Annotated in this window: 97 protein-coding genes, 1 pseudogene and 1 riboswitch (1 of these 99 only partly in view); of the genes and pseudogenes, 47 read left to right on the forward strand and 51 right to left on the reverse strand. The window is 46.0% G+C overall.

Translation table 11 applies throughout. From position 1 onward, the window contains the following. Nucleotides 1-663, forward strand: the 3' portion of a protein-coding gene (locus G6R11_RS12295; protein ID WP_163133378.1) for a potassium/proton antiporter. Its footprint begins 531 nt before the window's first position; the window shows 663 of its 1,194 coding nt (coding positions 532-1,194); its start codon lies beyond the left edge, outside the window; the stop codon is at nt 661-663. Nucleotides 664-690: 27 nt separating this feature from the next. Here the strand turns inward: G6R11_RS12295 and G6R11_RS12300 are convergent, their stop codons facing one another. Beyond that, nucleotides 691-1,629 carry a LysR family transcriptional regulator gene (locus tag G6R11_RS12300; protein ID WP_163133379.1) on the reverse strand — a complete coding sequence of 313 codons (939 nt, stop codon included), beginning with the start codon at nt 1,627-1,629 and terminating at the stop codon, nt 691-693. Between the two features lie 94 nt (nt 1,630-1,723). Here G6R11_RS12300 and G6R11_RS12305 point away from each other — a divergent pair, with 94 nt between their 5' ends. The 4 genes from G6R11_RS12305 (at nt 1,724) to G6R11_RS12320 (ending at nt 6,697) form a co-directional block, all read left to right on the forward strand. After that, nucleotides 1,724-2,893 carry a multidrug effflux MFS transporter gene (locus tag G6R11_RS12305; protein WP_240352461.1) on the forward strand — a complete coding sequence of 390 codons (1,170 nt, stop codon included), beginning with the start codon at nt 1,724-1,726 and terminating at the stop codon, nt 2,891-2,893. Between the two features lie 162 nt (nt 2,894-3,055). Then, nucleotides 3,056-4,081: an ABC transporter substrate-binding protein gene (locus G6R11_RS12310; protein ID WP_240352462.1), complete on the forward strand. Its 1,026-nt coding sequence runs from the start codon at nt 3,056-3,058 to the stop codon at nt 4,079-4,081. Between the two features lie 9 nt (nt 4,082-4,090). Then, nucleotides 4,091-5,914: a diguanylate cyclase domain-containing protein gene (locus tag G6R11_RS12315; RefSeq protein ID WP_163133381.1), complete on the forward strand. Its 1,824-nt coding sequence runs from the start codon at nt 4,091-4,093 to the stop codon at nt 5,912-5,914. 270 nt (nt 5,915-6,184) lie between these two features. Next, the gene (locus G6R11_RS12320; RefSeq protein ID WP_163133382.1) at nt 6,185-6,697 is read left to right on the forward strand and encodes a hypothetical protein; all 513 of its coding nucleotides are present in this window, start codon (nt 6,185-6,187) and stop codon (nt 6,695-6,697) included. A gap of 22 nt (nt 6,698-6,719) precedes the next feature. Here G6R11_RS12320 and G6R11_RS12325 read toward each other — a convergent pair whose 3' ends face one another. The 6 genes from G6R11_RS12325 to G6R11_RS12350 are packed head-to-tail and all read right to left on the reverse strand — an operon-like array spanning nt 6,720 to nt 11,743. Beyond that, nucleotides 6,720-7,112, reverse strand: a complete 393-nt coding sequence (locus G6R11_RS12325; protein ID WP_163133383.1) for a hypothetical protein — start codon at nt 7,110-7,112, stop codon at nt 6,720-6,722. Then, on the reverse strand, nt 7,105-7,539 hold the full coding sequence (locus G6R11_RS12330; protein WP_163133384.1) for a YHS domain-containing (seleno)protein: 435 nt from the start codon (nt 7,537-7,539) through the stop codon (nt 7,105-7,107). Before G6R11_RS12330 ends, G6R11_RS12325 begins: the two co-directional genes overlap by 8 nt. Next, the gene (locus G6R11_RS12335; RefSeq protein ID WP_163133385.1) at nt 7,536-8,327 is read right to left on the reverse strand and encodes an NRDE family protein; all 792 of its coding nucleotides are present in this window, start codon (nt 8,325-8,327) and stop codon (nt 7,536-7,538) included. Before G6R11_RS12335 ends, G6R11_RS12330 begins: the two co-directional genes overlap by 4 nt. Continuing rightward, nucleotides 8,328-8,840 carry a DinB family protein gene (locus tag G6R11_RS12340; protein ID WP_163133386.1) on the reverse strand — a complete coding sequence of 171 codons (513 nt, stop codon included), beginning with the start codon at nt 8,838-8,840 and terminating at the stop codon, nt 8,328-8,330. It lies immediately after the preceding gene. Beyond that, nucleotides 8,824-10,605, reverse strand: coding sequence for a lysophospholipid acyltransferase family protein (locus G6R11_RS12345; RefSeq protein WP_163133387.1), 1,782 nt, complete (start codon nt 10,603-10,605; stop codon nt 8,824-8,826). The genes G6R11_RS12340 and G6R11_RS12345 overlap by 17 nt, the downstream gene beginning before the upstream one ends. A gap of 10 nt (nt 10,606-10,615) precedes the next feature. Continuing rightward, nucleotides 10,616-11,743: a D-alanine--D-alanine ligase gene (locus tag G6R11_RS12350; protein WP_163133388.1), complete on the reverse strand. Its 1,128-nt coding sequence runs from the start codon at nt 11,741-11,743 to the stop codon at nt 10,616-10,618. 184 nt (nt 11,744-11,927) lie between these two features. Between G6R11_RS12350 and G6R11_RS12355 the strand changes: the two genes are divergently transcribed. The 5 genes from G6R11_RS12355 to G6R11_RS12375 all read left to right on the forward strand — a co-directional run bounded on the left by G6R11_RS12355 (nt 11,928) and on the right by G6R11_RS12375 (nt 17,561). Further along, nucleotides 11,928-13,370 (forward strand): ATP-binding cassette domain-containing protein, encoded by a 1,443-nt coding sequence (locus G6R11_RS12355; protein WP_163133389.1) that lies wholly within the window; start codon nt 11,928-11,930, stop codon nt 13,368-13,370. 75 nt (nt 13,371-13,445) lie between these two features. After that, entirely contained in the window at nt 13,446-13,817 is a 372-nt protein-coding gene (locus G6R11_RS12360) for a DUF805 domain-containing protein (RefSeq protein ID WP_163133390.1), read from the forward strand. Between the two features lie 15 nt (nt 13,818-13,832). After that, the gene (locus G6R11_RS12365; RefSeq protein WP_163133391.1) at nt 13,833-14,642 is read left to right on the forward strand and encodes a CLCA_X family protein; all 810 of its coding nucleotides are present in this window, start codon (nt 13,833-13,835) and stop codon (nt 14,640-14,642) included. A gap of 151 nt (nt 14,643-14,793) precedes the next feature. Then, nucleotides 14,794-15,834: an extracellular solute-binding protein gene (locus G6R11_RS12370; RefSeq protein WP_163133392.1), complete on the forward strand. Its 1,041-nt coding sequence runs from the start codon at nt 14,794-14,796 to the stop codon at nt 15,832-15,834. Continuing rightward, the gene (locus G6R11_RS12375; protein ID WP_163133393.1) at nt 15,831-17,561 is read left to right on the forward strand and encodes a diguanylate cyclase domain-containing protein; all 1,731 of its coding nucleotides are present in this window, start codon (nt 15,831-15,833) and stop codon (nt 17,559-17,561) included. Before G6R11_RS12370 ends, G6R11_RS12375 begins: the two co-directional genes overlap by 4 nt. Here the strand turns inward: G6R11_RS12375 and G6R11_RS12380 are convergent. From G6R11_RS12380 to G6R11_RS12420, 9 genes are all read right to left on the reverse strand, one after another. Then, a complete protein-coding gene (locus G6R11_RS12380) occupies nt 17,558-18,058 on the reverse strand; it encodes a hypothetical protein (protein ID WP_163133394.1) in 501 nt (166 codons plus the stop codon). The genes G6R11_RS12375 and G6R11_RS12380 overlap by 4 nt on opposite strands. A gap of 60 nt (nt 18,059-18,118) precedes the next feature. Then, entirely contained in the window at nt 18,119-19,297 is a 1,179-nt protein-coding gene (locus G6R11_RS12385; protein ID WP_163133395.1) for a sugar ABC transporter permease, read from the reverse strand. A 4-nt stretch (nt 19,298-19,301) separates the two neighbouring features. Next, nucleotides 19,302-20,825: a xylose ABC transporter ATP-binding protein gene (locus G6R11_RS12390; protein WP_163133396.1), complete on the reverse strand. Its 1,524-nt coding sequence runs from the start codon at nt 20,823-20,825 to the stop codon at nt 19,302-19,304. 73 nt (nt 20,826-20,898) lie between these two features. Then, nucleotides 20,899-21,891 (reverse strand): D-xylose ABC transporter substrate-binding protein, encoded by a 993-nt coding sequence (gene xylF, locus G6R11_RS12395; RefSeq protein WP_163133397.1) that lies wholly within the window; start codon nt 21,889-21,891, stop codon nt 20,899-20,901. 422 nt (nt 21,892-22,313) lie between these two features. Further along, the gene (menC, locus tag G6R11_RS12400; protein ID WP_163133398.1) at nt 22,314-23,234 is read right to left on the reverse strand and encodes an o-succinylbenzoate synthase; all 921 of its coding nucleotides are present in this window, start codon (nt 23,232-23,234) and stop codon (nt 22,314-22,316) included. Between the two features lie 232 nt (nt 23,235-23,466). Then, nucleotides 23,467-24,312, reverse strand: a complete 846-nt coding sequence (gene menB / locus G6R11_RS12405) for a 1,4-dihydroxy-2-naphthoyl-CoA synthase (RefSeq protein ID WP_163133399.1) — start codon at nt 24,310-24,312, stop codon at nt 23,467-23,469. After that, nucleotides 24,299-25,099 carry a 2-succinyl-6-hydroxy-2,4-cyclohexadiene-1-carboxylate synthase gene (menH, locus tag G6R11_RS12410; RefSeq protein ID WP_163133400.1) on the reverse strand — a complete coding sequence of 267 codons (801 nt, stop codon included), beginning with the start codon at nt 25,097-25,099 and terminating at the stop codon, nt 24,299-24,301. The genes menB and menH overlap by 14 nt, the downstream gene beginning before the upstream one ends. Then, nucleotides 25,089-26,819, reverse strand: a complete 1,731-nt coding sequence (gene menD, locus G6R11_RS12415; protein WP_163133401.1) for a 2-succinyl-5-enolpyruvyl-6-hydroxy-3-cyclohexene-1-carboxylic-acid synthase — start codon at nt 26,817-26,819, stop codon at nt 25,089-25,091. The genes menH and menD overlap by 11 nt, the downstream gene beginning before the upstream one ends. Continuing rightward, nucleotides 26,812-28,134 carry an isochorismate synthase MenF gene (locus tag G6R11_RS12420; protein WP_163133402.1) on the reverse strand — a complete coding sequence of 441 codons (1,323 nt, stop codon included), beginning with the start codon at nt 28,132-28,134 and terminating at the stop codon, nt 26,812-26,814. Before G6R11_RS12420 ends, menD begins: the two co-directional genes overlap by 8 nt. Before the next feature lie 132 nt (nt 28,135-28,266). Between G6R11_RS12420 and G6R11_RS12425 the strand changes: the two genes are divergently transcribed. The 9 genes from G6R11_RS12425 (at nt 28,267) to thiH (ending at nt 37,754) form a co-directional block, all read left to right on the forward strand. Continuing rightward, complete coding sequence (locus G6R11_RS12425) at nt 28,267-29,163, forward strand: 1,4-dihydroxy-2-naphthoate polyprenyltransferase (protein ID WP_240352463.1); 897 nt, start codon at nt 28,267-28,269, stop codon at nt 29,161-29,163. 118 nt (nt 29,164-29,281) lie between these two features. Continuing rightward, a complete protein-coding gene (locus tag G6R11_RS12430; RefSeq protein WP_163133404.1) occupies nt 29,282-30,469 on the forward strand; it encodes an outer membrane beta-barrel protein in 1,188 nt (395 codons plus the stop codon). A gap of 13 nt (nt 30,470-30,482) precedes the next feature. After that, entirely contained in the window at nt 30,483-31,025 is a 543-nt protein-coding gene (locus G6R11_RS12435) for a polysaccharide biosynthesis/export family protein (RefSeq protein WP_163133405.1), read from the forward strand. Nucleotides 31,026-31,163: 138 nt separating this feature from the next. Next, nucleotides 31,164-31,278: riboswitch (TPP riboswitch) on the forward strand. A gap of 109 nt (nt 31,279-31,387) precedes the next feature. Then, nucleotides 31,388-33,325 (forward strand): phosphomethylpyrimidine synthase ThiC, encoded by a 1,938-nt coding sequence (gene thiC, locus G6R11_RS12440; protein WP_240352464.1) that lies wholly within the window; start codon nt 31,388-31,390, stop codon nt 33,323-33,325. Next, on the forward strand, nt 33,315-34,841 hold the full coding sequence (thiE, locus tag G6R11_RS12445) for a thiamine phosphate synthase (RefSeq protein WP_163133406.1): 1,527 nt from the start codon (nt 33,315-33,317) through the stop codon (nt 34,839-34,841). The genes thiC and thiE overlap by 11 nt, the downstream gene beginning before the upstream one ends. 27 nt (nt 34,842-34,868) lie before the next feature. After that, nucleotides 34,869-35,654, forward strand: coding sequence for a HesA/MoeB/ThiF family protein (locus G6R11_RS12450; RefSeq protein ID WP_163133407.1), 786 nt, complete (start codon nt 34,869-34,871; stop codon nt 35,652-35,654). Next, the gene (gene thiS, locus G6R11_RS12455; protein WP_163133408.1) at nt 35,647-35,850 is read left to right on the forward strand and encodes a sulfur carrier protein ThiS; all 204 of its coding nucleotides are present in this window, start codon (nt 35,647-35,649) and stop codon (nt 35,848-35,850) included. The genes G6R11_RS12450 and thiS overlap by 8 nt, the downstream gene beginning before the upstream one ends. 11 nt (nt 35,851-35,861) lie before the next feature. Next, the gene (locus G6R11_RS12460; RefSeq protein WP_163133409.1) at nt 35,862-36,629 is read left to right on the forward strand and encodes a thiazole synthase; all 768 of its coding nucleotides are present in this window, start codon (nt 35,862-35,864) and stop codon (nt 36,627-36,629) included. A 12-nt stretch (nt 36,630-36,641) separates the two neighbouring features. Beyond that, nucleotides 36,642-37,754: a 2-iminoacetate synthase ThiH gene (gene thiH, locus G6R11_RS12465; protein WP_163133410.1), complete on the forward strand. Its 1,113-nt coding sequence runs from the start codon at nt 36,642-36,644 to the stop codon at nt 37,752-37,754. Here the strand turns inward: thiH and G6R11_RS12470 are convergent. Continuing rightward, the gene (locus tag G6R11_RS12470) at nt 37,751-38,491 is read right to left on the reverse strand and encodes an ABC transporter substrate-binding protein (protein WP_163133411.1); all 741 of its coding nucleotides are present in this window, start codon (nt 38,489-38,491) and stop codon (nt 37,751-37,753) included. The genes thiH and G6R11_RS12470 overlap by 4 nt on opposite strands. Before the next feature lie 125 nt (nt 38,492-38,616). Here G6R11_RS12470 and G6R11_RS12475 point away from each other — a divergent pair, with 125 nt between their 5' ends. Continuing rightward, a complete protein-coding gene (locus G6R11_RS12475) occupies nt 38,617-39,153 on the forward strand; it encodes a RimK/LysX family protein (protein ID WP_163133412.1) in 537 nt (178 codons plus the stop codon). A 7-nt stretch (nt 39,154-39,160) separates the two neighbouring features. Here G6R11_RS12475 and G6R11_RS12480 read toward each other — a convergent pair whose 3' ends face one another. From G6R11_RS12480 to xylB, 7 genes are all read right to left on the reverse strand, one after another. Next, the gene (locus G6R11_RS12480) at nt 39,161-40,006 is read right to left on the reverse strand and encodes a DNA ligase (RefSeq protein ID WP_163133413.1); all 846 of its coding nucleotides are present in this window, start codon (nt 40,004-40,006) and stop codon (nt 39,161-39,163) included. Nucleotides 40,007-40,288: 282 nt separating this feature from the next. After that, entirely contained in the window at nt 40,289-41,611 is a 1,323-nt protein-coding gene (gene xylA, locus G6R11_RS12485; protein WP_163133414.1) for a xylose isomerase, read from the reverse strand. A gap of 360 nt (nt 41,612-41,971) precedes the next feature. Beyond that, the gene (locus tag G6R11_RS12490; RefSeq protein ID WP_163133415.1) at nt 41,972-42,679 is read right to left on the reverse strand and encodes an ABC transporter substrate-binding protein; all 708 of its coding nucleotides are present in this window, start codon (nt 42,677-42,679) and stop codon (nt 41,972-41,974) included. Between the two features lie 236 nt (nt 42,680-42,915). Continuing rightward, entirely contained in the window at nt 42,916-44,919 is a 2,004-nt protein-coding gene (gene tkt, locus G6R11_RS12495) for a transketolase (RefSeq protein WP_163133416.1), read from the reverse strand. Between the two features lie 27 nt (nt 44,920-44,946). After that, entirely contained in the window at nt 44,947-45,906 is a 960-nt protein-coding gene (tal, locus tag G6R11_RS12500; protein WP_163133417.1) for a transaldolase, read from the reverse strand. A 469-nt stretch (nt 45,907-46,375) separates the two neighbouring features. After that, nucleotides 46,376-47,590: a XylR family transcriptional regulator gene (locus tag G6R11_RS12505; RefSeq protein ID WP_163133418.1), complete on the reverse strand. Its 1,215-nt coding sequence runs from the start codon at nt 47,588-47,590 to the stop codon at nt 46,376-46,378. Nucleotides 47,591-47,725: 135 nt separating this feature from the next. Next, nucleotides 47,726-49,177: a xylulokinase gene (xylB, locus tag G6R11_RS12510; RefSeq protein ID WP_163133419.1), complete on the reverse strand. Its 1,452-nt coding sequence runs from the start codon at nt 49,175-49,177 to the stop codon at nt 47,726-47,728. A gap of 284 nt (nt 49,178-49,461) precedes the next feature. Here xylB and G6R11_RS12515 point away from each other — a divergent pair, with 284 nt between their 5' ends. The 4 genes from G6R11_RS12515 (at nt 49,462) to G6R11_RS12530 (ending at nt 53,263) form a co-directional block, all read left to right on the forward strand. Further along, entirely contained in the window at nt 49,462-50,640 is a 1,179-nt protein-coding gene (locus tag G6R11_RS12515) for a DNA-binding transcriptional regulator (protein WP_163133420.1), read from the forward strand. Between the two features lie 126 nt (nt 50,641-50,766). Continuing rightward, nucleotides 50,767-51,657: an aspartoacylase gene (locus tag G6R11_RS12520; protein WP_163133421.1), complete on the forward strand. Its 891-nt coding sequence runs from the start codon at nt 50,767-50,769 to the stop codon at nt 51,655-51,657. Between the two features lie 10 nt (nt 51,658-51,667). Further along, nucleotides 51,668-51,979, forward strand: a complete 312-nt coding sequence (locus G6R11_RS12525) for a DUF1840 domain-containing protein (RefSeq protein WP_163133422.1) — start codon at nt 51,668-51,670, stop codon at nt 51,977-51,979. A 339-nt stretch (nt 51,980-52,318) separates the two neighbouring features. After that, nucleotides 52,319-53,263, forward strand: a complete 945-nt coding sequence (locus tag G6R11_RS12530; RefSeq protein ID WP_163133423.1) for a TerC/Alx family metal homeostasis membrane protein — start codon at nt 52,319-52,321, stop codon at nt 53,261-53,263. 52 nt (nt 53,264-53,315) lie between these two features. Here the strand turns inward: G6R11_RS12530 and G6R11_RS12535 are convergent, their stop codons facing one another. The 8 genes from G6R11_RS12535 to maoP form a co-directional block, all read right to left on the reverse strand. Then, nucleotides 53,316-53,597, reverse strand: coding sequence for a hypothetical protein (locus tag G6R11_RS12535; RefSeq protein ID WP_163133424.1), 282 nt, complete (start codon nt 53,595-53,597; stop codon nt 53,316-53,318). Between the two features lie 112 nt (nt 53,598-53,709). Continuing rightward, entirely contained in the window at nt 53,710-54,681 is a 972-nt protein-coding gene (locus G6R11_RS12540; protein WP_163133425.1) for a magnesium transporter CorA family protein, read from the reverse strand. Between the two features lie 29 nt (nt 54,682-54,710). Next, nucleotides 54,711-56,081, reverse strand: a complete 1,371-nt coding sequence (locus G6R11_RS12545) for a magnesium transporter (protein ID WP_163133426.1) — start codon at nt 56,079-56,081, stop codon at nt 54,711-54,713. Nucleotides 56,082-56,149: 68 nt separating this feature from the next. After that, nucleotides 56,150-56,575 (reverse strand): RimK/LysX family protein, encoded by a 426-nt coding sequence (locus tag G6R11_RS12550; protein WP_163133427.1) that lies wholly within the window; start codon nt 56,573-56,575, stop codon nt 56,150-56,152. Next, nucleotides 56,568-57,122, reverse strand: a complete 555-nt coding sequence (locus G6R11_RS12555) for a mechanosensitive ion channel domain-containing protein (RefSeq protein WP_163133428.1) — start codon at nt 57,120-57,122, stop codon at nt 56,568-56,570. The genes G6R11_RS12550 and G6R11_RS12555 overlap by 8 nt, the downstream gene beginning before the upstream one ends. An 18-nt stretch (nt 57,123-57,140) precedes the next feature. Then, on the reverse strand, nt 57,141-58,136 hold the full coding sequence (locus G6R11_RS12560) for a succinylglutamate desuccinylase/aspartoacylase family protein (RefSeq protein ID WP_163133429.1): 996 nt from the start codon (nt 58,134-58,136) through the stop codon (nt 57,141-57,143). A 26-nt stretch (nt 58,137-58,162) separates the two neighbouring features. Further along, a complete protein-coding gene (gene rimK / locus G6R11_RS12565; RefSeq protein WP_163133430.1) occupies nt 58,163-59,068 on the reverse strand; it encodes a 30S ribosomal protein S6--L-glutamate ligase in 906 nt (301 codons plus the stop codon). Nucleotides 59,069-59,104: 36 nt separating this feature from the next. Beyond that, complete coding sequence (gene maoP, locus G6R11_RS12570) at nt 59,105-59,461, reverse strand: DUF413 domain-containing protein (RefSeq protein WP_163133431.1); 357 nt, start codon at nt 59,459-59,461, stop codon at nt 59,105-59,107. Between the two features lie 153 nt (nt 59,462-59,614). Between maoP and G6R11_RS12575 the strand changes: the two genes are divergently transcribed. Further along, nucleotides 59,615-60,508 (forward strand): LysR family transcriptional regulator, encoded by an 894-nt coding sequence (locus G6R11_RS12575; protein ID WP_163133432.1) that lies wholly within the window; start codon nt 59,615-59,617, stop codon nt 60,506-60,508. A 1-nt stretch (nt 60,509) separates the two neighbouring features. Here G6R11_RS12575 and G6R11_RS12580 read toward each other — a convergent pair whose 3' ends face one another. Next, on the reverse strand, nt 60,510-61,277 hold the full coding sequence (locus G6R11_RS12580) for a hypothetical protein (protein WP_163133433.1): 768 nt from the start codon (nt 61,275-61,277) through the stop codon (nt 60,510-60,512). Between the two features lie 291 nt (nt 61,278-61,568). Then, nucleotides 61,569-62,462, reverse strand: a complete 894-nt coding sequence (locus tag G6R11_RS12585) for a LysR family transcriptional regulator (protein ID WP_163133434.1) — start codon at nt 62,460-62,462, stop codon at nt 61,569-61,571. Nucleotides 62,463-62,695: 233 nt separating this feature from the next. Here G6R11_RS12585 and G6R11_RS12590 point away from each other — a divergent pair, with 233 nt between their 5' ends. After that, on the forward strand, nt 62,696-64,522 hold the full coding sequence (locus tag G6R11_RS12590; RefSeq protein ID WP_163133435.1) for an ABC transporter ATP-binding protein: 1,827 nt from the start codon (nt 62,696-62,698) through the stop codon (nt 64,520-64,522). Between the two features lie 63 nt (nt 64,523-64,585). On the opposite strand, the gene G6R11_RS12595 is transcribed toward G6R11_RS12590, so the two are convergent. Then, entirely contained in the window at nt 64,586-65,224 is a 639-nt protein-coding gene (locus tag G6R11_RS12595; RefSeq protein ID WP_163133436.1) for a hypothetical protein, read from the reverse strand. 136 nt (nt 65,225-65,360) lie between these two features. On the opposite strand from G6R11_RS12595, the gene G6R11_RS12600 reads away from it, so the two are divergent. After that, the gene (locus G6R11_RS12600; protein WP_163133437.1) at nt 65,361-66,617 is read left to right on the forward strand and encodes a sensor domain-containing diguanylate cyclase; all 1,257 of its coding nucleotides are present in this window, start codon (nt 65,361-65,363) and stop codon (nt 66,615-66,617) included. A gap of 4 nt (nt 66,618-66,621) precedes the next feature. Here G6R11_RS12600 and yegD read toward each other — a convergent pair whose 3' ends face one another. From yegD to G6R11_RS12620, 4 genes are all read right to left on the reverse strand, one after another. Beyond that, a complete protein-coding gene (gene yegD / locus G6R11_RS12605) occupies nt 66,622-67,989 on the reverse strand; it encodes a molecular chaperone (protein ID WP_163133438.1) in 1,368 nt (455 codons plus the stop codon). A gap of 90 nt (nt 67,990-68,079) precedes the next feature. Then, entirely contained in the window at nt 68,080-68,505 is a 426-nt protein-coding gene (locus G6R11_RS12610; RefSeq protein WP_163133439.1) for a hypothetical protein, read from the reverse strand. Nucleotides 68,506-68,574: 69 nt separating this feature from the next. Beyond that, nucleotides 68,575-69,474, reverse strand: coding sequence for a transglutaminase family protein (locus G6R11_RS12615; protein WP_163133440.1), 900 nt, complete (start codon nt 69,472-69,474; stop codon nt 68,575-68,577). A 15-nt stretch (nt 69,475-69,489) separates the two neighbouring features. Continuing rightward, complete coding sequence (locus G6R11_RS12620) at nt 69,490-70,434, reverse strand: GyrI-like domain-containing protein (protein ID WP_163133441.1); 945 nt, start codon at nt 70,432-70,434, stop codon at nt 69,490-69,492. Nucleotides 70,435-70,570: 136 nt separating this feature from the next. Between G6R11_RS12620 and G6R11_RS12625 the strand changes: the two genes are divergently transcribed. After that, nucleotides 70,571-71,461, forward strand: a complete 891-nt coding sequence (locus G6R11_RS12625; protein ID WP_163133442.1) for a DMT family transporter — start codon at nt 70,571-70,573, stop codon at nt 71,459-71,461. 91 nt (nt 71,462-71,552) lie between these two features. Further along, nucleotides 71,553-71,840, forward strand: a complete 288-nt coding sequence (locus G6R11_RS12630) for a DUF2498 family protein (protein ID WP_205472780.1) — start codon at nt 71,553-71,555, stop codon at nt 71,838-71,840. A gap of 84 nt (nt 71,841-71,924) precedes the next feature. On the opposite strand, the gene G6R11_RS12635 is transcribed toward G6R11_RS12630, so the two are convergent. Next, a complete protein-coding gene (locus tag G6R11_RS12635; protein WP_163133443.1) occupies nt 71,925-73,559 on the reverse strand; it encodes an alpha-glucosidase in 1,635 nt (544 codons plus the stop codon). A 467-nt stretch (nt 73,560-74,026) separates the two neighbouring features. On the opposite strand from G6R11_RS12635, the gene G6R11_RS12640 reads away from it, so the two are divergent. Further along, on the forward strand, nt 74,027-76,351 hold the full coding sequence (locus G6R11_RS12640) for a starch-binding protein (RefSeq protein WP_163133444.1): 2,325 nt from the start codon (nt 74,027-74,029) through the stop codon (nt 76,349-76,351). 53 nt (nt 76,352-76,404) lie between these two features. Here G6R11_RS12640 and G6R11_RS12645 read toward each other — a convergent pair whose 3' ends face one another. Next, on the reverse strand, nt 76,405-78,084 hold the full coding sequence (locus tag G6R11_RS12645; RefSeq protein ID WP_163133445.1) for an FAD-dependent oxidoreductase: 1,680 nt from the start codon (nt 78,082-78,084) through the stop codon (nt 76,405-76,407). A gap of 232 nt (nt 78,085-78,316) precedes the next feature. Here G6R11_RS12645 and G6R11_RS12650 point away from each other — a divergent pair, with 232 nt between their 5' ends. From G6R11_RS12650 to G6R11_RS12660, 3 genes are read left to right on the forward strand one after another with little or no spacing between them, the layout of a single operon-like run. Next, nucleotides 78,317-78,613 (forward strand): metalloregulator ArsR/SmtB family transcription factor, encoded by a 297-nt coding sequence (locus G6R11_RS12650; RefSeq protein WP_016401955.1) that lies wholly within the window; start codon nt 78,317-78,319, stop codon nt 78,611-78,613. Between the two features lie 19 nt (nt 78,614-78,632). Then, a complete protein-coding gene (locus G6R11_RS12655; RefSeq protein ID WP_152783135.1) occupies nt 78,633-79,052 on the forward strand; it encodes a YeeE/YedE family protein in 420 nt (139 codons plus the stop codon). Then, entirely contained in the window at nt 79,045-79,464 is a 420-nt protein-coding gene (locus G6R11_RS12660) for a DUF6691 family protein (RefSeq protein ID WP_163133446.1), read from the forward strand. Before G6R11_RS12655 ends, G6R11_RS12660 begins: the two co-directional genes overlap by 8 nt. A 60-nt stretch (nt 79,465-79,524) precedes the next feature. Here the strand turns inward: G6R11_RS12660 and G6R11_RS12665 are convergent, their stop codons facing one another. Next, nucleotides 79,525-80,715: an ROK family transcriptional regulator gene (locus G6R11_RS12665; protein WP_163133447.1), complete on the reverse strand. Its 1,191-nt coding sequence runs from the start codon at nt 80,713-80,715 to the stop codon at nt 79,525-79,527. Nucleotides 80,716-81,300: 585 nt separating this feature from the next. On the opposite strand from G6R11_RS12665, the gene G6R11_RS12670 reads away from it, so the two are divergent. Beyond that, entirely contained in the window at nt 81,301-81,933 is a 633-nt protein-coding gene (locus G6R11_RS12670) for an ABC transporter substrate-binding protein (RefSeq protein WP_163133448.1), read from the forward strand. 67 nt (nt 81,934-82,000) lie between these two features. Here the strand turns inward: G6R11_RS12670 and G6R11_RS12675 are convergent, their stop codons facing one another. The 4 genes from G6R11_RS12675 to rep all read right to left on the reverse strand — a co-directional run bounded on the left by G6R11_RS12675 (nt 82,001) and on the right by rep (nt 91,752). Then, nucleotides 82,001-85,072 carry an alpha-amylase family glycosyl hydrolase gene (locus G6R11_RS12675; RefSeq protein ID WP_163133449.1) on the reverse strand — a complete coding sequence of 1,024 codons (3,072 nt, stop codon included), beginning with the start codon at nt 85,070-85,072 and terminating at the stop codon, nt 82,001-82,003. A gap of 74 nt (nt 85,073-85,146) precedes the next feature. Beyond that, nucleotides 85,147-88,152, reverse strand: coding sequence for an alpha-amylase family glycosyl hydrolase (locus tag G6R11_RS12680; protein WP_163133450.1), 3,006 nt, complete (start codon nt 88,150-88,152; stop codon nt 85,147-85,149). 275 nt (nt 88,153-88,427) lie between these two features. Continuing rightward, nucleotides 88,428-89,528, reverse strand: coding sequence for a phosphotransferase (locus G6R11_RS12685; RefSeq protein WP_163133451.1), 1,101 nt, complete (start codon nt 89,526-89,528; stop codon nt 88,428-88,430). A 196-nt stretch (nt 89,529-89,724) separates the two neighbouring features. Further along, nucleotides 89,725-91,752: a DNA helicase Rep gene (gene rep / locus G6R11_RS12690; protein WP_163133452.1), complete on the reverse strand. Its 2,028-nt coding sequence runs from the start codon at nt 91,750-91,752 to the stop codon at nt 89,725-89,727. Nucleotides 91,753-91,886: 134 nt separating this feature from the next. Between rep and G6R11_RS12695 the strand changes: the two genes are divergently transcribed. From G6R11_RS12695 to G6R11_RS12705, 3 genes are read left to right on the forward strand one after another with little or no spacing between them, the layout of a single operon-like run. After that, nucleotides 91,887-92,498 (forward strand): TetR/AcrR family transcriptional regulator, encoded by a 612-nt coding sequence (locus tag G6R11_RS12695; protein WP_163133453.1) that lies wholly within the window; start codon nt 91,887-91,889, stop codon nt 92,496-92,498. 15 nt (nt 92,499-92,513) lie between these two features. Beyond that, nucleotides 92,514-93,635: an efflux RND transporter periplasmic adaptor subunit gene (locus G6R11_RS12700; RefSeq protein WP_163133454.1), complete on the forward strand. Its 1,122-nt coding sequence runs from the start codon at nt 92,514-92,516 to the stop codon at nt 93,633-93,635. 11 nt (nt 93,636-93,646) lie between these two features. After that, complete coding sequence (locus G6R11_RS12705) at nt 93,647-96,718, forward strand: efflux RND transporter permease subunit (protein ID WP_163133455.1); 3,072 nt, start codon at nt 93,647-93,649, stop codon at nt 96,716-96,718. Nucleotides 96,719-96,788: 70 nt separating this feature from the next. Here the strand turns inward: G6R11_RS12705 and G6R11_RS12710 are convergent, their stop codons facing one another. Next, nucleotides 96,789-98,423: a methyl-accepting chemotaxis protein gene (locus tag G6R11_RS12710; RefSeq protein WP_163133456.1), complete on the reverse strand. Its 1,635-nt coding sequence runs from the start codon at nt 98,421-98,423 to the stop codon at nt 96,789-96,791. A 178-nt stretch (nt 98,424-98,601) separates the two neighbouring features. Continuing rightward, complete coding sequence (gene tcdA, locus G6R11_RS12715; RefSeq protein ID WP_163133457.1) at nt 98,602-99,384, reverse strand: tRNA cyclic N6-threonylcarbamoyladenosine(37) synthase TcdA; 783 nt, start codon at nt 99,382-99,384, stop codon at nt 98,602-98,604. A gap of 153 nt (nt 99,385-99,537) precedes the next feature. Between tcdA and G6R11_RS12720 the strand changes: the two genes are divergently transcribed. Next, entirely contained in the window at nt 99,538-100,065 is a 528-nt protein-coding gene (locus tag G6R11_RS12720) for a DUF4136 domain-containing protein (RefSeq protein ID WP_163133458.1), read from the forward strand. Nucleotides 100,066-100,108: 43 nt separating this feature from the next. On the opposite strand, the gene G6R11_RS12725 is transcribed toward G6R11_RS12720, so the two are convergent. Beyond that, nucleotides 100,109-101,515 carry a sensor domain-containing diguanylate cyclase gene (locus tag G6R11_RS12725; RefSeq protein WP_163133692.1) on the reverse strand — a complete coding sequence of 469 codons (1,407 nt, stop codon included), beginning with the start codon at nt 101,513-101,515 and terminating at the stop codon, nt 100,109-100,111. A gap of 171 nt (nt 101,516-101,686) precedes the next feature. On the opposite strand from G6R11_RS12725, the gene G6R11_RS12730 reads away from it, so the two are divergent. From G6R11_RS12730 to G6R11_RS12740, 3 genes are all read left to right on the forward strand, one after another. Next, nucleotides 101,687-102,721: an acyltransferase gene (locus G6R11_RS12730; protein WP_163133459.1), complete on the forward strand. Its 1,035-nt coding sequence runs from the start codon at nt 101,687-101,689 to the stop codon at nt 102,719-102,721. Nucleotides 102,722-102,829: 108 nt separating this feature from the next. After that, entirely contained in the window at nt 102,830-103,198 is a 369-nt protein-coding gene (locus G6R11_RS12735) for an HNH endonuclease (RefSeq protein ID WP_163133693.1), read from the forward strand. A gap of 25 nt (nt 103,199-103,223) precedes the next feature. Continuing rightward, complete coding sequence (locus tag G6R11_RS12740) at nt 103,224-104,339, forward strand: DNA alkylation repair protein (protein WP_163133460.1); 1,116 nt, start codon at nt 103,224-103,226, stop codon at nt 104,337-104,339. 55 nt (nt 104,340-104,394) lie between these two features. On the opposite strand, the gene G6R11_RS12745 is transcribed toward G6R11_RS12740, so the two are convergent. Both G6R11_RS12745 and G6R11_RS12750 read right to left on the reverse strand, forming a co-directional pair. Further along, nucleotides 104,395-107,766: a DUF5060 domain-containing protein gene (locus G6R11_RS12745; protein WP_163133461.1), complete on the reverse strand. Its 3,372-nt coding sequence runs from the start codon at nt 107,764-107,766 to the stop codon at nt 104,395-104,397. A gap of 294 nt (nt 107,767-108,060) precedes the next feature. Next, nucleotides 108,061-108,819: an ABC transporter substrate-binding protein gene (locus tag G6R11_RS12750; RefSeq protein WP_163133462.1), complete on the reverse strand. Its 759-nt coding sequence runs from the start codon at nt 108,817-108,819 to the stop codon at nt 108,061-108,063. A 354-nt stretch (nt 108,820-109,173) separates the two neighbouring features. On the opposite strand from G6R11_RS12750, the gene G6R11_RS12755 reads away from it, so the two are divergent. From G6R11_RS12755 to G6R11_RS12780, 6 genes and pseudogenes are all read left to right on the forward strand, one after another. Continuing rightward, complete coding sequence (locus tag G6R11_RS12755; protein ID WP_163133463.1) at nt 109,174-110,136, forward strand: choice-of-anchor A family protein; 963 nt, start codon at nt 109,174-109,176, stop codon at nt 110,134-110,136. A gap of 102 nt (nt 110,137-110,238) precedes the next feature. Further along, a pseudogene (locus G6R11_RS12760) lies at nt 110,239-111,467 on the forward strand (IS3 family transposase). A gap of 118 nt (nt 111,468-111,585) precedes the next feature. After that, complete coding sequence (gene truA / locus G6R11_RS12765; RefSeq protein ID WP_163133464.1) at nt 111,586-112,374, forward strand: tRNA pseudouridine(38-40) synthase TruA; 789 nt, start codon at nt 111,586-111,588, stop codon at nt 112,372-112,374. A 134-nt stretch (nt 112,375-112,508) separates the two neighbouring features. Beyond that, nucleotides 112,509-113,441 (forward strand): acetyl-CoA carboxylase, carboxyltransferase subunit beta, encoded by a 933-nt coding sequence (gene accD / locus G6R11_RS12770; RefSeq protein ID WP_163133465.1) that lies wholly within the window; start codon nt 112,509-112,511, stop codon nt 113,439-113,441. A 1-nt stretch (nt 113,442) separates the two neighbouring features. After that, nucleotides 113,443-114,714, forward strand: coding sequence for a bifunctional tetrahydrofolate synthase/dihydrofolate synthase (gene folC, locus G6R11_RS12775; protein ID WP_163133466.1), 1,272 nt, complete (start codon nt 113,443-113,445; stop codon nt 114,712-114,714). A 2-nt stretch (nt 114,715-114,716) separates the two neighbouring features. Beyond that, the gene (locus G6R11_RS12780; protein ID WP_163133467.1) at nt 114,717-115,292 is read left to right on the forward strand and encodes an SPOR domain-containing protein; all 576 of its coding nucleotides are present in this window, start codon (nt 114,717-114,719) and stop codon (nt 115,290-115,292) included. Nucleotides 115,293-115,343: the final 51 nt, after the last annotated feature.

Below are 115,343 nucleotides of genomic sequence, written 5' to 3' on the forward strand. Positions count from 1 at the left end.
GACAGCGGCGTATCGGCTTTGGAGATTAGCCAAACCTTGGCGATTCAAGTTGTTGGCGGATTAGCGATTGGCTTTATTGTGGGCAAAGTATGTGTACTGGCGCTTAGTAAGATTAGCCTGCAAGAATACGGCTTAATTCCTGTGTTTGTATTGGCTTGTTTTATCTTGGCCACTTATGGCAGTGAGTTAGCGGGCGGCAACGTGCTAATAGCCTGTTATGTGGGCGGCGTGGTAATTGGCAATGGCTTGAAGCGCGGTAAAGAAGTGAATAAACACTTTTTTAATAGCCTGTCGTGGTTAGCTCAAGCGGTGATGTTTATTATACTAGGGCTGCAAATCTTCCCGCAGCAATTGCTAGATGTACTATGGGTTGCCTTAGTACCAAGCGCTATTTTGATGCTGGTGGCTAGGCCTCTGGCAGTGCAGCTGTGTTATCTGCCATTTCGCCAAGCCACTTGGAAGAAGCGTTTGTTCATTTCATCGATTGGCTTAAAAGGGGCTACTCCCATTGTATTTGCCTTAATTCCTGCGGCGGCTGGCGTAGAAGGCGCGTTAGAGATGATGCACATGGTGTTTTTTGTGGTGCTTTACTCAGTGTTTATTCAAGGTGCTGCTATCGAACCTTTGGCGAAAAAACTTAAGCTTAATCAAGATGAAGCTTAGCTAGGCTGAGCTTAAAATTGGCTAGATTTAAGGCTTGGCCTGATGACAATGCTCGATAATCAGCGCTCGCAGCCAACTGTGTGCCGGGTCGTTTTCTAAGTGTTGTGGCCAAGCCAATAAGTAGCTAAACGGCGCCATGTAAATGGGTAAAGGCAGCAACTCTAGTTGGTGAGTCTTTACCACTTGCTGGGCAAAACTACGCGTGCAGGTAAACACCAAGTCGCTAGATTGGCAAAGTAAGGCCGCAGCAAAAAAATCTGCAGTAAGGGTGCTGTTTTCAATATGCAGCCCTTGCTCTGCAAGTACCGAGTGCAATAACCAACGGTCGCCCACTTCACATTCACAATTTAAGTGAGCTTGCTGCATGTAGCAGTCTAAACCCCATTGCTGGCTTAATACTGGGTGGTCTTTTCTAACTAAACAAACATGGTCATCTCTAAGTAGCTCAAAGCTATGAATTTGAGGCGGCACTTGCTTAACTTGATAATGACTAGGCGCGCGCTCGTCGTTATCGCGAGCGACGATAGCTAAATCAAATTCGCCTTTTTGCAAGCCTTCCATGCTGCCGGGTTCTAGCCTGTGAGTATCTAATTTTAAGCCGGGTGCTTGTTGCATGAGTTTGCCAAAAAAGCGCGGCAACAGGGTGGCAAAACAGGTTTCATTAAGGCAACAACGAAAGCTACGTTGGCTAAGCGCTGGCTCAAAGCCTTCTGCTTCTATCATCTCGTTGGCACTTTGTAGCCACTGACGCAATTTAGGTTCTAAGTTGCGCACTCTTGGGGTTGGACTCAAGCCATTGGCATGGCGAATAAATAAAGGGTCATTAAGTTGTTGGCGCAATTTGGCTAATTGCTTGCTCACCGCCGATTGGGTGAGGAATAGTTTTTCTGCAGCTTTAGATACACTGCGTTCTTCAAGCAAGGTGAGTAAAACTCGCAGTAGATTAAGATCGTATTGCTGAGACATGATATTCCTATGAGGACTATGTGCGAATCTAAACTATCATTATGATTCATAAAGTGCAGGGCTTACAATGCCGCTCTCATTTTTGGAGCGTGTTATGTCGAAGCCTTTACCGCTATTTATGTTAATGGTGCTGTTCTCACCCTTAGCCATTGATATTTTCTTACCCGCTATTCCGCAAATGGCCGGTGCTTTTGAGGTGCCAGTTGCTTGGATTGCTCAGGCAATTCCGGTGTTTCTGTTTTCTTTTGGTATTGGCCAATTGTTGGTGGGCCCACTGGCCGACCGCTATGGCCGCAGACCCGTCGCTTTGGTAGGAGCGCTGTTATATTTGGCAAGCTCAGCCTTGGCAGCAATAGCCAGTACCTACGAGCTGTTAATGTTGGCCCGTTTAGCCCAAGGCCTGGCAGCGAGTTGCTTGTCGGTGGCGGCATTTGCTGGAGTGCGTGATGTGTTTGGCGCCGAGCGCTCAAAAAACATATTTAGCTACTTAAACGGGGTGATTTGCATCGTACCCGCTTTAGCACCTTTGTTAGGCGGCATGCTTACTCATTGGTGGTCATGGGCGGCAAACTTTTGGTTTATGGTGGCTTTTGCTCTGGTGGTGTTTTTGGCACTGTTGCTTGGTTTAAAAGAAACCAAACCCCAAACTAACGTTTTTACTGGGCGCTTATATTCCTTTAGCCGTTACTACTCGGTCATTACAGTGGCTAGCTTTCGTTTTTATTCGCTGTTAGTAATGCTGGGTATGGCGATGATTATTGGCTATGTTTCGCAATCTCCTAGCCGTTTAATGGTGGATATGCAGCTATCTAGCGCTGACTACGCTCTGTGGTTTGGCTGCAACGCTGCGATTAACATAGTGGCAGCGTTTTTGGCCCCTCAGGTGATTAAGCGAATAGGGCAAGGTGCAGGTTTATGGCTTGGCGCAAGTTTGATGGCAGGCGCGGCTATTGCTTTAGTGCTTGGCCAGCAAGTTTTGCATCCGCTAGCATTTATGGCTCCGGTGTTTGTTTCTAGCATTGGTTTTTGCTTGCTAATTGCGGTTGGCACCGGCAGTGCCTTAGCGCCATTTGGCGATAAAGCGGGCACCGCTTCTGCCTTATTGGGTTTTGTTCAAATGACCGGCTCGGCCAGTTTAGTTGGGATACTAGGTGTAAGTGGTTTAGCTAATATAGAGCAACTCGCACTGTTAATGGCCTTGCCGTTTGCTGCCATGACCGTGGCCATTTGCAAAGGTGGTTTAAAGCTCGAGACTAATAATTAGCTACTTGAATTAGCTGTAGTATTTGCAAAAAAGCGCCTAGTTGGCGCTTTTTTGCTTTTATTTCTGCTTAAACGGATTTTTTGGCTATGCGGGCGGGCTAAATCTGGCCGGTGGTTTATAGTTTTAAGTAAGTAAAGTTAAAGCCGCGCTGGTAGTCATTACGTGAAGATCTTACTGCTTGTTCTGTTTGTTTGCCCTTTAGCTTGGGGAAAGGCCTCGGTAGTGTTTATAAACCCAGGCAAAGCTGAGGAAAGTTTTTGGCAAGACGTAGATTTATTTGCTAACGCTGCCGCTAAGCGTTTAGCCCTTGATTACCGAACTTTTCATGGCGAGCGCAATCACTATTCGATGATTAAGCACATTGAGTGGATGATCAACAATCAGCAACTGCCCGACTACCTAATGTTAGTGAATGAGAAACAAGCCTTACCTCGCATGCTTAGTCTACTAGAGGGGCATGATGTTTATGTATTGGTTTTACTTAACGATGTAAGCCCCACCGAACAACAGTTGCGCCAAAATAATCCTCATTGGCAGCAATACCTGTTGTCGTGCATTGTGCCGAATAATCTTTGGGCGGGTTATCACACTGCTCAAAGCATGTATTTAAATGCCGAGGAAACAAGCGGAGAAGCAGTAGTTATCTCGGGAGACAAGGTAACTCCAGCTTCGGTAGAGCGGGCTGCTGGAGCCGTGGATTTTTTCCAGCATCAAGCGGGTATCGAGCTTAAACAAGTTATTTATGGTCAATGGGATGAACAACGCAGCTATCAACAAACCAAGGTATTGCTAAAGCGTTATCCTGATTTGAAATATCTTTGGACAGCCAATGATCACATGGCTTTTGGCAGCATTAAGGCGATAAAAGAACAAGGCAAACAGCCAGGTAAGGATGTGATTGTTGGCACAGTGAACACCTCACAACAAGCCTTATGGTTGCGCGAGCAAGGTGAAATTAGCGCTCTGGCTGGTGGCCACTTTACTGCTGCAGGTTGGGGCTTGAGTTTGATTCATCGACACCTTCAAGGGCAAACAATACCCAGTAAAGTCAATGCGCCTTTGTTTTTGATGTTGCAACCTGAAACAGAAGCCTTTGAGAAAGTGAAAAATAAACAATGGGACCAAGTGAGGTTTGAAAATATGTTGCTTGAAGGCGGTGATCCTCTTAGTTTTCAAATTGCCCAGTAGCTTATGCCGATGAAAGGAGCATTTAAACTGCGCACCCCCATAGCTAAACGTTTAGTCATACTCATTGTTAGTGCTAGTACGGTGTTCGCCCTGTTATCGGTTGCGGTGCAACTGGCGTTTAACTTTTCTGGTGCGGTGAAAAATGCCGAGCAGTGGGTTGATGAATATAACCAGGCTAACCTAAGCGCCATAGAGCGAGCAGTATGGGAAATTGACTACCAATTGTTAGATGATTTATTACAAGGTTTTGTGCAGCAGCAGTATGTGTCTTCGGTGAATTTTTCTACCGATGAAGGTATGGCGCTTAGCATTGGAGAGGTAGACCTTAGCCAAAAGTTTTATGTTTACACCTTGAATCATCAAGGCACAGCGCTGGGTAAACTTACCGTTGGCTTAGATTTATCGCTAATTAAGCAAGATATTAAAGCGCAAGCCTTGGTGATATTGCTAACCAATGGCTTAAAAACCTTTTTAATGAGCCTGATTATTTTGTTGTTGGTAGGGCGCATTGTCACCGGTGATTTACGCCGCTTAGCAGAGGCGGCAGACCAGATATTTACCGAAGAGCAGCAGGTCGTTCAGCTGCCCAGCAAACTACTTAAACGCAATGATGAAATAGGCTTAGTGGCCAGTTCTATGCAGCAGTTGCAGCAGCGTTTGCGACGTGGCTTAGATGCGCGTTTAGAAGCAGAACAGCAACTGCACCAGCATCGCCAAGTGCTGGAAGAAACCGTTGAGCAGCGCACCGCAGTGCTTAACTGGCAAACCGAAGCCAATCAGCTGTTATCAGAAATTTCCTTGTCTTTTCTTAACCAAAGCTCCAGTAACTCAAAAGCCTTATTGCAGCGCGCCACTTCAGCTATTGGTAGTCTATTTCCGGTAGAGAGAGTAGTGGTGCTCGAATTTGAACGCCAGCAAGCCATATATCGAGACGTATGGAGTATTCCTGGTCACCTGGCACCGATTGAACCGGTGGATTTGAGCCAACTTAATGAGCTAAAGCGGCGCTTGGTGAGCGTAGCGCCTATTGTGGTCAGTGATGTAAACAAGCTTAAACGGCATGCTCCCGCGGAGTATCAGTTGCTTACCCAATATGGCATTAAGTCTTTTGTGGGGATCCCTTTAAGTGATGGCAATAAGGCCTTTGGTTTACTTAACTGTGTAAGCTTAAGTTATTGCGCGATTTGGGACGACTATCAAGTGATATTGCTTAGCCAATTTGCCGCTGCCATTAGTGGCTTGCTGATCAATGAAAAAAACGACCAAGCGATGAATCGCCTGCAAAACGAACTACTGCAGGTGAACGAGCGTTTACAAGTATTAGCCGAAACCGATGAGTTAACCGGTTTAGTTAATCGTCGCCCTTTTAAACGAGAGTTGAACCGAGCGGTGACCAGTGCGCGACGCCATAAAGCTCAGTTGGCAGTGCTGATGGCCGACATTGATTATTTCAAAGCTTATAACGACCACTATGGGCACGTACAAGGCGATGAAGCCTTGAAGCTAGTGGCTAAAGCGCTGACCGAAGTGGTAAAGCGAAGTGAAGATTGTGTGGCGCGGGTAGGCGGTGAAGAGTTTGCTATTTTGGTGTCTGACGCAAATAAATTGGAGTTACCCAAAATGGCAGAGCAAGTGGTTAAAGAAGTAGCCAAACTGCAAATTGAACATGCTGACTCACAAGTAAGTTCGGTGCTTACTATTAGCATCGGCGGTATTTTGGTTGAACCTGATGATGTTATTGAACCCACCAAGCTCTTAGAGCTTGCCGATACATGCCTGTACAAGGCTAAACACCAGGGGCGTAATCGAGCGGTTTTGGATATTGATGTTTGAATTTGTTTCAGTTCAAAAGTCAGACCTTTGATATGCCTACTTAGTTATTAGCCTTAAGCAGTGGATTGGCCAAGTCGTTAGGCTTTGTTGTATTAAGCGGTGTGGCACTTTGCCATTTTGCCCCGCAGCGCTGCTAGCGGTATTCGCTGGTGAGCTCACAGAATAGCCAGATAATTTGCGCCAGCGACATTGTTAATTTTTCATTTGTCAGTAATTCGGTAATTATGTTTTATAATATAAACATGGCTAACAAGGATTGAGGACTTGAACATGAGCCATACCAAAATGCTTAAACTGGCGATGAGCGCTTATATTGCCTGTGCATTATTGGCATTTTTAGCCACTGCCTTTAGTGGTGGATTTTCCGATGCCCACATTATCCAGCGAGTTTGGATCTTTCCTTTACGTTTTGAATTTGCCCTAGTGCTACTTTTTCTTAGTTTGTTAGCCAGTTATTCACTGTTACATGACAGCTTGCATGGCCGCTTGTTGCTTACCGGTATTGCGGTAGTGCATATTCTAAATATGATTTTTGCTACTAGTTTGGTGGAGTCATCTATTGCTGCTTTGTTTAGTGCAGCAAGTATGATGAGCTTAGGTTTGTTGGTATATGTTGCATGGACCAATCCGCAAAGTAGAAAAGTGAAGCGTTTGCAGCGCTATCAAGTGCAGCGACGTCGCGCCAAAGAAGAACAAGATAAAATTGATTATGCCTATCTAACTGCGCTACCGCCCAGTGCTGAGCAACACCCAGAACAAGTAGGCGAAGAGCGCCATTACTGAATCTTCAAACAGGGCTAAAGGCTTAGCCTTGTTGTTCCAACTGCTGACAATAACTCCACAGATAAAGGCTACCGATGGCTAAACCGGGCAGTATAGCTTCCAGCAAATCTGGGGTTTGCTGCCAAGTATGTAGCAACACCGGAATGGCTAACATTACTAGCCAAGATACCGACATCGCCGACCAGCGCACTTTCTGAGTATAGCCCCAGTAAGCCAACATCGATTTGGCAATAAAACTAATTAACCAAGTAGAAACAAAGGCATAGCTGCCTTGCACTAAGCCTGCCTTTAATGCCACTTGGTTGCCGTGTTCACTATTTACAAAGGCAGCCCAAGCGCCATAAACCAAGGCGGCTAGCAGGGCTATTTGCCAAGGACTAAGCTGATTAACTAGCTTGCGGTAGTTGTTAATCATTAAGTACTGCTGGCCAGTTTTTATCTGCGCTTACGATGAAGTTATCGCGATCGTCTGTCCATTTTTGTTGCACGCTGGCGTTGTAGTTTAGGTATAACTTGCCATCTAATACGGTGAATTGCTCCGGTTCAATACTGGCCGTTTTCCCTTTGGCTACGGCATAGGCGCAATAGCCACCATATTGCGGCGCGTATTTTTCTGGCTCAGCTTTAAACATGGCTAGATTCTCGGCAGAGCTGAATCGCCAGGTGGCACCTTGCCATTCATATTCAAAGCTTTCTTTTCCTTCAACGGGTTTGTTTTCAGTAAAGTAGGCCACGCTGTCATAACCTTTAATCGCTAGGTTGTTAAACCAAGAGGTGTAAATAGGATCGGCAGCAAAGCTGTATCCAGATACAAACAGTAAGGCGAGTAAAAGCTTTTTCATAATGTTACCTCGTTGATTAAATCAGATTGAATGATGGAGAGTTGGCGCTGCTGTTTATCTAACAAGCTGGCATTAAGCGTTTTTGGGTGTTGGCTTAGTTGTTGTCGCCAAGCTTGCAAGCTAGCTTCGGGGTAGTAATCAAACTCGCTGTGTTGCGAGCTTAAACGTACTTGGCAAATGCTTTTGCTATGCGCTTCGTCTCTGTCCATAAGTACCGAGTGGCTGCGGTTTTCTTGGCATTGTTGTAGGTGAATATCGCTAAGTACCCGCTCGGCAGAGCTAGGCTGCTGCTCTAGCCACTGTTGAAAGCGTAGCTTTCGGCTAGCTAATACTTGCTGGGTATTTAAGGCCGAAGAACTAAGCTGAATCGCCTTGTCATTCAGCTGTTGTTGGCTTAAGTGTTTGCCGCTCCAGCTAAAATGCTGACAATGCTTAGCCGATACCAACAACAAGTCAAAGGGGTTGAAGTGCTGATAACTTTGCTCTGCTAAGTGTTGCTTTACCGCTTGATAACTGCCTAAAGCCAAGGCTTGAGGAATGATTTTTCCGCGGCTTGGCGCGCCGCTATGTTGCGGATCTTGGTAACGATTTAGCAGAGCTAATACCAAGCCATGATTGTTAAATCCAAACCATGTACCACCGGCTTGACCATCTACTGGATAAACCAATTGGGTGCCGCCGCCATAGGTTTGTTGTTTGATGCCCGCTTCATGGCGGTGACGCGCTTCGTCGCGGTTCATGGTTACCACGGTTTGCTGGCCAAGCTTAAGCACACTAACAGTACACATTTAGTTGCCTTGCTGGCGCAGATAGCTGGCAGTACTAGGGGCAATGCCCATGTTATTGTCTACCGACAAGCCGAGCTCTTTTGCCACTAACTTTGCATAGGCAACGTGGTGTACGGTATGGTTAATTAAGTAGCACAACTCGCGACTTAAGCTGCTATCAAACTGCATGCTTTGTTGCTGTTTCAAGGATATTTCAGACTCCACCTTTATCGGGCGCTCATTAATGCTCGATTGAGGGTGAAGGAACCAGTGACACAGCTGACTAATCAGTTGTAAGGCTAGGCTTGGGTTGTTCTCAATATCGCTATCACGATGGCGTGAGTTGTAATCAATACTGCCTTTATCCAAGCCATGTTGTAATGCGAGGAAATGATCAAGTATATGTCGCACGTGGCGACCAATGCCTGACTCACTGTGAACCGAAGGCTGGTTATAGAGTGCTCCATCACTCGCTTCTACTAATTGTTGCACTTGCTGAAGTGCTTCTACGGTAGCGTCACGCAGCTGCTTCATTGTTTCTCCATTTATTCAAAAAGCGTTCACTACCAGTTTGACCGAGGTAACGACGTAAATATTTCTCAGGGGTTTTTCTTAAATCAACAATAATGAGTCCGTCTAGCGATTGGTTGAAGCTGTTGTTCACCGAAAAACAAACAAATCGACCGTTTAACGCTAAGTAATGACGTAGCAAAATGGGAATGGATTTCCCTGGCTCACATTGGCCCACTAGCTTATTGAGAATGGCAATGTTGCTGAGTGAGGCCAATACTTTACTCGACCATACTTTGCCTTTCACTTTTAAAGGCACCATGGGCTTAACATCGTTTAAGTAGCGTTGCTCGGCACGAAAAGCCGAAATCATTGAATCGGAGATAAAGGCTTGAGCCAATTCTGAATGTTCTTGAGAGATGCTCACACAGCCAAATAAGGTGTGGTATTGCGGGTTTTTAGCCACGTAATGGCCGATGCCTTGCCACAGTAAATCCAGTGCTCGAGGGTGGCGCTGATACTTGGGCACCACAAAGGAGCGGCCCATTTCTAAGCAGTCGCCCATGCGTTTTAAATAGTTTTGGTCAAAGTCGTAAAGGGAGCGGCTATAAAGGGCGTTAATGCCATGTTGTTCAACAATCTCGTTAGCATGACCCAGGCGGTAACCACCCACTAAGCAATGAGCGTCGTTGTCCCAAACAAATAAGTGCAAATAGTGAGGATCAAATTGGTCGCTGTCTAAGTGCTTACCGGTGCCTTCCCCTGCTGCTCTAAAGGTGACTTCGCGGGCCAAAGCAATCTCGTCCATAATTGGGCCCAAACGTTGATAGGGCGCGCAATACACACTAAAGCTACGATGACTAACCAGGATACAGTCTTCTAAGGTATCCAGTTGTTCGCGTAATTCTTGACGGCCATTGGGTAAGCACTCAACCAAGTGAAGAGGCGGGTGTTTGGGCGCTGGCGTATTTTTCTTGTTGTTGGGTAGGCTCAACAGATCGGTGGCAACCCGCAAATAATCGGTTACGGCCTGCTCATCACTAAGATCTTGATAATCTTTGGGCGCTATAATTTGGCCAATTTGCATGGTAAATTCGCGGCCACGCTTGTTGATAAGCTCTCTGGGTAACAAGGCGGTGCGGAGGCGACGATGCAATAAACCAGCAAGGTAAAACAGCTTTGAATTACGGCCGCTAACAAAACAAGGCAACACGTGAGCCTTATAGCGTTTGGCTAAACGGCCTACTAAGTTATTCCACTGGCGATCTTCTATTTGGCCGGTTTCGGTATTAATTGCCGACACCATACCTGCCGGGTAAATCATTAAAGCACCGCCTTTAGACAGGTGCTGACAAGACATGCGAATACCGCGGGCATTTTTCTTGGCGGCTTGCTCCGAGAGCACGTCTACGCCAATAAAGAGATCTTTGAACTCTTCAATATTGGCTAACAGTTCATTAGTGAGCACTTTTAAGTCTGGGCGCACTTGCAGCAATAATTCACTCATGGCTACGCCTTCTAAGCCACCCAAAGGGTGGTTAGCTACAATAAGTAGTGGCCCTTCTTGCGGCACGTGTTTAAGCGCCTCAGGGTTGTTGGCGAGTAGCGAAAAATCTAAACAGCGCATGGTATGGCGTAAAAACTTTTGCGCTGTTTGGCTGTCGTCTACAAAGTTGGGGGCAGCGTCGTAGTGCATGGCCAAACTGCTTAAACCTAACAACTTTTCTACCACTCTGGCTAACCACTGTGGGCGCATACTCAGCCTAAATGGATTGTTTTTTTCCTGCATGGATTACTCCTTAATCCGTTTCTGGATAACAAGCGGTGAGTTCTCGCTCGTGTTTCCAGCGTACTAGCAGCTCTTTAAATTTAGGTGGGCGATAACCACGTTTTCGATTGGCGGCACCTAGTTCAAATAAGGTTTTGTATTGAAACAGCAATGAGCGCATCGCTTCGCGAAAGGGTGTTTTGCGATCCCAAATGTGCAGGGACTCTGAACTGGCGCTATTTATTTCGACTATTTCTAGTTTGATGCCTTGTTGTAAGTGGGTGATGTCGGCGAACTTAATGTCCATTCGACCGTAGTAGAACTCTGGTAAGTCAGCCATCATTTGGTTAATGGCTTGGTTTAATTCTGGAGTAATTAGGTCATTGGCATCACGGAAGATAGCGCCGCGACAATGGCTGGCCGAGAACACCAATTTATAAGGTTGGCCTTCATCGATAATACTATCTAGCTTGTCGTGATGACGGCTTAAATAAAGGTGTTGCAGCTCGCTAGCGCGAGGGTCTGCTTGAATTAATTGTTTTAAGCTAGAGCGCCCGTCGCCCACAACATAAGGCGTATATTTAAGCGCTAAAGAGATAATCTCGCCTTCGGCTTGCTCGGGGTGGCGAACAAAAAACACGCCGGCTTCGGCTTCATAGCTGGCCAACTTTTGAATCAACATCGCCGCGTTTAGTGGGTAGCTATCTAGGCAGTCTTGCAACTCTTGGCGATTGTGCAGCAGTTTTACTCCAGCACCTCTACAGCCAATATCGGGTTTACCTACCACTGGAAAGGTTAAGCCACGTTGCTCCATTTGCTGTAGCAAATCTTCAACTTGGCGAGCTATTGGAGCACCAGTGCGGTTAACCTTCATCCAAGCCAACACCGCTTCGTCGCACACTCCTGTTGCTTGAGCGAGCAGCTCGCTTTTGCCTACACCAACCATGCCAGCTAAAGGTAGCTTGGGGTTTGCCAGCAGCGGTAAAGTAAACGAGCGATGGCGAATGCCCAAGGCTATCCATTGTAATACCACTGGAATATAGACTGCCCAAGTAGGCCAAAATTCAAAGAAAGAAGTGGTTTTTCCGTTCATATCCAAGGCCGGCATACCGGGAGATACGTAAGGTGCAGAGGGTTTGGTATTTGTTTGTTCAGTCACAGTGACGGCACTTCCTTTTGCTTTTTATCTGTACTAACAGACCTGCGTATTGCGATAAATAATTCAATCTCCGTTAGATTTAGTCTAGTTCAGCAAATTGATTAACCCAATACGGTGTTATAAAGCTTCAGTCTAAGCGAGAATAGTTACCAATAAATGTAAGACTTTCGGATGGTTGCGCTGAATGATTATTGAAGATCTACACTTGCTGGCTGGCCAGCATCAGTTAGCGATAAAACGCTGGGAGTTAAAAGCGGGTGAGCACTGGGCGATTTTTGGCCATAGCGGCAGTGGTAAATCCTTGTTAGGTGCTTGGCTGGCTGGAGATTTAACTGCTGAGCGGGCCACGATAAGCCAACAACCAGCGCGAATTGCGTTAGTTTCTTTAGAGCAGCAACAGGCCTTGCTTGAACTGGAATTGGCCGATGATGACAGTGAATTTACCGAGCAAATTGATAGCGGCCATACGGTACTTGAGTTGCTTGAAGCAAGCTGTTCCGAACCAAGTTTAATTGAACAAGTGAGCCAGCAGTGTGATTTAAGGGAGTTACTTACGCGCGGTTTTCGCTTGTTATCAACTGGCGAAACACGTCGCTTGATGTTGGCTTTAGCACTGGTTAAACAGCCACAGTTATTGATTTTAGACGAGCCCTTTGCCGGTTTAGATCTTTCTCATCAACAGCAATTATTAAGCCTGCTTGAGCACTTGTCTAAAACTTGTCAGCTAATGATTATTAGCTCCCGAGATGATGAACTGCCTGTGTCGATTAGCCACGTTGCGGTGTTAGATGAACAGGGGCTAAGTCAGCAATTGACCATTGATCAATGGCTGCAACATCCCGAGCGCCAGCAAATGGAGCAGCAAGCTCAGCAGCAATCTCAGGCGATAGTGCAGGCCTTGCGTGAGTTTCAGCAAGTAGAGCCGGTTTCACCCTTATTTGCGATTACTCAAGGTTCGGTAAGTTACGCCGGCGAAACCTTGTTTGAGGGACTAGATTGGCAAATACAGCCTGGTGAGCATTGGCAGGTTAGAGGCCCCAATGGTTGCGGTAAAAGCACCTTGCTTAATTTGATTTTTGGCGACCATCCGCAGTGCTACAGTAATCACATCGAAGTGATGGGTTATAAGCGCGGCAGCGGTGAAAGCATTTGGCAAGTTAAGCAGCATATCGGCATGGTGTCGGCGGGGCTGCATTTACAATATCGGGTAAACTGCAGTGCGCTTGAAGTGGTATTGTCAGGCTTATATGACTCCATTGGCATTTATCAACAACCCAGTGAATTAGAGCTCGAACAAGCCCGCTTGTGGCTAAAATTGTTTGGCTTGGCTGAATTAGAAAAACACAATTTTAAAAGTTTGTCTTATGGGCAGCAGCGTTTATTGATTATAGCTCGGGCGCTAGTGAAAGGGCCTCGGTTGTTGTTACTGGATGAACCCTGCCAAGGCTTGGACTTTTTGCAGCGCAATACGGTATTAAAAGCCTTGGAGCTGGTGGCCAAACACAAGCTTAGTCAGTTAGTGTATGTGACTCATCATCTCGACGATGCCTTGCCCAGCATTAAGCACTTTATTGATTTTGTCGATGGCGCAGTGAAAATCACTCAGCATTTAGCATTTAGCATTTAGCATTGAGCATTGAGCATTGAGCATTGCGCGTTAAGGTAAACTAACTCTTAAGCCCTAAGACTGAGGAGCAACAAAATGAATTGGTATATAGCCGTACTTAAAAAATACTTGGTGTTTGGCGGGCGTGCACGGCGCAAAGAGTATTGGATGTTTGTGCTTATTAACAGTGTGATCGGCGTGATATTGAGTTTTGTTGATCAGGCAACTGGCACCGTTAATCTAGAGTCTGGTTTAGGTGTACTCGGCAGTATTTACGCTTTGGCTGTGTTGTTGCCATCGATTGCGGTGGCAGTACGCCGACTGCATGACACGGGGCGCAGTGGCTGGTGGCTATTTATACTGCTACTGCCAATTATTGGCGTTTTAGTGCTGTTGTTTTTCTTCTTGTCTGATAGTGATAGCGCTGCTAATGCTTACGGAGATAACCCTAAAGGCCAGGCGCTTTAGAGTGATATTAGCCAATTGAACGGTGCGAATATAACGGCGGGAGTAGGGCTTAATCGTCAGTATTACCGGCGTGGTCCCGACTATCGCCATGGTGATAGTGTCGATTTTGCCGATATTAAGCATACCTTTGGTTTTGCTGGATTAGCCATTGGTGCTTGGGTCAATAAACAAGAGAAGCAACGCGCTGCAGAGCTAATCTTTGATGCCTTGGCAGACCTCGCATTTTTGCTAAATTTGCCGCCGCTGGCCATAGGGTTGAGGGGAAAGTTAAGTTTGGCCTTTGGTACTGGCGGCCAAGCCAATGTGCAAGCCCACTATGCACCCGGCAGCCAAACCTTGGCATTGGCCAAAAATGCTGGCGCTGGCGCGCTGGCTCATGAATGGTGGCATGCTTTTGACCACTATATGGCTGCAAAGCTTTTTATTAGCCCTCCCCAAGCTCGAGAGTTTGCCTCAACCCGTTGGTTAGCTGATGACAAGCAATACTCCCACCCTTTAAATCAGCGACTTGACCAGCTTTTCGCAACCGCATTTTTAAGCCAACAGGGTAAAGATCTGCACCCTTATGTAGCGCGCTCGGTGGCTTTGGATAAACAGCTGGGGCAACGTTATTATAGCTTGCCTACCGAGATGATGGCGCGGGCGTTTGAGGCTTGGATTCAAAGCCGCGAAGACATCAAAAATAGTTATTTGGTCAGTGGCACCAAGCAAACTGAGCTGGCCAAACAAGGCGGTTATCCTGACGCTCAGCATCTGCTGCAGATTGGAGATTGCACTTTGCAATACTTTGCGTTGTTAGGTCGAGCATTGGAAGCCAGTGAATAAGATTCTCAGCTGACTGCTTGATTTGTTTGATCTATGTGTGATGCGGATAAGTTTTCTATTCACAAATACATCAGGGATCGTATACTTATTGGTCTTGTTATTAGTTAATCTGGAAGCTTAACAAGGCACCTAGAACATCAGGGAACAGGGAATGTTGCGACGACTATCTATCGTTTTATTGGCCTTTACTTGGCTCAACAGCGCCAATGCTGCCGAGCAAGTAGACTTACGGGTATTAGCTTGGCCGGGTTATGCCGACGCAGACATGGTTGAGGCCTTTGAAGCGCGTTATAAGGTTAAAGTTAAAGTTAGCTACATTACCAGTGATGATGAAATGTGGCTGAGAATGGGCCATAAGCAAGGCGAAAACTACGATGTTTTTGCGGTCAATACTGCTGAATTACAGCGCTATATTGATGCCAAACTAGCTATGCCGGTCAACGCTCAGGCCATTAGCAACAAGGCCAAACAGTTACCTCGATTTCAGTCTTTACAAGATATCCACGGTATTACCCGCGATGAACAGGTATTTGCGATCCCTTATACCTATTCTGAAATGGGCTTAATTTATAACAAAAATTATTTTGAACAGCCGCCCTCTAGTTGGCAAGTATTGTGGGATCCTCAATACCAAGGAAAGGTTCTGGCCTACAACGGTAGTGCCCACAACTATTCCTTAGCTGGCATGGTGCAAGGCGTAGACAATCCATTTCAGCAAACTGATCAAGAGTTTAAACAAAGTACCGAACAATTATTGGCCCTAAGGCGCAATGTTCTAACCTTTTATAGCTCTCCAGAAGAGGCATCAGAGTTTTATAATCAAGAATCAGTAGCTTTGGTGTTTGCTAACTATGGCGCTCAGCAGCTCAAGCAATTGCAAGATGCCGGGGCAGACATTGGCTATGTTATTCCGCAACAAGGGGCTTTGGCTTGGTTAGACTGCTGGGCAATGTCTAGCGGAGTGAAAAATAAAGACCTAGCCCACAAATGGATTGATTTCACCTTAGAGCCTTGGGTTAGCCAGTTGTTAACCGAGCGCCAAGGCCTAGCCAATACCATAGTGCAAGACACTCGCTCTTTGGCGGAAGATAAAATCATTTGGTTAGAAGAAGTGGAAGATAATCAACGCCGCAGTGAGTTTTGGGAAAACATTCTTAGCGGCAAAACTTTGCAGATGATGAGCCTGCCATGATCAACTCTATTTCTCTGCGTTTTGGTCTTTGGTTTGCTGGCTTTGGTATACTGGCTTCGGTGGTTACTGCAGCAGTTAGCTACCATGAAAGTCGGGGTTTATTAGCCGAAAGTGCCGAGCGAGAGTTAGCCACAACCACTCAAATCCTCACCCGAGAGTTTAGCAGTAGCATTGATGAAATCACTAAAGATGTGCTGTTTTTAAGTTCTATACCGCAAACTGCAGGCTACTTTGAAGCAGACAACAAACAAGTACTTTCTGCCCAGCTAAAAGATATTTTTAAGCAAAAACTGAGTTTAAATCCGTCTTATTTTCAGGTGCGTTTTATTGGCGCTGGAAACTTTGGCCGCGAACTAATTCGAGTAGATAGAGTAAGTGATGGCTTGATTGCTATTCCCACCGCGAGCTTGGAAGAAAAATCTCACTATCCCTATGTCTTTCGCACCTTGCGCTTAAAAGCCGGCGAGAGCTATTTATCTGATGTAGATATTCACAACGAAAAAGGGGTTGAGCTTGGCCAGCATCAACCTACTTTAAAAATTGCGTCCCCAGTATTTGCTAACGGTAAAGCGCTGGGTTTGGTGGTAGTGAATGTTGGCCTAGAAAGGCTGTTTAGCCAAATGCAGGCCGACTTGCCTGAAGGCGTGGCAATTTATTTAGCCAATCAAAAAGGCGACTACTTAGTTAACCCTAATCCCGATAAGCAGTTTGGTTTTCATTTTGGCCATCGTTATTTAATGCAACGGGACTTTCCGCAGATGGAAGTGCTGTTTAATGATTTGCAGCCTAGAACCTTTGTGCTGGATCCCTCAGCACTTTATAAATTTGAACGCGCTGTATCATTTACACCCTTGTTTTATGGGCCTAAATCTAGCCCTAAAATGGCGGTGCTTGGCCTATCTAGTCCACTGCCTAGCTTAAGTCATATTATGGATTCCTTAGCCGGTTCGATGATTAAGGTATGTTTAGCCTTAAGCTTATTTGGGCTGCTAACCTCGCTGTTCTTTGCCAAAGTGTTGTCTCAGCCTATTCGTAATATGGTGACAGCGGTGAACTCTTTCTCGCAGGGGAAGCTGCCTGCCGCTCAGCTTTTACCAAGTGAACGCAAGGATGAAATAGGCTTACTCGCTAATACTTTTAAAGCCATGTCGCGGCAAATCAATAAGCAAATTGTTGAGCTGAAAGACAATGAGATCAATCTGCGCCATATGGCCAGCCATGACAGCCTAACCGGTTTACCTAACCGCAGTTTGTTTTTGGAACAGTTACGAGGTTCTATTCATCGTGCTCAAACCCAACAACAAAGCTTAGCGGTGGTATTTATCGACTTGGATAATTTTAAACAAGTTAACGATAATTTGGGCCACGAAGCGGGCGACCTGCTGTTAAAGCAAGTGGCGACGGTATTGCGTGATGCAATTCGCTCTGGTGACTCGGTAGCTCGCTTTGCTGGTGATGAGTTTATGTTGGCCTTGGAATCAATCTCCGATCCTGAAGAAGCCAACGAAGTGGTGAATACTGTGCTGCGACGTTTAGCGCAGGAAGTGAGTTTAGGGGTACATATTCAGCCGGTATACGCCAGTGTAGGTATTAGCATGTATCCCGCTGATGGCGATGACCCAGAACTGTTGGTGCGTAATGCTGATGTGGCGATGTATCAAGCTAAGTCTAAGGGGCGCAATCAATTTAGCTATTACGCCTTAGAACTCCCTTCTGCAACGGGCTAAGCCACCTTATCAAAATGACGCTGAATCATACTTGGCTTGTCATTTTCTAAGAACAGCAGCTTGGCAGCACTAAAACCTTGCTGGTTTAACCATTGCGTTGCACTAGTGACTTCAAGGAATACCTGTTTGTTATAGTGTTGCTCAGCTGGCAACATTCGTTGAAGTTGGTATTGTTTGAGCGGTGAAGAGCTAAATACTTGTGCCACGTGGCTCATTCCCGTTTGAATACACCATTGCTGTAGTTCACTGATCGCCAGCTCTGCTTCCGGTACTGCTAATTCCCATTGTTCTAATAATACTAAATGTGCCCAAGGTGCTGATAGTGATTGCCCTATATGTTTAAAGTCCTCTGCAAAGTGTTCACTGATGGCTTGATTCCACGAGCCTTGGGCGCTGGCAATCAACAGGTTGTCGAGTAGATAGAGTTGGTAATCGCCGTGAAGTGGTTCGGTGCTCATAGAGGTTTTGGCTAGGGAATAATGTTTAAGTTTAGCCAATATTGTTGGCTAAGCCAGCTTAGCCTTGTGAGCTAAGACTGGCTAATTTGAGTGCCTTGTTTAAGCGCGTTTCTTGCTGGCTACATCCATCCAAACAGCTAATAGCAAAATGCTGCCTTTAATAATGGATTGCCAGTAGGTTGGTACATCCATCATGCTCATGCCGTTATCCAGGCTGGCCATAATAAATGCGCCCATTACCGCACCAAACACCGTGCCTACGCCGCCAGCTAAACTGGTGCCGCCAATAACACAGGCAGCAATGGCATCGAGCTCGGCAATGTTACCCGCAGAAGGCGAGCCGGCACCTAAGCGTGAGGCTAAGATTAAGCCGGCTACACCCACTAGCAAACCGTTAATCGCAAATACCGATAGTTTAGTTCGCTCTACGTTGATACCCGATAAACGGCTGGCTTCAAGGTTGCCACCAATGGCGTAAATACGACGACCAAAGGCGGTTTTCTTAGCCATAAAGGCTGCGGCAAACATCAATACAACCAGTAACAGCACGGGAGTGGGAACACCGCGGTAGTCGTTTAACAGTAATACCGTACCTAGAGCGAAGATCGCAATAAGGCCAAACTTGAATATATCGCCTGTGACAGGATTATTGTTTAGTTTATGCTCGGTACGGGTTTTACGTAGCTTACCTTGCCAAGCAAAAAACACCGCTAGTGCACCAACCGTGGTGATTAACGAGAACATATCTGGCAAATAGCTTTGGCCAATAATTCCCATGTCAGCGGTGGTGGGGGCTACAGTGCTGCCGCCAGTAATACCAATGAGTATGCCGCGAAAAGCCAGTAAACCGGCAAGGGTTACAATGAACGAAGGTACTTTGCGGTAGGCTACCCACCAACCGTTCCATAAACCCAGTAAAAAACCTGCGCATAAGGTTAAGACTATGGTGAGTGGTAAAGGCAATTGCCACCACACATCCATAATGGCCGCGGCACCGCCCAATAACCCCATCATTGAGCCAACCGATAAATCAATCTCTGCCGAGATGATGACAAACACCATACCAATGGCGAGTATTCCGGTAATCGCCGTTTGGCGCAGTAAGTTAGAAATATTACGTGGGGTTAAGTAGCTCCCCTCCGTGGCGAAGTAGAAAAACAGCATAATTACCGCAATGGCTGCAAACATCACCAACACTTGTAACTTCATTTTCTTCAAATTGCTCATCAAGCTCACCTTGTTTGTGGTGCTATTGATAGTTGTTTCTTGACTAGACATCTTGTTACTCCTCGGCCAACGCGCAGTCCATCACCATTTCTTGGCTCAGGTCTTGATTGTCTAGAAGGCCTTTTAATTTACCTTCATGCATCACTAATACGCGGTCACTAATGCCTAATACTTCGGGCAATTCTGACGACACCATAATGATGCTGATCCCTTGCTTAACCAATTGATACATCAACTTATAAATTTCGTATTTTGCTCCCACATCAATACCTCTAGTGGGTTCATCAAGAATTAAAATACGCGGCTGTAATAATAAAAATTTGGCTAAAATGGCTTTTTGTTGGTTGCCCCCACTTAGGCTTTTTATGGCCAGCTCTGCAGAGGCGGTTTTGACTTTAAGGCGTTGAATAGATTGTTCTATGGCGGCTTGCTCAGCAGATTCATTTACTGTTTGGCCTAGGCCACTAAACATGTTTAAACCGGCTAAAGTAATGTTTTGACCCACGCCCATAATAGGCACAATGCCGTGGCGTTTACGGTCTTCTGGCACCATAGCAATGCCGTGGTTTAGGGCATCGCGATTGTGACGAATTTTTATTGCTTTGCCATCCAACTCAATCGGGCATTGGTAAATACCTTCATACGAGCCAAATAAGCACTGCATAAGCTCGGTACGGCCCGAACCCACCAAACCAGCTACGCCCAGTATTTCACCTTTACGTAGACTAAAACTTACTTGGTTTACTTGTTTAAGGTTGGACGCCTTACTTTGCTGGGCGTTAACCGGACCAACTTTAAGAATTTCTTCGCCAATTGGGTGTTCTTCGCGTGGAAATAATTGCTTAAGCTCGCGACCAACCATCATGCTAATAATGTCGTCGGTGCTCATGTGCTTGGCATCTTGGGTGCCGATGTGTTCTCCATCACGAATAATACAAATGCGGTCAGAGATTTCCTTCACTTCGGTGAGCTTGTGGGAAATGTATACACAACTCACGCCTTCACTGCGTAGCTGTTTAACAATATCTAGCAATACCCGTGTTTCAGACTCAGTGAGTGGGGCGCTGGGTTCATCTAACACCAGTACCTCGGCTTTTTTAGACAAGGCTTTAGCTATCTCGACCAGTTGTTGTTGGCCAACCCCTAGCTCTCGAATAACCGTGTCTGGTGATACGTCCAATTTAACCCGTTTAAGTAAGCTCTCGGTTTGCTTAAACATGGCACTGTGGTCAAGCACTCCATAACTGGTGATTTCGGCTCCTAGAAAAATGTTTTCTAGTATCGATAGCTCTTTAACCAGAGTGAGTTCTTGGTGAATGATGGCAATGCCTTTTGCCTCGCTATCGCGAATATTGCGCGAAACAAGTGGCTCGCCTTTATAAATTATTTGTCCTTCGTAACTACCATGGGGGTGAACGCCGGTTAACACCTTCATTAAGGTGGACTTGCCAGAACCGTTCTCGCCGCAAAGCGAGACAACTTCGCCACGTTCTAAGTTGAAATTTACCCCATTAAGCGCAATCACTCCGGAGAATTTTTTAACGATGTCAGACATCATCAATAAGCTACTTTGGCTCATCATAACTCCTAATAAAAAGGGCGAGGCGTTGGCCCCACCCTTTTTTACTACATAGTGAAATAGTGCTTAATTGTTATTGGTATACGTCGTCTTTGCTGTGGAAACCGTCGGCAATAACGGTTTGGTCGATGTTCGACTTATCCACTGGAATTGGCGTAAGTAGGTAAGAAGGTACGTCTTTAGTACCGTTGTTTAAGCTAGAGTTCGACTCTGGCATTTGGCCATTGCCCATTTGCACCGCTAGCTCTGCTGCGGTTGTTGCTAGCAATTTAATTGGCTTATAAATGGTCATAGTTTGGGTGCCTGCTACTACTCGGCGACTAGCTGCTAAATCGGCATCTTGACCAGAAATATGCACCTTACCGGCTAGGCCTTGTGCGTCTAATGCTTGAATTGCACCGCCAGCGGTAGAGTCGTTAGACGCAACCACCACATCAATGTTGTTGTCGTTAGCGGTTAAGGCATTTTCCATGATTTTTAGCGCGTTTTCGGCTAACCAACCGTCTACCCACTGATCACCCACTACCTTAATATCGCCTTTGTCGATTAGCGGCTGTAACACGTTCATTTGTCCTTGGCGGAACAATTTAGCATTGTTATCAACTGGTGAGCCGCCCATTAGGAAGAAATTTCCGTCGGCCTTGCGCTCAATCAGTGCTTGAGCTTGTAATTCGCCTACTTTCTCATTGTCGAAAGACAAGTAGAAATCGATATCGGCATTATTGATCAAGCGGTCATAAGCCAATACCCGAATACCTTCGGATTTAGCTTCGGCGATCACGTTAGACAATACCTTGCCGTTGTAGGGAATAATCACTAGTACATCAACCCCACGAGAAATCATGTTTTCTATCTGAGAGATCTGGGTGGTTTCATTACTGTTGGACGATTGAACATAGACTTTGGCACCAAGCGCTTCGGCTTTCTCTACAAAGAAGTCTCGGTCTTTTTGCCAACGCTCTAGGCGAAGGTCATCGATGGCCATGCCAATTTTCACGGTTTTGGCAAATACTGGGGCGGAAACTGCTAACGCGACTGTGCACAATAGAGTGATCAGTTTATTCATGTTTTGGCTCCTTGCTTTATAGCTTGTTGTTATTTTTTAGCTAATTGTAGGGTTTAGAGGTAATCCCAAAAACTCATTCCTCGAGAACCAGATTAGGCGCATAACGAGAAGTCACCAATGATGCTTTTTTGTACGGCTATAATGTTTATTCACTTACAGCACCACTCTGTGACACGCCTCTAGAAAACGTTTTCCTGTTTTTATGGAATGTTAAATTTTCTTTAAAGTTGGCATCATAGTTGAGTCACACTTTTAGGTTTTATTGAGTTTTTTAGCCCTTGAAACAATAACATTTTGGCCTGATCTTGCTCGTTTTATATGTTTAATTTGTTGAAAGTAAACATAAAAGTGTGACGGTGCTTAAAGTGAAGGGTAGTTTTTAGTAAAGATGTTTTAGTAAGGCGGTGGAGTTAACAGCTTGTTTATAGTTTATGGTGAAACGTTCCGAGTATTTCGATGTCGGCTGCTTGCTCGCTAAAAGCTTTTAATGTGTCTAGGCCAGGAGCTTGCTCAGGCGTATATTGCTTAGCCATGGTATTGATCCACTGTAAACCAAACTCACTTTCGTAGGCTGAACTAAGCACACAGCTTACTTGGTCGGCTTGCGCGCGATCGATAATGCTGGCGCAGGTTCGCCAAGGGCCAAGTAAGCTCGGTTTTATCACTAAGCAGCGCAGGCCTTCGAAGTAGTGGTAGCGATAGCTACTGTCTTGCAGGGTTTCGTCTAAGCCAATGCCGGTACCAGTGCGCTTGGCGAGCAACTCACATTGCTGGCTATTCATTAGCGGTTCTTCGACATAGTCGATGCGGCTAAGGTCGATATTCTCCAAAACAAAAATCGCTTGGTTCCAAATCCAACCGCGGTTGGCATCTAAGCGAAGACGCAGTTTGGGATAATGCTGCTGCAACTGTTGAATCAGTTCTAGATCTTGCTTGGGAGATTGGCGAGCTACTTTTAGCTTGGCGAGATTACCAGCTTGAGCATCCAATACCTCTTGGCAGTGGGCGAAGTCACCATTAAGCAATGGGTAACCAGACACAATGGGAGTAGTTGGAGGTAGGCCTGCCATGGCGCAATCAAAACCAAAGGCAACGCTGGGATAAAGCTTCCGCTGAACCAGACCTTGCAAATAGTCTTTAGTTTGTTGTTCTGCTTGCTCGAGGGTTTCTTCACTAAATCCCGGTAGCGGAGCGATTTCTCCTCGGCCAATTCGACCATCACTAAAGCGGATTTCAAGATAGAGCCCTTGACGCTGGCTTAGTGTCAGCGCGCCAAACTGTATCGGTTTGATAAAGGCTTGGGTATAGCGACTTAAGGTAGCACTTTGCCAGTTACAGAGCATGCTGAAACCTCTCAAAAACTAGGGTGATGAAGAAGCGCTCATCAGCTTACAAATTTATCACTTTGTATTAAGTAGCCGCAATAGCAAATATGCAATTTATTATTATGCTTTAGTCCCTGGGTTAAGCACCTACAAATGCGTTTAACGTAGCATCAACTGTTGTGATATGGCTGACGGGCATAAGCAGAAAACCCACCGCAACTGGTGGCGAGTTTTCTGCTTTATGTTGTTGCTAAGGGTTACGTTTAAACTTGCTAAACTCTGGCGGGCGTTTTTCGTTGAAGGCGTTGCGCCCTTCTTGGCCTTCGTCTGTCATATAGAACAGCATAGTGGCGTTACCGGCAAGTTCTTGTAAACCTGCTTGACCATCACAATCCGCATTTAGCGCGGCTTTTAAGCAGCGCAAGGCCATGGGGCTGTTTTGCAGCATTTCACGACACCACTGTACGGTTTCTTTTTCCAGTTCGGCATAAGGCACTACGGTGTTTACTAGCCCCATATCAAGCGCTTCTTGGGCATCGTACATACGGCATAAAAACCAAATTTCGCGGGCTTTCTTTTGACCAACTATGCGTGCCATGTAACTGGCGCCCCAGCCGCCATCAAATGAGCCTACTTTGGGTCCGGTTTGGCCAAACTTGGCGTTGTCAGCAGCAATGGTTAAATCACACATCATATGCAATACATGGCCACCGCCCACCGCATAACCCGCCACCATGGCGACCACTGGTTTAGGGCAGGTGCGAATCTGACGCTGAAAATCGAGCACGTTTAAGTGGTGAGTGCCTTGGTCATCTTTGTAGCCGCCGTAATCACCGCGCACCGATTGGTCGCCACCTGAGCAAAAAGCTAGCTCGCCTTCGCCGGTGAGAATAATTACCCCCACTTCAGGATCAATTCGCGCATCGTTTAAGGCATGCATCATTTCTTGAACGGTTAAAGGGCGAAAAGCGTTGCGCACTTGCGGACGGTTAATGGTGATTTTGGCGATGCCGCAGGGCGATTTATGGTAGCGAATGTCTTCGTATCCATTGTCGGCATCTTGCCAAGTTACTGCTGAGCTATCAATTTGAGTCATTCTCTTCTCTATGGTTATTAAGGACACTGGACAGTAGATCGAGAAACAGTGTCGGTTGTTCAAAATGGCAATTGTGCCCGGCGCCTTCAATGCTGTGGCAGTTTAGGCGGGGGGAATCTTGTTGTAGTTGTTTAGCTAGTGCTTGGTATTTATTGTCTAGGCTTCCACCAATAAAATCTAGCGGCATTTTTAGCTGGCCCAGTTGCTTGCGAAGATCTTGCTGCAAACCTAGGCTGGTTGCCCGCAAGGTGGCAGCAATGCCTTGTCGGTCTTGCTGCTTTCGGCGTTGAATGAGCAGTTGACGCTGAGCTTGGCATAAGTTGGCAAATACTGTTTGTTGGTACCATTCATTGAGTAGCCCGTCGAGCGGCTCTTTTAACCAGCGATCGGCCCAGCGGTTGTCGTGCACTAAACGTTGCTGGCGCGCATCTTCATCACTTAAGCCGGTATTGGCAGATTCAATAATCAGCTGATTTATACCTTTTGGCGCCAGCAAAGCATGTTGTAAGGCTAAGCGGCCACCAAGGCTGTAGCCAATCAAGCAGTAGTGAGTGATTTTTAGGCGCTTTAAGCAAGCGCTTAATTGATGACTGAAGTCTTTAAAGGCATTGCGTGATTTGAGTCGCTGCTGGCCGCTCATGCCATGACCCGCTATATCCACCGTTACGCAATAGTAGTGCTGGCTAAGCTCAGCAATTTGCGCCTGCCAGTCGCTACCGCTACCTAGAAAACCATGCAAAAAAACTAAACAGGGATGTTGGCTTTGTCCATAAACGCTAAAGTGCATCGTGGCTTGCTACCTGGTTAATTAAAGATTGATAACGGGCACTGGCATCGCCCGGAGTAAAGCAGACTTCAATGAAGCTGGCTCCGGCTTGTTGCTGTGCACGCTCAAAAGCATGGCTGAATTGTTCGAAATTTACCACCTGTTGGTACGCCAAATTGAAGGTGGCCGCGGCGGCTGCAAAGTCGGCTTGATGAGGCAGCTGGTAGTAGTCTTTACTTAAGCGTTGATCCTGCTGGCCAGTTGATAGTGCAGGCAGCAGATTAAAGATCTCGCCGCCGTTATTGTTAAACAGCACTATCACTAGGTTTTGCTGGCTATTAGCGGCAAGGCTTAAGGAGTTTAAATCATGCAGTAAAGAGGTATCGCCAATCACCAAAGTACAAGCTTGCTGTAGGCCTTCGGTAATTCCGACACTGGTGGCCAGCAAACCATCAATGCCAGAGGCACCGCGATTAGTAAAGTAATGCTTGGCTTTGCAAGGCTGGCCAAGTAATTCAAACAAGCGCACTACCATGCTGTTACCCATAAACAGCGCCGACTGTGGGTTTTGCTGGGCGGATATTTGCGCGCATATTGCTAGCTCAGAGTAGTCGAGCAAAGCTGCATTTACATCATCACAAATTGCCTGTTGAGCTTGCGTCCATCGTTGCAAATACTGGGGCTTAGAGGAGCTTGCAATAACAGGGTGAGCGTGTAACCAAGCTTGAGTTGTGCATTGCCAGCGCTGCTGCATCCGCTGGCTAGGGTTTATCCGTTGCGCCGATTCATCAATCAAATAGTAGCTAGCTTGGCTAGAGGCAAGCCATTGGTTAAGGCGTTTTGACACCAGCTTACCACCAAATTGAATGATGAGTTGCGCTTGTACCTGTTCGGCAAATCGCGAGTTGGCCAGCAGCAACTCCGCTTGTTGGATTAGCCCTGCATCCTCTTGAGCGGTTTGCCAATGGCTTTGGCTATCCACCACTATCGGCCAGCCTGCTTGTTGTGCCCAAGCAATAATCGCTTGGCTTTGCTCGGCAGTTTGCTGGCCAATCACTATTAATACTTTGGACTTAGCGGCTAGCTCTGGCCAGTGCTGACTAACGCTGGCTTGCATAGTATTAGAATGCTGTTGGTAATAGGGCAAACCGCTGTTTATCCACGCTTCTAGTTGCTTATAAAGCGCACTTAGTTTCTGTTTGGCCTGCTCAGGATAAAAGGGTTCGCGATAGGGGCAATTTAAATGTATCGGGCCTGGCCTTTGTTGCTGCAACGCTAAGGCATGACCTAACTGCGTGAGCATGCTGGCTGCACAGCCATCCATACTGGGTTCGGCTAAGTGGCCGCTATAAATCGGGTAGTGGGCAAATATTGCTTGTTGTTCAATGGCTTGATTAGCGCCTACTGCAATAAGCTCCTGTGGCCGGTCGGCGCTCAGTACTAACAATGGAATGCTTGATTGCTTTGCCTCGACCACCGCTGGGTAAAGGTTGGCAACTGCGCTGCCCGAGGTGGTTATAATTGCCACAGTTTGCTGGCGAGCCTTGCTTAAGCCTAAAGCAAAAAAGCCTAAGCCGCGTTCATCAAAATGGCAGTGGCTGGTGGCTTTAGGGTGATTGGCTACCGCTAAGGTTAAGGGCGTAGAGCGAGAGCCAGGAGCAATACAGAAATGGCGAATACCATGGCGAATACAATCTTCTATCAAGTATTCTGCCCAGGCAATATTAATGTTTTTATTCAAGGAGTAGGTCCTTATCTACCAGCTGCAATACCGTGGCGATTTTGTGGTTGAGTTCCTGCCATTCTTGCTCAGCCTGTGAGCCGGCCACAATGCCTGCTCCGGCAAAGGTGCTTAAATGCTGAGGAGTGACTAAGGCACTGCGAATGGCCACCGAAAACTCACTTTGTGCGCCACTTAACCAGCCTACTGCGCCAGCATACCAGCCACGCGCATAGCCTTCATTTTTAAGAATGTATTGCACCGCAGAAGAGCGTGGCAAGCCGCCGACTGCCGGTGTGGGATGCAAGGCTTGCAATAATGAGCGGTCATCTAAGGCGGGGCTAATGCGAGCTTGAATCCGCCGTTTTAAGTGTTGTACTCGGTCTAGCTTGAGCAATTCAAGTTGGTCTAAAGCACGCACATGAAGGCTGAGTTCTTTTAAGCGGCGGGTTAAATCGTCCACCACTAATTGGTTTTCTAGCTTGTTTTTGGCATCTTCTAATAGCTGTTCGCCAAGCTGGCTATCTAGCTCATCAGTTGCGCCGCGAGGCGCAGTTCCTGCTAAAGCTTCGCTGACTAATTGGCTGCCTTCACGTGAATATAAACGCTCCGGGCTGCAACCCAAAAAGCTGGTCACCCCGTCAAACTGAAATAAAAAGCTGTAGCAGTTACGTTCTTTTTGCTGCCATTGTTGTAGCAAAGAAAACGCATTTATTTCGGCATTTAACTGCAAGTTAGTTTGTCGCGATAGCACTACTTTGGCGGTGTGCTGCTGAAATTCTTCGCTGGTGACTTGTTTAACCAAGCGCTGCCATTGCTCGCGACTTGGTTGATCTAGGCGAGATAGGGCTTTAAGTGGTGTGTGTTGTAGGGCTTGCGCTGGTTTTAAAGCTGCAAATGCCTTTTCGATGCGTTGATACTCTAGCTCTGGTTGATGTTCAAAATTAGCATTAATGAACAAGCGGGTATATTCACCATCACAGCGGATCTCAAAACGTGGAAGGATAAAGCGGCGATGCGGAAAGCTTGACCACAGGGCACTTTGGCGAGCAAAGGCAATGCCGCCATAAAAGCGTAGCTGATTGTTTTGCGGATCTAATTGGTCACACACCGATTGCAACTGTTCTAAGTCGAGCACCGACTTAGCTGCCCCCACAAAGGCAACTTGTTGCTGGCGTTTGTTTTTCCAGTAACCGCGGGTGGTGTGTTGTTGTTGGTTAAGCCAGGCGAGGAGATCGAGCTTGGGCAGCTTTATACAAACCTGCTGAAAACCCTGCTGCGGCAATAGCCTAAGCTGGTTTATGGCATTTTGAAACTGGCTAGCAGTGAGTCTCACCTTAACTATTCCTGCTTTATTACACCGTTTCAATGTAGCTGTTTTTGTTACAAGTTTATAGTCAGATTTGGCTCAGCCTTGATGCTGAGCAATAATAGACGCTAAGTTCTTATCTTAATGTTGAATATTACTTTGAAATCATGGCTTCATGCGGCGCGTTTACGCACCTTGCCTTTAGCGAGCGCGTCGATAATTTTAGGCTCTGCTCTGGCCTATTCTGAGCAAACCTTTGCTTGGCCAGTATTGTTGCTGGCTTTGTTAACGGCCTTATTGCTGCAAATTCTTTCCAATTTAGCCAACGATTATGGCGATGCGGTAAGTGGTGTTGATGACGATACTCGAGTAGGGCCGGCACGCGCTATTCAAGCAGGCCTGTTAACTAAGCAGCAAATGTTTCGAGCCATTATTGTGCTTGCGTTATTGGCTGTGTTAAGTGGTGTTGCTCTACTGGCGGTAAGCTTGGGAGGCAATCTACAGGCTTGGTTAGGGTTTATTGCTTTAGGTGGGTTATCGATAGTTGCGGCTATGGCCTACACCATGGGCTCTCGTCCCTACGGTTATCGTGGCTTTGGTGATATTAGCGTATTTTTGTTTTTTGGCTTGTTGGGGGTAATGGGCTGTTATTACTTGCATACTCAAAGCCTAAGCTGGCCAGTGATGATGATAGCAACAGCCAATGGTTTACTCGCCACAGCCGTACTTAACATTAATAATCTAAGAGATTTTTCGCCTGACAAAGCTGCCGGAAAGCTCACCTTGGCTGTGCGCTTAGGTGAGCGCAATGCTCGCCGCTATCACTTGGCACTGGTGGCGCTGGCTTTGTTATTGTTTGCTGGCTTTATTGTTTGGCAAAGTAGCGACAGTTTTGCTTGGCTATGTTTGTTGCCGGCTTTAGCCCTTATCAAGGTAACAAAAACCGTAATGCTGGAGCACAATCATCAGCTATTAGACAAGCAATTGCAGCTCACCGCCAAATTGAGCTTCTTTATTGCCTTGTTGTTCAGCCTTGGTTTGCAGTTTCATTATTAGGTCTTATCGCCAGATGACACACAATATTCACATTTAATCTACGTAAGGTGGATAAAAAGCGTTGAGCCTAGTCCTTGGCCTTTGCTAAGGTAGCTAAAGACGTTTTGGAGGATTATCAATGCGCAAGATAGGGATCATCTTGCTGCCAGCCCTAGCAATTGCAGGCCCAAGTTTGGCCAACATGCAGCCTGCCAAGTGGTATAGTGCAGACGGAGTAGGTGTTGTACCTAGTATTGAAATACTGGGTTTATACGACAGCAACCTAACTAACAGTAATACTGATCAAATTTCTTCCTGGGGAACCGTTGTTTCGCCAGCCATTGCGGCTATTTCTGAGCAAGAAAAAAGTACCTACTATGCGGCATATCGCTTGGTGTGGGGCGAGTACTTCGACAGCTCAGAAGATAACTTCTTAGATCATCACCTTCGAGTAAATGGTGAATGGGAATTTAGCGCCCGCCAACGTGCCAAGTTACGTTACGATTTTCGTCGTGACCATGACCAACGTGGTGAAGGTATTTCATCTGGTGTGGGCGGTTTGCTCGATGAACCAGTGCAATATAACCTGCATTGGCTGCATGGTTTATATGGCTTTGGTGCCAGAAGCGCTACCGCGCAGATCGAGTTAGAAGGCAATGCTCGCCAGCTGGATTACCAAAACTTTCGTGATATTACTCAGTATCGCGATCGTAATGCCTTTGATGGCAGTGCGCGTTTCTTCTATCGGGTATCTTCGGCCACCCGTTTGTTGGCAGAGCTTAAGGCCGGCAAAAGTGACTACAAAACCAAAGAGCCAAATGCAGCAGACCGCGATTTTAACGACCTACTAGGTTTTGTCGGTGGAGACTGGGCGATTACCGGTAAAACCAAAGGTCGCGCCAAAATTGGTTGGCAACAACGTGACTTTAAAGAAGGCGAGCGTGAAAAGTTTAGCGATTTAAGTTGGTCACTGTCTGCCGATTGGTCGCCGCGCACCTACTCTACTTTTGGTGTGGAAGGTGGTCGACAAGCCAAGGCTCCAGAGCAGGGCGGTGATGTTATCGACAATACCAATATCACTCTAGACTGGGAGCATTACTGGCAAGAGCGCCTAGCTACCACCTTCACCCTTGGTTACGACAACAACGATTATGTGGGTGTGGAACGCCAAGATAAAATCTATGAAGGGCGAATTGGTGTGAGCTATCAATTTCGTCGCTGGCTAGAAATTTCACTTTGGCAGCTATGGAGAGATAAAGATTCTACGCTTCAGGCCGTTACCTATGATAAGCAAGTGACCAGTCTTAAGTTGAGACTGAGTTTATAATCAAGGATAAACCATGCAAAGATTCATAGTACGCATTCAAAACTGGCTTTATATGCTAGCTAGCGTGCTATGTTTTTCTGTTGCCGCGGATGAAAATGAAGGTTACCGTCTGGCTGCCGGAGACAGTTTCAGAGTTAGCGTATATGGTGAGCCTGAGCTTAATATGGAAACTCGCTTAGCTAACGACGGCTTTATTCGTTATCCCTTCTTGGGCGAAATTGAAGTGCGAGGTCTTACCCTTACCGAGCTGCAGCTACAAATTCAAAATGGTTTAAAGGGTGACTATCTCGTTGACCCGATGGTGCAGGTCACCATGGTGGAGTACCGACCGTTTTTTATTAATGGTGAAGTTGCCCGCCCTGGAGCTTATCCTTATCAACCGGGTTTAACGGTGAATCGAGCCATTACTTTAGCTGGTGGCTTTACTGAGCGCGCTGGCAAAAGCAAAATTACGGTTCAAGCAGAAGGCGCCACTCCCGACCAGCGTGAGCGAGTGAGCCTTGAAGATCCCGTATCCGCTGGTGATGTGCTCAATATTCCGCAAAGTTTCTTCTAAATCTTCCACTGCTTCAAAGCTAAAACCCACCCAAGCCTGTTAGCTAATTGTTAGTCTAGTTTTAAGCAAAATAGCGAATATCATCATTGGCTTTCTTAATATCACTATTGTGGTTTGCTTTTTTCAGCCCTATACTCGGCGTTCTTGTCGGAGTGCCGAAAGGCTGAGACCACGCGTAGCGTTGCTACCTAGAGTGGGATCCGTATAACTTGATCAGGATAATGCCTGCGCAGGGAACAAGATAAGTAAGCAATGCCTTCTGTTAAGTTCGGCGACTCAAACTAACGCTAGCAACTAACATTTGCCTACTTTTCCTACATCCGACAAGCCTCATTACTTAAATTTTTATTTAGAGGCCAGTCATGTCAAGACGCGAAACTCGAGCTGCAGCAGAACAATACATTAATAATCTGCAAGGCCAACCTTTTCCAAATTCAGAAAAAATCTATATTCAGGGAAGTCGAGACGATATCCAAGTCGCCATGCGCCAAATTAATTTGGCAGACAGCTTAGTAGGTGGCACTAAAGATGAACCAAAGCTTGAACCAAATGAGCCGGTACGTGTTTACGATACCTCGGGTATTTACACCGACGAGGGTGCCGAACTAGATGTTCACAAAGGTTTGCCGCAGCTACGTAAAGCTTGGATTGAAGAGCGTGGCGATACTGAAGAGTTAACAGGCCTTAGTTCTAATTTCTCACAGCAGCGTTTAGCAGATGAAGGCCTTGACCATATCCGCTTTGAAAGCTTACCTACGCCACGCAAAGCTAAATTAGGTAAAACCGTCACCCAGCTTCACTACGCTCGCCAAGGCATCGTGACTCCAGAGATGGAATACATTGCTATTCGTGAAAACATGGGCCGCGATAAAATCCGTGAAGACTTATTAGCCGAGCAGCAAAAAGGCCACTCTTTTGGTGCGTCACTGCCTGAGCATATTACCGGTGAGTTTGTACGTGATGAAGTGGCGCGTGGCCGCGCCATTATCCCATCTAACATTAACCACGCCGAAGCCGAACCGATGATTATTGGTCGTAACTTCTTGGTTAAAGTAAACGCCAACATTGGTAACTCAGCGGTGACCTCTTCAATTGAAGAAGAAGTTGAAAAGCTAGTATGGGCCAGCCGTTGGGGCGCCGATACAGTAATGGATTTATCCACTGGCCGTTACATTCATGAAACGCGCGAATGGGTTATTCGTAACTCTCCAGTGCCAATTGGTACTGTGCCAATCTACCAAGCCTTAGAAAAAGTGAACGGTGTAGCTGAAGACCTTACTTGGGAAGTATTCCGCGATACGCTGATTGAGCAAGCCGAGCAAGGGGTGGATTACTTTACTATTCACGCGGGTGTATTGCTGCGTTACGTACCAATGACTGCCAAACGTGTTACCGGCATTGTTTCGCGCGGTGGCTCAATCATGGCGAAGTGGTGTTTAGCCCACCACAAAGAAAGCTTTTTGTATGAGCGTTTTCGCGAGATTTGTGAAATTTGTGCCGCCTACGATGTATCACTGTCTCTAGGTGATGGCATGCGCCCAGGTTCGATTGCTGATGCGAACGACGAAGCTCAGTTCGCTGAGTTAGAAACCTTAGGTGAGCTCACCAAAGTGGCTTGGGAATACGATGTTCAGGTAATTATCGAAGGCCCTGGCCACGTGCCAATGCAAATGATTAAAGAGAACATGGAGAAGCAATTAGAAGAGTGTCATGAAGCACCGTTCTATACGCTTGGTCCATTGATCACTGATATCTCTCCTGGCTACGACCATTTTTCATCGGGCATTGGTGCGGCGATGATCGGTTGGTTTGGTTGTGCCATGTTGTGTTACGTAACCCCTAAAGAGCATTTAGGCTTGCCTAACAAAGAAGATGTTAAGCAGGGCATGATTGCCTACAAGATTGCGGCTCACGCTGCTGATTTAGCTAAAGGCCATACCGGTGCGCAAATTCGTGATAATGCAATGAGTAAAGCACGCTTTGAGTTCCGCTGGGAAGATCAATTCAACTTAGCTCTAGACCCTGACACAGCGCGCGCTTACCACGATGAAGCACTGCCACAAGAGTCTGCTAAAGTCGCTCACTTCTGTTCAATGTGTGGACCTAAGTTCTGCTCAATGAAGATCTCGCAAGAAGTGCGTGACTACGCCAACGATCTCGAAGTGAAGATGATTGATGAGCCCTTGGCCGATTTAGGTTTTGTGGCCGACGGCATGAAAGAAAAATCTGCTGAGTTTCGTGATAAAGGCGCCGAGATCTACCACTCGCCATTGCGCGCTGAGACCAGCGATGAAGTATAAGTTAGACAAGGCCGAGGCCTTACGCCCGCAAATTTGGACTATCGCTGGTAGCGATAGTTGTGCGGGTGCGGGTTTGCAGGCTGACTTGCTTACCGCTCATGACTTGGCGGTTGAGTGTGCCACAGCAGTAACCGCCATTACTGCGCAAAACATTGAAGGGGTGACGGCGATAGAGCCTTCATCTCCGCAATTGTTGGCTGCTCAGTTAGACGCGCTTGCTGCCACTAACCCTGCCAAAGTGATTAAGATTGGCATGTTAGGCAGTGCTGAATTAGTGCGAGTGGTGGCAGATAAACTGGCCACCTATAAAGCTACTTGGGCCCAGCCGCCTTTGGTGGTGTGTGATCCGGTGCTCGTGGCAAGTTCAGGTGCTAGCTTAGCGCTTGATGATCTCATGCAAGCCTTGCCTGTCTTATTGGCACAAACTGACGTGTTAACACCTAATGCCTCTGAGCTAGCCAGTTTAAGTGGTATCGAGTTAAACAGTGTGGCTGAGCTAAAACAGGCTTGCGCAGTTTTGCTTAACCAAGGCGTAAAAGGGGTATGGGCCAAAGGCGGCCATTTAAGTCTGACTCCCGATCTTGCTGTTGATTACTACAGCGATGGTCAGCGAGAGATTGTTTTATCTAGCCCGCTAATAGCAGCGCCACATACTCACGGTACAGGTTGTACTTTAGCCTCTGCCTTAGCAGCGGCGCTAGCGCATGACTTTGCCATGGAAGACGCCCTTGTATTGGCCAAAGCCTATGTTTATCAAGGCTTAAAGCAAGTGACAGGTCGCGGTAATCTGGCTCATCTTGGTTGGCCAGATGCTCGAGAAAACTTTCCAAGAGTTGAGTCGGCGCAAACCGAGCTTGGTCAACTTTTTAGCTTAAGCGAATCTTGGCCTGAAGCGGTGCCATTCGCCCGTTGCGATACTAATCAGCTGGGTGTTTATCCGGTGGTGGATAGTGTTGAGTGGATTGAACGCTTGCTCAATATGGGAATTAAAACCATTCAGCTACGGATTAAAGACAAAGCTGATGCCGAGGTGGAAGCCGATGTGAAGCGCGCCATTGAACTGGGTCATCAGCATCAGGCACGTTTGTTTATTAATGACTATTGGCAATTGGCGGTGAAACACGGCGCCTATGGTGTGCACCTTGGTCAAGAAGACTTAGAGGTAGCCGACCTGCAACAAATCGCTGCTGCAGGTTTGCGTTTGGGCATTAGTACTCACGGTTATTTCGAATTGCTACGTGCTAGCCAGCTGCAACCAAGTTATATTGCTCTTGGACACATCTTCCCTACCACAACCAAGGATATGCCCTCTAAACCACAAGGTTTGGCAAAGCTCAGTTGTTACGCTGAGTTAATGCAAGATTACCCTTTGGTGGCCATTGGCGGCATAGATTTAGCGCGCGCTAAGCAAGTTTGGGAATGTGGTGTAGGCAGTGTGGCGGTGGTTCGCGCAATTACCGAAGCAGCTGACCCAGCGGCGGCAGTCGCCAAGTTAGAAGCCATTGTGAGCCAATAAACAAGCATACCAGTATTAGGAAGCAATATGAGCCAAACCAGCAGTGAATCCCGCTTAAGCGATCAAGAATGCCTTCGCTACAGCCGTCATCTATTACTTAAAGATGTTGGTGAAGCAGGACAACTGAAGCTAAAAAATGCTCAAGTATTGCTGGTTGGCATGGGTGGCTTAGGCGCGCCTGCGGGTTTATATCTCGCAGCTGCTGGCGTGGGTAAGTTGGTGTTAGCAGACTTCGATGAAGTTGATAGCTCAAACTTGCAGCGCCAAGTTTTGTATCGCGAAGACGATATTAAACAGCCTAAAGTTCAGGCGGCTAAGCAGCATTTGGAAGCGCTAAATTCCAACATTCAGATCCGTAGCGTTAATCGAAAAATGGACGCTATGCTGTTGGCGATGGAAGTTGCTCAAGCCGATGTTGTGCTGGATTGTAGCGATAACATCGCCACGCGTTATGCGGTAAACCAAGCCTGTGTTAAGGCCAAGGTTCCCTTGGTGAGTGGAGCTGCCGTGGCTTTTGATGGCCAGCTTATGGTGTTTGATTTTAGTAAGGCTGGTCAGGGCTGTTATCACTGCTTATTTCCTAATGCTAGCGAGCAAGAGCTTAATTGTAGCAATGCCGGCATTCTTGGCCCGGTGGTTGGCACCATCGGCAGTTTACAGGCTTTAGAAACCATTAAACTGATTGCCGGAATTCCTTCTGCTCAGCGTGGACGTTTTTCCAGTTTTGATGCGCATAGTTTGGAATGGTTTCACCTTAAAGTGAACGCCGATGCCAGTTGTCCGGTATGTGGAGCAAATCAAGATAATGATTAATATTGAATTTAATGGTCAAGCGCAGTCGCTTGATGCTGGGCTCAACATAGAGCAATTATTGGCATTACAACAGCAAGCGCCGGAAGGCATAGCGGTAGTGCTAAATGGCAGCATTGTAACGCGTAGCGAGTGGGCCACTACCCAACTTGCCGACCAAGCTAAAGTAAGAGTATTTCGTGCCATTGCTGGCGGATAAGAGGAAGCCTTGTGTTAAAGATTGCAGATAAAAGTTTTACCAGCCGTTTGTTTACCGGTACTGGCAAATTTGCGACCCCTCAGTTAATGAGCCAAAGCATTCAAGCCAGTGGTAGTCAGTTAGTTACCATGGCTATGAAGCGTGTTGATGCGCAAGATCAGCAAGACGACATCCTTGCTCCACTGATTAAAGCTGGGGTTAATTTACTGCCAAATACCTCCGGTGCCCGTAATGCCGAAGAAGCTATTTTTGCGGCGCAGTTAGCGCGCGAAGCACTGGGTACCAATTGGCTTAAGCTTGAAATCCACCCCGATCCTAAATATTTAATGCCAGACCCTATCGAAACCCTAGCTGCGGCAGAAAAGCTGGTGGAGCAGGGCTTTGTGGTATTGCCTTATGTGCACGCCGACCCGGTTTTGTGTAAGCGCCTTGAAGATGTGGGCTGTGCTGCAGTGATGCCACTGGGTGCGCCAATCGGAACCAACAAAGGCTTACGTAGTCGTGATTTCTTAGAAATCATTATTGAGCAAGCTAATGTGCCAGTGGTAGTTGATGCTGGTATTGGCGCGCCTTCAGACGCGGCGCTGGCGATGGAGCTCGGCGCCGATGCGGTATTAGTGAACACGGCGATGGCGGTAGCGAAAGACCCGGTAGCTATGGCAAAAGCGTTTGCTCAAGCAGTAGAAGCCGGCCGTAGTGCCTACCTCGCAGGTTTAGGCGCAGAATTACGTCACGCCGAGGCATCTAGCCCTCTCACCGCATTTTTAGATACTTTGTAATTAGAGAAGCCCATGAGTTTTGCTGAGCAACTAGCCCACTACGATAATGCCGCTGTTCACCTGGCCATAAACAGTAAAACCGCTGCCGATGTGGAGCGAGCTTTGGCCAAAGATAAGCTGAATCTTGATGATTTTCAGGCGCTTATCTCGCCTGCCGCAGAAGCCTATATTGAGACTATGGCCCAGCGCAGTATGCGTTTAACCCAGCAGCGCTTTGGCAAAACTCAACAATTTTATATTCCTTTGTATCTCAGCAATATGTGCAGCAATGTCTGTGATTATTGCGGCTTTTCTATGGGTAACAAAATTCGCCGCGTTACTCTAGATATGCAGGAGTTAGATGCCGAACTGGACGCCATTAAGCAACTGGGTTTTGACCATATCTTGCTGGTGACGGGCGAATCAGAACGCAAAGTGGGCATGGAATACTTTCGACAAGTACTGCCCAAAATTAAGGCGCGCTTCTCTCACGTATCTATGGAAGTGCAGCCGCTTGAACAAGATGAATATGAAGAACTGATTAGCCTAGGCCTTGATGCCGTGATGGTCTATCAAGAAACCTACAATCGCCACCGTTATGCCGAAGTGCACCCCAAAGGGAAAAAGCGCGATTTTGATTTTCGCTTAGCGACGCCAGAACGTTTGGGTAAAGCTGGTATTCGCAAAATGGGCATTGGCGCGCTAATTGGCTTAGATGAATGGCGCAGTGACTGTTTTTATGTGGCGGCGCATTTGCAGTATTTAGAGCGCAAGTACTGGCAGAGCAAGTTCTCTATTTCTTTCCCACGACTTCGCCCTTGCGAAGGTGGTTTTCAGCCCAAATCGGTAATGAGCGACAAACAGCTGGTGCAGCTTATTTGTGCTTATCGTTTGTTTAATCCCGACGTTGAGTTGTCGCTATCTACCCGTGAGTCTGAACATTTCCGCAATCATGCTATTCCACTTGGCATCACTAGCATGAGTGCGTTTTCTAGCACTCAACCGGGTGGTTATGCCGACGGTAGCGAGAAAGCCTTAGAACAGTTTGAAATTAGTGACGAGCGCCGCCCAGAAGTGGTTGCCGAAGCTGTTAAACAAGCCGGCTATCAAGTGGTGTGGAAAGACTGGGATCGCGCTTTAGGTTAGTATAGGTACTTTGCTTCTAGCTTGTCTAAAGCCCCTTGCTCTAGCAATAGCTTAAGTTGCTGATTAAAGCGCTCCACAAATTCTGGTTCTACTTGTTGTTTACTAAAGGCTAGATACACTGGCACTTGCCCTAAGGCTGGCTTGATTAGCTTAATGCTTTCTTCCTGGTCTTCTTGAGTAGCAACCAGCTGAGCTTGGCGGCTGTCGGTTGCTATCATGTCTAGTCGCCCACGTAGTAACGACTTCACCAAACCTTCCACGCTGTTGTGTTTTTCTACCTCGAATACCTGTTCACTCAGAGCCTTATCAAAGTCTGGTGAAATACGTGCGTTTCGCACCTTACCAATGCGGTAATCATTTAGTTCTGCGTAGTCGCCGGAAAAGCGGTTTCCCTGCCATGAACCTTGCGCGATTAGGTGCTGGTCTAGCAGTAAAAAAGGCGTGTCAGGGTAGTAGAAATACGCTTCACGGTCAGCAGTTCGCATGGTAGGAATTAAGCCCTGGCTTTGGTGACTTTTTACTTTGGCAAAAGCGCGGGCCCAATTGCTTATTTCAAAGTCGGCTTCAACATCCAACTTTTCGAAGCTTTGCTGAATGAGCTCAACAATGATCCCCTCGGGTTTACCTTGCTCGCTAAGCATGATGTAAGGAGGAAAAATAAAGCTTTGAATTTCGATGGTTTTAGCTTGGCAAAAACCAGAGCTAATGATTAACAAGAAAACTGCGAGTCGCTTCATTTGAGTCCTGATCCTTGAGCTTACCGCAAATTATAGAGAATCATGCTAAGGTATGCGACCTTAAGCCGCAGTGACTAGCTAATTAAGTTGTCGCTTAAGATTATTAACAAGCGAAGAGGTGGAATGTGTTAAAGAAATTACTAGTAGCCGTAACGCTAGTACTTACCGTGGTAAGTGGCGCACTGGCCGAGAAACTTACTGTGGGTGCAGCAGAGCACGTTAAAGTAGTAGAAGCTGACTTAAACTTTTTAACTCGGATTGATACCGGGGCAGCCAGCACCTCTTTGCATGCGGAAAACATGCGGGTGATTGATGGCGAAAACATCAACCCTGCCGATTATAGCGAGGCTGAGCAGAAATCCGTGGTGCGCCCGCTTATGCGTAAAAATGTAGGTAAATATTTACAATTTACCACCGAAAACGAGCATGGCGACAAACACCAAGGTAAAGCCTTCATCACGGATGTAGCCGCGGTGCGAAACTCACAAGGTTTGGAAATTCGTTACAAGGTGGCCTTAGCAATTGCTTGGCAAGGGACGGCTAAAACTGTAGATGTGAATCTGCGCGATCGCAGCAAAATGCATTATAAATTGCTGATAGGCCGTAACTGGCTAGAAGGTGATTACTTGGTTGACGTAGAGCGCAACAAAAACCTCAAATAGCCCTTCACTACAAGGTTTGGTGAACCCTAACAAAACGCGCAAAGCGGGGTTTACCATGCTCGGTGAGTCCGTTGTAGCGATACTCTACCAAGCTGCCAATGGGCGGTGGGTCAGCACGTAACTGATCACTTAAACCACTGCCTATTTTAAACTGGCGGCCTTGTTGGTCTTGCACTACTAAGGCGCCAAGCATGCCACGATATTTTCCTTTACCATCACTATAGGCGACCACTTTAGCCTCGGCGTCTTGGTAACTTTTGTATTTGATTAAGGCATTGCTACGGGTTGGTAGATACATGGATTGAGGGTCGCGTAGCATTAAACCTTCACCACCTTCGGCACTAATTTTAGCTAGCTGTTGTTCTAGTGTTGGCCGGCCTGGGTAGGCGCGGTAAACCGGAACCCGCATAAATTCGCTAGTACTGCTAAGGGTTTGCAAATGGCGGTAACGCTGTTGATAAGGGCCGGGGTAATGAGGTAAATCAAATACCACAAACTCAACCTCTTGCCACTTGTTCAAGTTGGGTGATTGTTGCTTTATCAGGCTAACAAGCTCACTAAACCTACCTCTACCTAGCCACAGCTCGCCGTCTACCGGCACTTCGGGCAGTTGTTGGCTAATGGACTGAGGAATTTCAATAACATGGCCTGCGCGGCTAAGTAATTGTTTACCGTCCCAGTAGGCTCTTACGCCATCGTACTTTTCACATACCCAATAGTTTTGCAGGTCTAAACCTTGCTGATAGTCGCTGGCTAATACTAGCGCTGGCGGCTGTGGACTTTGAGCATGTAGTGCTTGCGAGCTAAAAAGTAGCATGCATAGGCTAAGCTTGGTGCTAATCGAACGATCCATGTTCTACCTGTAATGAGTTAATTGTTATTAATGGTAGTGCAAAACAAGGTTGCTCGCTAGGGGCTTTCGGCTTTATCTGCGGTTTAAATGTCTTATTAAAGATACTTTGTGGATAGATGCCCTTATCTTGGACTTAGCGAGTATGCCCCACTTGCCTATTAGCCATCGCTCTTGATTCTTAAGGCTGAGGCTAAATAGAGTGAATTGATTAAGGCGAAAGGACAAAAAAAGCCGACGCATAGCGCCGGCAAATCTAGTACACATAAGGAATAGGCTTAGTGTCTACTTGCTGAAAATATGTTTGTTAACAATGTTTTCTAGTTCTTCTTGACGACCCGATACGTGTTTAGGATCAATGTTGTCGCCAATCGCTTGAGTTGCTAAAGACTCTAAGCTGTAGTCACCAGTCATGATGGCTTTACCTAGGTCACCGCTCCAACCAGCGTAACGGTCTGCAACGATGCTGCTGATTTCTTGGCTTTCAATCAGGCTAGCTGCTTTTTCTAGTGCCAGGGCACAAGTGTCCATGCCGCCAATGTGGCCGTGGAAGAAGTCAGCTGGATCAATACTTTGACGGCGTAGTTTAGTATCAAACATTAAACCACCAGTTTTAAAGCCGCCGTTGCGCAAGATGTCGTACATTACTGGCGTCCACTCTTCAACACTGTTCGGGAATTGGTCTGTATCCCAACCTAGCTGCGCATCACCACGGTTAGCATCAATAGAACCAAATAAGCCTAGTGAAATAGCCGTCGCAATTTCGTGATGGAACGAGTGACCCGCTAGCGTCGCGTGGTTAACTTCAATGTTTACTTTCACTTCGTCTTCTAGACCGAACTGCTTCAAGAAGCCGTAAACAGTTGCAGTGTCGTAATCGTATTGGTGCTTAGTAGGCTCGGCTGGTTTTGGCTCAATTAAGATAGTGCCGGTAAAGCCAATTTTGTGTTTGTGCTCTACAACCATTTGGAACAAGCGGCCTAGCTGCTCGCGTTCTTGGCGTAGGTCGGTATTTAGTAGTGTTTCGTAACCTTCACGACCACCCCATAATACGTAGTTTTCACCACCTAGCATTTTAGTTGCGTTCATTGCTGTGAAGATTTGGCTAGCAGCGTAAGCAAATACTTCTGGGTTAGGGTTAGAGCCTGCGCCAGACATGTAACGAGCATTTGAGAATGCGTTTGCTGTACCCCAAAGAAGCTTCATGCCGGTTTCGTCTTGCTTCTGAGCAAGCACGTCCATCATTACCTTCATGTTTTCTGAGTACTCTTTAATAGAGTTACCCGCTGGCGCTACGTCTACGTCGTGGAAAGAATAGTAAGGTGTGCCCACTTTAGAGAAGAAATCGAAGGCTACGTCAGCTTTCATCTTAGCCATTTCAAGCGCGTTGCCAGGCTTCTGCCAAGGGCGGTCAAATGTGCCAGCACCGAAGATATCAAAGCCATCCCAGCAGAAGTTATGCCAGTAACAAGCACCAAAACGTAGGTGCTCTTCCATGGTTTTACCCATGATTACTTTTTTAGCATCGTAGTGGCGAAATGCTAGTGGGTTAGTGGACTCTGGTCCTTCGTATGCGATTTTTTCAAACTGGTCAAAATATTGAGCCATGGAACTACTCCTAAAAAAGAATGCGTTATCATCGGAGAACCAATCTCCTTCTGTAGGCTTATTGTTAGCCTTGCTTAGCTTTCTCTCAATTATGAAAAATGCAGACTTTTTTCAGCTATTTACTTTTCGTGCGCTAACTCGCGTTTTAAACCGCGCTTTTTTAGGAATTTTTCAAAAATCAGCAATAACATTGCGGGAGTGTGAAATTTCGTAATGCCATTTAGTGGTGTTTTAAGCGGTAAACACTGGCTGAAAAGCTATTCATCCGCACTTGTCTGACATGAAAGTGGCATTTAGCTAGCGGTTAATGCTGGAAAGGTTCTATTGATTTGTTAGCGACGAAAGCCAGCCTTATTGAGATTAATCTGCTTTGCGCTTTAGCCCCGACAGCGAGTAGGTATTGTCTAAATATTGGTTTTGAACCTGTCCAATGGCTAGGTTGAGGCGCTGCATAAAACCGGGATGCTGTTCTAAGTAAGCTTTAGAAATGTAAATGCCAAAAGGAGCCGAGCGTTGAACCACTTCAATGTATTCGCCACTGACTAGATTAGGGTGTACATGGCTGCTTTTAAATACATCGGCTGACAAAAATGCGGCGTCTATGCGCTTTAAATCAAACAGCAGTTGCGCAAGTTTAGCGACATTTTTTTGCTTACCAACAACCTTGAAGTGATGAGTATTAAGCCAGCGTAAGGTATTGGTACCCTCAATTGAGGCGACTTTTACATCGGTCTTAAAGTCGCTGGCATCGGGATCTAAATAGCTGTCATAGCGGAAAAACCAGCTCCAATTATTGTAAACAATGGGTTTGGAAAACTCGGCAATGGCGTCGCGTTGGCTGTTTTGTGAAGCAAAGAAAAAACCATCTGCCACGCCATATTGCACATCGCTAAGCGCCCGTTTGTAGTTTGGTACGGGCACTGCTTCATAAGGCTGCTCGAGGGCTTGCATGATCTTATCAACCAGAAAGTTGCCTGCTGCTGGCTGCTCATCGCTGGCGTAGGTATAGGGAGGAAAATCTGGATAAACTAGGCGTAATGGATCAGCTTGAGCTTGCGTAAAAAGCAAGCTTACTACAAGCGTAGTTATTAACCTTAGTAGCGGCAAAAACAGTCCTTTTTAATCTTTGTTAGCGTTAACCTTAAGTATAGGCAGCTGTTTAAGATCAGACGCTTAGCTAGAGAAAATACCTCTATTTGGTGAGTTGAGTCTTACTTTTTCGGCTTTACTTGTCAATTCTTGTCACTAAAAGGTGAAAAAAAGGCGCTGAATTATCAGCGCCTTTAGCTCTATAGGTAAAAGTCTTAGCTACTGAGCAAGCTTAAGCTTTGGTCGACTACGTTATCTACAGTAAAGCCAAATAGCTTGAACAGTTCACCGGCAGGTGCCGACTCACCAAAGCTAGTCATACCTACTGTTACGCCGTCTAGGCCAACATACTTGCCCCAGAAGTCTGCTTGTAGTGCTTCAACTGCTACGCGAGCACGTACCGCTTTTGGCAGCACAGCTTCACGATAAGTAGCATCTTGTTTGTCGAAACGTTCGGTACAAGGCATGGATACAACGCGCACTTGCTTGCCTTGCTCACTTAACTTAGCTGCGGCTTCAACGGCTAGCTCAACTTCAGAGCCAGTGGCTATAAGAATAAGTTCTGGCGTGCCGGTACAGTCTTTAAGTACGTAAGCGCCGCGGTTAATTAACTCAAGTTGCTCACCGCTACGTTTTTGCTGGGCAAGGTTTTGGCGAGAGAAAATTAACGAACTTGGACCATCGTTGCGTTCTACGGCGTTAATCCAAGCTGCTGCTGACTCCACTTGGTCACATGGGCGCCAAGTTTCCATATTTGGGGTTAAACGTAAGCTGGCTACCTGCTCTACCGGTTGGTGAGTCGGACCGTCTTCGCCTAAGCCAATTGAATCGTGAGTGTAAACAAAGATTGAGCGTTGCTTCATTAATGCGGCCATACGTACCGCGTTGCGGGCGTATTCCATAAACATTAAGAAGGTGGCTGAATAAGGTACAAAACCGCCATGCAGGGCAATACCATTTTGCATCGCCGACATACCAAATTCGCGCACACCGTAGTGTAAGTAGTTACCTGAAGCATCTTCGGCGCTAACTGATTTAGAGCTAGCGTGGAAGGTTAGGTTTGATGGCGCTAAGTCAGCAGAACCACCCAGTAATTCAGGTAAAATTTTACCAATTACGTCTAGGGTGTTTTTAGATGCCATGCGGCTAGCAATGTTTGCTGGTTCATTTTGCAGGCGTTGTAATAGCGCTTGAGTTTCAGCTTTCCAGTTTTCTGGAAGTTCACCTTCTACGCGACGAGCGTATTCAGCGGCTAGCTCTGGGTAAGCTTTTTTGTAAGCGGCAAACTTGTCGTTCCAAGCGCTTTCTTGCTCACTGCCTTTGGCTTTGTTATCCCAGGCTTGGTAAACATCTGCAGGAATCTCAAAAGCGGCATGTGGCCAGTTTAAGAATTCGCGAGCTGCTTTAATTTCTTCATCACCTAATGGCGCGCCGTGACAATCATGCGAGCCAGACTTGTTTGGTGAACCAAAACCAATAATGGTTTTAGTACAAATAAGCGTAGGTTTAGTGATGTCGGCTTTAGCGGCTTCAATTGCTGCGTTAATTTGCTCAGGATCGTGACCATCAACATCACGTACAACGTTCCATCCGTAGGCTTCAAAGCGCGCTGGTGTATCGTCGCTAAACCAGCCTTCAACGTGGCCGTCAATTGAGATGCCATTGTCATCCCAAAACGCAATTAGCTTGCCTAAACCTAGCGTGCCGGCTAATGAACATACTTCGTGAGAAATACCTTCCATTAAACAACCGTCGCCCATAAAGGCGTAAGTGAAGTGGTCAACAATATCGTGACCGTCACGGTTGAACTGTGCCGCTAGCATTTTCTCGGCTAGTGCCATACCTACTGCGTTGGCAATACCTTGGCCTAGTGGGCCGGTAGTGGTTTCTACACCAGGAGCGTAACCATATTCTGGGTGGCCCGGCGTTTTAGAGTGCAGCTGACGGAAGTTTTTAAGCTCTTCAATTGGCAATGCGTAGCCACTTAGGTGAAGCAGCGAGTACAACAACATAGAGCCATGGCCGTTAGACAAAATAAAGCGGTCGCGGTTGCTCCAGCTTGGGTTGCTAGGGTTATGCGCTAAATGGTCGCGCCATAGCACTTCTGCAATGTCTGCCATGCCCATTGGTGCGCCAGGGTGGCCCGACTTAGCTTGTTGTACACCGTCCATGCTTAGCGCACGAATAGCATTTGCGTATTGTTGACGAGGGTGAGTCATCTTCTATTTCCTAATAATTATTAAATTTTAAGCTTGCAGCGCTTCAATTAGCATTTTGTCTAGCTTCACTTGGTCAACCGCAAAGGCGCGAATACCTTCGGCAAGTTTTTCTGTGGCCATGGCATCTTCGTTATGCGCCCAGTAGAACTCGGCTTCGGTCATTGGAGCTGGGCGGTTTTGGCTAGCGCCTTTATCTTGTAAGCGAACTTCAAGTTCGGCTTCGGTTTGGTCTAATTCTTCAAGTAAAGCTGGGCCAATAGTTAGGCGATCACAACCGGCTAGCTCAACAATCTCGCCGATGTTACGGAAGCTTGCGCCCATTACTACGGTGTTGTAGCCATGGTCTTTGTAGTAGCTGTAGATTTCAGATACCGAAATAACACCTGGGTCTTTAGCACCGGCAAAGTCTGCGTTGGCATCTTTAGCTTTGTACCAGTCTAAAATACGGCCAACAAATGGCGAGATAAGGAAAACACCCGCTTCGGCACAGGCGCGTGCTTGGGCAAACGAGAACAACAGAGTTAGGTTACAGTTAATGCCTTCTTTCTCTAGCTGCTCGGCGGCGCGAATACCTTGCCAAGTTGAAGCTAACTTAATTAGAACCCGTTCTTTGTTAATGCCAGCGGCTTCGTATAGCTCGATTAAGCGACGAGCCTTAGCAATGCTGCCTTCGGTATCAAATGACAAACGTGCGTCTACTTCAGTAGAAATGCGGCCAGGTACTAACTCAAGTACTTTACAACCAATAGTTACTACCAGTTTGTCGGCGGCCATTTCAATTTGTTCGGCTTGGTCGCTTGATTGCGTTTTGGCCCAGTCGGCTACGTCTTTAAGTAGGCTTGAGTACTCCGGTAATGCTAAAGCCTTAACAATTAACGATGGGTTAGTGGTGGCATCTTCTGGAGAGAATTTGCGCATCGTGTCTAAGTCGCCAGTATCGGCAACAACCGTGGTGTATTGTTTTAGCTGTGTAAGTAGAGAACTCATAAGATGTATAGACCCTTGTAATGAAAACTAAATGTGCGGCTTGTTTGGCGAGCCTTCATTATTGGTTGAAGGTCATTGACCAAAGCTAAGCTTCATGTCCGTATTAAAGTGCCAGACTGGCAGTTAAGCGCAATTACGCTTTTTTTAGCGCTAATGTTGAATTTTCGCAGCCCTGATCCAGATCACGCTTTATTAAGCATTTTGTTGAACTGGGCCGCGCAAGCTTCATGTTGCTGTCACACTCCCTTGCATGGTGCGCTGATTTGTTGAAAAAAGAAACGCATCACCACCGCAGAGTTTTAATAACAGTGATGATGTTTTTTTGATCTTCACCGGATTTGTTGGGTTTAATTTCTGCTAAACCTGCAACTATTTGTTGTGCACTGGCATAGCGTAATAACTCAACAAGGCAAGCAATCACTGAGCTTGCTCGCCTATGTTCGCAAAAAAATATGCCAGCTTGATGAAACTAGGCTTGTTCAATTAACTCTTCAGGCTCTTCAATAAGTGGAGCTAGCTCTCGGTTTGTTACACCCTTTTGTTCGCGCAACATACCCGGTGTCATATTCCAGCGTTTCTTAATCGCACAAGACAAATACTGCGGGCTACTAAAACCCACTACTTTGGCTATTTCACTTAAGGTTTGCTCGGTATCTACTAGTAGCTCTAGTGCCAAATTAAGTTGAGTATCGAGCAAGTAAGCATGTAAGGACATGCCTAATTCTTCATGAAATTTATTGTCGATAGCGCCACGTGAGCAGCCTAGTTCAGCCAAAATTTGCTTAACCTTAATATTGCCTTGGTTAATTCGAATAAGGCTTAATGCGCCGCGTACTAAGTTGTCTTTAAAGTGGAAGAAGTCGGTTGAATCTCGGCCAATCACCCGTTCTGGTTGCACAAAGTGATGGCGTTTAACCAAGCTTTTCCCATCCATTAAGGGTTGCAGTAGTGAGGCAGTTAAATAGCCCATGGCGCGAGTGCCTTGGCGCACCGAGGTTAAGGTTGGCAAACTTAAGGTGCAGTTTAGTTCGTCATCGTCAATCCCCATGATTGAGACTTCTTCGGGGATGTTTATTTTAGCCTGCTGGCAGGCGTAACTCAGTTGGCGAGCGCGTACATCGTTAGCGGCAATAATGCCAACAGGCTTAGGTAAACGGCTAAGCCAATCAACTAAACACTGTAAGTCGCTGTCCCAAGTATCAATGTTGTCTTTAGCGCTAAATTGGCTATAGGCGCATTGATTTCGTTCACACCAGTCGCGCAGTAATTGCTCACGGCTGGCCGACCAGTCATTAAAGGGGCGGTTGGGGTAACCACAAAATGCTAAGTGGGTATAACGGCGCATTTTTAAAAAGCGCGCGGCCATGTTGATGATCTGTTTGTTGTCAGACATCACCACTGGGTAGTCATGCATGGTATTGGCTACGGTTTCGCTACTGGCAATCCCCACCACTGGAATGTTACGAGATTTAATGGCATCGCGAATTTCAGGATGATCGAAGTCGGCAATTACGCCATCACCCTGCCATTTGTTAAAATCGTCCACCGAGAATAGGTTTTGTTCTCCAATGAACAAACTCCAGGGCGCGCCGTTTTTCACAAATGAAGATATGCCGGTAATAATGCCCCGGTCGTAAGCCATGTTAGCGTTCAAAAGTAGCGCTACGCGATAGTTCTTTGCCATAGTATTTGTCTTCCGTATTACTACGTTCAATGGGCTGGGGTGAGCACATATGATAAATGCTGATTTATCAGATGTGTTCACTCTGCTGGCAGAACAGCCATAGCAAGGCTATGGCTGTTTGCTGGGTTTAATGCTTTAAAAAAGTGGTGCTAGTTTTGGATAAAGTGCTTGGTAAGTTTCGCGGTGTTTAGCATAAACAGCATGGCGCTCGGCATTTACTTGGTGAACTTCTACCAACTCAGGTACTGGGCAAATGGCCGCTAAGTCTGGATTTTCTGTCACTCCAAGTTGGGCTAAACGTGCTGCACCAAGTGCTGGGCCTACTTCGCCGCCTAGTCGGTAGCTCACTGCTTGGCCAAAGACATCGGCCAGCATTTGGCGCCAAAACTGGCTGCGTGCGCCGCCACCAATTAAGGTGATTTCTTCTGGTTTTAAGCCAGTTGCATGCAGGGCGTCTAAACCGTCGGCAAAGGCATAAGCCACACCTTCCAATACTGCGCGGCATAAATCTAAGGGGCCAGTAGAGTGGGTCATGCCGAAGAATACGCCCTTGGCTTCTGGATTATTGTGCGGCGTGCGCTCGCCCGATAAGTAAGGCAAAAAGTACACAGGGTTGTCACTTTCTGGTGCGGCTTCTACTGCGGCTAACATGCTTGGTACATCGGCTTGACCGGTTAAGTTAACTACCCAGTCTAAACATGACGCTGCGCTAAGAATTACTGACATTTGATGCCAAGCACCAGGCAAGGCGTGACAGAAGCTATGCAAGGCCGATTCTGGGTTGCTTAGGTAGCCGTCGCTTACCGCAAAATAAACTCCCGAGGTGCCTAAAGACAACATGGCTTGGCCTGGTTTAGTTATACCTACACCTACCGCGCCTGCGGCGTTATCGCCACCACCGGCTACTAAAGGTACCGCTGGCATGCCCCAGCGCTCGGCCAGTTCCGCTTTAAGGTTTCCAGTTACTTCACTGCCTTCAAACAGTGCTGGCATGTGGTCACGCGTTAAGCCCGTTGCCGCGAGGATTTCATCACTCCAATCGCGTTTGGCTACGTCTAGCCACATGGTGCCGGCTGAATCTGACATGTCTGAGGCGAAGTTGCCCGAGAGTAAGTAACGCAAGTAATCTTTAGGTAGCAGTACTTTGTCTACCTTGGCAAAAATCTCAGGCTCATGCTGCTTAACCCAAAGTAATTTTGGTGCGGTAAATCCTGGCATCATCAGGTTACCTACCACCTCACGCGAGTTTGGCACGGAGCGTTCAATTTCTTCACACTGAGCCGCGCTGCGGCCGTCGTTCCATAAAATGGCTGGGCGTAAAATTTCGCCTTGGGCGTCCAGTAAGGTAGCGCCATGCATTTGGCCACTTAGGCCAATTGCTTTAACTTCTGCTAGCGAGTGCTGTTTGCTTAATGCGCTAAGTGCATCTTGAGTGGCTTGCCACCAATCTTGAGGCGCTTGCTCTGACCACAGCGGTGCAGGGCGAGATACTGTTAAGCTTTCGGTGGCTTGGCTTACAATGTCACCGTTTTCAGCCTGCAGCACAACTTTTACTCCAGAAGTGCCTAAATCAATACCGATATACATAGAAGTTCCTTATTGGACGCGAGCTGCTCGGCGAAACTACACTGTAATTAAGCGGCAGCAAAAGTGTTTTGAATATGGCTTCATCCTGCCGTGGATTGGAAACTTGGCTCAATTACGAAAATTACCAGAGGAATAGCGTTTTTCCATGGCGTGCCTGAGTTCACAGTTTCGTCTGAAATGTGCATGATCATAATCACATTACGATTTTTCACAGTGGCGTTCGGCCCCTTTTTTTTAGATATTAAATTAAATCTTGATTGGCACCGTGCTTTTAGGAGCCCCACATGTTTGATAAGCGTTTCAAAATTACATTGTTATTTAATGCAAATAAGGTTTATGACCGCCAGATCATTAAAGGTATTGGCGATTACCTACAGGCTTCGCAATGTGATTGGGATATATTTCTAGAGGAAGATTTTCGCTGTCGGATCAGCAAACTACAACATTGGGTAGGCGACGGTATTATTGCCGACTTCGACGACCCAGAAATAGAGAAAGCCTTAACTGGCCTGCGAGTACCAGTAGTGGCCGTGGGTAGCTCTTACGAAAATCCCGAGCAGTATCCGGATTTTCCTTATGTGGCTACCGATAACCGCGCCTTGGTTAATTCGGCTTATGAGCACCTAAAAGCCAAGGGCTTGGAATACTTTGCTTACTACGGCATGCCACCTAATGAGGGCAACCGCTGGGCAATGGAACGAGAGGCAATTTTCCAGCAACTGGTGGCTGGTGATGGTTATGAGTGCGCGGTTTATCGCGGCATGGAAACTACCCCAGAATCTTGGCAGTACGCAATGAACCGTTTAGCGGATTGGATTCAATCTATGCCTAAGCCGGTAGGTATTGTTGCAGTGTCGGATGCGCGAGCCCGCCATTTGCTGCAAGTGTGTGATCACCTTGGAATCATCGTGCCAGACAAGGTATCAATTATTGGTATTGATGATGAAGATTTAACCCGCCACTTAAGCCGAGTATCCTTAAGTTCGGTAGCCCAAGGTTGCCGCAAAATGGGCTTCCAAGCGGCCAAATTATTGCACCGCCAATTACAGGGGCAAGAGCTGCGCAAAGTGCGTGAGCTAGTTGGCCCAGAGCAAGTGATTGAGCGCCAATCTACCGATTACAAAGCGCTAAAAGACCCTTACGTGATTCAAGCCATGCACTTTATTCGCCATAACGCCTGTAAAGGCATTAAGGTTGAGCAAGTGTTGGATTATGTAAAAGTTTCGCGTTCAAACTTAGAAAAGCGTTTTAAAGATGACATTGGTCACTCGGTTCACCAAGAGATCCACTGCGCTAAGTTAGAACAGGCCATGAGCTTACTGCGTAATACCGAGCTTTCTACCTCAGATATCGCCGAGCTATGTGGTTATCCATCGCTGCAATACATGTATGCGGTATTTAAGAAAGATTTGGAGCTTACCCCCAAGGCTTACCGAATTAGTAAGCAAGAACAAGAAGAGTAGTCAGCAGCACCTAGTTGCTGGGCTAGCTTTTAGACACTTTACTATAACGCGCTTTGGCTTGAGTCAAAGCGCGTTTCCTTTTAAGCTCAAGGCTGATTGTTGAGCCGTTTAAAAGGAGAGTTGCACTTGTCAGAGATAAATAAGGTTGCCATTGTTGGCGGTACTCACGGAAACGAATTTAGTGGCGTTTATTTAATTAATAAATGGCAACAGCATCCTCAGTTAATTGCCCGTTCTAGCCTAGAAGTAACCACCGTAATAGCTAACCCCAAAGCGCACGGTGAAAACAAACGCTACATTGATGCCGACTTAAATCGCCAGTTCAGTGCCAGCAATTTAGCTGATTTTGATTTGGCGAATTATGAGCAATCGCGCGCCAAAGCCTTGCATCAGCAATTGGGTCCTAAATCGAAACCGAACATGGATCTAGTTATCGACCTGCACAATACCACCTCTAACATGGGACCAACCCTTATCTTGTTAGAACAAACGCCTTTCTATAAGCAACTGGCTGCTTACGTAAGCATGCGGATGCCAGAAGCCGTGGTATTTCTCGATGAACCGGAAGAGGATATGAGCAATCATCGCTTCCTCGCCAGTTGTGGCAAGTACGGTGTATTAATCGAAGTGGGCCCTCAACCGCAATCGGTTTTGCGCCAAGACGTATTAGAGCAAATGGAACAAATGACCGGGCATATCCTAGATTTTCTAGAGCTGCACAATCAACAAGATTTACCCGAGCTACCCAAACAGGTAGAAGCCTTTTTGTATCTTGATAGCATTAAACTGCCGCTTAATGAAAAAGGTGAACGACTAGCCATGGTGCACAGCAATGTGCAAGACCATGACTACCAGCCAATTAAGCCTGGTGACCCTATCTTTAGAACCTTTATGGGCGAAGATATTTGTTATCAAGGCGATAAAACCGTATACCCGGCGTTTATTAACGAAGCGGCTTATTACGATAACGACTTAGCCATGTCTTTAATGGACAAAATCACTTTAGAAGTGGAATAGGTAAGGCAGCATGTTAATTACATTCAACTGTAAGGCTTATGCCAATATCACCATGTTTGGCGATATTGGTGTCGAACTATTAAAGATGATGGGCCATAGCGGCAGTGTTCCTGGGGCGATTCGAGCCGAAGATGTACCCGAGGCATTAGCGCAATTAAAGGCGGCTCTTGAGTTAGCCGCTAAAGCCCAAGCAGAACAAACTCAAGCTGATGACGAAGCTGACTTGGAGCCTGCTATTAGCTTAAGCACTCGTGCTCAGCCTTTAATTGAACTACTCAGTTCAGCGGCTAAAAAGCAGTGTGATGTGATGTGGGATAGTTAAGTATAGCGGCTCGTAGATAAGCGAAAATGAGCCGCTATATTTTCCGCTAATCCAATGAAAAATAAGTGCTAAGTTTGCGCCTTATTTTTAGCCAAAATAAAACTGGCGCGACTTATATTTTGGGCGTATTATCGCGCCGTCTTGGGGAGTAGTTGATGAAAATTTGCATGTCGTCATCCCGTTAGGTGTCCCAACCTATCCGGCATGCAAAGGTACCGCGAGGTATCTCGACGAGACCAACACAAAGGTGTTTAGCCTAAAGGTTAAATGTATTTGTTTGTGAAGGTCTAGGCGCTATCCCATAAAGAAGACTAGATCCTTTACCCCAGAGGATCAGCAATGAACTCGATTACTTATTTTATATTCGCACTTGGCACTCTAGCCTTAGTTCTCATTGATGTTTGGCAAACGAGAAATGGCAATATAAGCATCAAAAAAGCCGCTGTATGGAGTGTGTTCTGGTTCGCTTTAGCATTGCTGTTTGCCCTGTCTATTGTGTGGTGTTGGCAATGGTATGCTCCCCATAGCCACTATTCACCGCAGCAGGCCGCGGTGGCTTTTACTACCGGTTACCTATTAGAAAAGTCCCTAAGTGTAGATAACTTGTTTGTATTTACGGTTATTTTTGCCCAGTTTAAGGTCCCTGCTGAGCTTCGCCCGCGAGCATTGTTATGGGGAGTGCTTGGCGCTTTGCTGCTGCGCAGCGTAATGATTGCCGTGGGTGGTCAATTGTTAGAAAGTTTTCACTGGGTGTTATATGTATTTGCCGCTTTTTTAGTGTGGACAGGCGTAAAGCTAGCCTTGCCAGAAAAGCACCCTAACAACCAAGCTAGCAGCAGCCAACTTCTGGCAAAAGTATTGCCGATAACTGAGCAATATTATGCGCATGCGCTTTGGGTTAAGTTGGATAAGCAGTGGTGGTTTACCCCAATGGCTAGCGTAATTTGTGCCATAGCGATGATGGACTTATTGTTCGCGCTTGATTCTATACCGGCTATTTTTGCGGTAACTCAAGAGCCCTTTTTGGTGTTAGCAGCTAATGTTTTTGCTTTGCTGGGCTTGCGCTCTTTGTTCTTTGTGTTGCAAGGCATGATCGACAAGTTTGTATATTTACGCCCGGCATTGGCTGTAATCATGATGTTTATTGGCGTGAAGATGGCCTTGGTTGGTAGCGCTTGGGCGATCCCAACAGCAGTGTCTCTAGCGGTAGTTTTGCTGGTGATGATAAGTGCCGTTTTAGCCTCGGTTCAGCGTAATAAGCGGCTTAATACTTCGCTCAACTAAATAAAAAAAACCGCAGCATTGCGGTTTCTTTATTTGCTCTTAGTCAGCTAACTTAAGCATTAATCTTCTTGGATTTTCTATAATTACGGATCAATAGGTAGCAAGCTGCCAAGACTAAACTCAAATAGAACAAATACTTTCCCGCTGTTTCTGAAGATTGAGGGGAGATGTCTAATGTAAGCGAGTAAAAGACAATGGTCATTAAAGCTATCGGCGCTGCAATAGTTCTAAGAGTGTAGCGAAGCCATTTTCTGTTTAACTTATTGCTCAAACAAATAATCAAAATAAAGGTGGCAATAATGGTTAGTGCTGCTAATAGTGCGATCAAATCCATTTCGATCTCTCAGGGGCTTAATAATCTCTCTATTATCTTACATCTAAGGTCAGAAGTTAATGATTTAATTGTCAGTATTGGTGAGAATCAAATTAACTGCTTCTGAGTCTGCCTAAAACCAGCGCTTCCATTTGAATATGCTAATCAATGAAACAGCTATTAACAGCATGCAACTTAACAAAATGAAATAGCCATTAGGGTGGTTTAGCTCAGGCATGACTTCAAAGTTCATCCCGTAAATGCCAGCTAAAAAACTCAAGGGAACAAAAATGGCGGTAATCAAAGTGAGCACTCGCATGGTGTTGTTTAGCTTGTGGGAGCTTATCGACAGGTAACCGTTGACTAAGTCCCCGCAAATCTCGTAGTACATGCTGCTTAAACTATATAAACGCTCGAAACGTTCGTGCAAATCTTGCAACACCGGTTGGTCGATGCCTATCTCTGCGATGTTTTGCTCTTGTTCTAGCTGCAACAGTTTCTTACTTAAGCTTAAGTGGTAATTAAAAATTCGATTAAGCCGAAGAATGTCGGTTTTATAGCGGGTAATTGTGCCAAGCAATTGGTCGTCTCCGTGGCTGCTTAACTGCTCCTCTAGCTCGCTAAGTTGGTCTTCAAACTCTAGTAGTTGATTTAGATATAGGTTTGAGGCGCTATGCATTATTCGACTGGCCAAACTTAATGGCTGTTGCAGATACTTATGGAAGTGCTGCTGAAGTAAGTTCTCGATGCCTTGCGAAGGGCCATTGTGCAAGGTGATAAGGTAGTTTTTACCTACAAACATGGCTAATTGCATGTGGTCAAACTTTAGCTCGCCGAGACAGTTTTCAATGCCTCGATAAAGCATAAATACTTGCTCGTCGAACAACTCTATTTTAGGCGGATGACGTGGGCGGAAGGTATCGATAATGGCAAGTGGATGACAGCCAAATCGCTTAAGTAGTTGCTCCGTTTTCGCTTGGCTAAAGCTACGTAAATCAATATCTATCCAAATACTCCCTTCGGCTTGTTCAAACCAATGGGCAACAGCTTGCTCGTGGCTGTGGTTTACTGAGGGATTGTCCTTGCTTAACCAAGTTCTAATCATTTTAAGCCCTTGTTATGTATTTTTGCTGTTTAGCTCAATAGTAGCAGTGAAGCCAAACCTAAAAAGGCGACAAAACCCACGATATCGGTAACGGTGGTGAGAATCACTGAACCCGCAACAGCGGGGTCTATTTTCATTTTCTTTAAGATAAAGGGGATCATGGTGGCAGAAGCCGCTGCAGCTAGGCTATTGACTAAAATCGCCACAAAAATCACTGCGCCTAAAGCAGCAGATTTAAACCATAAACTCACCACTAGCGCGATAACCAAACCAAGCATTAAACCGTTGAAAGCTGCAATTTTAAGTTCTTTGTTTAACAATAACTTAAGGTTACTTTGTTGTAAGTGGTTAAGGGCTATACCGCGTAAAGCCACCGCTAAGGTTTGGCTGCCTGCAATGCCACCCATGCTTGCAACCACTGGCATCAAAATAGCTAAAGCAACCAATTGTTGTAGTGCGCCTTCAAATAAACCTATCACCCAAGAGGCTAAAAAAGCGGTGGCTAAATTGGTGGTAAGCCAAATTGCTCGCATTTTGGCTGCGGTTGGAACTGGGGTAAACAGGTCTTCCTCATCCGAAGGCGCATCGCTAATGGCTACATCTAAGCTGCGCTCTTGTAACCATTGCACAATGTTAGATAAGGCAATGCCGCCAATTATTTTGCCGTCTTTTTGCACTGGGTGCCAAGCGTGACCAGGCACAGTGTTTAGCGATAGAGAAACATCAGCCAGCATTTGCTGGTGGTCAAATACTTCGATGTGTTGGCTTAGTTCACTAAGTCGAATATTGTCGCCGGCGTTTGCTATGTCGGTCATGCTGCAAGCGCCTTGAAACTGCCCTTGGGCATCAACCAGGTACACTGCCACATGCTTTTCCGTTTGGGCGCTCAAGCGTTGTTTGATACGCATTACCGTTGAGTTAGGTCGAGCCCGAAGAATGTGCGTTTCGAGATAGCGGCCGATTTGTTCATCTTCATAACTTAGGGCATCTTGCAGTTGTGAAGCGCTAAGTTCATCTTGTTGCTCAAGATAAAGTTCCACCATCGACTCGGGGAGAAAATCGGCAAACTCAACAATTTCGGTATCGCTAATTGTCTCTTGTAAGCTTTGTAGTTGGGATGCGTCAAACAGCTCGAATAGGTGTTTAACGGTTTCATATTGCACTAGATGCAATATGTCCCAGTAGCGCTCGCTGGCTAACTGCGGCCAAATTTGTTGGCGGTAATCGTCGGGTAGAGATTCGAGCAGGTTAGCCAATACTGGATTGTCGTATTGGCTTACAAAGCTGAGCTCCGATGCTGGACGTTCTTGTTCCAGAATATCCAGCACTCGGCTTAGTGCGGCGTCGTGGTGACCATCGAAGGTTTGTTGGTTGGCGCTTTTTATGGTTTCGCTGGTCATTGGCAAGATCCTTGTCGATGCTGATTACTGAGTGCTTACGTCCCTGTTTGCCTTTGTTAAACCCGCTTTTAACTGTTCATCAGAAAGCTTTGCGCTGGATCGACCAAAACTTTATCACCCATGCCTTGGCGGCCTAATAGCATTAAGTAGGTCATATCTTGGCGATTACTTAAGGTTATCTCAATTGGCCAAATATGTTCGCCAAGCTGAAAACGGGTTTGGATAACATAACGTTGTTCAACGTCACCATTGGATGACTTGATCTTTCTGGTATCGTAAATAGGCGCACTGCAGCGGCAAACCTGCTCTAGGTTATAGATGTCTGGGTGCAAATCAAAAGTAATGTGCGGCTTGCCATTCACTTTTATTTGTTCAAGGTTATCAACATGTAAGGCCGAAGTTTTTGCTCCAGTATCTATCCTTACCGGTAAATCTTGAATACCAAGGTCGGGCAAATTACAGGTTTCTAAGTTGCCTATTATAAATTTAGTCACGTTTAGTTTGCTCCTCGATAAGCGGTTCTTTGATTTTTGGATCGGCTGCGCGAGTTGGTAAGTGATCACCAATTACTACTGCTTTTTGAAAGACCATGGCATTAGGGTAAGTAAGCGTTGAACCATTATCTGCTACTAAAATCACATGAAATAAGGTGATTTCTTCTAGTCGTCCTTCAACCGAATTATCACCATCTAAGATTTTAACTTGATGGCCGACTCGATATGGGAAGAAGAAAAACACAATAATACTGGCCGTTACATTGCTCAAAATGGACCACTGAGCAAACAAGGCGACACCAATCACCGCAAATATCGAAGAGAAAAATACCCCAAAATCATTAAAGCCCAGATCGCTGATGATACTCACCACCATAACTAGCAGTAGTACCAAAGCGCTGCGTAATACCCAACTTACGTAGTGAATACGGGCTTTAGCAATATTGCGCGCTTCGCCATAGCTAAGAACTAATTTATTCAGTTTGTTTTGGCCTAAATAAAAAACGATTAGGGCCAGCGCGACAAATAACAATGTATTGATGGTCATAGGTTTATCTTCTTTTGTTTACGGACTAACTGACTCTTGCCAGTTTTCTATTTGCTCTGCCACTTCATCTTGCTCGGCGCCAAAATAGGCTAAGTGGTACATGGCATCACCTTCTTGTACTAAGGGAATGTTTTGTTTGCCTATTACAATGCCGGAGCGCTTAGCTGTTACTTTGTTGATTAGCTCGCCAAAGGGGCTATTTATTTCGGCCAATATGTCGCCCGCTTCCACCAAATCGCCCAGTTTCGCGTACTCGCTAACAATGCCGCTGGCCGAGGCGCGCAGCCAAGAACTACTATAAGCCACATACGGCGACGCTTTTTTACTGCTGCGGCGCTTTTTAATCATGCCTAAATGCGAGAGCACTTTTACTATGCCTTTTACGCCGCTTTGAATCGAAAGTTCATCAAAGCGCAGCGCTTCACCGGCTTCGTAAAGCAAGATCTTGGTATTGTTGTCCACCGCAGCTTCACGCAGCGAGCCATCGCGTAAATCGGCATTAAGCAGTACCGGTACACCAAAAGCTTCGGCCAGTTGCTTGGTTTCTGGGTCTTTCAAATTTGCCCTAATCTGCGGCAGGTTAGAGCGATGAATAGCGCCGGTGTGTAAATCAATGCCGTAATCACAGTGAGCGACAATTTCGTTCAAAAATATGTGTGCTAAACGCCCAGCCAAAGAGCCTTTTTCTGAGCCAGGAAAACAGCGATTTAAATCGCGTCTATCCGGCATATAACGGCTTTGGTTTAGTACCCCATAAATGTTTACCATCGGCACTGCAATTAAACAGCCCTTGGTGATCTTAAAACTGGGTGAACGGGTTAAACGGCGAATAATCTCAATACCGTTTAACTCGTCGCCGTGCACTGCCGCACTGATAAACACCGTGGGGCCAGCTCGCTTGGCACAAGTAATATGCACTGGAATTGAAATCTCGGTGTCGGTATATAGCTTAGCCACCGGGATCTCTATTTGTTTTTGCTCTCCCGGTTTTATTTCTATTCCAGCAATAATCATTTCTTGCCTCTTATCTAGAGCTTAACTCAGCCTTTGCCACGGGTTTTGGTGGCAAAAGGCTTGGCGTTTTTCTCAATAAACTCAAATACCATGGTGGCTACGTCTTTGCCGGTGGCAGTTTCTATTCCTTCTAAGCCCGGTGAAGAGTTAACTTCCATCACCACTGGCCCATTGTTTGATTGCAAAATGTCTACGCCACATAGGTTTAAGCCCATGGCTTTAGCGGCATTTACCGCAGTGGCGCGTTCTTCTTTGGTCAAACGCACTAATTGCGCCGCGCCGCCACGGTGCAGGTTTGAGCGAAACTCGCCTTCGGCAGCTTGGCGCTTCATGGCTGCTACCACTTTGCCACCTACAACTAAACAGCGAATATCGGCACCACCGGCTTCTTTAATAAATTCCTGCACCAGTATGTTGGCTTTTAAACCCATGAAAGCCTCAATCACGCTTTCGGCAGCTTTATTGGTTTCGGCCAACACCACGCCAATGCCTTGAGTGCCCTCTAAGAGCTTAATCACCAGTGGCGCTCCACCAACGTTTTTGATCAAATCCTGAATTTTGTCAGGTTTACTGGCAAAGCCGGTACGCGGTAAACCAATACCTTTGCGTGATAGCAGTTGCAGCGAGCGCAATTTGTCGCGAGAACGGCTAATCGCTACCGACTCGTTTACACAAAAGGTGCCCATCATTTCAAATTGGCGCACAACCGCTGTGCCATAAAAGGTAATCGATGAGCCAATGCGTGGGATTACCGCATCATACTTTGGCAGCACTTCGCCTTGGTAACGTACCGTGGGCTTGCTACTGGTTATGTCCATGTAGCAATGCAAGGTGTCGATAATGTCTACTTGGTGGCCAAGTGCTTCGCCTGCTTCTTTTAAGCGGCGAGTGGAGTAGAGGTTTTCTCCTCGGGATAATATGGCTACACGCATCTTGAGTTCCTATTGTTTAAATTCTGTTCGGTTGTTTTAGTCATCTTCGACGACGAATGTTTCATCTTCATTTTCAAAATTGTCAGTGACTGATTTACAGCGACTATGCAAAGTATGAAAACGGCGTCTTGAGTGCGCCAAGGTTTTGTACTTCACCCATATTCTTTCTAGTTTGGTTTCTGGCTCAAGTTGTTGGCTGCAAACTAATAAGAAGCGCTGCTCTTGGTTGCCTTCTGGCATCATTTCGCCAGCGTCGAGTGCCCGCATGGTTTCGCCATATAAGCTGAGTAGCTCAGATTCTAAGAGGGTGAAATCACCCGATTTACGAAAGCCGTGTTTAAAGCGTTTATCGTCGTAAAAACGTTTGTTGCCAAAGCGAAAATCAATGATCATTGGGTCACTCCAACTCAGAAATTGCGCTGCTTAAGCAGCGGGGTAAGTTGGCTGCAAGGTAGTGATTATTGGTCGAATAAGAAAACGAATTGTTTTTATCGTAAGAACAAATTTTGTTTGTTAACCTCAGCTTAGCTGGAGAGGTAAATATAAATGGATGTAAAAGTATTCCGCACGTTTTTAGAAGTGGCCAAAGAAAAGCATTTTGGTCGGGCTTCAGAGAATTTATATATCACCCAGGCGGCGGTTAGTGCGCGCATTAAACAGCTTGAAAGCTTCTTTGATACGCAGCTTTTTATTCGCGATAGAAACGCCATTAAACTTACAAGCTCGGGTGAGCGCTTAATTGCTTATGCTGAAAATATGGTGCGAACCTTGGAGCAATCAAAAGCGGAATTATTGCTTAGTAAAGCTCAGGCAATTCAGCTGGCTTTAGCGGGCACACCTAATAGCTGGGATGCCTTTTTGCAACATGGCTTGAGTGTGATTACCGAGGTCTTCTCGGGTTATGCCTTTAGCGCAGAAACCATGGGGCGTGAGCAAATGCACCGTGCCTTGCTGGAGCGTACCTTAGACATTGGAGTAGGCTTTGATGCCTTGAAATCTGATGAACTGGCTAGCAGCCAAGTGGCTCAGTTATCGCTATTGTTGGTATCGACTAAGGCGCAGTTGCAACAACAAGCTTTAGAGAGTGATTATGTTTATGTAGATTGGGGCAGCCGCTTTGCTTCTGAACACGCGCTGCGCCATTGCAATACACCACCGCCGTTCTTACGCACCTCTACCGGCCGTATTGCCTTAGATTTTATTTTAGAAAAAGGTGGCGCTTGTTACTTACCTGAGTCGATGGTGGCACCGTTTATCGATAGCCAACAGTTGTATTTGCTAGAAGACGCCGAGCCTTGGATAAGACCGGTGTATTTAAGCTATCGCAAAGACTCTGCCGCGCTTGAGCAAATTAAGCAGGTGGAAACACTGCTAGATAACAGTGAGCCCACCAGTCCATTTGTATTGCAGCAAGCAGGAGAAATGCCTCCCGCCGAGTAGCTTAGCTGCTCATGGGCGCTGCTAAGGTAAAGTCGATTAAGCTGTCTTTGGGCAGCTCGATATCATTACCTTGAGTGATGACCGAAGCACCTACGCCAACTTTAGCGCCGTTTTTAGCTCCGCTGCTGCCGTTAATCAAGCCACCAATAGCGGCTGCGCGTGCGGTTTTACCCACGGTGTCTCCGGCAGTATTGCTGCCGCTTGAGCTAAGTACATCGGTTTGAATATCGTGCATTTGGTCGTTAATACGAATGTTGGTAAGGGTAATGCTCATGCTTGCCGAGCCCGCCACTCTACCGGCTTTTTTCACCTCGCTAAGTTGACCGTAAACGGTGCTGCCACGTGGGGCTACCAGCGTGTCTCCTGCCATTAGGTCGGCTTCCAATACTGCAGTAAAACGTTGGCCTGTTTCGTGGTGTCGAGTATTAACACTTTCACTCATACGCACGGTGAGTTGAGTACCCGCAGGTAGTTCGGCTTTCTCTGTGCTGGTGGTATTGGTAAGAGCATCTTCTGTTTGGTTAGTTTCGGTATAGCTGCTAATGGTTGTGTCATCGTTGGGCGAATCACCAAAACTAATATTTTGGACTTGCTCGGTAGGCAGTTTTACCTCAATGCCGTGCATGTCTATGACCAGCTCTTCAGCGTTTTGCGAAATAATCGCGCCTTGGATTGAGCGGCCATCTTTTAGCTCTACAGTGGCGGCATGGGCTGAGCTTGAAATAAGGCCAGCGAAGATAAGTGCGTAAAGAGAAGCTTTAATTTTCATCGAGTGTTTCCTGCAATGGACTGCTTAAGTTGTGAGCATTGTAGGAAAGCTTAGTGCTTGGAAAAATCCCCTAAACTGAAACCGATTGTTTCACATAATGGACGAATTAAGCTGAGCTCGGGATAATAAACGGGTTTCTTACGGCTACTTCTACTTATTTCGGTGTTGAAGCTACTTGCAATAGGCGCGCAGCTTCGCCTTGAACTAAGCAAAATTATCTCGCCAGAAACAGGAAGCTAGATTAAGCACCGGTTTGCAGAGTTATCGTCACTTGTTTATTCCGAGTTCAGGTTAATTATTGTTCTTTTCCCAAAACTGCTGAATTTTCTCGATAAATACCGATACCTTTGCCGGCAAAAATTTACGCGAGTGATAAATGGCGTAAATATTACCGCTCAGTTGCTGTGGGTGAGCATAAGCTTTAACCAAGCGACCTTGTTGATAATGCTTTTTAGATAACATGTGTGGCACCAGAGCTATGCCTTTATCTTGTAGGCATAAATCTAAACCCAACTCTGGATTTTGCACGCTAAAAAACGGTGATATCGGCTGGCTAATTAGCTCGCCTTGATATTCAAAGCACCAAGAGTGAGAAGGTGCTTGTGAGGCCGAGTTAAAGATAATGTGATGATTTTGCACATCGCTAGGCTTTTGTAATAAGCCATTTTTAGCGATATAAGTTGGGCTAGCGTAATAATCGTATTTTACTTCTGCAATGCGCCGAGCGATCAATGATGAGTCTTTCGGTTCATCTACGTGAAACATAATGTCGTAGCGATTGCTGGTTTGCTCTTCTTGGCGGCCTTCGCTGCTATAGGCTTCAAACTTAAGTTCAGGATATTGGTTGATCATCTCGGTAACTACCGGCCAAAAAACGCGCAATAAAGTATTAGGTATAAAAATACTTAGGGTGCCGCTGGGTTGGTCATTTTGTTGCTGGGTATTTTGCTCTAGTTGTTTGGCTTGATCGATCAGATCTTCACAGCCTTGCAGGTAGTTAGTGCCTACTTCAGTTAGACTTAAGCTGCGGGTAGTTCTTGCTAGTAGTTGCACTCCTAGCTGCTTTTCGAGGTTGGTGATACGGCGACTAATGGTGGACTTGGGAATACCGGTAAAGTCAGCGGCTTTGGTAAAGCTACCTTGTTTGGCCAAGTTAACAAACAACTCCATGTCTTCTAAATTCATTGACGCTTCCTCTGCTCGATGGTTGTTCCATTATATGCAACAGTTAAGGTCGTGCTTAGCTTTTTATTGGGTTTGTGCGGACCTGCACTGCATGAATATTTGGTGTAAGCCAGACAGCGTAACGATTTGTCGTTTATTGGTCAGCATAGCTGCGCATATTTGATAAAGTACGCTACAGTACAAATGCGAGTTAATTCGTTGTAACACCAAGATTTATTACAAGGAATGTCTAGATGTTTAGTTTTTTTGAAGGGCTCACCGTTCCATTTCCAAAACAAGAGCCTACCCAACCACCAAAAGGCTTATACCAGTTCTGTCGTCACTATTGTGCAGGCATGGGTAAACCTTTGTTATTTATGTCGGTGGTATCGGCACTGATCGCGATTTGCGAAGTGGCTTTATTTGGTTTTATGGGCCAATTGGTTGATTGGCTGGGGAATAAAGATCCCGCTACTTTTTTTAGCGAAGAAGCCTCAACCCTGTGGTTCATGGGCATCACCCTACTGGTGGTAATGCCGCTGCTGATTTTGCTGGATTCTTTGTTGATTCATCAAGCCTTATTGGGCAACTTTCCGATGGCGATCCGTTGGTCGGCTCACCGCTATTTGTTGCGCCAAAGCGTGTCGTTTTTTGCCAACGATTTTGCCGGTCGAGTTGCCACTAAAGTTATGCAAACTTCTTTAGCGGTGCGCGAAACCGTGATGAAGCTGCTCGACTTGATGGTTTATATATTGGTCTACTTTGCAGCCATGGTGGTATTGGTGGCACAGGCCGATATTCGACTTATTTGGCCAATGTTGCTGTGGTTGGCTGCCTATATTGGGGTGCAGCTTTACTTTGTGCCTCGCTTAAAACGTATTTCTACCGAGCAAGCCAATGCCCGCTCGCTAATGAGTGGCCGAATTGTCGATAGCTACACTAATATCGCCACCGTAAAACTGTTCTCTCACAGTCAACGAGAAGCCGATTATGCCCAAGAAGGTATGGATGCCTTTTTGGTCACGGTGCACCAGCAAATGCGTTTGGTTACCGGGCTTAATTTCTCGGTTCAGCTATCTAATTATCTGCTTACTTTTGGTATTTCTGCCCTGTCTATTTACCTATGGACCTTGGGCGATGTATCGGTAGGGGCGATTGCCGTAGCGATAGCTTTAGTGCTGCGTCTTAACGGTATGGCGCAATGGATTATGTGGGAAGTGGGTGCGCTGTTTGAAAATATCGGTACGGTGGCAGACGGTATGACTACCTTAACCACTGAGCAAACCATTACCGATAAAAAGGATGCCAAGCCAATAAAAGTAACTGAGAGTCGCATTCACTACCGCGACATTCGTTTCCACTATGGTGAAAAAAGCGGCGTAATTGATAAGTTGAATTTGCAAATAAAGGCCGGTGAGAAGATTGGTTTAGTGGGGCGCTCTGGTGCCGGTAAAACCACTTTGGTTAATTTATTGCTGCGTTTTCACGATGTAGAGGGCGGCGCTATTTTGATTGATGATCAAGACATTAGCCAAGTGACCCAAGATAGCCTGCGAGCGCAAATTGGCATGGTAACGCAAGATACATCCTTGCTGCATCGCTCGGTGCGCGACAATATTTTGTATGGCCGCCCCGATGCTAGCGAAGAGCAAATGATTGCTGCGGCCAAGCAAGCTAAAGCTCATGAGTTTATTTTGAACTTGAGCGACCAAGATGGCCGAACCGGTTATGACGCGCATGTTGGCGAACGCGGGGTTAAGCTTTCTGGTGGTCAGCGTCAGCGAATAGCGATTACTCGAGTATTGCTAAAAGATGCGCCTATTTTGGTGTTGGATGAAGCAACCTCTGCCCTAGATTCTGAGGTAGAAGCGGCAATTCAAACCAGTTTAAATCAATTAATGGAAGGTAAAACGGTCATTGCTATTGCTCACCGCTTATCCACCATTGCCGCCATGGACCGCTTAATTGTATTGGACCAAGGCGACATTGTTGAGCAGGGCACTCATGCTGAATTAATCAAAGGTGAGGGCATCTATAGTCAGCTATGGGCGCATCAAACTGGTGGCTTCTTGGGTGAATAATCCTTGCTAGTTAGTGTTAAAAAAGCCAGCAGAGATGCTGGCTTTTTATTTTGCAGAGCCTAGTTATTTATTAGTGATTTTAGAGCGCTGGCGTTGACTAAATCGCTGCGGTGCTGGCGTTAAGCGCTCCAGTAAATGTTGATTTTGAGCGGAAGTTTTCTCTACCAGCTCTGCGGTTGTTTTTAAGCTAGAGGCCAGTTGGTTAAGCTGCCCGGTGGCGCTAAGTACCGCACGGCTAGTGGGTGCCAGTACACTAAAGTAAATGGCCAACAAGGCCACAATTATGATTATCACCAAACTGACTAAGATGATCATCACCCAAAACTGTACTTCGCTAGACAGCTTATCGGCTAAATTCACAATGGGTTTGGTGCTTTGCGCTACGGTATCGGGCAGCTGCTTTAAGCTGCTATCCAGTTGTTGGCTTAATTGTTCTACAGCGTTAAGGGTTTGCTTAAAGTGCTGTTGCTGCTCGGGGCTGAGTTCAGGATTGCTAGCCAGATGATTAACGCTATCGGCAATGTCTCGCAAAGCTTGTGACGCCTGAGCAGCGGCTTTATCTATGCCTACTACCTCTACGTGTAATTGCATATTCAGTTGCGGTGAATCTGACTCAGGCTCGGCTAAGGGCTCACTGGCATGAGCGAGGGAAAGGCTACTTAAGCCGAGTATTAACAAGCAGGCTGTTAACAGGGATCGCATTGGTTTTCCTTAGGTTTTTCGCAAAGCTAGTAGCAATGTAACAGTACTATTAATTAAGTGGTAGTTAGCTGCCGACAGTTGAGTTCACCAGCTTGCCTGACTACGCTTAAATAACCTTAGTTAAACTTGGTTAAGTATGGGCAAAGTTTCTGATATTAGTGCTTATTATGGAATGGTGATTCATCGTGACTTTGTGCCGCTGTTTGCCGACGAGCGCTATGCCCAGATGTTTGGCTATAACAGTGCTGAAGAAATTATGGCCCTGCCATCCCTGTTGGTTCTGATTGCAGAAGATGATCGAGATGAGGCCATTAGTGCTTACGAAGCCGTGATGAGCGGTAAAGCTAGGCCTAAGGTGCGGGTTTACGAAAATACTAATCGCGATGGTGACGCGATTTCTGTGCTCACTATCGACCACTTAACCGAATGGCAAGGTAAGCCAGCCCTGCAAATTACCTTAGTTGATTTCTCTCAGCAGGTGGCCGCAGAAAAGCGTTTACAGCAGAGTGAGCAGCGTTACCGCTCATTGCTTGAATCTTCCATGCAGGGCATTGTTGTTCACCGTTTTTTTGAGCCGCTTTATTGTAACCAAGCAATGGCCAATATTCTGGGTTACGACAGCCCAGAAGCAGTGCTGAGTTTAGACAGCTTGCTGTCACTCATTCCTAAGGAAAACCAGCAAAAAGCCATTCAACTTCACGAACAATTGATTCAAGGCGAGGTGGAGAGCAATAGTGTGGTGACCGAAAACGTGCGCCGCGACGGCACTTCGGCGTGGTTGCATATTAGTGAAGCCTTGGTGAGTTGGAATGGTAAACCCGCGGTGCAATCGGTGATGATGGATGTGACACAACAGCATCACGATCAGCGACGTTTGGAGTTTCAAGCTAATCACGATCCTCTTACAGGTTTAATGAATCGCCGCTCGATGAGTGAGACCCTCACCGAAGAATTTGCGATTAGCAAACGCTCTCTGCAACCCTTGTGCTGCATCTTGTTAGACATAGATAACTTTAAACAGATCAATGACCGATTTGGTCACCCTGCTGGCGACGAAGCCTTACGGGTATTTGCTATTGAAAGCTTAAAGGTGCTGCGCAATGGTGACTATTTATGCCGCTGGGGTGGAGAGGAGTTTTTACTATTGTTGCCTAACGCGATTCAAGAGCAGGCCCTGCATGTTGCTAATCGATTGCGTCAGCATTTAGCAGAGCTAGAAGTAACTCAAGACGAGCATAGTTTTAGCACCACTGTTAGTTTGGGTTTAGCGATGCTTAGCTCTTATGACGCTAGCCCCGAAGCGCTAGTTGCCCGTGCCGATAGCGCTTTGTATATGGCCAAGGAGCGTGGCAAGAATAGAGTCGAACTGGCTCCACAAGTGTATGAGTTATAACGGCTTACTCAAAGATATTATCTGCCCACAAGGTTAAGCCGCTGGTTACGCTACCAAAGTTATCGCCGCTGATTAAAGGTGCTTGATAGCGCTTAGCCAAAAAGTTTTTAATCATCGGTGAGTTAGCGCTACCGCCGGTTAAAAAGATCGCCTCGGGCTGGCAACCCGCTTGTGCGATAACATCGTCACTAAGCGTAGCGATGCTGTTAAGCAGTCGTTCGGCAGCTTGCTGATAAGCTTCTTGGCTAACTTCAACCTGCAATTGCTCAATCAAGTAAGACAAATCCACAGTGGAAGTTTGAGCTTCACTCAAGGCAATTTTAGCTTGCTCGGCGCAGGCGCTTAACTGGTATGTTTGTCGTTCATCACTTAAGCGTAGTAAGCCCTTTAGCGGACTTAATTGCGGCTCTTTAAGTAAGCGCTGTAGCAATAATCGGGTGTCTTTTTCATAGAAGCGGGTTTGAGCGGGGAAATCGTTAATTGCCGCTGCATCCCAAAAAGGCTTAATTGGCATTGGCTGGCCACTCGCGAGCTTGAGTTTGGCACCAAGGCTTGGCATTAGAGTCTCAAAATTTAGCGCAATATCGAAGTCGTTCCCGCCAATCCGTTCACCGTTGTAACCCAGCACTAAGTCTTGATGATCGCGCGTAGCCAGGTAATCGGGCCCCATAATCAACATCGACACATCGCTGGTACCACCGCCAATATCGATCACCAATACTCGCTGCTCTTGCTGCAATTGTTGTTGGTAGCTTAAACCTGCTGCCATTGGCTCGTATAAAAACTCAACTTGCTCAAAACCAACAAAACGGGCGGCATTGCTCAGAATGCTAATGGCTTGCTGGTTGCTCACTTCGCTATTTAAACCTTGGAAGTTAACCGGGCGACCAATCACCACTTTGGCCAATTCGGCTTGACCACTTTGCTTCACTTGCTGGCTAATGTGCCACATCATGGCAGCGGCGATATCTTCGAACTGTTGCTGTTGGCGTTCACGAATGCCGCTTGCACCTAAAAATGATTTAGGTGAGCGCACGTAGTAACAATCGGCGGGGTCGACTAAGTATTCTTTTAGCGCTTGTTGACCAAAGCTTAGGTGCTCGTCATATCCATCTAGCTTGAGCTCTTTTAAGGCACGTAAGCTGGCGCTAAGTTGCTGACCGCGTGCTTGTTGAAAGGCTTGTGCTTTATCCTGAGCGTCTAGCTGCTGATATAACCAGCCGCAAATCATCTCAGATTGCGGGGCAAATAAGGTAGAAGGCATGTAGTTGCCGTGCTCGGGAAGCTTCACTAATTGCGCGTGCTTGCCCTGCATAATACCCACTGCACAGTTAGAGGTTCCAAAATCAAAACCTGCAATCGAACGACTCATAACTTAGGCCTCATACCTGCAAAAAAGGTCGCGCAGAGTAGCAAAATTAAGGTCTTGAGTATAGCGTTTCAGCAAGTCAGCCTAGGGGATTTACCAGTTTAAATCGGCATCAACAATGGTGAGTAGATAGGTTTCTTGATTACTGTCGTTACGCTGTAATTGCCAGTGCTGGTCATCAATCAGCTGATAAACAAGCTGTTCGCCTTGGCCAGAATCGGCATACAGCTGCAGTTGCTTGAAACTACTTGAAGGGGGATTGGTGGCTTGGCTAAGGTCGAAGTAAGCCAGTATTTGTTTGCGCTCACCAGAGGCTATTTGACCTTGAAATAGTTGCTTGTCTAGCGTTTCTATTTGCGGCCTTAGCTCGCTGCTAAAGGTGAGAGAGTAGTTGCTTTGGTTGTCTAGGGTATAGCGGCTATAGAGAGTGTAGTCTTCGTCAGTAAGAGGTTTATCGCTGTTGCAGGCGTTTAAGCTAAACAGCAGCGCTAGGCCAAGAGGCTTGTGGAGGGGGAGCATTATCGCACTTACTTTGTGTTCTGTTAATAGCGCGAATATAGCTCAATAGTGTAATTTGTCAATGAACGTTTAGTCGAGCTCGGCTGCGCTGTTATGCTGTTGTAACAGCGCTTCAATGCTTGGGGCTAGCTGCCATTGCCAGTTTGTTGGAAAAGCCAGCCTTTGGCTTTTAGTTTGTGTAAAGGCTTGTTCGGCTAAGGAATTAGCACTTAGCTCTGCCAGTTGATCTAGTAGCTGTAAATCTTGCTTAGATTGGCTGTACTCAAAATAGTGCTGATTGAGCCCCCAGCCGCTGTCCCAAGCCAGTAACTCGACCTTACTTAGGGCGAATATGTCTCGCAGTAAGTTGCCTTGCAGTAGAGGCCAGCCAGTAATACTGAGGATACCAAATTGTTCGGCGAGTTCTGGTGTATTGCGGCTTAGCTGCCAAGCTGTACCGGCGTATACAAACTCTCCGTCTGGCAGGTCTAGCGGATCAAACGTAATGTTTAATAGGGTTTGTTGCTTGGCATCAAGTTGGGCGTCTACCTTTACCCAGCGCTGTTGCAGCTTGTGCCAATATTCACATATCCAGTGGTCTTCATAGTTGTGCATGCCAAGGTAGGTAGCAAAGCCGCAACGCAAGCGCGCAGCAATACCTTGAGCGCGTAATAATGTGCACAGTAACAAGGCAAAATCACGGCAGTTTCCGAGCATTCTTTGGCTGGCAGGCTTGTCCGCAAGCAGCGGCTGCTCGACATTATCTAACCAACTAAGCTTTTGCTGCACACTGCGAGTTTGCATCTCGTTTAAGCGCTGGGTGAAATCTGGATCGAGTTGGTAGTGTTGTAGCCAATAAGGGTGAACTAGGTTGTTTTGCACGCACTTAACTAATTTTGCAATAACCGCTTGGTAATCTGGCAGTTGCGCTAAATAGTGTTGCGGGTCGCTAAACTCACTAAAACTGGCGTAGTTAATCGAGTTAGTCATGGCATTTATCTTCGCTTATTGAATGGGCAGTAGAAGGTCTGTTATTAAGGTTTTTTCCGGGACGCCATCGGCAGTTTTATTGTGGTAGATCTCTAAGCAATTGGCGTCTCGAAGCTGATAGTTTGACTGCGGCAGCCAGTCGCGCAACACCACTTGGTAGCTACTAGGTATATTGGCGTAGCCTCCGTGGTGGCGCAGCTTGGCGAATAATCCACCCGCTAAGGTGAGCTGTTGTATGCCCAGTTCGGCCAGTTGTGAAGTGCTGGGCAAGGCTTCTGGACTTGTTGGCTCAATCGGCAAACTTAAGCAAGCATCAAAACGCACTTGCTCTGGATGGGTGACGCTGGGGTCATCGTAGGAGATGCCAATCATGGTGCTCTGCTGAGTATCTAAACCCATGTCATTGCAAGCGCTAAACAGCTGGCGCCATGCTTTGGGTGCGGCTTGTAAATAAGGGCCTTGCTCTCGCTTACTTAATACCGATTGTGGTGCGAGCTCTATTACCTCAATTTGGCGGGCCGCTCGAGCGAGGAGCTTGTTGGCTTTTACCGAATGCTGCTCAGGCTTAAGCCAAGCTTGGTTTCTTATCTGTAGTGGCGTTTGCTCAAACTGTTGTTTAAACGCCTTGTTAAAGGATGCTTGGTTTTGATAGCCGCTCTGGCTGGCGATATCGATTAAGGTTAGTTGACTAAACCTCAGGTGATTTAGTGAGCGCTCTAGCAACAAACGCTTGCGATAAGCATAAATGCTTTCACCCACATAGGCATGAAATAGCCGACAAAAATGAAAGTGTGAAACGCAAGCTAAAGAAGCCAATTGAGCGATATCCAGTGGGCTATCAAGCCTTTGCTCTAAGTGTATTTTAACTGCATTGATGCGTTGCTGTTGGCTTGTCATGTTGGACTCAAATACCTGACTTGAAATCAGTTTAGCCAGTTTATGAACAATTTTCTTTTCCATTCTTGCGCAATGTTTAAGGCATTAATTTCCTTAACTAAGGTTTTTGAGTTAGGCGATAGATTCGTTTGTTAAAGGCTTGTTCTAGCCAGTTATGCCGAATACACTGAGCACCTTAGTAGGAAATAGTAAAGTAATAATGAATTCACAAACGAAAGCCTATGTATTTGGCATAAGTGCAGTGTTAATGTGGTCTACGGTAGCCACTGCTTTTAAACTGGCACTGCAGTGGCTAAGCCCTATTCAATTGGTACTACTGGCGTCAGTGACTTCCATTTTGCTGCTAAGTGGTGTGTTGTTGTGGCAACGCAAACTGCCCTTGGCACTCAGCTATGCCAAGCAGCGGCCGGGCTTCTTTTTGCTGGTGGGCGCGATTAATCCCTTTCTTTACTATTTGGTGTTATTCAAAGCCTATGAACTCTTGCCTGCTCAGCAGGCTCAGTCACTTAATTACACTTGGGCGATTACCTTGGCCTTGTTGGCGGTGCCCTTTCTAAAGCAGCAACTGCGTAAGCAAGATCTTATTGCCATGGCATTTGGCTATTTTGGAGTGCTGGTGATTGCTACCCGGGGTGACTTGCTCAGCATGCAGTTTGATAGTGTGCTTGGCGTAGTATTGGCATTGTTTAGCACCTTGTTGTGGGCCGGTTACTGGATCATTAATACCCGTAACTCTGGTGATCCTGTAGCCAGTTTATTGGTGGCATTTTGCTTTAGTCTACCCATGGTATTGGCCTATTGCTGGTGGAGTGATGGTTTACCTAGCTTTAATGCAAAGGCTTGGCTGGGCGCTGCTTATGTAGGCCTATTTGAAATGGGCATTGCCTTTGTTTGTTGGGTATTGGCATTAAAATTTACTAACAACACCGCTCGCATTAGTAACCTGATTTTTATATCGCCATTTTTATCACTGTTTTTTATCAGTTATTTTCTGAACGAAGTGATAGAACCCGCCACCTATTTAGGTTTAGTGTTAATTATTAGTGGCTTATTGATACAACAATGGCGCGGTAAAAAACAAGCGGTTTAGCTACTTGGCTTATTGCGTTTTTTCTCAGTTTTTTAAGCTGAGAAAAGCGCCACAAGTTTTGATCTTAGCACTAGGGTAAGTAGGCACTTCTGTGTATGCTAAAATTCATATTTACCCAAATACTCATGGTGTGATGACTAAACAAGCAATAAGCCAACAAGACTTGATTGATCTGGCCAATCAGCTACTGCGTGAGCACGAAGATTTCATTCCAGGGATAGAAGTTCGTGAAGTGTCACAGCAGCGAGACGTGCTTACCTTTAAGGGGGAAGCTTTTCTAGACGATGACTTATTACCCACTAGCAACAGCCCAAAAGCATTTAATTTGTATAAGTGGTTGTGCCATCGTTTATCAGAGCAATACACCCTTAGCGAGTAAATTATTAACGACTTAGCGCTTTACCGCCGAGTAAAGCGCTAAGTATCGTTGAGCCAATTGGCTCGCTCAATACTGCATCGCCATTTAATCCGCTAGCGTGCATATAAGCGCTTGGTAAGGCGCTAAATTGAGCTGAGTTAAATCAATCTTCGATTCATCTTCTGGCTGAAGGTTATCCAGCAGCACTTTATCCACTTGGTAATCTAAACTAAGCCTTTGTTGCTGCGCAGATACATTGGCCAGGACCAATAAACGCTGACCCTGATATTGACGAAGGTAAGCAAACACCTGTTTATGCTCCGGGAGCAGTAGCTGGTAGCTGCCATAAACCAAAGTATCGCCATACTCTTTAGATTTTCGCAGAGCAATCAAACGCTGGTAGTGATAGTACACCGAGTTTGGATTATCCAGCGCGGCGGCAACATTAATCTGAGCATAATTAGGATTAAGTTTGAGCCAAGGCTGCCCACAACTAAAGCCAGCATTTTCCGAGTCATCCCACTGCATCGGCGTGCGAGCATTATCTCGAGCGCTTTTATACACACCTTGCATAAATTGCTGGTGGCTTAAGCTTTTTTGCTCAAGCACTTTTTCTTGGTAGCTGTTTTTGATTTCGATGTCGTGGTAGTCATCGAGTTGATCAAATTGCACATTGGTCATGGCAATTTCTTCACCTTGATAGATGTAAGGCGTGCCTTGCATTCCATGCAGTAAGGTGGCGAATAGTTTGGCGCTGGCTTCACGGTATTGGCCATCATCTCCCCAGCGGCTAACAATGCGCGGTAAATCATGGTTATTCCAAAACAAGGCATTCCATCCATCGCCATCAAAGGCGGTTTGCCACTTACTAAGCACGTGTTTAAGCGCAATTAAATCAAAGCCTTGAACCTGCCATTTGCCGTGCTCAGGGTGCCAGTCTAAGGCAGCATGTTCAAACTGAAAAACCATCGACAGCTCTTCGCGGCGAGGATCGGAATATAGCTTGGCAATCTCTGGAGTTGCTCCCCAAGTTTCGCCTACTGTAACCAACTTTTTACCCTTGAAACAAGCTTGGTGCATCTCTTGTAATAGTGGGTGTAAACGTGGGCCATTTTCGGTAATGCCTTGATCGATTTGCTTGCCGATTAAATCAATTACATCTAAACGAAAGCCCGCCACTCCTTGGTCTACCCACCAACTTATCATTTGTTGGATTTCTTCTGCTACCGCCGGGTTTTCCCAGTTGAGATCGGGCTGGGCATCGGCAAATAAATGAAAATAATGCTGCTGGGTATTTGAATCATACTGCCAGGCTGGGCCACCAAATATAGAACCAATGGAGTTTCTTTGGTCGCGCCAAATATAGTAATCCCGATAAGGATTATCACGGCTTTGTTTAGCTTGCTCAAACCAGCGGTGTTGGTCGGAGGTATGATTAAGCACCAAGTCCATCATAATACCGATATTACGCTGCTTGGCTTGGGCGATTAATTGGCGCATATCATCCATGTTGCCAAAGCGTGGATCAATGGCCTGATAATCGGCTATGTCGTAGCCATTATCTTTCATCGGAGAGAGGTAAACAGGCGATAGCCAAATTAGGTCTACACCGAGCTTTTCTAAATAATCTAGCTTGCTAATAATGCCTGGTAAATCGCCGTTGCCGTCACCACTACTATCACAAAAACTGCGCGGGTAAACCTGATAAACAACTGCTGAGTGCCACCATTGTTTGTTCATAATTAAATTCTTTTACTGCTGCCAATTACCTGCATTGTAAACCCTCTTATTCGATTCGAGTAGTTAGCTGTTTTTTCATCCTCGTAACTATAAAACTCTGTGTTTATGCAGTCTGTAGGGCTGTTAGTAACTGTATTTGGAGTGCTTTGTTTACAGATGATTAGTTTGCCAATGCTGTGTTGGATCTTTGATAAAAGGATTTTTGTTTGAAGTTTGATCAATGTCAAACATCATCCACCAAGTGGAAGATTCTTTGTGAGCTAATGCTCAATAAATGAGCAGCAGTGTTTGTTGAACAAAAAATAGGCGTAGATTAAAAAGGCGGTAAGTTAACTATGGATAGTTAAGATTAGGTTTTACTTGTGGTTCTTTCCAATGGTTAGTCTGCCTCCTCATCGCAAAACACCACAGAGTGGCGGTGGGTTAAGTCTTTAAGAGACGCTCTAAGATTACATGGGAAAGTAACAATGAGAAAACTTAACAAACTCGCCACTAGCGCTCTGCTAGCGGGCGCGGCGTTGGGCTTTGCTTCCAGCGTCACGGCGGCACCAAGAACCGCCTTTGTACACCTCTTCGAATGGAAATGGGAAGATATTGCACAAGAGTGTGAAACCTTCCTTGGCCCTAAAGGATTTGCCGCCGTGCAAGTCTCACCTCCAACTAAATCCCACAACGCAGGTGCGTGGTGGAGTCGTTATCAACCGGTTAGCTATTCTTTCGAAGGACGCAGTGGCAGCCGTGGTCAATTCCAAGATATGGTGCAGCGCTGTAAAAACGTTGGGGTAGATATCTATGTGGACGCAGTGATCAATCACATGGCGGCCTACGATAGAAACTTCCCTGAAGTGCCTTACGGGCCAAATGACTTCAACTCGTGTACTGGCGACATCGATTATGGCAATCGCTGGCAAGTGCAAAACTGTGATTTAGTAGGATTAAACGATCTTAAAACTAGCTCAGAGTATGTTCGCCAAAAAATTGCAGATTACATGAACGATGCGATAAGTATGGGTGTAGCAGGTTTTCGTATTGATGCAGCCAAGCACATCCCTGCGGGTGACATTGCTGCAATTAAAGGCAAGCTAAACGGCAACCCATATATCTTCCAAGAAGTGATTGGCGCGCCAGGCGAGCCTGTACGTCCAACCGAATACACCTACATTGGTGATGTAACCGAATTTGAGTTTGCCCGTAAGTTAGGTCCGGCTTTTCGCGATAGCAATATTGCGTGGTTAGGTGATTTAGCAAACCAAATGGAGCTATCTAGCGCCGATGCGGTAACCTTTGTGACCAACCACGATGAAGAACGTCATAACCCTGGTGGTCCAATTTGGCATGGGGTACAAGGTGACGGTTACTTCTTAGCGAATATTTTTGCGCTGGCCTATCCTTACGGTTACCCAAAAATCATGTCGGGTTACTACTTCAACGGTGACTTTGATGCAGGCCCTCCAAGCAGCGGTGTGCATACCGGTAATGCTTGTGGTTTTAACGGCGGAAACTGGGTGTGTGAGCACAAGTGGCGTGGTATAGCTAACATGGTGGCCTTCCGTAACCATACTGCCGGTGAATGGAGTATCACCAACTGGTGGCAAGGTGGAAATGATCAAATCGCCTTTGGTCGTGGCGGCTTAGGGTTTGTGGTTATCAACAAACGTTTTGGTAGCTCAATTAACCAAAGCTTTGATACCGGCATGCCAGATGGGCAGTACTGTAATATTATCGAAGCAGACTTTGATGAAAGCACTGGCCAATGTAATCAAGCCTCAGATTCAAGTGGCCAAGCAGTAATTACCGTAAGTGGCGGTCAAGCTAACTTTAGCGTAGGTGGAGACAGCGCAGCTGCTATTCATGTAGGGGCTAAAATTGGTGATGTTTGTAGTGGTGCAGATTGTCCATGTACGTCTAACTGTGGCACTGACCCAGTACCCGCTACGCCAGTAGCTGCTACTTCTATTTGTACATCAGAAAACCTACCCACATTGTATTACTGGGGCGCACAGCCAGCAGGTAGCTTGGCAGATGCAGCTTGGCCTGGTGTTGCCATGCAAAAAAATGGTGATTTCTATTGTCATGATCTAGCGGTAGAACTCACTAGCATCAACGCTATTTTCAGCAATAACGGCGCAAACAAAACTGCTGACTTAAGTGCTGCAGGTGCTGGTTGTTATAAAGATGGTAGCTGGAGCAGTTTAGAGGCTTGTGGCTTTGAGATTAGTGGTACTAATCCGGGTCCTGTTGGTGGCACCGAAGTTTGTTACGACAACCAAGCTGGCTTTAATAATCCAACCCTTTACTACTGGTCGGTTTCAGCTGAAACATCAGTTGCTAATGCGCAATGGCCAGGTGTGGCAATGGTGCAAAAAGGTGCGTACTACTGCCATGACTTTGGTACTAAGTTAAGCAGCTTAAACATTATCTTTAACGATAGTGGCGCTAATCAAACCGCGGATCTAAACACCACCGGTGATGTATTGTGTTATGCACAAGGTAGTTGGGTAGCGGCAACAAACTGTGTTGGTGGTAACCCTGACGATGGTGGTGATGAGCTATGGTATTTCCGAGGTACAGCTAATGGATGGGGTAAAGCCCAGCTTGATTACGATAGTGCCACAGGTTTGTACTACACCATTCAAAGTTTTAATGGTGAAGAAGCGCCGGCTCGCTTTAAGATAGATAGTGGTAACTGGACAGAAGCGTATCCAAATGCGGATTACCAAGTGTCTGATAACACTACCTATCGCATCAACTTTAATAGCGCGACCAAAGACATTACGGTGAACGCGCAATAATTTGTTTTTATGCGTCTCAGCTTTTGCCCGGTTTTCACCGGGCTTTTTTATGGCTACTGATTAGCTAACCAGGTCTTGTAACCACCGGTTAAGTTTTTAGCTTTAAAGCCATGATTGAGCAATTGGCGATAGGCTACATTGCCACGTAAACCCACCATGCAGTAGACCAAAATTTCCTTGTCTTTAGGCAGCTCGTTAATCCGCTCGCGCAGTTGGTCGACCGGAATATTAATAGCGCCTGGTATTGCACCGAGTTTTTCTAATTCAGCTGGGTTTCTCACATCCAAAATGATTTGCTGCTCACTGGGATTATTGATTTCCTCACTGTGGCACAAGCGTGTATCACCCTTGATGCTGTTTGTCGCAACAAAACCAGCTTGGTTCACAACGTCTTTAGCGCTGCCAAAAGGTGGAGCATAAGTGAGCTCTAAATCTTGCAAGTCAAATACTGTTAGACCGGCGCGCTGAGCCACTGCGATTACGTCGATGCGTTTATCAACGCCATCTTTACCCACTGCTTGTGCGCCCAAAATTGCGCCGCTGTCTGGATTAAACAATAACTTAAGATTTATAGGATGAGCACCTGGGTAGTAACCAGCGTGGCTAGCAGCATGTACATAAACTTTTTGGTAGTTGATGCCTTTGCGCTGCAAGGTTTTTTCGTTAAGACCGGTGGATGCCACGGCGATATCAAAGATTTTACAAATTGCGGTGCCTTGGCTGCGTTTGTAATGCTCACCTGCGCCAAAGATGTTGTTGGCTACCATACGGCCTTGGCGATTGGCTGGCCCTGCTAATGGAATAAGTGCCGCATCGCCGGTGACAAACTCTGGGTCTTCAATGGCATCACCCACCGCGTAGATATCGGGATCAGAAGTTTGTAATTGGCTGTTTACTTTTATACCACCTAGTTCACCGATGCTTAAGTTGGCTTGACGCGCTAAGCTGGTTTCAGGTTTTACTCCAATCGCCATTATTAGCAATTCGGTTTCCAGTAAGTCGCCGTTGCTTAAGCGCAGCTCTAAGCCTTGTTCGTCTACACTGGCTAGTTCATCGGCTATTTCTTGTTGGCTTGGGAATACTGCTTCTAGAGCTACACCTAGGCGTAGGTCTACTCCATGATGCTGCATCTCTTGATGTAGCGGTGTGGCCATTTCGCGATCAACCGGTGCCATTACTTGCTCAGATAGTTCAATTAAGCTGGTATTAATACCGCGTTGAATCAGTGCTTCGGCCATTTCTATACCAATGAATCCGCCGCCAACCACCGTGGCATGTTTTGGCTGATTATGCTCTATGCTGGCAATGATCTTATCCATATCGGGTATGTTACGCAGCGAGAAAGTACGCGAATTCTGGATGCCAGGAATCGGCGGTACGATCGGCGAAGCGCCTGGGCTAAGTACCAGTTTGTCATAACTTTCTTGGTAGTTTTCTTGAGTCTCTAAGTTACGAATAGTCAGCGTTTTATCTTGGCGGTTAATGCTAACCACTTCATTCATTACTCGAACATCTACATTAAATCGCGCTTTAAAGCTCTCTGGAGTTTGCAGTAACAAAGCATCACGTTGCTCAATGTCGCCGCCAATATGGTAGGGCAAACCGCAGTTAGCAAACGAGATGTAGGGACCTCTTTCAAACATAATGATTTCTGCGTCTTCACTTAAACGTCTTGCGCGTGCTGCAGCCGAGGCACCGCCTGCTACTCCGCCTATGATCAAAATCTTTGTCATGCTTGTCTCCAGTATTAAAAACTCTTTTCTGTTAGAGAATGAGCAAAAGCTTAATCAAGTTCTGTCACTCAACAATTGATGTGGATCGTTAGTGACTGATTTGCTCATTAGTCATTGGCTATTAATTTATATTAGATAAATCTAAATTGCAAGAATCTAATTAAGTTTTATTTAAATTAGATTTGACTAATTTAATGGTGCTCGTATAATTCAACCTATCGAGGAGGTGTGTATGCAAAGTCATGAAGTGTTGCATGAGCAAGCTAGTGTGGTTAGCGACTATCTCAAAACCATTGCTCATCCAGATCGTTTAGTTGTGTTGTGTTTATTGTGTGATGGGGAAATGAGTGTAGGGGAGCTATTGGCTCACAGTAACAAGAGTCAATCTGCTTTTTCTCAGCACTTAAAAGTGCTGCGAGAACAAGGCTTGGTAGCGGTGCGTAAACAGGCGCAAACGGTGTTTTATTCCTTGGCTGACACTAGAGTGAAAAGCTTGTTAGCTAGTTTGCAGCAGCAATTTTGTAATTGATTAAATAGTGGAGAGATTAATGACCGAATTTAGCCCTGGGAGCGCCTTAGTTGGCGGAATGTTGTTAGGCCTGTCGGTATCGTTACTAATGCTGCTTAGTGGCCGTACAGGTGGTATTAGCGGCATATTAGGCGGGATTTTTGGTGCATCAAAGAGTGAATGGCCATGGCGAGTAGCGTTTATTGCTGCGATGGCTGCGAGTCTATTGTTTAACCCCTTACTGGGTTTAAGCGAAGCCGCTTTACCCAACTATTCATTAACTTGGCTGCTGGCTGGTGGTTTTGCGGTTGGCGTTGGTACCCAGCTAGCTAATGGCTGTACCAGTGGCCACGGCATTTGCGGCATTGGCCGTTTTTCGCTGCGCTCTATCGTTGCCACGATGGTATTTATGCTTAGTGCTGCGGCTGTGGTTTGGTTAGCAGGAGGTGCTTATGTTTAAAGTAGTGGTTGGCTTAATCACCGGTTTATTGTTTGGTTTGGGCATGAATGTGTCGCAAATGGTTAACCCTTATAAAGTGCTTAACTTTTTAGATGTAAGCGGTAATTGGGATCCTAGCTTAGCTTTTGTTATAGGCGGCGCCTTACTGGTATTTGTACCTTTTTATCATTTGCTGATTAAACCGAGAAGCCATGCAGTAAATGGCGAGGCGATTCAATGCTCTACGCTTAAAACCATTAGCCCTAAACTGATCATTGGCTCGATTATCTTTGGCATTGGCTGGGGTATGGTGGGCATTTGTCCTGGGCCGGCAGTGGCCAGTTTATTGCGTGGTGAGGCGGCTATTTATTGGTTCTTATTGAGCATGTTGTTGGGGCATTACTTAAGTAAGCGTATATTCTCGCGGGCTTAAGCTAAGAGCGTTAACAACTAAAAAAGGGAGCTTAAAGCTCCCTTTTTGTTGAATGCTTGTTTAGTCGGTATGTTGCTGCATGATAGTTATCATGCCAAGGCCGGCCATGTCTTCATCCCAGTTATGTTTTTCCACTACGTTCTCACCTTTGTGGTAGGGCAGTAGGTTGTCGTTTAAGGTACGCTGCATCGATTCTTTCATGTGTTCGTATGCGCGGATCCCAGGACCGGATATAACAATTTTTTGCGGGTTAAACAGTGCCATAATATTGGCCAAACCCATGCCTAATACAGTACCTGCTTGGGAGAAAATTTGCGCCATTGCAGGATTGTCTTGCTCGGTTAGTTTATTCAGATCGAGCATCTGTTTTTCTGAAGGGTGCAGCATGTCGGTTGGCGGCAAGTTGTAAATGGCACTCGCGTCTCGGTAAATGGCGTAGTCACCTACATAGGCTTCAATGCAGCCTCGACCGCCACAACGACACTGCGGACCGTTTAAACTAAATTTGGTATGGCCAAATTCGGTAGTGGCGGCGCTGGCGTCTTGATAGAGCTCGCCATTAACAATCAGCCCCATGCCAACACCATAACCTAGTTGAATGGCCACTAAGTTATCCAGTTTGCTGTATTTTGGTAGTTGAGTTAAAGCAACGGCGAGGCAGTTGGCGTCGTTGGCAATAAATACCGGTAGCTGGCATTTAAGCTGCAATTGTTCAACTAAATCGAGTTGTTTGCCTTTTATCGCAGGGCTCCACAATATGCCTTTGCCTTGTGTTTCTATTACTCCTTGCACTGCTAATCCAAGTCCACGCAATTTACTGCGTTTAACCTCATGTTGCTGAATAAATTCTTCAATGGCTTTAGCTAAGGCGTCTACCAGCTGTTCTTGGTTTAGCGTGACCGTTAACATTGCTTGGGTAGCTTGCGCAACGATGGTGCCAGAGGTATCGCCAAGCATAAAGCGAACTTCGTTAATCGACAGCTTTATGGCTAGGTAAAAGGCGGCTTGTTTATTCAGCTGTAGTTTTACTTTGGGACGACCACGGCCGCCACTGGGATCTAGCACCACACTCTGTTCAATAATTATTCCCTGCTGAACCAATTCTGAGGTGATAGACGTTATGGTCGCAGGGCTTAATTTGGTGTGGTCGCCAATTTCTACACGTGCCAATTCACCATGGAGACGCAGAGTTTGAATAATATCTCGGCGGTTGGCACTTCTAATTAACTCGGTATCGGTAATTTTTTTCATACTAAATTGGCTAAGTAACTACTTCCATGTCAAAAATACGCGTTTTAAAGGGAATAAGAATCTCTTTCTTGGTGATTTGTTATTTCTGTCACGCTTATCTAAATTCCTTGTCAAAGGCTGGGTTAAGCGTCTCAAAGCTGATAGTGACAATATTGTAATTAAACTTGGGCATCAAGCAAAAAAATCCCGCCATAAAAGGCGGGTCTTGGTAATTCATCCAGAAAGGAAAGGAAAATGCTACTAGTAACGCATTGATACGTTACTAGGCCTGAAGAGAACGGCGTTCACTTCGCACTTAAACATATCAGCCCTACTGCTCACATTTGCTGAAAAAATGTTCAAGATGCTTAAAGCTTATGCGTTAAATTTGTTATAAGAAATTATGAAACTTGGTTGTTCTATTAACAGATTTTTTAAGCGTGCCTGCGGTCACGTTCTGAAAAAACACCCTTGAGCTCAAAAAAAAGCTATAAGGGCCCACTAAACTACTAATATTTAAGAGCAACTATTTGAATTGTTAAGGGACATTAACTGGTGAAGTGCAAGCGATGGTGTTGCTTAGGTCTGTTACTGCTTGGTTCTAGCTTGAGCCAAGCAGATACCCTGCGCTTGGCTACTCACCACTTACCACCTTATCAAGTGGTGAATGGCGATGCTTTAAGTGGCTCAATGATCGACCTAATGCAATGCAGCTTGATTGAGATGGGGCAAGCTTATCAGGTTGAAGTAAGGCCGATTAACCGAGCAATTAAAGAGCTGCAGGCTGGCAAATTTGATGGTGTTTTTGTGTTAAACCGCACTGCGGAACGAGATAGTTTCGCTACTGCTAGCGAGCCACTGATTGTGACTTATCGCAGCCTTTTTAGTGTGAAAACTATTGATGCCGAACTTCACAGCCCTGCAATGAAAGAACTACAAATAGGCGTATTGCATGGTTCGGCGATGCACAGCTGGCTCACCAAGCATGGTTATCCCAATGTACTTACCCGCTACGATTACCACATCTTATTTGAATTAATGCAGTTAGAGCGCATTGACGCAATTGTTGCGCCTTTTGAGATCTACGAAAACGAAAAAGATCACGGCCACGTTACCCGCAAGATTGAAACACGCCACCTTAGCCAAGCTAATTTATCGGGGTATTTCTCACCCAGTTGGCTAGACAAGCACCCTGATTTTTTACCTCGATTTAATGCTGCATTAGCCGTGTGTAAGTAGCCTTGTTAACCAACCTAAAAAGCCCAAGCTAATTGCTTGGGCTTTGTTTTAAGGTTTAGCGTAGCGCTTATTTAGCTTGAGTAAATAGCGTTACCGCAGTGCCTTCTACCACTGTGCTTCCAGACACGTTACCGCTGTTAACTGCGCCATTGGCATCAGCCACTTTGGTCCAGTTACCTGCAGGCAAACTTACTGTTTGGTTATTGCCACTGTTATACACAATAAACAGGTTGTGACTATCGCTTGGATCGGTGATGTGTCCGGTTATCACTTGACCAGCAAACTGATCAGGGCGACTCACATTAAGGTATTGGCTGATTTCTTGGCTGGTATTCATGCGCAAGCCTGCATGCTTACGACGCAGCTCAATTAACTGTTGGAAGTAATTGAAGGTGGCCAAGTTATCCGCTTTGTTCGACCAGCGAATGGCATTGAAGCTATCGGGGGCATTGTAGGTATTGTGAGTACCGCCATGGGCGCCGTAGTTCCAAGCCGAAGGATTACTAATTTGCTGATTATTGGTTTTGGTTCGAAGGAACTCATCACCAGCGTGCACAAAAGGGATGCCTTGGCTGGTAAGTATCATGCCCATACCAAAGTTAACCACCCGTTTAGGGTAAGTTAAATCGCTAGGAGGATTAAAGCTAATCACCTGATGTGAGCTGTTTTGCTGCACATTACTTGAGGTGCTTAAGTAGACTTTGTCCCACAGGCCAAAGTTATCGTGGGCCGAAATGTAGTTAATGCTTTGCTCTGGGTCAGCCGCATAATTGCGGAACCACGTGCTGTTGCGGCCGTCGTTGGGATTATACGGAGAGCCTTGGAAGCCATCGTAAATTGCCCAGCCAGACTCAGCAGCATCTACATTGTTAAACATGTAACCGGTGCGAGTATCATCGTTAGAGCCTTTTAATGATTCGCGGTAGGCGCCATTAAATACACCGATATGTTCGTCGGCCATATGGTGGGTGGTGCCGTAGCGCACGCGTTGGCCTTCCAGCGGATCGGTGGCATAGCCGTTCCACGGTTCGCCGTAAATCAATAACTTGCGGTCAGCAAAGTTGTCGTTTAAGTGGCGTCCCCATTTCTCAACTTCTTGATAAGAGAAGATACCGATTAAATCGAAACGGAAGCCATCAATTCCATATTCGTCTACCCAGTAGGCTAAAGAATCTTGGATCATTCGGCTTACCATTGGCACGTCGGCATTAATTGAATTGCCAGTGCCTGATAAGTCGGTGGCGGTATAGTATTGGCCAGAGATGTTCTCAAACATTTCGTCATCGTAGGTATGGTTGTAGACCACGTCCATAATTACTCGAATGCCAGCTTTGTGGAATTCATTAACCATGGTTTTAAATTCACGAGCGCGCTCTTCATAGTTGGTTGGAACGGCTGAGTAGCGATCTTCGGGAATGTTAAAGTTACGCGGATCGTAGCCCCAGTTGTAGCAAGGGTCGCTGTCTGGCAGGCCATCACAGGTGGCAAAGTCGTATACCGGCAATAACTGAACGTGGGTAACGCCTAGCTCTTTTAGGTGGTCAATACCGGTTTTAACACCGTTAATATTGGTACCTGTTTCAACCATGCCCAAGTATTTACCGTTGTGACCCGCACTCACGCCTGAACTTGAGTCGATAGTAAAGTCGCGTACGTGCACTTCATAAATCACTGCATCTTCACGTTCAATTAAGGCAGGACGAGCAGCCCAGCCACCTACTGGTTCGGTACGTGACATATCCATTACAATGTTAATGGCTTCATAATCGCCAGTGCCTGGCTGCGCCATTTTCCCGTAGGGGTCGCGTACTTGAACACCGTTGATTAGAAAGGTGTAAGGTTTTAGGTGTAAATCACCATCTACGGTCACTTGGTAGACTTGGCTGTAACCGGCGAAGTCTGGCACGGCTTGCAAGCTATGCTCTACACCATCAACTAGCACTTTCACATTGCTATGATCTGGTGACCAAATCGAGAAGGTGGTGCTTTGTGGTGAGTAAACTGCACCAAGGGTTTCAGTTTCTGTTGCACAATTGGGTTCGCAGCCTTGTTTAACTGTGTTTACTGTTTTGGTGGTGGCGTCAAAACAGATTTGATAAGTAGAGTTAGCGTCTACTAATACGTCTGCGCCAGGGTAGTTTTCAGTCCAATCGCCAAAATGGTCGATTTTAAAGCGTGGATTGATGCTGCCAAAGCTTTGGGTTGTGCAGTAGTTATTACCGTCACTGCTGGTCATTAGGGTGGTTTGCCAATCATTGGGCGTACCACGGAAATACCAAGTATCTGCTGGCGCATCGCTAATGGTGTAATCGAAACTGCTTACCGCAGAGTTACCACTGGCGTCGATGGCAAATACCTTCAAGCTTAAATCTACGCCATCGCTAACAACATCAGAGGCCGTAAAACTTACGTCGTTACATGGGCTTGATGCCGCTGTTGGCGTGGAGCCGTCGGTGGTGCAGTAAATCAACGGTGAGCTGTCTTGATTATCACTCACGCTCAAGCTGATTTGCTGAGCCTCGGTGTAAGAGCCGGCTGCTGGGGTGGCTACAACTACTGGCGCTTGAGTATCTGGCACATTGTCTGGTGTTACTGTGATGGCCTTTGAGCTAGCGTTAAAGCAAATTTGGTAGCTGGCATTGCCGGTTACGGTGTAATCAGCCGTTGGATAGGCTTCGTTCCAGTCACCGTAATGGTCGATTTTGAAGCGAGGTTCATCGTTGGCAAAGCTTTGGCTGGTACAGAAATTAACGTTATCTGTACTTGTCATTGCTGTGGCAGCCCAGCCATTAGAGGTACCGCGATAGAACCAACGGTCTTCTGGCGGCTCTATATCGCCACAGGTGGCGACTTCAGTTGTAGTGATGTTTTTGCTGTCGCTAAAGAAGCGGATTTCATAGTTTTTGTTGGCGTCTACACGAACATCGGCGCTTGGGTAGGCTTCGTTCCAATCGCCAAAGCGGTCAATTTTAAAGCGTGGGTCGTTATCTGCAAAGCTTTGGCAGGTGCGATATTCACTACCCGCGACCAGTTCTAAGGCGCTAGTGGTCCAGCCGTTGCTGGTGCCTCGATAAAACCAATCGGCTTGAGCGGCAGAGCTTGCTGCCAGTAAGCCGATGACTAATGCTGTCTTTTTCATGATATTAACTGTTCCATAGTTAATGCACCTAGCCACGGCATTTGGGCACTATGGCTAGGTGGAATAATTGAGATTTATTGTTTATCTAAAATCACAAAGCTGTTGGCTGGCACATCCACCGAGTAGCTGCTGCCACTCACTATAACGATTTCCTCGTTATAGCTGGCTGCATCGGTATTTGGGGTAATTAAGCGATAGCTACCATTAGCAATATTGCTGAAGGTATAACTAAAACCACTGCCTTTAGTGAGTGCGACATAAGCCACGGCTGCACCGTTATCACGAGCAAATGCAGCATGATCGCCATCTAGCAATAGGTCGATTTGCTGACCTTTTTGAATCGCTTCAGATGAGCTGCGTAGGCTGTTAAGCATTTTTAAGTGCTTGTAGAGGGTTGGCTGATTGGTTTTAGCGTAGTTAATCCCCTCAGAACCCAACATCCAGCGTGCCACTACGTCATCTTTCTCAGTAGTGGTGATGTAGTGAGGCCAGCTTGAATACAATACCTCGGTACCATAAAACACCACCGGTAAACCGCGGAACAAGTAGATAAAGTTCAGGTTGTTGAGGTATTGCGTTTCGTTAAGCACGCCGTTGGCGCGAGTAACGTCGTGGTTATCTACAAAGGTAGCCAGATAAGTTGGGTCGTAAATACCTGAGGCATCACCATCGGCACCAGCAATACGCGCATAGCCATTGCCATCGTCAAAGCCGGCTTCGCCTCTAAAGGCTTTGCCCATCCACCCTGGGAAGTCCATGGATGAACCATGTAAGTCCAACATGTGGAATTTTTTGCCTTGGCCGTTGTAGATAAGATCTACCGCCGACTTACGATCGCCGGTCCAGGCTTCACCCGCCATGTAGAAGTTATCGTTACCCAAGCTGCGTGCATGAGCGTCCATTTCTAGGGTGAATCGTTCCCAGAAATCTGCCGTCATGTACGACACAGTATCAATACGGAAGGCGTCTACACCGTGGTCGATAAAGCGTTTATACACGTTAATTAAGTGCTTGGTTGCGTTTTGGTCATCGTCGCCATGTTCGTTAAAATCAAGCAGGTCGATTAACCAAGTATTTCCGGTGCTGGCATAACTAAAGAAGCCATTTTTTGCACCATCCATGTAAGGGTCATTGGTTTCCCAATTCCAGGTTTGCCCATCCATTTTGATTTCAAGCGCGCGGTCGGCCCACTTACTCTTAGAGCCAACTACCGATTGACCGGGTTGACCGTGGTTTACCACAATGTCGAGCATGATTTTCATGCCACGGGAATGCAGTGCATCCACTAGGGCATCAAAGCCGGCCCAACCGTCGTTGTCTTTACCTAAAGAGTGTAGGTGTGGGTCAATTTTGTCGAAGTCGTAACCCCAGTAACCATGGAAGGCTGAAGCTTCATAGTCGTCACTGGCGTTAAAACGGCGGCCTTCAGGCTGTTTCACAACCGGAGTGATCCAAATGGCGGTAAAGCCCATGTCTTGGATGTAATCGAGGTTGTCGATAATGCCTTGGAAATCACCACCGTGGTAGTAAGACAAAGGACCGGTTTTGCTGGTGTTGGTATTGTACTTATCAGCCTCACCATTGGGTAAGTACTCGTCACCCCAGATGTTGTTATTACTGGTATCACCGTCGGCGAAGCGGTCGGTCATAATGAAGTAAACATTCTCTTCACGGAAGTCGCCGCTGGTAATGATGGTAGGGTCAATGGTGTAGTTAAAGGTGCTAATACCTTGGTTGCCATCGGCATCAACTGCTAGCACTTTAAGCACTAAATCTATGCCTGTGCTGACTACATCATTTGCAGTAAAGCTTTGCTGATTACATGGGCTAAGTGCAGTGGTTGGCAGGCTGCCGTCGGTGGTGCAATAAAGTTTAGGTGCTGGGTCTTGGTTATCAGTCACACTTAAACTAATTTGCTGGGCAGTGGTGTAGCTGCCACCCGATGGAGAAGCACTGACTACTGGGGCCTTAGTATCTTCACCTTCAATTTCGCTAGTGGTCACTTGCTTGCTGGTGGCATTAAAACAGATCTCATAAGTGGTATCTGGATTAACCGTCACGTCGGCGCTCGGGTAGTTCTCAGTCCAATCGCCAAAGTGGTCCACTTTAAAGCGTGGATCATTGCTACCAAAGCTTTGAGTGGTGCAGTAGTTCTCACCATCGCTGGTGGTCATTTGGGTGGTTTGCCAGTCATTAGGCGTACCGCGGAAATACCAAGTATCGGCAGGAGCATCGCTAATGGTGTAATCAAAGCTGCTGACCGCAGAGTTACCCGATGCATCTACAGCGAGTACTTTTAGGCTTAAATCAACACCGTCAGCTACCACATCACTAGCGGTAAAGCTTGCGCTGTTGCATTGCGGTGAAGCTTGAGTGGGTATAGAGCCATCGGTAGTGCAGTAGATGATGGGGTCGCTGTCTTGGTTATCGCTTACGTTCAAGCTAATTTGCTGAGTTTGAGTGTAAGAACCCGCAGCTGGATTGGCGCTAACCGTTGGTGCTTGAGTATCTTCTGTTGTGGTTGGAGTAGCGGTAATTTGTTTTGAATCGGCGTTAAAACAAATTTGGTAGCTAGCATTGCCGCTTACGATAAAGTCCGCCGTTGGGTAGGCTTCGTTCCAATCGCCATAGTGGTCGATTTTGAAACGCGGATTTTCGTTAGCAAAGCTCTGGGTAGTACAGAAGTTTATATTGTCGCTGCTGGCCATAGCGGTTGCAGCCCAGCCATTTGAAGTGCCGCGATAAAACCAGCTATCCTCTGGTGGTACTACCTCGCCACAGCTAGCCACTTCTGTAGTGCTTATGTTTTTGCTGTCGCTAAAAAAACTGATGTTATAGCTTTTGTTAGCATCAACCCGTACATCGGTACTTGGATAGGCTTCGTTCCAGTCGCCAAAGCGATCGATTTTAAAGCGTGGGTCGTTGCTACCAAAAGTTTGGCAAGTGGTGTATTCGGTTCCTGAAACTACTGCAAGGGGCGTGGATTGCCATTGGTTTGGCGTACCCCTAAAGTTCCATTCGGCTGCCACAGGCGCAGACAGCAACGTCGCCCCTGCGAGAGCGATTGTTAACTTGTTCATGGATCCTTTCCTTATACTGTTTTTCTTGCTGTATTTTTAACCACCCGGTTATGGCGAAAATTTTGTAAATTCGCTCAACGTTGGTGATTTTTAATCATTGTTATAGTTGTTTGGCCACAGCGCAGATCTTTGTGCTGGCCATGGCCATAACAATGTTAGGGAAAAAACATAAAGAAAGGATAAAAAATGTACAGAAGTGTGAGCCTCTCATCACAAAGGCATCAAGATAACTTGATGCCTTTGTAAATAAAGCTTAACAGTTTGAATTGTATGATTTATTTCTGTTGGTATTCAGCAGCTAGTTGGCGGTAGCTTTGGTACTTCTTGATTAGGTCTACTTGTTCCAGTTCTGCGTTATCAAACAATAGCGCACCGTTGTTTTGTAGTTGCAAGTAAACCGTGGCAGCCATGGTGATGACTTTGTCGATGCGCTTTAAGGTCATTGGTGTACAGCTTTTACCGCTAATATCATCGGCAATATCCAAACAGTGTGAGCGGAAGCTTTCGGCAATAAATAGGTTTTTCAGTGAACGTTCGTTGTCTAGTGCATATTCCCAGCGTTCAATGATCGCTGTTTGCCACTGAATGATGGTTGGCTGCGCATAGTTTTGTTTTAGCCAAATCAGCTTTTGGGTATAAACATCCAGCGCCGCTTCTTTTAACTCTCGATAAATCGCCAGCTGATCGGCAGCTGTCATTACATCTTGATAGCGCAGCAAGTAGCCAAATACATTGCGGGTTTCTAAACGTTCTACCGCATGAAAATCGGGCGCCGCTAAACCATCACTATTAAAGTGCTCTAAGGGATCGTAAGGGTACATGTAGCCAAAATCGAACAGATGGATTTGTCGGCCGTCATAAATAATATTGCCAGGAGACAAATCCCATTCCATTAAGCCAGCTTGCTCTAAAGCGAATTGAGTATCGAAAATTTGTCTAAAAATCTCACGGCTAAAGCTACATAGTGGTTTGCCTTCAATCCACGGTGACAAAATAAAACCAAGGCGATAGTTGGCGTAAAGGGTAGTAACAATATGTTGATAAGCTTTGGCGGTACTTGGTTGGTCTTTAAGTGCTTGAATGTCGCGACGACGCTGCACTTCGTTGAGGAAGGAGGTTTCGCCATCAACATTGTGTACTAAGGCTTGCGGGCGACGCTTTTTAAAGTTGTAGTGTCTACCATTAATGCATAGGTGGTAAACGATAGCGGTGAGACCACCTTCAAATACTTCCACTACATAGGGAGAGTCTGCTTCTAAAGCCAGCAGTTGCTCTGGCGGCAAGGGGCAGGCAGTGGCATCACCCACTATAATATTCTGCTCACCTTGTTGAAAATGCAGTTGAGCTTGTTGACGTTGTTCAACCAATGCATTCATCAGTACTCTCCATCCTTGATTACTTTTTTGTGAGTTTATTCTCATAAAACCGTGGAGTAAGGCGCTTTTATGGGATGAAAACCGTTTCGGTCACAAATATCTTGCGCCTTTGGAAGGTAATTGGCGCAGGATCACATTTAAGATCCTTGATCTTAAATGTTACCCAGAAATGTTGATTAGCAGGATTGTAGGAATTCTAACTGTTATTTTTGTTAAGAGCGGCCCGCAGTGCAGCAACGCCTTTATTGCCTTTTTCTTGGCGCTCTTCGGCGGTTTCTTTTTTGCGGCGTTGCTCCCACACTAAATCGTTTTGGGGTAGCTCGTATAAAAAGCGGCTTGGTTCTGGTTTGATTAGTTCGCCAAACTGACGGCGTTCTTTGGTTAAGGTGAAGGTGAGTTCGCGTTGAGCACGGGTAATGCCCACATAAGCCAATCGGCGTTCTTCTTCCACATTGTCTTCATCAATACTGCTTTGGTGAGGCAATAGACCTTCTTCCATGCCGATGAGATAGACATAAGGGAATTCCAAACCCTTTGAAGCGTGCAAAGTCATTAGCTGAACTTGATCGCTTTCTTCGTCTTCTTCGCCTCGCTCCATCATGTCACGCAAAATCAGTCGATTAACCACTTGGGGCAGGGTCATTGGCTCGTTGTCGTTATCACCTTCCAACATGCCACTGACCCAGCGAAACAGCTCCGAGACATTCTTCATGCGCATCTCGGCAGCTTTTGGGCTGGGGCTAGTTTCGTAAAGAAAATCTTCGTAGTGAATATCGCGGATCATGTCACGTACAGCTTGCTGGGCATCGCCCCGTTCTACTCGCTCGGCTAAAGCCAGTAGCCACTGGCTGAATTCATTCACTGCATTAAGCGCGCGGGTAGGCAGAATGCTGGTCATCGCAATATGAGTAGTTGCAGCAAATAAACTAATTTGTTGCTCGTTGGCATAGGTGCCTACTTTTTCTAGGGTAGTAGGGCCAATTTCGCGACGTGGTGTATTGATGATACGCAGCAGGGCGTTATCATCATCTTGATTCACCAGCGCTCGCAAATAGGCCATGATGTCTTTGATTTCGGTACGGGCAAAAAACGAGGTTCCACCACTAATTTTGTAGGGCACACGGTTGTTCATTAGGGTTTTTTCGAGCAAGCGAGACTGGTGATTTCCGCGGTACAAAATGGCGTAATCTTGATAATTGGCATTGTTCATAAAGCGGTGGCCAATCAGTTCGGCGACTACCCGCTCTGATTCTTGCTCTTCAGTTTTAGCAAATAGAATTTTCAGTGGTTCGCCATAGGCGAGCTCTGAGAACAGTGACTTCTCGAATATATGCTCGTTGTTTTCGATAAGAATGTTGGCGCACTTGAGGATTCGCTGGGTGGAACGATAGTTTTGCTCCAGCATGATAACTTCTAAAGCTGGGAAGTCTGTTTGCAGCTGCATCAAGTTTTTAGGCTGAGCACCGCGCCAAGAGTAAATGCTCTGGTCATCGTCGCCAACTACAGTAAAACAGGCTCGCTCTTGGGTAATTAACTTAACCAATTGATATTGGCTGGTATTGGTATCTTGATACTCATCCACCAATAGGTATTGAATGGTATCTTGCCAACGTTTGCGTACCGCTGCATCGTGGGTGAGCAGTAGGGTAGGCATTAGAATTAAGTCATCAAAATCTAGCGCGTTATAAGCGGTAAGTTGACGCTGATAGGCTTGATACATTTGAGCAAACAATTGATCTTGTTGGCTTTGTCCGGTTGCTTTGGCTACCGCTTGCGCCGGTAATACCAAATCATTTTTCCAGTTAGAAATGCAGCTAAGCAGTTGCTTGAGTAAGTCTTTATCGCCCTCTAACTCTTTTTCGGTGAGCTCTTTGAGCAAGGCCATTTGGTCTTGATCGTCAAACAGTGAGAAGTTAGGTTTTAGCTTAAGGCTGCGGTACTCACGACGAATAATGTCTAAACCCAAGGTATGGAAAGTACATACCCGTAGGCCTCGCGCTTCTTTGCGCCCCATGGTTTGACCCACCCGCTCTTTCATTTCGCGGGCCGCTTTATTGGTGAAGGTTACCGCCGCAATGTTTTTCGCTTTATAGCCGCAATTTTGCACTAAATGCGCGATTTTATTGGTAATTACCCGTGTTTTACCACTGCCTGCGCCAGCTAGTACTAAGCAAGGGCCAGACACATAACTAACGGCTTTATCTTGAGCGGGGTTTAACTTCACGGAGCTTTCCTTCTATACGGGGCGTGCATTTTAGCTGATCAGGCAGGGCTGATCTACGCCGCATTACCGTTTTGATACTCTTTAACAAAAGTAAGATTTTGTAAAATGAACAATTATTCATTGATTGTTTTTTGATGAGGAATATAATCGCCGAAAATACTGAACAAATGTTCATTTTAGTGATCACTGATAAACGCATACGTATATTGATAGCTGCCGAAACCCTGATAAATCAATCGGGGCTTGAGGCTGTGTCTATTCATCGTGTGGCTAAACAAGCCAAAGTGGCTACTGGCACCATCTATTTGTATTTTAAAGACAAAGATGAACTGATGGCAGAGCTGCACGATCGCAATCTACGTTTGTTTGCCGAGGCTTTTTTATCAGGTGTGGAAAACGCGCAAAGCCTACAAGAACGCCACCGTCGTTTATGGCTGAATGCACTACACTACCATCAAGAGAATGTGAATGTGCAACGCTTGTGGGTGCATTTAGAAACCTTACCTAAAAATGCTCACCATAAAGCACTTATTCAGGAATTATTTGAACCGGTAAAACTATTTTTTCGCAGTGGTGTCGAACAAGGCTGCTTTAAACCTTTACCGAGTGAAATGTTGTATGCCTTGGCCTTTGGCCAAATACTCGAAATTTGTCGCTTTTCTTATTTGCGAGAAGTGGAATTTACAAAGCAAGACATGGACGCCGCGCTTTTAGCTAGCTGGGATGCTATCACCGTACACCCTTAGTGATTGGAGTGGGAAATGAAAAAATGGATGGCAATCATGCTAGCCATAGCAGTGATTCTGTTTGGTAGTGTGTTTGGTTTTTACCTGTTCAAGCAAAAGATGATTGCCGAATTTATGGCTAATCGACCGGTGCCAGAAATGCCAGTAGAAGTCGCTACAGCAAATGCAGAAGACTGGCAGCCAGCGATTGAGTCAATTGGATTTATTGAACCTTACCAGGGCGTGAACCTTAGTAGCTCGGTAGCCGGTTTGGTAAGCAAAATTCACTTTTCATCGGGCGATACAGTAAAAGCGGGTGAGCTATTAGTTAGTCTTGAGGCTGATGTTGAAAAAGCCAACCTTGCCAGCGCTAAGGCTAAGCTTCCGGCGGTTAAACGCCAAATGGAGCGTAACAAAACCTTGCTTGATCGTGGCTCGGTATCACAAACCCAATTTGATGATTCAGAAGCCAACTACTTAGCCTTAGTGAGTGATATTGAAGCACTTAAAGCCACCATTGAGCGCCGAGATATTCGTGCACCATTCAACGGTGTAATGGGTATTCGCCAAATCAACCTAGGCCAGTATTTACAAGCCGGTGACGACATTGCCCGTTTAGAGAATCTAGACCATATGTTGTTGCGCTTTATTGTGCCGCAAAAAGACATATCGCTAATCAATGTGGGTACCGAAATTGAGCTTAACTCTGACGCTTACCCTGCTCAGTGGTTTAAAGGCACAATTACTACCATTGAACCTACGGTTGACCCGCAAAGTGGTGTGATTCAAGTTCAGGCTACCATTCCTAACGCAGAAGGGCTTTTACGTTCTGGCATGTATGCCAGTGTACGTATTTGGCAAGCGGTTAAGCCTAATCAAATTGTGGTGCCGCAGCAGGCTATTTCGTTCTCTCTATACGGTGAATCTATCTACGTATTAGAAAATGACACCGCCGAAGATGGTAGTGAAACCTTAGTGGCTAAGCAGCGCTCGATTACTGTTGGCGAACGTCGTGGAGACGTAGCGGTGATAGATAAAGGCGTAAACGCGGGTGAGCAAGTAGTCGTCTCTGGTCAAGTGCGCTTACGTAATGGGGCGGTGGTGCGTATTGTGGAAGATGACTTCGTGCAACGCGACCAAAACTTGCCAAAAGATTAGGAGCTTAGGTCATGAGATTTACCGATATTTTTATTCGGCGACCGATATTAGCGCTGTCTTTAAGTTTGCTGTTACTGATTATTGGTATTCAATCAGTCTTTAAGCTGCAAATTCGCGAGTATCCAGAGCTAACCAATACGGTTATTACCGTGAGCACCGCTTATTACGGCGCGCCTGCGGAAGTTATTCAGGGTTTTATTACCCAGCCACTGCAGCAGTCGATTGCTGAGGCGGATAACCTCGATTTCTTAGAATCTAATTCTTCCATGGGTAGCAGTACCATTACTGCTTACATGAAAACTGGAGCAGACCCAGATGCCGCTTTGTCGGAGATTATGGCTAAGGTTAATGCGGTACGTGCCCGTTTGCCTAGTGAAGCCTTAGATCCCAACATCTCGCGTTCTACCGGTTCTAGCACCTCCATTATGTACATCGCCTTTAGTAGTGATGAGCTAAAAGCGGCGCAAATTGTGGATTACGTAAATCGTAATGTGCAGCCGCAAATGGTAACAGTAAGTGGTGTGGCTAAGGCCAATGTGTATGGGCCGCAGTTGTCTATGCGAGTGTGGCTAGACCCAGTAAAACTAGCTAACCATAAGCTCACCGCCGCAGAAGTGGTTAATGCACTGCAAAACAACAACTTTCGTTCAGCACCCGGTCAGGCGAAGAGCCGCTTCTTTCTTTACAACGTAGAAGCCGATACTGATCTTAAAACCCGTGCCGAGTTTGAACAGTTGATTGTGGCGCGCAGCGAAAGCGGTATTGTTCGCTTAAACGATGTGGCTGAGCTAGAGCTGGATGCGGCGCGTGAAACCGTGCGAGCTAAGGCCGATGCGCAAACGGCAGTTGTAGTAGCGATTGATCCAACTCCAACAGCTAACCCGTTAACCGTTGCCAAGTTAATTACCGAAATGTTACCTGACTTGGAAGCCAACCTTCCCGATAGCATGGGCATGCAGGTACTTTATGATTCAACGGAATACATTGAATCGTCGATTAATGAAGTTCTGACCACCATCGTCGAGGCAACCATTATTGTGGTGGTAGTTATCTTCTTGTTCATGGGTAACTTGCGAGCAGTTTTAATTCCGGTTATTGCGATTCCTCTATCATTGATTGGTGTGTGTTTAGCCATGCAAGCTTTGGGCTTCTCGTTAAACTTACTCACCTTGCTAGCGATGGTACTGGCCATTGGCTTGGTGGTAGATGACGCCATTGTGGTGGTGGAGAACGTGGACCGGCATATTCGCCAAGGTATGAAGCCCTTTGATGCTGCCATTGTGGGAACCCGAGAAATTGCCTTACCGGTGATTTCAATGACCATTACCTTAGCGGCGGTATACTCGCCAATTGCCATGGTAGAAGGCTTAACCGGCGTATTGTTTGCTGAGTTTGCTCTTACCTTAGCGGGCGCGGTAGTTGTATCGGGTTTTGTCGCCTTAACCTTGTCTCCGGTGATGTGTTCGGTATTGCTGAAACACAATCCAAATCCGGGTCGCTTTGAAGTAGGCGTTCACAAGTTTTTAGATAGCTTAGACAGCGGCTACGACAAACTTGTTGGTGGAGTATTAAAGTACCGCCCAGTGGTGGTGATTTTCGCCATTATAGTGATGGGCTCTTTGTACCCACTGCTGAAGATTATTCCTACAGAACTTGCACCTGCAGAAGATAAAGGTGCGGCGATGATTATGGCCAATGGTCCGGCCGGGGCAAACATTGATTACATGGATCAATACACCACCGAAGTTGGCCGACGAGGCATGGGCTTAGATGATATTGCCAGTGCCTTTACTTTAGCGGGTATACCTAGCGCGACTCAAGGTTTAGGCTTTTTGAACACCACCCTGTGGGAAGACCGCACCATGAGTCAAGATGAGCTGGTGAAAGCGATTCAAGCCGAAACCGCCGACATTGCCGGTGTATCCGTTGCGTCGTTCCCATTGCCGGTTCTACCGGGTGCCAGTGGCGGCTTCCCAGTGCAGTTTGTATTGCAAGGTACTGGTGATTACCGCACTTTGGTGAGTCTAGCCCAGGAGCTACAACAAGCGGCGATGCAAAGTGGTTACTTTGTATTTACCGACTTAGATACCAAGTTCCAAACGGCCACCTTAGACATAAAGGTTAACCGCGATAAAGCCGGTGCTTATGGGGTGAAAATGGCCGATATTGCCAGCACCTTGGGCACTTTAATGGGCGATGGTTACATTAATCACATTAACTACGACGGTCGCTCTTACGAGGTGATCCCTCAGGTTAAGCGTGAAGACCGTTTAAGCCCTGAGGCCATTGGTCAGTTCTACGTGAAAACCGTGGATGGTAGCCCAGTACCTTTGGTTAACTTAATCGAATGGGATTTAACCGGTCAACCAAGCTCTTTATTGCAAATGAACCAAACCAACTCGGTAACCCTAAACGGCGCTTTAATGCCAGGTCAGACCATGGGCGATGCGCTTAAGTTCTTAGAGCAAAAGTCAGCTGAGATTTTACCTAAGGGTTACGGTTTTGAGTACAAAGGCGAGTCTCGCCAGTTTGTGCAAGAAGGCTCGGCCTTGTATGCCACCTTTGGCTTAGCACTAGCGATTATCTTCTTGGTATTGGCAGCGCAGTTCGAAAGTATTCGCGACCCAATTGTGATTATGGTGTCGGTACCGTTAGCGATTTGTGGCGCACTGTTGATGATGGGCTGGGGCTTAGCATCGCTAAACATCTATACCCAGATTGGTATGATTACCTTAGTGGGTTTGATTACCAAACACGGTATTTTGATGTGTGAAGTAGCTAAAGAGCGTCAAATCTTAAAAGGCGAAGATAAAATCACTGCAATTCGCCATGCGGCGCGTATTCGTTTACGGGCAATCTTGATGACAACCATTTCTATGGTAGCTGGCTTGGTGCCATTGCTATTAGCGGTTGGTCCGGGTGCGGCAGCGCGCTTCGACATTGGTATGGTGATTTGTGCTGGTTTATCTATTGGTACGGTATTTACATTGTTTGTATTGCCAGTGATTTACTCCTACTTGGGAGCCAATCACAAACCAGTGCCAAGTGTTGACCACTTAGTGGGCGACACCGTCGCTGATTAAGCCAACCTGAACGAGACTAAAAAGCCCAAGCATTTGCTTGGGCTTTTTTATGCTCGCTATTCAAAAGTACTTAATACTCAAAGCGCTTAAGCTGCACATTGAAGTCATCAGCTAATTGGTTAAGCTGGCCACTAATTTGGTTTGATTCATCCACTTGTTGAGAGTTTTGCGTGGCGACATCGGCGATGCGCTCGATCAGTGAAGCAATCTCGCCAGCCACGGTGGTTTGTTCTTTTGCCGCTGAGGCAATGTGTAAGTTCATTTCATTGATGCTGCCAATAGAGGTGACAATTTCCGATAACAAGCTTTCGGCGGTTTCTACTTGCTCTACCACCTCGTCGGTGCGGCTTTGGCTTTGCTCCATGGCCGTTACAGCGTTGTTGGCACCACCTTGAATTTTCTCGAGGATGTTTTGAATTTCGCTGGTGCTTTGTTGGGTTTTTTGCGCCAAGGTTCTTACTTCGTCGGCTACCACTGCAAAGCCTCGGCCTTGTTCACCGGCACGCGCTGCCTCAATGGCCGCATTAAGTGCCAGCAAGTTAGTTTGCTCGGCAATGCCTTTAATTACATCGAGCACCGCTCCCACATTATTGGTATCTGCGGCTAAATCTTTAACCACTTCTCCAGCGTGGCTAATATCAGCTACCTGAGTATTAATACTGGTGATTACCTGTTTCATAGCTTCGGCACCATTGTGCGCGGTTAAATCGGTATTGTGGGTAGTATCGGCAGTATTGGCGGCATTTTGCGATACCTCGTTGGCCGAGTGCGACATCTCTTGAATGGCTGTGGCCACTAAATCAGAGCTTTCACGTTGCTGATGGGTACCTTTGGCTAAATCTTCTGACATGTTATTTAGCATATTGGATGAGTTATGTAGCTGCTCGCCAGATTGGCTTAAATCAGACACGGTACTGAGCAAAAACTGCTGCAACTTGCGGGTGGCATTGGCTAGCTTACCAAGCTCGTCACCGCGCTCTAAGTGCACGGTAACATTGAGTTTTCCATTAGCGAGTACGTCTATGTCTTCTACCAAGGAGTTAATTGGCTTAATGCATTGGCGCTCCATAAATAAGAAGCTAACAAAAATCACCAACAAGCCGCTAATACCAATGATAATGAAGCTAATCTGGCTGACTTGATGAGCGCGCGCAGTATTTAGTTCAACTTGCTGGGCGGTTATAGCTTTTAGTTGGTCGCTAAGCTGCGACATCGACTTAGAGGGAGCTCTATCAATGCCTTTTACTGCTTTGTCGCCGGCTTTAAAATCAAAACCCGCTGCCTCGTACTCCGCTTTCCCTTTAGCATAAGCGGTACCGAGTGTTTTATGCGAGGCTAAAAACTCTTCTGCAAGTTTTGCTAGTTCTGGGTAGTTGGCTTGTTTTAGCTCTGTAACCAGTTTGCCAACTTGTTGCTGAACTTCTTTTTGCTTATCTTGGAAGCGATCCCAATATTTTTTGTTTTGCTCTGGGTCATGGCCGCGTAGCAAGACATTTTTCCATTCTTGAATTTGGGTTTTAAAGGCGATGTGGGACAGTAGGGCTACTTCCTCGAGATGCACTTCATTGTGAGTGAGTTTATCAAAGTTGTTAGCTGTTTCACGCAGATGCATTGCTGTGTATATGGCTACAGCCATTAACAATACCAATGAAGCAACAAGTACCGACAGTATTTTGAAGCGTAAACTGGTTTTATCCCAAGACATTATTTGCTCTCCTTTGCTATTAAATAAAGCATAGAACAGCACTCTTAAAAGAGCAGAGAAAACCTTTATTTTTTTGGGGCTTAGCTAGCAATTATTAAAACTTGAGAGATTTGAGATAAACTACCGGAAAGACATTCTGATGAAGTTAAGTCTTTGAGTTATTTAGTTTATGCAAAGATTACGGGCTTTTTGCAGCTAACTTCTTAAGCACGCGTGATACTGCCGCAAAAGCAAAGCTTGCGGTTAGGTGAGTCACTGCGCCAAAACCGCTGCTGCAATCCATGCGCATGCTGCCGCCTGCATCGGGCTTCGCCATACAGGTTTCGCCATCACTACTTGGGTAGATAAGCTGCTCGGTAGAATATACGCAATCTACGCCAAACTTGCGTTTTGGGTTTTTACTGAAGTTGTAGAACCTACGCAGCTCGTTGCGGACTTTGGCTGCCAGAGGGTCTTGAATGGTTTTGGCTAAATCGGTGATCTGAATTTGGGTTGGATCAATTTGACCACCGGCGCCACCTACCGTAATGAGTTTGATTTTGTTGCGTTTACAGTAAGCAATTAAGGCTGATTTAGCTTTTACGCTATCAATGGCATCAATCACGTAGTCAAAGTCTTTGGTGATGTATTCACTAAGGTTATCTTTGGTAACAAAGTCTTCAATTTCTAGGCATTCGCACTCTGGGTTTATTTGTAAAATCCGCTGGCGCATTACCTCGGTTTTTGACTGACCCACGGTGCTGGTGGTGGCGTGGATCTGGCGATTGGTATTGGTGGTACAAATGTCATCCAGATCAATCAGTGTAATCTTACCAATGCCACTTCTAGCCAAGGCTTCAGCCGCCCACGAACCAACACCGCCAATGCCGATGACACAAACATGAGATTGTTGGAAAGTATTGAGTGCCGAGCGACCATAAAGGCGTGCAATGCCGCCAAAGCGTTGTTCAAATTGAGACATGATAAACCACGATAAAAATAACGGCGGTGATTATAGCAAAGCCGAGGTGCTTGGTTAAGCATTAGGGGCTGTAATAAGTGGTGGGGTAAAACGGCGCATTTGTGTTAGATTTAAGGTATTGAAATTTGTGCCAATAAGCACTTGGAGTGAACTATGTTTCGAATTTTTGCGATTGCGTGTTTGTCCTTTATTGCCGCCGCATGCACGGTAAAACCGGCGCTAGATTATAATGTTGACCAGGACTTCTCCCAGTTCAAAGACTTTGCCTTTGTACCAATGCCAGAGGATGCAGTGGCAACTATTGATGGCCAACGCATTGAGCGTGAGTTAAGCAGCCAACTACAAGCTAAAGGCATACCTGCGGTAGCGGTTGAAGAGGCCGATATGTTGGTTGACTACCGAGTTGATGTAGCGACTGAGTTAGAATCTTACGGCGGTTCATTCTCAGTGGGTGTAGGCCGCAAACACGGGGCAATTGGTGTGAGCTCACCAGATCGTTATAAAGAACGTAAATATGGCAAACTGGTTGTAGAGTTTTTTGATCCAGCAACTAATGCCTTGGTATGGCGCTCCATTTCGCAAAGCCAACTACGTGAAACTATGGGACCAGAAAGTCGCGCCGAATTCATTAATAAACAAATCACTTTAATGTTAGAAAACTACCCACCAAAAGCTAACTAAACCATTCTAGTACCCGCTAGATAACTTATTTAGCGGGTAAGATTTATTCTGCTATAACACTTCTATTTCTACCATTTTGCTTGGCGCGATACATGGCCTTATCGGCGCGATCAACCAATAGGCTGGCGAGTATTTCGTGGGTTTTAATTTGAGCGATGCCGCAGCTAATGCTCATAGTGATCAAGTTGCCTTCAATCTCGAATTCGCTTTGATTTACGCCTAAACGAATTTTTTCTGCCACTTCTAGGGCGGCTAAGGCATCGCAGTTGGGTAGCAACACAATGAACTCTTCGCCGCCCCAACGGCACAAAATGTCCGACTGGCGAATAAATTGACGGGTTATTTCGGCCACTTTCTTTAAGGCTTTATCGCCCACCAAGTGACCATATTTATCGTTAACCTGCTTAAAGTTGTCGATGTCGAAAATGATGATGGAGCAGGGGCTATTGGCCCGGTGTTGTATATCAATTACCTGTTCTAAACGGCCTTCAAAGGTTTGTCGATTATAAATACCGGTTAGTTTGTCGGTAGACGCCAGTGTTTCTAAGCGGCGTTGATAGCGGCCTAGGGTAAAGTTAGCCACTATTAGCATACTAACGGTAACCAACAAGCTAATGCTAAGGTTTACCCACAAGGTATGTTTGAGATCTTGAATCGCCGGTACGTCTTGCTGTTCAACAATCAAGTACCAGTTAAACTCTGGAATATAGCGAGCATTTAGATAGTGTTGTTGGCCATCTTCGCTAAAACGGTAGCTATTTTTCGCCCCGCTAAGAACTGAGGCTGCTTGAGAAGCCAAGCCCTTGCGCAAGCTAATGTTACGCGGTCCTTGGTAGTTGGTGCCACTTAAGGTGACATTGCCTAAGGCATCAATAAAGTAAACACTGCGCTGATAGCGAGTTTGGTAGAGCTGAATGAGTTCTTTTACAAATTCTACGTTTAGCCCAACTCCGGTTACCCCAATCAGCTTCTCTTCAAAATCAAATACTTTGTAATTCACAAATACCGTGGTTCTGCTGTTATCAGCGGTATCGTAGTCGATGTTTATTTCGTACTCTTGAGAGGGCGGTAATTGGCTTACTCGATAAAACCAGGCATCGTCTGGGTCGTCTTTAGAAATGGTTTTGATAATGCCCGACGGGTGGTAGTAACGGCCGCTGTGGCTGGATACAAAAAAGCTAGTAATGGTTTGGTAGCGCTGCTGAATATTGTCGAGATAACGAATAATTGGCTGAGCGTTGTTTTCACCGGAAATTGCCCAATCACGTACAAAGGTATCTTGCGCCATTAAGGATGAGGTAAAGATAGGTTGTAGTAAGTCTCGTTGAATTTCCGAATAAACGGTATCGCTGGTTAAAGGCAGGTGATTAGATTCTATTTGGTCTCTTAGCGAGGTATGCGCAACTTGGTAGCTCAACCAAGAGGTGAGCCAAAAGGCACACAACAGCATAAAAGATAAGCCGAAAACAAACTTACGTTTGTCATTCCATGGGCTATAAATTGGCACCTGCGCTCCTTGCAAACTGGCCTTTATTCAAGATCTTAGTGTAAAGTTAATGTAAGTCTTAGGCAACCAAACTGGCGCTGGCTGCCAGTTAGTAACAAAAAGGTTAATACTGTAATGGCAAATAATCAAGCGGCTCGGCCTTCGCTATTCTATATAGAGTGTCTACGCTTTATCGCTGCTATAGCAGTAGTGGGTATTCACGTGCTTGGCCCATATCGCGATATGGTGCCCGAACTGGCCTGGCACGAGTGGCTTCCGGCTATTTCTCTTAATGCCATTAGCCGCTGGGCGGTGCCTATTTTTATCATGATTAGCGGTGCTTTGTTGATGTCGGATCAGCGGCCTTTTAATGCGGCGCATTATTTACCGCGGCGATTAGCTAAGGTTTTGTTGCCCTTCTTAGCTTGGACGGTAATTTATGCCTTTGTTGGTGGTTATGAAGAGGGGGCTTGGTCTTGGGATGTAACCGCAAGCTTGTTAGAGCATTCGCCCAATGAACAAACTTGGTATCATCTGTGGTTTTTCTATGACTTTATTCCACTCTACTTTGTGATCCCACTACTGGCGCCATTGCTATATAAAATGGAGAAACAACGGGTTTTGTTGCTGCTAGCCGCTTGGTTAATGCTGACTTTAATGCATTGGCTTAAGGTAGAAACTCCGCTACGTCAAAACATCATTTTATATAGTGGCTATTTGGTGATGGGTTGGTATCTATTTAATAACGACCAACAGGCCCATCTTAAATTTTGGCTGGCTACAGGCAGTGCTATGCTGGCGTTTAATGTATTTGGTAGTGCTTTTTATATCTGGTTACAGGGCGAATACAGCAGTGTATTTATGGGGTATAAAAGCTTAAATACCGCCGTGATTGCCATGAGCCTGTTTGTATTAATAAAAGCTTACGCTGAGCGAGTGCCCGAAGGTTTTAGGCCATTAATTAAAACTATTTCCAAATACAGTTTTGGTATTTATTTGGTTCACCCTTTATTTTTGATACCAGTACGTAACCCAGACTACGGCATCTATCAGTGGTTTGGTCATTCAAGTATTGCTCTAGTGGTAATTAGCGCGGTGGCTTTAGGTTTAGCATTTGTGCTGAGCTGGTTACTTACTCGCTCATCACTCACTCGCTGGTTAGTGCCTTAGTATTGAGTGGTATAAGGCTATCCGTAGCAGAGGTATGGCATGTATAGCGTGAGCTTTAGAGTGAATGACAAAGTGCACCGAAAGTCTTATAAAACGGAATCGGGAGCAATGCGAGCTATTCGCAAGTGGTTTCAACAGCATCCAGAAAGTATGCATACATTGGTCATGTTATATGGACCAGACCAAGAGCCCATTAGTTATACTCAAGCCTGCGATTTACCAGAAGTTACAAGCAAGGTGAGTGATTTTTATCGGAGTCAAGCTTGGTTAGAGCTTCGTTACAAAGCCTTAAATCAATATGGAAACAGCTGCGCGTGTTGCGGTAGGGGTCTTGAAAATGGCGCGACTTTACATGTGGATCATATAAAACCCCGCTCGCGTTATCCCGAGCTTGAATTGAAATTAGATAACCTACAAGTGCTGTGTGACCAGTGCAATATAGGTAAATCTAATAAATCTGAGAAGCAGTGGCGCTAAATGGCTTTAACCTTAAGAGAGTGACATGGCTGAACAAATGCTAATGAAAAATGGCCTGGCAGAACCTGCGGTGCAGCGCATTGCACAGGGAATAGCGGCGGTCTACCCAGAGTTTGACACTAAACGGTTTGTTGAGTTTGCGCTTAAGGGCTTAGAGGAGCTAGAACTTAAACAGCGGGTGACTCATATTATTGAGGTATTGCAACAAACGCTGCCTGAAGACTTTGCGAAAGTTACCGAAATACTTACGGCACTGCCGCAGTATTGGGACCGTGGTGACCCAGACGATAGCTTACGCGGTTTTGCCATTTGGCCGGTTACCGATTACGTGGCGGTGGCTGGTATAGACCAGCCACAATTGGCTTTTAAAGCCTTGGCGGCACTTAGCCCCTTGTTTAGTGCTGAGTTTGCTATTCGTCCGTTTATCGAAAAGCACCCTGAGCTAAGCTGGCAACAATTGTTGGCTTGGACACGCAGTGAAGATGAACACCTTAGACGTTTAGCCAGTGAAGGCTGCAGGCCTAGGCTACCGTGGGGAGTGCAGCTTAAACAGCTGATCACAGATCCCGCGCCAATCTATCCGATTTTGGACGCGCTGAAAAACGACAGCAGTTTGTATGTGCGCCGCTCGGTGGCGAACAACCTAAACGACATCGCCAAAGACCACCCCGAGCAGGTATTGGCAATGTGTTTAGCTTGGCAACAAGGTGCCAGTAGTGACTTACAGTGGTTGATCAAACATGCCACTCGAAGTTTAGTTAAGCAGGGCCATCCAAAAAGCTTTCCGCTGTTAGGTTATACCGCTGAGCCAAAGGTTGATATTGAGGAGTTTGCGTTGCTCAATAGCGAAGTGGCAATGGGCGAAACCCTTAGTTTTGCTATTGCCCTGCGGGCACAAAAGCCTCAGCAAAAGTTTGTATTGGATTATGCGCTGCATTTTATGAAAGCCAACGGCAAAACCGCGGCCAAGGTGTTTAAGCTAAAGAACGTGAACTTAGCAGAGGGCGAAATGTTTGCTATGGAGAAAAGCCATTCGTTTAAGGCTATTTCTACGCGTCGCTATTATCCGGGGGAACACTTTGTGGCAATCCATATTAATGGCCAAGAGCAGGCGCGTTTGGCATTTACGCTTAACGCCTAAACGATGGGTATTGCAAAATAGCGTGGGCAAGCTTTCGCTCGCCCACTGGTTAGGATTATTGCTCGATAATTTCTAGTGAGCGCCAGCGACCACGCGCGTAATCAGCTTGGCCGTTGCTCGAAATTACTTCGCCATTTGAGGTGGAGTTAAATTCAATTTGAATTTCATCGCCATTGCTTAGCGATATGTCGCTCCAAGTGTGCTGGCTAGTTTGGTAGTTAACTGCCGATTTAGGGTTAGTGTAGTCACCCACTTGTTGGCCGTTTACTACTAAACGATAGCTACTTTCACCATCATTTTCGGTTAGCGTTGTTATGGTAAGTTTGTAGTCTCCACTGCTGCCATTAAAGGTATAACGCACTGCGGCATATTGATCTTTATAGCTGTTGGCATTTACCGCTAAGGCGTTTCTGGTGTTGTCTTTATAGGCTGGCACAAAGCCATCAACTTTCGAGATATCAAAGCTATTAATATCTACGAAGATTTTGTTAGCCGGTGGTTGGCTTGGCTGATTGCCTTGACCATCATCGTTTAGCTCTCGATTAGTAACCAGAGCTACCCAATCTTGATTGCTTTCTTTAGGTGGGTTGCCAATGTTTAGCGTTGTACCACCTGATAGACTCAAACCCTTGCTTAGTTCACCACTGCGAGGGTTGTACCAATAAACTTGATAAATGTTGTTATTAGCAAGTTTAAGGTTGGTGCTTCCACCATCACGTAAGTTAATGATGTAGTTGTTTTGTTTGTCCGACAGCACCCAGTTGTTACCGCTGGTTGTAGCACCATTGTCTACCACTAGGTTTTGAAGATTAAGCCCTAGCTGCTCTTGCAGTATGTTTTTGAAAAAGTGATGAACATGCCCGCTTTGTTGCCATAGCTGATCAAATTCGCGCAGATTCTCAACCGCTAAATCATAAGCGTGACCACCATCATTTTTAAGATACCAAGAGAAGCCTGCTCCGCCCGACATCACGCTGGCCCACATCCAGTAAACACGTTGGCGAGCATTTACACCTTGGTAAGGTTTAGGTGCATCGCTACCCGAAGCCTCGGTGTATGTTACGTACCATTGTTTCCCCGCAGCAGCCGATTTGTTCAACCAGCTAATGGTTTCGCCGTATACTGAGTTTTTACTAGCAGTGGCACTGGCATTTTCTGGAATACCACCGTACTGAATGGTAGGGCCGTTAAATGTAGGGTGACCGAGCATGTCGTCGTAACGGGCATGTTGGCCTGGGTAAGTATGTAAAGTAATACCGTGATCATAGGGGTCTAACTGTTTGATATAGTCAGCATAGGCTTTTAGTGCTGCAATTGACGTTGCATCTTGCTCTTCGCCTAAATTCCACTGTACTGCTGGGTGGTGGCCAAAGCGCGAGATAAGTTCGCGGTAATACAATTTTCGCTCTAAACCAAGGCTGGCATTGTTTAACAATGTTTCGTTCTCGGTTTCTTGAGTCATCATATGCAGCATTAAACCTTGCTTAGTCATATGTGAAAAAGCGCGCTCCCACTGGTCTAACTTACTGATATCGAAGGTGCGTTTGTTATTGCCATTTTCTTGATAGATAACCCAAGGGTGAGCATCACAGCCATCACCTTTTACGGTGTTTAACATGATGTAAGCACTATTTACTTGGTGTGAGCCTAGGTAGTTAATTAGGCCAATTAAGCCTTTACCTTTTTGCTGTGCGCCGCCCCAGCTTGGGTCGCCGCTTTGCCAATCACTTTCGTGCTCGGCAAACTGGTGCAAAATGCCTTTACATGAACCGCCGCTGCCTTTAACGGTATTGTCAAAATCGGCATAACCAAAGATGTTTTCTGGGCTGCCCATTCCGGCTTCAATAAATGCTTTGCCACTGCCAGCAAAGCGTTGATAGCGCTCGCCATCTAAGTGTTGCAATAAACCTTGGCTGCGTAAGTCTTGGCTATCGGCGGTAGATGCTGAAACCGAGAATTGTCCTTGCTGGCCATCTATTTCGGCAATCGCTTGCCCGGCATTGTTTTGCTGGCTAAGCGCTATGTTGGTGCCTTTGCGAAAAGACACTTGGTAGTTCCAATCACCGGTATTAGGTGGCATAAAGTAAGCGCGCCATACATCACCGCTACTAGCACCGGTGTCGGCAGCATCACCGCTAGCGGCGAAATGCCCAGGCACTACAAAGCGTTGTTCACCTTGGCTAAACGTGACATTAAAGCGGTGGTTAATGAAGGTGCTGGCATTGCTTTCATCAGCAAAGTAGCCTTTACAGCTTAACTCAACCCTATGCCATTGCTGATTTGTCTCACTCACTTCACAGCTTTTCGCCATATTGCTCGCAAGTGTCTCGGGGAGATCTAGGTTTTGCGCGCTTGCTGGGCTTACCGAGCTGTGGCGAAAAACGATGCGGTCTACTTTAAAAAACTTAGACCGACCAGACAGGGTAAAGGAGTATTCTTCACCCGCTTTTAGATTGTAAATGGCATTGTGTTTGGCGTGGTTTTTGTCTAATCGCTTACCCGAGGCCCAAACAAACTTGTTGTCAGCGCCACCATAAAACTTGGTGTCAGAGCTTAAAATAGCCTTGGTCGCATTACCTTCACCGCTTACTGCATCATAGTTACCATCTAAGCGTACATAGCCATCGTTAGCTACGTCGGTGCGGTTATCAATCGTTTCCCTAGCCACATACATATGCAAGTGGTAAGTCCCTGTTTGAGCAGCAGTAAAGCTATATTCTAAGGGCGAGTTAACTGGACCAGAGATGTAGCTATTACCGTTAAACTCTAAATAAGAAGCACCTGTGTAGCCGGCTAATTCAGACTTACCTTGCCACTCACCTAAGGAAGATAGAGTATTCTCCGCCTCAATAACAATTAAGCCATTTTGCTCAATATATTGGGTATTGGCTGAAGGGGGATTGTTGTTATCGCCACCGCTATCTCCGCCATTATCTCCACCGTTGTCGCCGCCGGTACCGCCATTGTCACCACCATTATCTAGGTCGCGACACGCTTCGGTGCCACACTGGCAGTAGCTTTGATCGCTGCGAGAGTTTACGCAGTCGTTGGCAGTGTTTCCGTAGGTATTCTTACACTGAGCGGTAGTATCACACTCATCGCCATATTCTGGCTCTGGAGGAGTTGTGGGTTGAAGATCGGCACATACTCCGTCTTCACATAAACAGTAGCTCTGCGAACTGCGTGAGTTAACACAGTCGTAGGCGCTGTCACCATAAATGCTTTTACATTCAGAAGTTAGGTTACATTCATCAGCTTGTACTACCGCCAGCTGAAAAGTTGCCGGCTGAGCGCTGAAGCTATCCAGCAATTGATTTAGGTTGATGCCTTGATTGCCGGTTGCGGCATTGGCAAAAAAAGAAAAAGCGAGACAAAGTAAGCTTATTACGCTCCTTGCTTTTCCTATTCGTTGTTTAAGTTGTTTCACTGCATTTTTCCTTGTGTTTGTTGGTTCAACAAAGTGCAAAGAAGGTTTATCTAATTCAGTGATAAACCAGTCGTCTGGTCTGTAACGTTTGTACTTAGCGTTGAGTATTTAAATTGACTAACTTTTTATAATGTTTTTTGTCAGTGAGGATTTGAGCAATTTATCAACACACTGTAAAGCCGTAATTTATTGGTTTTATTGATTTTTTCAATAAAACTTAATTACATATTATTTAAGGTCTGAAAATGGGGTATGAGGCTGTTGCTTATAGGCGACAGGGAGTAGAGCGAAGGGCTATTTTAGAAAACCATGAGTGATCATTGGATAGCGGTTGGCTATTAGTTGGTATTGTCCGCTATTAACTATTTCTGCTAATCCGCGATTAAATGATTCAAGCAACTTTGTTGCCCCCTCGGTTTTGCGAGATATGAGTAAATGTACACTGCTGGTTATTACATCCTTGTTGGATATACACAAAACGGCACGTTGCTGAGGGCTTAAGTAACGGTTAATCAGAGTAGTTGCAGCGACTCTATCAATTAATAGCGCATCGATACGTTTGGCAAACAGCTTTTTTAAGTTTTGCAGATCTGAATTAACCACTTCAATTTGGTAAAGGCCTTTTTTGCCATTTAACCAAAATTCATCGCTATACGTATAACCCCGCACCGCACCCACTACTTTGCCTTTTAAGCTGGCTAAACTGTTGAGTTCTCCGGTGGAATTTAAGCTAACTAGTACGCTTCCGCCGTACCAAAGCGGCTCAGAGTGAAGGAAGAACTGTTGACGTTCGGCATTAAAAGCCCAATAAGAAGTGGCTGCGTAGCTGCCTACTTGGCTAGAGACTAAAGCGCGTTGCCAGGGCAAATAGCGAAAGCTCACCTCTGTTTCTACAGCAGTAAACGAAGCTTTAACAATGGCATTTATTAAGCCGCCATCTTCACGATATTGAGAGGTGAAGGGAGGATGTTCACCACTGGCTATGGTGATGCTTTCAGCAATGCTTTGGCTGCTTACAATCAGCAGGCTTAAACATAAAAAGGTACGGAGCAAGTAAATGATGACCTCTCTCTATTATTAACTAAAACAGTAAGCTAAGTAACTTAAAGGCTAGTTCAAGCGTAGCTCTAGCTTGGTCTTAATCAAGGTTTATAGTGAAGTACTAGAGCTAGGTAGACTGCATATCTAACTTTGTCGAATTTTTTTACAACTAAGTTCTTATTGTATTGTTTAATAATATATACACTTGCCTAACTTGATGAAAAATAGAGCTTTTGCTTAGTTGGTCTAATTCCTGCTTTTAAACAGCCAGCATCAATCATTTGTGTTTATAAGTGATTGAAAAATATAAATTTGGTCAAATAGTTATCAGTATGCGGTGGTTGCCGTAGTAGTAGGAAACGTTTTATGTATTTTGCAAAGTTAAGCCGATTTACGCTTATGGCCGCTTCATTGGCCTTGTCTGTAGCTTCTCAAGCCAGCGTATTAAGTGATTACAACCTTATTCTAACCGGCGATTACAACTATCAGGGTGGTGAAGTTGAAGGGCGCACCCTATTAGGTGGCAATTTAAACGCTGCGGGTCATTCACCTACTTTTGCTACCCGTGAAACCACGGTGGTAAATAAAGATACCGTGACCGTTGTTGGCGATGTTAACGCGACTAATATCAACCTTAACGCGGGAAGCTTAAGTTATGGCGGCAGCTATAACGTTAATGGCAATGTTAACCTTAACGGTGGTGGCTCAGCAGTTCAAAGCATCAGCGCAAAGAATCAACTAGATATGCAGGCTACTTTTGTTGCCGTAGAAGCAGAGCTACGTGCAGACTCTGCTTATTTTGCTGGCCTAACGAGTAACGCAGTATTAAGTGGTAGCCATTTGTCCTATGCCGGTAGTGATAGCGTGGCGGTGTTTGATGTTGATTTCTCTAGTATCTTCGCCCAAAACAATTCTTTGTCTTTAGATGCAGGTTTAGCTGAAATTGTCATCATAAACGTGTCTGGAAGCATTGTAGATATTGCTGGTGGTGTAAACCTTACTGGGAACGGCTTTGCCATTGATGCGGGTTTGGGCAACCTTGGCGCTGAGAATATTTTGTGGAACTTTTATGAAGCTGAGTCTATTGATTTTAATAACTTAGCAACAGTGGGATCGGTGCTAGCCTTAGATGCAGATATTACTGGCGGCGCAGTATTTGACGGTAGTGTAGCAGCCAAGAGTTACACTGGAGGTAGAGAGTTTCATAGCCATGATTTTGACTGGACGCCTCCTCAAGTCCCTGCTGTAGTCAGTGAAAGTTCTAGCTTTATGTTGTTTATTTTTGGCTTAGTCTTGGTGTTCGTATCACGTCGCCGCAGTCGTAGCTAAATTTTAGCCCCAAAAAGTTAACTAAAAACCTCAAGTTTACTTGGGGCTTTTTTGATCCTCTTGTCCCGTCCGGAAATAGGTTGACATAAAGAGGACTTCTTTATGACAACACCCATTAACTCAAGCCCTAAGCGCACACAACGAGATTACACCTTAGCCTTTAAATTAGGTGTCGTAGAGCGCGTCGAAAAAGGCGAAATGACTTACAAACAAGCTCAAGCCCGATTTGGCATTCAGGGGCGTTCAACAGTACTGGTTTGGCTCAGAAAACATGGTAGGCTTGATTGGTCAAAACCATTTCAGCATCCCCTTATGCCTAATTCAAAAGAAACGCCAGCCGAAACAATCAAGCGCCTTGAGCGTGAGTTAGCCGAAGAGAAGCTACGTAACCAAATCCTCAATGGTATGGTCGATATCATGGACAATGAATACGGAGCGGGCCTTAGAAAAAAGTACTTATCCGGTACATCTGGCAAGCGAAAACCGACAGCGAAATAAACCTAGCTGCTGCATGTCGCGCGGCGGGTATTTCACGGCAATCTATTTATCAGGCGGTCGCCCGAATGGAAAACCGTAGAGCGACGTTATCGGTCATCAAAGACTGGGTACAGTACTGGCGTAAATATATGCCGCGATTGGGTGTACGCAAGCTCTACGTGTTGATAAAGCCTAAACTCCTTGAGCACGACATTAAACTTGGACGAGATGGGCTCTTTGCCTATTTGAGACGTGAKGGTTTGCTGGTTAAACCAAAGAGAAGCTTCACCAAAACGACATTCAGCAAGCACTGGATGAAGAAACATCCTAACCTGCTGAAAGAGGAAGGGTTACATGATGCAGAGCATGTACTGGTTAGCGACATAACCTATCTTGAATAAGACCAAGGTGTACACTATCTGTCGCTGGTGACCGATGCTGCTTCTCGTAAAATAGTCGGTCATCACTTGAGTGAGGACATGAAAGCTGACAGCGTAGTGAAGGCCCTGAAAATGGCGGTTAAAGATAAGCGCTATATCGCTAACACGGTACACCACTCAGACCGAGGCTCACAATACTGCTCGGCAGTTTATCAGGATGAACTGTTGATAAACCAAATTCGACCCTCGATGACAGACGGTTATGATTGCTACCAAAATGCGTTGGCGGAAAGGATAAACGGAATACTGAAGCAGGAGTTTTTACTGTACCGATGTAAAACGCTTAAAGAAATGAAGATACTTGTAAAAGAATCGATAGCGATATACAACGCTATGAGGCCGCATCTGAGTTTAAATATGAAAACGCCCAATCAGGTGCACAATAGAAAAGGCCAGCTACTGGAGCTGGCCTAAAAATCGTCAACCTATCTTAGGACGGGTCATGTTATTCCATGATAGTGGCTTATAAAGCGGTGACTTTAAGCTGTCATTTTTTTATCATAGCCGCCAAAGATACAATCAATGGTTATTTATGCGCATCGCTTTAGGCATCGAATACGATGGTGCCGGATATTTTGGTTGGCAGCGCCAACGAGACGTTCAATCAATTCAGCAAGAATTAGAATCTAGCCTTTCAATCGTGGCGAATAGCCCAATAGAAGTGCAATGTGCAGGAAGAACTGACGCTGGCGTTCACGCCACTGGCCAGGTGGTGCATTTTGACTCGCCAGTTGAGCGCAAAATGGCAGCGTGGACTCTCGGTGTAAATGCCAACATGCCGAAAAATGTTGCGGTGCGTTGGGCTCAGCCTGTAAATGATGAATTTCATGCTCGTTTTAGTGCTACTGCTCGCCGTTATCGTTACGTTATTTATAACAGTCGATTTCGTCCCGCTATTCTGGCTCAGGGTTTGAGCTTTTATCATCAGCCGCTTGATATCGATTTAATGGAACAAGCCGGGCAAGCACTGCTTGGTGAGCAAGATTTCACTTCTTTTCGTGCTGTGCAATGTCAAAGCCGCAGCCCGTTTCGCCGCGTAGAACACTTAACAGTGAGTCGTCACAACGATTATGTTGTGGTGGACATTAAAGCGAATGCGTTTGTGCATCATATGGTGCGTAATATTGTCGGCAGTTTAATTAAGGTGGGGCAGCAAGAGCGTCCTGTAGAGTGGATTGCTGAACTGTTAGCGATTAAAGATCGAGCTCAAGCCGCGGCCACAGCAAAAGCTGCTGGTTTGTATTTAGTTCAAGTTGATTATCCTAGTGAGTTTGGCTTACCCATTTCACCTATTGGACCGCTATTTTTGCCAGCAAGTTAAAAAAAACTGTACGATAATGAAGGGTTAGACCAGTTTTATGTAAAACATTGCGGCCAATTGTGGTTTAATTGCCGCCATTCAATGCATTCTGTTATCAAGGCGATTTTATCGCCTATTGAGAAGTAAGGTTCCCGATGAGTTGGTTAGAGAAAATTCTTCCGAAAAGTAAAAGTGCTTCTGGTAAGCGACGCAATATTCCAGAAGGTGTGTGGACGAAGTGTGCTTCTTGTGAGCAAACTTTATACCGTGCAGAGGTAGAACGTAACCACAATGTTTGCCCTAAGTGTGACCACCATATGCGTATTGGCGCGCGTGACCGCTTAGAAGCCTTCCTAGACCAAGATGGTCGTGAAGAATTGGCTGGAGATTTAGAGCCTCGCGATAAGCTCAAGTTTAAAGACAGCAAAAAATATAAAGACCGTATTGCCAGCGCTCAACGCAATACTGGTGAAAAAGACGCACTAGTAGTAATGAAAGGTGAACTTAAAGGTTTACCAGTAGTGGCTTGTGCCTTTGAATTTGCCTATATGGGTGGTTCTATGGGGTCGGTAGTGGGCGCACGTTTTGTCGCTGCTGTGGATAAGTGTTTAGCTGAAAATCGCGCTTTGATTTGTTTTTCTGCCAGTGGCGGCGCGCGTATGCAAGAAGCGTTATTTTCACTAATGCAAATGGCGAAAACCTCGGCTGCTTTAGCCAAAATGCGCGAAAAAGGTTTACCTTATTTCTCAGTACTTACTGACCCAACCATGGGCGGTGTGTCTGCAAGCTTTGCTATGTTGGGTGATATCAATATTGCCGAGCCTAAAGCTTTAATTGGTTTTGCTGGTCCTCGAGTTATCGAACAAACGGTTCGAGAAAAATTGCCCGAAGGCTTTCAACGCAGCGAGTTCTTACTAGAAAAAGGCGCTATCGACATCATTATTGACCGACGCAATATGCGTGATCGCATTGCTGGAATGGCTTCAAAAATGATGGGCATTGTAAGCACCGATACTGAAGTATTGGTTGAAGCTATCGATGCTGATGAAGAACTAGGAACGACTATTTCTGCTAACGAAAAAGAATAATATGTCGTCTAAGAAAGAAGCTCAAAGCCGGTCTCTTGCAGACTGGCTTTGTTATTTAGAAGCCCAGCACCACAGCGCGATTGATTTAGGCTTAGAACGGGTTGCCAAAGTCGCCGACCATGCAAAGCTTCGTTATTTAGATGCCACGGTGATTACGGTGGCGGGAACCAACGGAAAAGGGTCTACTTGCGCATTGCTTGAGCAGATCTTGGTAGCTCAAGGTTATCAAGTAGGCGTTTATAGCTCTCCGCATATTCTTGACTATCGAGAGCGGGTAAGAATAAATGGCCAGCTACCCGAAGCTGATGCCTTTTGCCAATCATTTTCTGCTATCGAAGAACTTCGCCAAGAAACCAGCTTAAGTTATTTTGAATTTGGTACGCTTGCCGCGGTTTGGATGTTTGCCCAACAGCCTTTAGATTATGTCATCTTAGAAGTGGGCTTAGGTGGACGTTTAGACGCCACCAATATTGTCGAGCCAGATGTAAGCGTAGTGACCACGGTAGCAGTTGATCATGTTGATTGGTTGGGTGACGATATTCAACAAATTGGTCGTGAGAAAGCCGGCATATTTCGCGAGAATGGCAAAGTGGTAGTAGGGGACAGCAATATAGTTGCTAGTGTCTTGGAATGTTCAGCTCAACTTAACTGTCATCAGCTAGCCGCTGGGAAAGAGTATCAGCTAGAACAAGAGGCCGATAGTTGGGCTTATCGTGGCCCAAAGCTAAGTTATCAAGGGCTGCCTTACCCGCGTTTGCCTTTAGCCAATGCCGGAACCGCAATTGCAACCTTAGAGCAACTAGGGCTTGAAATACCTAGCGCCGATTTGTCGAAAGCAATCAACCAGTGGCAGCTTGCAGGTCGCTTGCAGGTTATCTCTGAAAAGCCATTGGTAGTGGTAGATGTGGCACATAACCCGCAGTCTGCTAGCTACTTAGCTTCTCAATTACCCGCACTGGCTAATGGCCGTAAAATTATTGCGCTGTGTGCGATGCTGGGTGATAAAGATATGCAGCAATCAGTGCAACCCTTAATTGGCATGGTAGAGCACTGGCATATTAGCGGTTTAGCTGGTCCTCGTGGTGACGATGGTAGTGCATTGGCGAGTTGCTTAACTGCTCAAGCAAACTTAACTCGTTACCCACAATTGTCTGAAGCTTATTCTGCAGCCCTCAAACTATTAGATGATAAGGCCATGTTAATTGTGTTTGGTTCTTTTTTTACCGTGGCTGAGATATTAGAATTGTCTCCTCCAGCAATAGCAGAGAGTTAACATTGACTGCACAGTTTAAAAACCGCTTAGTGGGAACCATCTTCTTAGTAGCTCTTGGGGTTATTATCATTCCCGATATTCTTGATGGTAAAAAAACGCGAGTTGAAGAAGAATTTAACGCGATCCCATTTGCGCCTAAAGTTGACTCTCTTCCGCCTTTGCTTATCGACCTACCCAATGAACAAGAGCTGGCTGCTACCGAGCAAGCCGATGGTGCGAGCGGTGCTGAGCAAAACGGTAGTTCGCAACAGGAAACTCTCGCTAAAAAAGACAGCGGTGATACAAAGCCTGCTGCTAAAGCTGTGGATACACCCCAGCTTGAGTTTGCCAAACCTTCTTATATCGTTCAGTTAGGCACGTTTAAAAACTCTCAGAACGTTACCCGATTGGTCGCAAAACTAAGAGAAGCTGGCTTTCAAGCTCACTCATACCCTGAACCCGCTGTAGAAGGGGAGTTAAACAGAGTGTTTGTTGGGCCAAATGTATCGAAAAAAACTCTTGAGCAGCAGCAAAGTAAATTGAAGGAACTCACAGGCTTAAGCGGTAAAATCCGCGAGTTTGATCCTTTGTTTAAGTAAGTATGAAAAAATACAAGTACGCATTTTATTTTTGTTTCTGGTAGAATTCGC

Source organism: Agarivorans sp. Alg241-V36, assembly GCF_900537085.1.
Taxonomy (GTDB): Bacteria; Pseudomonadota; Gammaproteobacteria; order Enterobacterales; family Celerinatantimonadaceae; genus Agarivorans.

Coding starts and splice junctions, on each gene's coding strand:
- G6R11_RS12300 (WP_163133379.1), bottom strand. CDS start 1,629: ATGTCTCAGCAATACGATCTTAATCTACTGCGAGTTTTACTCACCTTG.
- G6R11_RS12305 (WP_240352461.1), top strand. CDS start 1,724: ATGTCGAAGCCTTTACCGCTATTTATGTTAATGGTGCTGTTCTCACCC.
- G6R11_RS12315 (WP_163133381.1), top strand. CDS start 4,091: ATGAAAGGAGCATTTAAACTGCGCACCCCCATAGCTAAACGTTTAGTC.
- G6R11_RS12320 (WP_163133382.1), top strand. CDS start 6,185: ATGAGCCATACCAAAATGCTTAAACTGGCGATGAGCGCTTATATTGCC.
- G6R11_RS12325 (WP_163133383.1), bottom strand. CDS start 7,112: ATGATTAACAACTACCGCAAGCTAGTTAATCAGCTTAGTCCTTGGCAA.
- G6R11_RS12330 (WP_163133384.1), bottom strand. CDS start 7,539: ATGAAAAAGCTTTTACTCGCCTTACTGTTTGTATCTGGATACAGCTTT.
- G6R11_RS12335 (WP_163133385.1), bottom strand. CDS start 8,327: ATGTGTACTGTTAGTGTGCTTAAGCTTGGCCAGCAAACCGTGGTAACC.
- G6R11_RS12340 (WP_163133386.1), bottom strand. CDS start 8,840: ATGAAGCAGCTGCGTGACGCTACCGTAGAAGCACTTCAGCAAGTGCAA.
- G6R11_RS12345 (WP_163133387.1), bottom strand. CDS start 10,605: ATGCAGGAAAAAAACAATCCATTTAGGCTGAGTATGCGCCCACAGTGG.
- G6R11_RS12355 (WP_163133389.1), top strand. CDS start 11,928: ATGATTATTGAAGATCTACACTTGCTGGCTGGCCAGCATCAGTTAGCG.
- G6R11_RS12360 (WP_163133390.1), top strand. CDS start 13,446: ATGAATTGGTATATAGCCGTACTTAAAAAATACTTGGTGTTTGGCGGG.
- G6R11_RS12370 (WP_163133392.1), top strand. CDS start 14,794: ATGTTGCGACGACTATCTATCGTTTTATTGGCCTTTACTTGGCTCAAC.
- G6R11_RS12375 (WP_163133393.1), top strand. CDS start 15,831: ATGATCAACTCTATTTCTCTGCGTTTTGGTCTTTGGTTTGCTGGCTTT.
- G6R11_RS12385 (WP_163133395.1), bottom strand. CDS start 19,297: ATGTCTAGTCAAGAAACAACTATCAATAGCACCACAAACAAGGTGAGC.
- G6R11_RS12390 (WP_163133396.1), bottom strand. CDS start 20,825: ATGAGCCAAAGTAGCTTATTGATGATGTCTGACATCGTTAAAAAATTC.
- xylF (WP_163133397.1), bottom strand. CDS start 21,891: ATGAATAAACTGATCACTCTATTGTGCACAGTCGCGTTAGCAGTTTCC.
- menC (WP_163133398.1), bottom strand. CDS start 23,234: ATGCTCTGTAACTGGCAAAGTGCTACCTTAAGTCGCTATACCCAAGCC.
- menB (WP_163133399.1), bottom strand. CDS start 24,312: ATGACTCAAATTGATAGCTCAGCAGTAACTTGGCAAGATGCCGACAAT.
- menH (WP_163133400.1), bottom strand. CDS start 25,099: ATGCACTTTAGCGTTTATGGACAAAGCCAACATCCCTGTTTAGTTTTT.
- G6R11_RS12430 (WP_163133404.1), top strand. CDS start 29,282: ATGCGCAAGATAGGGATCATCTTGCTGCCAGCCCTAGCAATTGCAGGC.
- G6R11_RS12435 (WP_163133405.1), top strand. CDS start 30,483: ATGCAAAGATTCATAGTACGCATTCAAAACTGGCTTTATATGCTAGCT.
- thiC (WP_240352464.1), top strand. CDS start 31,388: ATGTCAAGACGCGAAACTCGAGCTGCAGCAGAACAATACATTAATAAT.
- thiE (WP_163133406.1), top strand. CDS start 33,315: ATGAAGTATAAGTTAGACAAGGCCGAGGCCTTACGCCCGCAAATTTGG.
- G6R11_RS12450 (WP_163133407.1), top strand. CDS start 34,869: ATGAGCCAAACCAGCAGTGAATCCCGCTTAAGCGATCAAGAATGCCTT.
- thiS (WP_163133408.1), top strand. CDS start 35,647: ATGATTAATATTGAATTTAATGGTCAAGCGCAGTCGCTTGATGCTGGG.
- thiH (WP_163133410.1), top strand. CDS start 36,642: ATGAGTTTTGCTGAGCAACTAGCCCACTACGATAATGCCGCTGTTCAC.
- G6R11_RS12470 (WP_163133411.1), bottom strand. CDS start 38,491: ATGAAGCGACTCGCAGTTTTCTTGTTAATCATTAGCTCTGGTTTTTGC.
- G6R11_RS12480 (WP_163133413.1), bottom strand. CDS start 40,006: ATGGATCGTTCGATTAGCACCAAGCTTAGCCTATGCATGCTACTTTTT.
- xylA (WP_163133414.1), bottom strand. CDS start 41,611: ATGGCTCAATATTTTGACCAGTTTGAAAAAATCGCATACGAAGGACCA.
- tkt (WP_163133416.1), bottom strand. CDS start 44,919: ATGACTCACCCTCGTCAACAATACGCAAATGCTATTCGTGCGCTAAGC.
- tal (WP_163133417.1), bottom strand. CDS start 45,906: ATGAGTTCTCTACTTACACAGCTAAAACAATACACCACGGTTGTTGCC.
- G6R11_RS12505 (WP_163133418.1), bottom strand. CDS start 47,590: ATGGCAAAGAACTATCGCGTAGCGCTACTTTTGAACGCTAACATGGCT.
- xylB (WP_163133419.1), bottom strand. CDS start 49,177: ATGTATATCGGTATTGATTTAGGCACTTCTGGAGTAAAAGTTGTGCTG.
- G6R11_RS12515 (WP_163133420.1), top strand. CDS start 49,462: ATGTTTGATAAGCGTTTCAAAATTACATTGTTATTTAATGCAAATAAG.
- G6R11_RS12525 (WP_163133422.1), top strand. CDS start 51,668: ATGTTAATTACATTCAACTGTAAGGCTTATGCCAATATCACCATGTTT.
- G6R11_RS12530 (WP_163133423.1), top strand. CDS start 52,319: ATGAACTCGATTACTTATTTTATATTCGCACTTGGCACTCTAGCCTTA.
- G6R11_RS12535 (WP_163133424.1), bottom strand. CDS start 53,597: ATGGATTTGATCGCACTATTAGCAGCACTAACCATTATTGCCACCTTT.
- G6R11_RS12540 (WP_163133425.1), bottom strand. CDS start 54,681: ATGATTAGAACTTGGTTAAGCAAGGACAATCCCTCAGTAAACCACAGC.
- G6R11_RS12545 (WP_163133426.1), bottom strand. CDS start 56,081: ATGACCAGCGAAACCATAAAAAGCGCCAACCAACAAACCTTCGATGGT.
- G6R11_RS12555 (WP_163133428.1), bottom strand. CDS start 57,122: ATGACCATCAATACATTGTTATTTGTCGCGCTGGCCCTAATCGTTTTT.
- G6R11_RS12560 (WP_163133429.1), bottom strand. CDS start 58,136: ATGATTATTGCTGGAATAGAAATAAAACCGGGAGAGCAAAAACAAATA.
- rimK (WP_163133430.1), bottom strand. CDS start 59,068: ATGCGTGTAGCCATATTATCCCGAGGAGAAAACCTCTACTCCACTCGC.
- maoP (WP_163133431.1), bottom strand. CDS start 59,461: ATGATCATTGATTTTCGCTTTGGCAACAAACGTTTTTACGACGATAAA.
- G6R11_RS12575 (WP_163133432.1), top strand. CDS start 59,615: ATGGATGTAAAAGTATTCCGCACGTTTTTAGAAGTGGCCAAAGAAAAG.
- G6R11_RS12580 (WP_163133433.1), bottom strand. CDS start 61,277: ATGAAAATTAAAGCTTCTCTTTACGCACTTATCTTCGCTGGCCTTATT.
- G6R11_RS12585 (WP_163133434.1), bottom strand. CDS start 62,462: ATGAATTTAGAAGACATGGAGTTGTTTGTTAACTTGGCCAAACAAGGT.
- G6R11_RS12590 (WP_163133435.1), top strand. CDS start 62,696: ATGTTTAGTTTTTTTGAAGGGCTCACCGTTCCATTTCCAAAACAAGAG.
- G6R11_RS12595 (WP_163133436.1), bottom strand. CDS start 65,224: ATGCGATCCCTGTTAACAGCCTGCTTGTTAATACTCGGCTTAAGTAGC.
- G6R11_RS12600 (WP_163133437.1), top strand. CDS start 65,361: ATGGGCAAAGTTTCTGATATTAGTGCTTATTATGGAATGGTGATTCAT.
- yegD (WP_163133438.1), bottom strand. CDS start 67,989: ATGAGTCGTTCGATTGCAGGTTTTGATTTTGGAACCTCTAACTGTGCA.
- G6R11_RS12610 (WP_163133439.1), bottom strand. CDS start 68,505: ATGCTCCCCCTCCACAAGCCTCTTGGCCTAGCGCTGCTGTTTAGCTTA.
- G6R11_RS12615 (WP_163133440.1), bottom strand. CDS start 69,474: ATGACTAACTCGATTAACTACGCCAGTTTTAGTGAGTTTAGCGACCCG.
- G6R11_RS12620 (WP_163133441.1), bottom strand. CDS start 70,434: ATGGAAAAGAAAATTGTTCATAAACTGGCTAAACTGATTTCAAGTCAG.
- G6R11_RS12625 (WP_163133442.1), top strand. CDS start 70,571: ATGAATTCACAAACGAAAGCCTATGTATTTGGCATAAGTGCAGTGTTA.
- G6R11_RS12635 (WP_163133443.1), bottom strand. CDS start 73,559: ATGAACAAACAATGGTGGCACTCAGCAGTTGTTTATCAGGTTTACCCG.
- G6R11_RS12640 (WP_163133444.1), top strand. CDS start 74,027: ATGAGAAAACTTAACAAACTCGCCACTAGCGCTCTGCTAGCGGGCGCG.
- G6R11_RS12645 (WP_163133445.1), bottom strand. CDS start 78,084: ATGACAAAGATTTTGATCATAGGCGGAGTAGCAGGCGGTGCCTCGGCT.
- G6R11_RS12650 (WP_016401955.1), top strand. CDS start 78,317: ATGCAAAGTCATGAAGTGTTGCATGAGCAAGCTAGTGTGGTTAGCGAC.
- G6R11_RS12655 (WP_152783135.1), top strand. CDS start 78,633: ATGACCGAATTTAGCCCTGGGAGCGCCTTAGTTGGCGGAATGTTGTTA.
- G6R11_RS12660 (WP_163133446.1), top strand. CDS start 79,045: ATGTTTAAAGTAGTGGTTGGCTTAATCACCGGTTTATTGTTTGGTTTG.
- G6R11_RS12665 (WP_163133447.1), bottom strand. CDS start 80,715: ATGAAAAAAATTACCGATACCGAGTTAATTAGAAGTGCCAACCGCCGA.
- G6R11_RS12675 (WP_163133449.1), bottom strand. CDS start 85,072: ATGAAAAAGACAGCATTAGTCATCGGCTTACTGGCAGCAAGCTCTGCC.
- G6R11_RS12680 (WP_163133450.1), bottom strand. CDS start 88,152: ATGAACAAGTTAACAATCGCTCTCGCAGGGGCGACGTTGCTGTCTGCG.
- G6R11_RS12685 (WP_163133451.1), bottom strand. CDS start 89,528: ATGAATGCATTGGTTGAACAACGTCAACAAGCTCAACTGCATTTTCAA.
- G6R11_RS12695 (WP_163133453.1), top strand. CDS start 91,887: ATGAGGAATATAATCGCCGAAAATACTGAACAAATGTTCATTTTAGTG.
- G6R11_RS12700 (WP_163133454.1), top strand. CDS start 92,514: ATGAAAAAATGGATGGCAATCATGCTAGCCATAGCAGTGATTCTGTTT.
- G6R11_RS12705 (WP_163133455.1), top strand. CDS start 93,647: ATGAGATTTACCGATATTTTTATTCGGCGACCGATATTAGCGCTGTCT.
- G6R11_RS12710 (WP_163133456.1), bottom strand. CDS start 98,423: ATGTCTTGGGATAAAACCAGTTTACGCTTCAAAATACTGTCGGTACTT.
- tcdA (WP_163133457.1), bottom strand. CDS start 99,384: ATGTCTCAATTTGAACAACGCTTTGGCGGCATTGCACGCCTTTATGGT.
- G6R11_RS12720 (WP_163133458.1), top strand. CDS start 99,538: ATGTTTCGAATTTTTGCGATTGCGTGTTTGTCCTTTATTGCCGCCGCA.
- G6R11_RS12725 (WP_163133692.1), bottom strand. CDS start 101,515: ATGCTGTTGTGTGCCTTTTGGCTCACCTCTTGGTTGAGCTACCAAGTT.
- G6R11_RS12730 (WP_163133459.1), top strand. CDS start 101,687: ATGGCAAATAATCAAGCGGCTCGGCCTTCGCTATTCTATATAGAGTGT.
- G6R11_RS12735 (WP_163133693.1), top strand. CDS start 102,830: ATGCGAGCTATTCGCAAGTGGTTTCAACAGCATCCAGAAAGTATGCAT.
- G6R11_RS12740 (WP_163133460.1), top strand. CDS start 103,224: ATGGCTGAACAAATGCTAATGAAAAATGGCCTGGCAGAACCTGCGGTG.
- G6R11_RS12755 (WP_163133463.1), top strand. CDS start 109,174: ATGTATTTTGCAAAGTTAAGCCGATTTACGCTTATGGCCGCTTCATTG.
- truA (WP_163133464.1), top strand. CDS start 111,586: ATGCGCATCGCTTTAGGCATCGAATACGATGGTGCCGGATATTTTGGT.
- accD (WP_163133465.1), top strand. CDS start 112,509: ATGAGTTGGTTAGAGAAAATTCTTCCGAAAAGTAAAAGTGCTTCTGGT.
- folC (WP_163133466.1), top strand. CDS start 113,443: ATGTCGTCTAAGAAAGAAGCTCAAAGCCGGTCTCTTGCAGACTGGCTT.